Source organism: Pseudomonas acericola (SeqCode) (assembly GCF_053456465.1).
This window is the reverse complement of the sequence record NZ_JBRFJB010000002.1, coordinates 1,132,799-1,245,375: the sequence shown is the minus strand read 5'-3', so window position 1 is coordinate 1,245,375 and position 112,577 is coordinate 1,132,799. Positions and strand designations below refer to the sequence as shown.

General features: G+C 61.7%; 102 protein-coding genes, 10 tRNA genes and 1 pseudogene (2 of these 113 running past the window's edge). 55 read left to right on the top strand and 58 right to left on the bottom strand.

Annotation, left to right across the window (positions count from 1 at the left end; translation table 11 throughout):
* The 4 genes from soxR to ACU688_RS11945 all read left to right on the top strand — a co-directional run.
* Positions 1-201: the 3' end of a redox-sensitive transcriptional activator SoxR gene (soxR, locus tag ACU688_RS11960; protein WP_448184826.1), read on the top strand. It extends 249 nt beyond the left edge of the window; 201 of the gene's 450 nt are visible here — the last part of the coding sequence; its start codon lies beyond the left edge, outside the window; the stop codon is at positions 199-201.
* Positions 202-355: 154 nt separating this feature from the next.
* A complete protein-coding gene (locus tag ACU688_RS11955) occupies positions 356-817 on the top strand; it encodes a VOC family protein (protein WP_448184825.1) in 462 nt (153 codons plus the stop codon).
* Between the two features lie 186 nt (positions 818-1,003).
* The gene (locus tag ACU688_RS11950) at positions 1,004-1,879 is read left to right on the top strand and encodes an alpha/beta fold hydrolase (RefSeq protein WP_448184824.1); all 876 of its coding nucleotides are present in this window, start codon (positions 1,004-1,006) and stop codon (positions 1,877-1,879) included.
* 39 nt (positions 1,880-1,918) lie between these two features.
* Positions 1,919-2,833, top strand: a complete 915-nt coding sequence (locus ACU688_RS11945) for a LysR substrate-binding domain-containing protein (RefSeq protein ID WP_448184866.1) — start codon at positions 1,919-1,921, stop codon at positions 2,831-2,833.
* Positions 2,834-2,968: 135 nt separating this feature from the next.
* Here the strand turns inward: ACU688_RS11945 and leuD are convergent, their stop codons facing one another.
* Complete coding sequence (leuD, locus tag ACU688_RS11940; protein ID WP_448184823.1) at positions 2,969-3,583, bottom strand: 3-isopropylmalate dehydratase small subunit; 615 nt, start codon at positions 3,581-3,583, stop codon at positions 2,969-2,971.
* On the bottom strand, positions 3,580-4,998 hold the full coding sequence (gene leuC, locus ACU688_RS11935; RefSeq protein ID WP_448184822.1) for a 3-isopropylmalate dehydratase large subunit: 1,419 nt from the start codon (positions 4,996-4,998) through the stop codon (positions 3,580-3,582). The genes leuD and leuC overlap by 4 nt, the downstream gene beginning before the upstream one ends.
* Before the next feature lie 253 nt (positions 4,999-5,251).
* Between leuC and ACU688_RS11930 the strand changes: the two genes are divergently transcribed.
* Genes ACU688_RS11930 through ACU688_RS11895 form a run of 8 tightly spaced genes read left to right on the top strand, consistent with a single transcriptional unit; the run spans position 5,252 to position 11,402 of the window.
* Positions 5,252-6,454, top strand: coding sequence for a PepSY-associated TM helix domain-containing protein (locus tag ACU688_RS11930; RefSeq protein WP_448184821.1), 1,203 nt, complete (start codon positions 5,252-5,254; stop codon positions 6,452-6,454).
* A complete protein-coding gene (locus ACU688_RS11925) occupies positions 6,451-6,990 on the top strand; it encodes a PA2404 family protein (protein ID WP_448184820.1) in 540 nt (179 codons plus the stop codon). The genes ACU688_RS11930 and ACU688_RS11925 overlap by 4 nt, the downstream gene beginning before the upstream one ends.
* Positions 6,987-7,307, top strand: a complete 321-nt coding sequence (locus ACU688_RS11920) for a hypothetical protein (RefSeq protein ID WP_017734825.1) — start codon at positions 6,987-6,989, stop codon at positions 7,305-7,307. Before ACU688_RS11925 ends, ACU688_RS11920 begins: the two co-directional genes overlap by 4 nt.
* Positions 7,304-7,864 carry a DUF6162 family protein gene (locus ACU688_RS11915; protein WP_448184819.1) on the top strand — a complete coding sequence of 187 codons (561 nt, stop codon included), beginning with the start codon at positions 7,304-7,306 and terminating at the stop codon, positions 7,862-7,864. Before ACU688_RS11920 ends, ACU688_RS11915 begins: the two co-directional genes overlap by 4 nt.
* A gap of 19 nt (positions 7,865-7,883) precedes the next feature.
* A complete protein-coding gene (locus ACU688_RS11910) occupies positions 7,884-8,804 on the top strand; it encodes a metal ABC transporter substrate-binding protein (RefSeq protein ID WP_124525250.1) in 921 nt (306 codons plus the stop codon).
* Positions 8,801-9,547, top strand: coding sequence for a metal ABC transporter ATP-binding protein (locus ACU688_RS11905; RefSeq protein ID WP_448184818.1), 747 nt, complete (start codon positions 8,801-8,803; stop codon positions 9,545-9,547). Before ACU688_RS11910 ends, ACU688_RS11905 begins: the two co-directional genes overlap by 4 nt.
* Complete coding sequence (locus ACU688_RS11900) at positions 9,544-10,443, top strand: metal ABC transporter permease (RefSeq protein WP_017734821.1); 900 nt, start codon at positions 9,544-9,546, stop codon at positions 10,441-10,443. The genes ACU688_RS11905 and ACU688_RS11900 overlap by 4 nt, the downstream gene beginning before the upstream one ends.
* Positions 10,443-11,402 (top strand): metal ABC transporter substrate-binding protein, encoded by a 960-nt coding sequence (locus ACU688_RS11895; protein WP_448184817.1) that lies wholly within the window; start codon positions 10,443-10,445, stop codon positions 11,400-11,402. Before ACU688_RS11900 ends, ACU688_RS11895 begins: the two co-directional genes overlap by 1 nt.
* 105 nt (positions 11,403-11,507) lie before the next feature.
* On the opposite strand, the gene ACU688_RS11890 is transcribed toward ACU688_RS11895, so the two are convergent.
* A complete protein-coding gene (locus ACU688_RS11890) occupies positions 11,508-12,221 on the bottom strand; it encodes a UTRA domain-containing protein (protein ID WP_017734819.1) in 714 nt (237 codons plus the stop codon).
* A 351-nt stretch (positions 12,222-12,572) separates the two neighbouring features.
* On the opposite strand from ACU688_RS11890, the gene ACU688_RS11885 reads away from it, so the two are divergent.
* The 6 genes from ACU688_RS11885 to ACU688_RS11860 all read left to right on the top strand — a co-directional run bounded on the left by ACU688_RS11885 (position 12,573) and on the right by ACU688_RS11860 (position 17,917).
* The gene (locus ACU688_RS11885; protein WP_448184816.1) at positions 12,573-13,649 is read left to right on the top strand and encodes an ABC transporter substrate-binding protein; all 1,077 of its coding nucleotides are present in this window, start codon (positions 12,573-12,575) and stop codon (positions 13,647-13,649) included.
* Positions 13,650-13,820: 171 nt separating this feature from the next.
* Positions 13,821-14,627: an alkaline phosphatase family protein gene (locus tag ACU688_RS11880; protein WP_448184815.1), complete on the top strand. Its 807-nt coding sequence runs from the start codon at positions 13,821-13,823 to the stop codon at positions 14,625-14,627.
* Complete coding sequence (locus ACU688_RS11875) at positions 14,624-15,460, top strand: ABC transporter permease (RefSeq protein ID WP_017734816.1); 837 nt, start codon at positions 14,624-14,626, stop codon at positions 15,458-15,460. The genes ACU688_RS11880 and ACU688_RS11875 overlap by 4 nt, the downstream gene beginning before the upstream one ends.
* The gene (locus tag ACU688_RS11870; RefSeq protein ID WP_017734815.1) at positions 15,447-16,247 is read left to right on the top strand and encodes an ABC transporter permease; all 801 of its coding nucleotides are present in this window, start codon (positions 15,447-15,449) and stop codon (positions 16,245-16,247) included. The genes ACU688_RS11875 and ACU688_RS11870 overlap by 14 nt, the downstream gene beginning before the upstream one ends.
* Positions 16,244-17,233, top strand: coding sequence for an ABC transporter ATP-binding protein (locus tag ACU688_RS11865; RefSeq protein ID WP_207041565.1), 990 nt, complete (start codon positions 16,244-16,246; stop codon positions 17,231-17,233). Before ACU688_RS11870 ends, ACU688_RS11865 begins: the two co-directional genes overlap by 4 nt.
* Before the next feature lie 30 nt (positions 17,234-17,263).
* The gene (locus ACU688_RS11860) at positions 17,264-17,917 is read left to right on the top strand and encodes an HAD family hydrolase (protein WP_448184814.1); all 654 of its coding nucleotides are present in this window, start codon (positions 17,264-17,266) and stop codon (positions 17,915-17,917) included.
* Between the two features lie 173 nt (positions 17,918-18,090).
* Here the strand turns inward: ACU688_RS11860 and ACU688_RS11855 are convergent, their stop codons facing one another.
* Positions 18,091-19,053, bottom strand: a complete 963-nt coding sequence (locus tag ACU688_RS11855; protein WP_448184813.1) for a zinc-binding dehydrogenase — start codon at positions 19,051-19,053, stop codon at positions 18,091-18,093.
* 138 nt (positions 19,054-19,191) lie between these two features.
* Here ACU688_RS11855 and ACU688_RS11850 point away from each other — a divergent pair, with 138 nt between their 5' ends.
* Both ACU688_RS11850 and ACU688_RS11845 read left to right on the top strand, forming a co-directional pair.
* On the top strand, positions 19,192-21,273 hold the full coding sequence (locus ACU688_RS11850; RefSeq protein WP_177325310.1) for a carboxy terminal-processing peptidase: 2,082 nt from the start codon (positions 19,192-19,194) through the stop codon (positions 21,271-21,273).
* 118 nt (positions 21,274-21,391) lie between these two features.
* Entirely contained in the window at positions 21,392-23,158 is a 1,767-nt protein-coding gene (locus tag ACU688_RS11845) for a bifunctional diguanylate cyclase/phosphodiesterase (RefSeq protein ID WP_448184812.1), read from the top strand.
* Here ACU688_RS11845 and ACU688_RS11840 read toward each other — a convergent pair.
* The 4 genes from ACU688_RS11840 to bamJ all read right to left on the bottom strand — a co-directional run bounded on the left by ACU688_RS11840 (position 23,155) and on the right by bamJ (position 25,466).
* Positions 23,155-23,526 (bottom strand): hypothetical protein, encoded by a 372-nt coding sequence (locus ACU688_RS11840; RefSeq protein WP_005786715.1) that lies wholly within the window; start codon positions 23,524-23,526, stop codon positions 23,155-23,157. The genes ACU688_RS11845 and ACU688_RS11840 overlap by 4 nt on opposite strands.
* Positions 23,523-23,864 carry a helix-turn-helix domain-containing protein gene (locus tag ACU688_RS11835; RefSeq protein ID WP_448184811.1) on the bottom strand — a complete coding sequence of 114 codons (342 nt, stop codon included), beginning with the start codon at positions 23,862-23,864 and terminating at the stop codon, positions 23,523-23,525. The genes ACU688_RS11840 and ACU688_RS11835 overlap by 4 nt, the downstream gene beginning before the upstream one ends.
* Before the next feature lie 93 nt (positions 23,865-23,957).
* The gene (locus ACU688_RS11830) at positions 23,958-24,416 is read right to left on the bottom strand and encodes a YkvA family protein (RefSeq protein WP_448184810.1); all 459 of its coding nucleotides are present in this window, start codon (positions 24,414-24,416) and stop codon (positions 23,958-23,960) included.
* Positions 24,417-24,725: 309 nt separating this feature from the next.
* Positions 24,726-25,466, bottom strand: a complete 741-nt coding sequence (bamJ, locus tag ACU688_RS11825) for a BamJ family beta-barrel-assembly machinery protein (RefSeq protein ID WP_257781788.1) — start codon at positions 25,464-25,466, stop codon at positions 24,726-24,728.
* A 246-nt stretch (positions 25,467-25,712) separates the two neighbouring features.
* On the opposite strand from bamJ, the gene ACU688_RS11820 reads away from it, so the two are divergent.
* Together ACU688_RS11820 and ACU688_RS11815 are read left to right on the top strand one after the other, a co-directional pair.
* The gene (locus ACU688_RS11820; RefSeq protein WP_448184809.1) at positions 25,713-27,521 is read left to right on the top strand and encodes a di-heme-cytochrome C peroxidase; all 1,809 of its coding nucleotides are present in this window, start codon (positions 25,713-25,715) and stop codon (positions 27,519-27,521) included.
* Complete coding sequence (locus ACU688_RS11815) at positions 27,518-28,684, top strand: catalase family protein (protein WP_448184808.1); 1,167 nt, start codon at positions 27,518-27,520, stop codon at positions 28,682-28,684. Before ACU688_RS11820 ends, ACU688_RS11815 begins: the two co-directional genes overlap by 4 nt.
* Here ACU688_RS11815 and ACU688_RS11810 read toward each other — a convergent pair.
* Positions 28,681-29,574 carry a LysR family transcriptional regulator gene (locus ACU688_RS11810; RefSeq protein WP_448184807.1) on the bottom strand — a complete coding sequence of 298 codons (894 nt, stop codon included), beginning with the start codon at positions 29,572-29,574 and terminating at the stop codon, positions 28,681-28,683. The two genes, ACU688_RS11815 and ACU688_RS11810, sit on opposite strands and share 4 nt — an antisense overlap.
* Before the next feature lie 113 nt (positions 29,575-29,687).
* Here ACU688_RS11810 and ACU688_RS11805 point away from each other — a divergent pair, with 113 nt between their 5' ends.
* Positions 29,688-31,190, top strand: coding sequence for an MFS transporter (locus tag ACU688_RS11805; protein ID WP_448184806.1), 1,503 nt, complete (start codon positions 29,688-29,690; stop codon positions 31,188-31,190).
* Between the two features lie 197 nt (positions 31,191-31,387).
* Here ACU688_RS11805 and ACU688_RS11800 read toward each other — a convergent pair whose 3' ends face one another.
* The 4 genes from ACU688_RS11800 to ACU688_RS11785 all read right to left on the bottom strand — a co-directional run bounded on the left by ACU688_RS11800 (position 31,388) and on the right by ACU688_RS11785 (position 37,511).
* A complete protein-coding gene (locus tag ACU688_RS11800) occupies positions 31,388-32,659 on the bottom strand; it encodes an MFS transporter (protein ID WP_448184805.1) in 1,272 nt (423 codons plus the stop codon).
* Positions 32,656-33,600 carry a LysR substrate-binding domain-containing protein gene (locus tag ACU688_RS11795; RefSeq protein ID WP_448184804.1) on the bottom strand — a complete coding sequence of 315 codons (945 nt, stop codon included), beginning with the start codon at positions 33,598-33,600 and terminating at the stop codon, positions 32,656-32,658. The genes ACU688_RS11800 and ACU688_RS11795 overlap by 4 nt, the downstream gene beginning before the upstream one ends.
* 233 nt (positions 33,601-33,833) lie before the next feature.
* Positions 33,834-35,843 carry a CocE/NonD family hydrolase gene (locus tag ACU688_RS11790; protein WP_448184803.1) on the bottom strand — a complete coding sequence of 670 codons (2,010 nt, stop codon included), beginning with the start codon at positions 35,841-35,843 and terminating at the stop codon, positions 33,834-33,836.
* An 84-nt stretch (positions 35,844-35,927) separates the two neighbouring features.
* The gene (locus ACU688_RS11785; RefSeq protein ID WP_448184802.1) at positions 35,928-37,511 is read right to left on the bottom strand and encodes a BCCT family transporter; all 1,584 of its coding nucleotides are present in this window, start codon (positions 37,509-37,511) and stop codon (positions 35,928-35,930) included.
* Between the two features lie 332 nt (positions 37,512-37,843).
* Between ACU688_RS11785 and ACU688_RS11780 the strand changes: the two genes are divergently transcribed.
* From ACU688_RS11780 to ACU688_RS11770, 3 genes are all read left to right on the top strand, one after another.
* Positions 37,844-38,353 (top strand): sigma-70 family RNA polymerase sigma factor, encoded by a 510-nt coding sequence (locus tag ACU688_RS11780; RefSeq protein WP_207041541.1) that lies wholly within the window; start codon positions 37,844-37,846, stop codon positions 38,351-38,353.
* Positions 38,350-39,303, top strand: coding sequence for a FecR domain-containing protein (locus ACU688_RS11775; protein WP_448184801.1), 954 nt, complete (start codon positions 38,350-38,352; stop codon positions 39,301-39,303). Before ACU688_RS11780 ends, ACU688_RS11775 begins: the two co-directional genes overlap by 4 nt.
* An 81-nt stretch (positions 39,304-39,384) precedes the next feature.
* Positions 39,385-41,832 carry a TonB-dependent siderophore receptor gene (locus ACU688_RS11770; RefSeq protein ID WP_448184800.1) on the top strand — a complete coding sequence of 816 codons (2,448 nt, stop codon included), beginning with the start codon at positions 39,385-39,387 and terminating at the stop codon, positions 41,830-41,832.
* Positions 41,833-42,037: 205 nt separating this feature from the next.
* Here ACU688_RS11770 and ACU688_RS11765 read toward each other — a convergent pair.
* A tRNA-Asp gene (locus ACU688_RS11765) sits at positions 42,038-42,114 on the bottom strand.
* Positions 42,115-42,133: 19 nt separating this feature from the next.
* A tRNA-Val gene (locus tag ACU688_RS11760) sits at positions 42,134-42,209 on the bottom strand.
* Positions 42,210-42,409: 200 nt separating this feature from the next.
* Here ACU688_RS11760 and ACU688_RS11755 point away from each other — a divergent pair.
* The 3 genes from ACU688_RS11755 (at position 42,410) to ACU688_RS11745 (ending at position 46,429) form a co-directional block, all read left to right on the top strand.
* On the top strand, positions 42,410-42,928 hold the full coding sequence (locus ACU688_RS11755; RefSeq protein WP_257781797.1) for a sigma-70 family RNA polymerase sigma factor: 519 nt from the start codon (positions 42,410-42,412) through the stop codon (positions 42,926-42,928).
* Between the two features lie 6 nt (positions 42,929-42,934).
* A complete protein-coding gene (locus ACU688_RS11750) occupies positions 42,935-43,918 on the top strand; it encodes a FecR family protein (RefSeq protein ID WP_448184799.1) in 984 nt (327 codons plus the stop codon).
* Positions 43,919-43,996: 78 nt separating this feature from the next.
* The gene (locus tag ACU688_RS11745; protein WP_448184798.1) at positions 43,997-46,429 is read left to right on the top strand and encodes a TonB-dependent siderophore receptor; all 2,433 of its coding nucleotides are present in this window, start codon (positions 43,997-43,999) and stop codon (positions 46,427-46,429) included.
* A gap of 99 nt (positions 46,430-46,528) precedes the next feature.
* Here the strand turns inward: ACU688_RS11745 and ACU688_RS11740 are convergent, their stop codons facing one another.
* The 3 genes from ACU688_RS11740 to ACU688_RS11730 form a co-directional block, all read right to left on the bottom strand.
* Positions 46,529-46,834: a hypothetical protein gene (locus ACU688_RS11740; RefSeq protein ID WP_448184797.1), complete on the bottom strand. Its 306-nt coding sequence runs from the start codon at positions 46,832-46,834 to the stop codon at positions 46,529-46,531.
* Positions 46,835-46,968: 134 nt separating this feature from the next.
* Positions 46,969-47,045: transfer RNA gene (locus ACU688_RS11735), tRNA-Asp, on the bottom strand.
* A 19-nt stretch (positions 47,046-47,064) separates the two neighbouring features.
* Positions 47,065-47,140, bottom strand: a tRNA-Val gene (locus tag ACU688_RS11730).
* A 159-nt stretch (positions 47,141-47,299) separates the two neighbouring features.
* On the opposite strand from ACU688_RS11730, the gene rdgC reads away from it, so the two are divergent.
* The 3 genes from rdgC to sugE all read left to right on the top strand — a co-directional run bounded on the left by rdgC (position 47,300) and on the right by sugE (position 49,771).
* A complete protein-coding gene (rdgC, locus tag ACU688_RS11725) occupies positions 47,300-48,220 on the top strand; it encodes a recombination-associated protein RdgC (RefSeq protein WP_448184796.1) in 921 nt (306 codons plus the stop codon).
* A gap of 162 nt (positions 48,221-48,382) precedes the next feature.
* Positions 48,383-49,348 carry a bile acid:sodium symporter family protein gene (locus tag ACU688_RS11720; RefSeq protein WP_448184795.1) on the top strand — a complete coding sequence of 322 codons (966 nt, stop codon included), beginning with the start codon at positions 48,383-48,385 and terminating at the stop codon, positions 49,346-49,348.
* Positions 49,349-49,456: 108 nt separating this feature from the next.
* A complete protein-coding gene (gene sugE, locus ACU688_RS11715) occupies positions 49,457-49,771 on the top strand; it encodes a quaternary ammonium compound efflux SMR transporter SugE (RefSeq protein WP_005786698.1) in 315 nt (104 codons plus the stop codon).
* Positions 49,772-49,881: 110 nt separating this feature from the next.
* Here the strand turns inward: sugE and ACU688_RS11710 are convergent, their stop codons facing one another.
* From ACU688_RS11710 to ACU688_RS11700, 3 genes are all read right to left on the bottom strand, one after another.
* Complete coding sequence (locus ACU688_RS11710; RefSeq protein WP_448184794.1) at positions 49,882-51,750, bottom strand: MFS transporter; 1,869 nt, start codon at positions 51,748-51,750, stop codon at positions 49,882-49,884.
* A 67-nt stretch (positions 51,751-51,817) separates the two neighbouring features.
* Complete coding sequence (locus tag ACU688_RS11705; RefSeq protein ID WP_448184793.1) at positions 51,818-52,966, bottom strand: TDT family transporter; 1,149 nt, start codon at positions 52,964-52,966, stop codon at positions 51,818-51,820.
* A 77-nt stretch (positions 52,967-53,043) separates the two neighbouring features.
* Complete coding sequence (locus ACU688_RS11700) at positions 53,044-54,243, bottom strand: MFS transporter (RefSeq protein WP_448184792.1); 1,200 nt, start codon at positions 54,241-54,243, stop codon at positions 53,044-53,046.
* Positions 54,244-54,334: 91 nt separating this feature from the next.
* Between ACU688_RS11700 and ACU688_RS11695 the strand changes: the two genes are divergently transcribed.
* A complete protein-coding gene (locus tag ACU688_RS11695) occupies positions 54,335-54,874 on the top strand; it encodes a TetR/AcrR family transcriptional regulator (protein WP_448184791.1) in 540 nt (179 codons plus the stop codon).
* Between the two features lie 74 nt (positions 54,875-54,948).
* Here ACU688_RS11695 and ACU688_RS11690 read toward each other — a convergent pair whose 3' ends face one another.
* The 4 genes from ACU688_RS11690 to ACU688_RS11675 form a co-directional block, all read right to left on the bottom strand.
* Positions 54,949-55,728, bottom strand: a complete 780-nt coding sequence (locus ACU688_RS11690; protein ID WP_017737220.1) for an ABC transporter permease — start codon at positions 55,726-55,728, stop codon at positions 54,949-54,951.
* Positions 55,725-56,657 carry an ABC transporter ATP-binding protein gene (locus ACU688_RS11685; RefSeq protein ID WP_448184790.1) on the bottom strand — a complete coding sequence of 311 codons (933 nt, stop codon included), beginning with the start codon at positions 56,655-56,657 and terminating at the stop codon, positions 55,725-55,727. The genes ACU688_RS11690 and ACU688_RS11685 overlap by 4 nt, the downstream gene beginning before the upstream one ends.
* Positions 56,658-56,791: 134 nt before the next feature.
* Complete coding sequence (locus tag ACU688_RS11680; RefSeq protein ID WP_124525282.1) at positions 56,792-57,409, bottom strand: glutathione S-transferase family protein; 618 nt, start codon at positions 57,407-57,409, stop codon at positions 56,792-56,794.
* A gap of 43 nt (positions 57,410-57,452) precedes the next feature.
* On the bottom strand, positions 57,453-58,112 hold the full coding sequence (locus ACU688_RS11675; protein WP_448184789.1) for a transglutaminase-like domain-containing protein: 660 nt from the start codon (positions 58,110-58,112) through the stop codon (positions 57,453-57,455).
* A gap of 158 nt (positions 58,113-58,270) precedes the next feature.
* On the opposite strand from ACU688_RS11675, the gene ACU688_RS11670 reads away from it, so the two are divergent.
* Together ACU688_RS11670 and ACU688_RS11665 are read left to right on the top strand one after the other, a co-directional pair.
* Positions 58,271-60,718 carry an acyl-CoA dehydrogenase gene (locus ACU688_RS11670; protein ID WP_448184788.1) on the top strand — a complete coding sequence of 816 codons (2,448 nt, stop codon included), beginning with the start codon at positions 58,271-58,273 and terminating at the stop codon, positions 60,716-60,718.
* Between the two features lie 75 nt (positions 60,719-60,793).
* Positions 60,794-61,201: a PA2817 family protein gene (locus ACU688_RS11665; RefSeq protein WP_017737215.1), complete on the top strand. Its 408-nt coding sequence runs from the start codon at positions 60,794-60,796 to the stop codon at positions 61,199-61,201.
* A gap of 310 nt (positions 61,202-61,511) precedes the next feature.
* Here the strand turns inward: ACU688_RS11665 and ACU688_RS11660 are convergent, their stop codons facing one another.
* Entirely contained in the window at positions 61,512-62,444 is a 933-nt protein-coding gene (locus ACU688_RS11660; RefSeq protein WP_448184787.1) for a LysR family transcriptional regulator, read from the bottom strand.
* Positions 62,445-62,533: 89 nt separating this feature from the next.
* Here ACU688_RS11660 and ACU688_RS11655 point away from each other — a divergent pair, with 89 nt between their 5' ends.
* The gene (locus tag ACU688_RS11655; RefSeq protein WP_448184786.1) at positions 62,534-63,160 is read left to right on the top strand and encodes an alanyl-tRNA editing protein; all 627 of its coding nucleotides are present in this window, start codon (positions 62,534-62,536) and stop codon (positions 63,158-63,160) included.
* Here the strand turns inward: ACU688_RS11655 and ACU688_RS11650 are convergent.
* Both ACU688_RS11650 and ACU688_RS11645 read right to left on the bottom strand, forming a co-directional pair.
* Positions 63,157-64,731, bottom strand: a complete 1,575-nt coding sequence (locus tag ACU688_RS11650; protein WP_448184785.1) for an alkaline phosphatase D family protein — start codon at positions 64,729-64,731, stop codon at positions 63,157-63,159. The two genes, ACU688_RS11655 and ACU688_RS11650, sit on opposite strands and share 4 nt — an antisense overlap.
* Positions 64,728-65,282, bottom strand: coding sequence for a GNAT family N-acetyltransferase (locus ACU688_RS11645; RefSeq protein ID WP_448184784.1), 555 nt, complete (start codon positions 65,280-65,282; stop codon positions 64,728-64,730). The genes ACU688_RS11650 and ACU688_RS11645 overlap by 4 nt, the downstream gene beginning before the upstream one ends.
* 190 nt (positions 65,283-65,472) lie before the next feature.
* Here ACU688_RS11645 and ACU688_RS11640 point away from each other — a divergent pair, with 190 nt between their 5' ends.
* From ACU688_RS11640 to ACU688_RS11615, 6 genes are all read left to right on the top strand, one after another.
* A complete protein-coding gene (locus ACU688_RS11640; RefSeq protein ID WP_017737210.1) occupies positions 65,473-65,880 on the top strand; it encodes an ExbD/TolR family protein in 408 nt (135 codons plus the stop codon).
* A gap of 2 nt (positions 65,881-65,882) precedes the next feature.
* The gene (locus ACU688_RS11635; protein ID WP_448184783.1) at positions 65,883-66,617 is read left to right on the top strand and encodes an energy transducer TonB family protein; all 735 of its coding nucleotides are present in this window, start codon (positions 65,883-65,885) and stop codon (positions 66,615-66,617) included.
* A 24-nt stretch (positions 66,618-66,641) separates the two neighbouring features.
* Positions 66,642-68,921: a TonB-dependent receptor gene (locus ACU688_RS11630; RefSeq protein ID WP_207041503.1), complete on the top strand. Its 2,280-nt coding sequence runs from the start codon at positions 66,642-66,644 to the stop codon at positions 68,919-68,921.
* A gap of 17 nt (positions 68,922-68,938) precedes the next feature.
* Entirely contained in the window at positions 68,939-69,586 is a 648-nt protein-coding gene (locus tag ACU688_RS11625) for a MotA/TolQ/ExbB proton channel family protein (protein ID WP_124525291.1), read from the top strand.
* Between the two features lie 51 nt (positions 69,587-69,637).
* A complete protein-coding gene (locus ACU688_RS11620; protein ID WP_448184782.1) occupies positions 69,638-70,855 on the top strand; it encodes a phospholipase D-like domain-containing protein in 1,218 nt (405 codons plus the stop codon).
* 94 nt (positions 70,856-70,949) lie between these two features.
* The gene (locus ACU688_RS11615; protein ID WP_448184781.1) at positions 70,950-72,689 is read left to right on the top strand and encodes a dipeptidase; all 1,740 of its coding nucleotides are present in this window, start codon (positions 70,950-70,952) and stop codon (positions 72,687-72,689) included.
* 171 nt (positions 72,690-72,860) lie between these two features.
* Here the strand turns inward: ACU688_RS11615 and ACU688_RS11610 are convergent.
* The 6 genes from ACU688_RS11610 to ACU688_RS11585 all read right to left on the bottom strand — a co-directional run bounded on the left by ACU688_RS11610 (position 72,861) and on the right by ACU688_RS11585 (position 73,534).
* Positions 72,861-72,936, bottom strand: a tRNA-Gly gene (locus ACU688_RS11610).
* Positions 72,937-72,939: 3 nt separating this feature from the next.
* Positions 72,940-73,015, bottom strand: a tRNA-Glu gene (locus ACU688_RS11605).
* Positions 73,016-73,118: 103 nt separating this feature from the next.
* Positions 73,119-73,194, bottom strand: a tRNA-Gly gene (locus ACU688_RS11600).
* A 4-nt stretch (positions 73,195-73,198) separates the two neighbouring features.
* Positions 73,199-73,274 (bottom strand) — tRNA-Glu (locus ACU688_RS11595).
* A 104-nt stretch (positions 73,275-73,378) separates the two neighbouring features.
* Positions 73,379-73,454 (bottom strand) — tRNA-Gly (locus ACU688_RS11590).
* A 4-nt stretch (positions 73,455-73,458) separates the two neighbouring features.
* Positions 73,459-73,534, bottom strand: a tRNA-Glu gene (locus tag ACU688_RS11585).
* A 358-nt stretch (positions 73,535-73,892) separates the two neighbouring features.
* On the opposite strand from ACU688_RS11585, the gene ACU688_RS11580 reads away from it, so the two are divergent.
* A complete protein-coding gene (locus tag ACU688_RS11580; protein ID WP_448184780.1) occupies positions 73,893-74,663 on the top strand; it encodes a hypothetical protein in 771 nt (256 codons plus the stop codon).
* Between the two features lie 118 nt (positions 74,664-74,781).
* On the top strand, positions 74,782-75,594 hold the full coding sequence (locus tag ACU688_RS11575) for an alpha/beta fold hydrolase (protein WP_448184779.1): 813 nt from the start codon (positions 74,782-74,784) through the stop codon (positions 75,592-75,594).
* Positions 75,595-75,630: 36 nt separating this feature from the next.
* Here the strand turns inward: ACU688_RS11575 and ACU688_RS11570 are convergent, their stop codons facing one another.
* The 4 genes and pseudogenes from ACU688_RS11570 to ACU688_RS11555 all read right to left on the bottom strand — a co-directional run bounded on the left by ACU688_RS11570 (position 75,631) and on the right by ACU688_RS11555 (position 80,089).
* Positions 75,631-76,335 carry a methyl-accepting chemotaxis protein gene (locus tag ACU688_RS11570; protein WP_448184865.1) on the bottom strand — a complete coding sequence of 235 codons (705 nt, stop codon included), beginning with the start codon at positions 76,333-76,335 and terminating at the stop codon, positions 75,631-75,633.
* Positions 76,336-76,536: 201 nt separating this feature from the next.
* Positions 76,537-76,716: pseudogene (locus ACU688_RS11565) on the bottom strand (HAMP domain-containing protein); the annotation flags it as partial.
* 996 nt (positions 76,717-77,712) lie between these two features.
* Positions 77,713-79,125 (bottom strand): aminotransferase-like domain-containing protein, encoded by a 1,413-nt coding sequence (locus ACU688_RS11560; protein ID WP_448184778.1) that lies wholly within the window; start codon positions 79,123-79,125, stop codon positions 77,713-77,715.
* A gap of 202 nt (positions 79,126-79,327) precedes the next feature.
* Positions 79,328-80,089, bottom strand: a complete 762-nt coding sequence (locus ACU688_RS11555) for an SDR family oxidoreductase (RefSeq protein WP_017734304.1) — start codon at positions 80,087-80,089, stop codon at positions 79,328-79,330.
* Between the two features lie 228 nt (positions 80,090-80,317).
* Here ACU688_RS11555 and ACU688_RS11550 point away from each other — a divergent pair, with 228 nt between their 5' ends.
* A complete protein-coding gene (locus tag ACU688_RS11550; protein ID WP_448184777.1) occupies positions 80,318-81,325 on the top strand; it encodes an NADP-dependent oxidoreductase in 1,008 nt (335 codons plus the stop codon).
* Positions 81,326-81,457: 132 nt separating this feature from the next.
* On the opposite strand, the gene pyrF is transcribed toward ACU688_RS11550, so the two are convergent.
* On the bottom strand, positions 81,458-82,156 hold the full coding sequence (gene pyrF / locus ACU688_RS11545) for an orotidine-5'-phosphate decarboxylase (protein WP_017734306.1): 699 nt from the start codon (positions 82,154-82,156) through the stop codon (positions 81,458-81,460).
* A gap of 259 nt (positions 82,157-82,415) precedes the next feature.
* Here pyrF and ACU688_RS11540 point away from each other — a divergent pair, with 259 nt between their 5' ends.
* Both ACU688_RS11540 and ACU688_RS11535 read left to right on the top strand, forming a co-directional pair.
* Complete coding sequence (locus ACU688_RS11540; protein ID WP_124525300.1) at positions 82,416-83,180, top strand: response regulator; 765 nt, start codon at positions 82,416-82,418, stop codon at positions 83,178-83,180.
* Complete coding sequence (locus ACU688_RS11535) at positions 83,180-84,217, top strand: sensor histidine kinase (RefSeq protein ID WP_448184776.1); 1,038 nt, start codon at positions 83,180-83,182, stop codon at positions 84,215-84,217. The genes ACU688_RS11540 and ACU688_RS11535 overlap by 1 nt, the downstream gene beginning before the upstream one ends.
* A gap of 126 nt (positions 84,218-84,343) precedes the next feature.
* On the opposite strand, the gene ACU688_RS11530 is transcribed toward ACU688_RS11535, so the two are convergent.
* From ACU688_RS11530 to ACU688_RS11490, 9 genes are all read right to left on the bottom strand, one after another.
* Positions 84,344-85,405 carry an AI-2E family transporter gene (locus tag ACU688_RS11530; RefSeq protein WP_448184775.1) on the bottom strand — a complete coding sequence of 354 codons (1,062 nt, stop codon included), beginning with the start codon at positions 85,403-85,405 and terminating at the stop codon, positions 84,344-84,346.
* Between the two features lie 72 nt (positions 85,406-85,477).
* The gene (locus tag ACU688_RS11525) at positions 85,478-86,296 is read right to left on the bottom strand and encodes a DUF4892 domain-containing protein (protein WP_448184774.1); all 819 of its coding nucleotides are present in this window, start codon (positions 86,294-86,296) and stop codon (positions 85,478-85,480) included.
* Positions 86,297-86,398: 102 nt separating this feature from the next.
* On the bottom strand, positions 86,399-87,253 hold the full coding sequence (locus ACU688_RS11520) for an alpha/beta hydrolase (RefSeq protein WP_448184773.1): 855 nt from the start codon (positions 87,251-87,253) through the stop codon (positions 86,399-86,401).
* A complete protein-coding gene (locus ACU688_RS11515) occupies positions 87,250-88,053 on the bottom strand; it encodes an alpha/beta fold hydrolase (RefSeq protein WP_207041487.1) in 804 nt (267 codons plus the stop codon). The genes ACU688_RS11520 and ACU688_RS11515 overlap by 4 nt, the downstream gene beginning before the upstream one ends.
* Positions 88,054-88,150: 97 nt before the next feature.
* Positions 88,151-88,594: a hotdog fold thioesterase gene (locus ACU688_RS11510; protein ID WP_124525306.1), complete on the bottom strand. Its 444-nt coding sequence runs from the start codon at positions 88,592-88,594 to the stop codon at positions 88,151-88,153.
* A 31-nt stretch (positions 88,595-88,625) separates the two neighbouring features.
* Entirely contained in the window at positions 88,626-90,275 is a 1,650-nt protein-coding gene (locus ACU688_RS11505) for an AMP-binding protein (RefSeq protein ID WP_448184772.1), read from the bottom strand.
* A gap of 85 nt (positions 90,276-90,360) precedes the next feature.
* Positions 90,361-90,810: a phosphohistidine phosphatase SixA gene (gene sixA, locus ACU688_RS11500; protein ID WP_448184771.1), complete on the bottom strand. Its 450-nt coding sequence runs from the start codon at positions 90,808-90,810 to the stop codon at positions 90,361-90,363.
* Positions 90,807-91,154 (bottom strand): DUF4389 domain-containing protein, encoded by a 348-nt coding sequence (locus ACU688_RS11495; protein WP_017734316.1) that lies wholly within the window; start codon positions 91,152-91,154, stop codon positions 90,807-90,809. The genes sixA and ACU688_RS11495 overlap by 4 nt, the downstream gene beginning before the upstream one ends.
* A 10-nt stretch (positions 91,155-91,164) precedes the next feature.
* Positions 91,165-92,190 (bottom strand): NAD(P)H-dependent glycerol-3-phosphate dehydrogenase, encoded by a 1,026-nt coding sequence (locus tag ACU688_RS11490; protein WP_257781966.1) that lies wholly within the window; start codon positions 92,188-92,190, stop codon positions 91,165-91,167.
* A 195-nt stretch (positions 92,191-92,385) separates the two neighbouring features.
* On the opposite strand from ACU688_RS11490, the gene ACU688_RS11485 reads away from it, so the two are divergent.
* The 5 genes from ACU688_RS11485 to fabB all read left to right on the top strand — a co-directional run bounded on the left by ACU688_RS11485 (position 92,386) and on the right by fabB (position 99,331).
* Positions 92,386-94,506, top strand: coding sequence for a TonB-dependent receptor plug domain-containing protein (locus ACU688_RS11485; RefSeq protein ID WP_448184770.1), 2,121 nt, complete (start codon positions 92,386-92,388; stop codon positions 94,504-94,506).
* A 1-nt stretch (position 94,507) separates the two neighbouring features.
* Entirely contained in the window at positions 94,508-95,437 is a 930-nt protein-coding gene (locus ACU688_RS11480) for an ABC transporter substrate-binding protein (RefSeq protein WP_448184769.1), read from the top strand.
* The gene (locus tag ACU688_RS11475) at positions 95,434-97,335 is read left to right on the top strand and encodes an ATP-binding protein (protein ID WP_448184768.1); all 1,902 of its coding nucleotides are present in this window, start codon (positions 95,434-95,436) and stop codon (positions 97,333-97,335) included. The genes ACU688_RS11480 and ACU688_RS11475 overlap by 4 nt, the downstream gene beginning before the upstream one ends.
* Positions 97,336-97,583: 248 nt before the next feature.
* Entirely contained in the window at positions 97,584-98,099 is a 516-nt protein-coding gene (fabA, locus tag ACU688_RS11470) for a 3-hydroxyacyl-[acyl-carrier-protein] dehydratase FabA (protein WP_017734321.1), read from the top strand.
* Positions 98,100-98,110: 11 nt separating this feature from the next.
* Positions 98,111-99,331, top strand: a complete 1,221-nt coding sequence (fabB, locus tag ACU688_RS11465) for a beta-ketoacyl-ACP synthase I (protein ID WP_017734322.1) — start codon at positions 98,111-98,113, stop codon at positions 99,329-99,331.
* A 171-nt stretch (positions 99,332-99,502) separates the two neighbouring features.
* On the opposite strand, the gene ACU688_RS11460 is transcribed toward fabB, so the two are convergent.
* Positions 99,503-101,128: a methyl-accepting chemotaxis protein gene (locus ACU688_RS11460; RefSeq protein ID WP_448184767.1), complete on the bottom strand. Its 1,626-nt coding sequence runs from the start codon at positions 101,126-101,128 to the stop codon at positions 99,503-99,505.
* A 209-nt stretch (positions 101,129-101,337) separates the two neighbouring features.
* On the opposite strand from ACU688_RS11460, the gene ACU688_RS11455 reads away from it, so the two are divergent.
* Positions 101,338-101,754: an OsmC family protein gene (locus ACU688_RS11455; RefSeq protein WP_207041478.1), complete on the top strand. Its 417-nt coding sequence runs from the start codon at positions 101,338-101,340 to the stop codon at positions 101,752-101,754.
* Positions 101,755-101,818: 64 nt separating this feature from the next.
* On the top strand, positions 101,819-102,685 hold the full coding sequence (locus ACU688_RS11450) for a pirin family protein (protein ID WP_448184766.1): 867 nt from the start codon (positions 101,819-101,821) through the stop codon (positions 102,683-102,685).
* 175 nt (positions 102,686-102,860) lie between these two features.
* Here the strand turns inward: ACU688_RS11450 and ACU688_RS11445 are convergent, their stop codons facing one another.
* The 4 genes from ACU688_RS11445 to ACU688_RS11430 all read right to left on the bottom strand — a co-directional run bounded on the left by ACU688_RS11445 (position 102,861) and on the right by ACU688_RS11430 (position 106,569).
* Complete coding sequence (locus ACU688_RS11445) at positions 102,861-103,583, bottom strand: dienelactone hydrolase family protein (protein WP_448184765.1); 723 nt, start codon at positions 103,581-103,583, stop codon at positions 102,861-102,863.
* A gap of 66 nt (positions 103,584-103,649) precedes the next feature.
* Entirely contained in the window at positions 103,650-105,554 is a 1,905-nt protein-coding gene (gene htpG, locus ACU688_RS11440) for a molecular chaperone HtpG (protein WP_448184764.1), read from the bottom strand.
* Between the two features lie 89 nt (positions 105,555-105,643).
* On the bottom strand, positions 105,644-106,096 hold the full coding sequence (locus tag ACU688_RS11435; protein WP_257781958.1) for a PaaI family thioesterase: 453 nt from the start codon (positions 106,094-106,096) through the stop codon (positions 105,644-105,646).
* On the bottom strand, positions 106,093-106,569 hold the full coding sequence (locus ACU688_RS11430; RefSeq protein ID WP_448184763.1) for a PaaI family thioesterase: 477 nt from the start codon (positions 106,567-106,569) through the stop codon (positions 106,093-106,095). Before ACU688_RS11430 ends, ACU688_RS11435 begins: the two co-directional genes overlap by 4 nt.
* 158 nt (positions 106,570-106,727) lie before the next feature.
* Here ACU688_RS11430 and ACU688_RS11425 point away from each other — a divergent pair, with 158 nt between their 5' ends.
* Positions 106,728-106,979: a hypothetical protein gene (locus ACU688_RS11425; RefSeq protein ID WP_026136463.1), complete on the top strand. Its 252-nt coding sequence runs from the start codon at positions 106,728-106,730 to the stop codon at positions 106,977-106,979.
* Positions 106,980-107,069: 90 nt separating this feature from the next.
* Here the strand turns inward: ACU688_RS11425 and ACU688_RS11420 are convergent, their stop codons facing one another.
* The 5 genes from ACU688_RS11420 to lpdA form a co-directional block, all read right to left on the bottom strand.
* The gene (locus tag ACU688_RS11420; protein ID WP_448184762.1) at positions 107,070-107,807 is read right to left on the bottom strand and encodes a DUF599 domain-containing protein; all 738 of its coding nucleotides are present in this window, start codon (positions 107,805-107,807) and stop codon (positions 107,070-107,072) included.
* Between the two features lie 247 nt (positions 107,808-108,054).
* On the bottom strand, positions 108,055-109,368 hold the full coding sequence (brnQ, locus tag ACU688_RS11415) for a branched-chain amino acid transport system II carrier protein (RefSeq protein ID WP_448184761.1): 1,314 nt from the start codon (positions 109,366-109,368) through the stop codon (positions 108,055-108,057).
* A 432-nt stretch (positions 109,369-109,800) separates the two neighbouring features.
* Positions 109,801-110,682 carry a succinate--CoA ligase subunit alpha gene (gene sucD / locus ACU688_RS11410; protein ID WP_028621692.1) on the bottom strand — a complete coding sequence of 294 codons (882 nt, stop codon included), beginning with the start codon at positions 110,680-110,682 and terminating at the stop codon, positions 109,801-109,803.
* A complete protein-coding gene (gene sucC, locus ACU688_RS11405) occupies positions 110,682-111,848 on the bottom strand; it encodes an ADP-forming succinate--CoA ligase subunit beta (RefSeq protein ID WP_017734333.1) in 1,167 nt (388 codons plus the stop codon). Before sucC ends, sucD begins: the two co-directional genes overlap by 1 nt.
* 204 nt (positions 111,849-112,052) lie before the next feature.
* Positions 112,053-112,577 carry the end of a dihydrolipoyl dehydrogenase gene (lpdA, locus tag ACU688_RS11400; RefSeq protein ID WP_017734334.1) on the bottom strand. 912 nt of this gene lie beyond the right edge of the window, so only the last 525 of its 1,437 coding nucleotides appear in the window; the start codon falls outside the window, past its right edge; its stop codon occupies positions 112,053-112,055.

Genomic DNA, 112,577 nt, shown 5'->3' with positions numbered 1-112,577 from the left:
GATTGGGAACGCCTATCGGCGCTGTGGCGCGAGGATTTGGATGAGCGCATCAACAAATTGTTGCTGCTGCGCGACAAGCTCAATGGTTGTATCGGGTGTGGCTGTTTGTCGCTGGAGGCGTGCCCGCTGCGCAATCAGGATGATCAGTTGGGAGAGCGTGGGCCGGGGGCGCAGCTTCTAGAGCCCACCCCACTCTCCTGACGTGTAAACCCGATCAATGTGGGAGCTGGCTTGTGTGGGAGCTGGCTTGCCTGCGATGCAGTCGACTCGGTCTGCCTGACAAGTCAGCACATTCTATCTGCGTAGCTATAGTGAAAAAGCCGTCCCTCCAAAACCACCACCCAAGGAGAACGAAATGAGCGTCAAACCTATCCCCGAGGGCTTTCACAGCATTACGCCGTATCTAGGCGTTGAAAAAGCCGCCGAAGCGATCGATTTCTACAAAAAAGCCTTCGACGCCATTCAAGTCATGCGCCTGGACATGCCTGACGGCAAGGTCGGCCATGCGGAGCTGCGCATCGGCGATTCGCCGATCATGCTCGGCTCGCCCTGCGATGAAAGTGCCTTCGGCAGCCCGCGTGACGGCCATACCAGTGTTGGCATCCATCTCTACGTGAACGACGTCGACAAGCAGTACAAACAAGCCATCGCCGCAGGTGGCACCGTGATCTCGGAACCCAAGGATCAGTTCTACGGTGACCGCTCCGGCACGCTGAAGGATCCGTTCGGCCATGTGTGGTTCCTGGCCACTCACAAAGAAGATTTGACTGAAGCGCAGATTCGCCAGCGCGCCATGGAGATGTTCCAGCAAGGCTAAGGACAAACACAACACCAATGTGGGAGCGGGCTTGTGTGGGAGCTGGCTTGCCTGCGATGCAGGCGACTCGGCCTGCCTGACAAGCCAGCTCCTACACACTTCATGAACACCCCCTCCACACTTTGCCCCTTGCCTCCTACACCCACTGATTCCACGATGCAGGCCATTCTCACAAGGGGTCATTCCATGTTCGCCGGCTTCCAGAAAGACCGCTGCCACGTCAACGGCGTCGACATCAGCTACCGCAAAGGCGGCACGGGCCCTGGTCTGCTTCTGCTGCACGGGCACCCGCAAACCCACGTGATCTGGCACAAAGTCGCCGAGCAATTGGCCCGACACTTCACCGTGGTCGCCGCCGACCTGCGCGGTTACGGCGACAGCAGCAAGCCGCCGGCCGATGACCAACACGCCAACTACTCAAAACGGGAAATGGCCAGGGACAGCGTCGAACTGATGCGCGCCCTCGGCTTCAACACCTTCTCGGTTCTGGCCCACGACCGTGGCGCCCGCGTCGCCCATCGCCTGGCCCTGGACCACCCAGGCGCCGTGCAACGCCTGGTGCTGCTGGATATCGCACCCACCCTGGCGATGTACGCGCAAACCAACGAAGCCTTCGCGCGCGCCTACTGGCACTGGTTCTTCCTGATCCGCCCGGCGCCGTTGCCGGAAGCCTTGATCGAGAGCAACCCCGAGCTGTACTTGCGTAGCGTGATGGGCAGCCGCAGCGCCGGTCTCAAGCCGTTCACCGATGAGGCTTTCGCCGAATACCTGCGCTGCATCAAGCTGCCGGGCGCCGCCAACGGCATCTGCGAGGACTACCGCGCATCGGCGGGTATTGACCTTGAGCACGACCAGGCCGATATCGACGCGGGCAATCACCTCGACCTACCGTTGCTGGTGCTGTGGGGCGCCGAAGGCACGGTCGGGCGCTGTTTCGAGCCGCTCAAGGAATGGCAGCAAGTCGCCACCAACGTGCGCGGCAACGCCCTGCCCGCCGGCCACTACCTCGCCGAGGAAGCTCCCGAGTTGTTGTTGGACGAAGTCCTGGCCTTCCTGCGCTGAGTGCTATTCTGGCGGCTCATGCCGCCACGTCTGCTCGTGATGATCAATAAGAAAGAAACCGTGCCCCTACCCGAAGACCTGCGGGTGTTCCTCACCGTGATCCGCAAGGCCGGCTTCGCGGCCGCCGCCGATGAGCTGGGGCTGTCGCCGGCCTATGTCAGCAAGCGCATCCAGATCCTTGAAACCACCCTGGCCACCCGCCTGCTGCACCGCACCAGCCGACGCATCGCCGTGACCGAAGACGGCGAACGGGTGCAGCGTTGGGCGGTGCGTATTCTCGAAGACTTCCAGCAGCTGTCCGATGAACTGTCCGACGCCCATGACAGCCCGCGCGGACGCCTGCACTTGTGCAGCAGTTTCGGCTTTGGCCGCAACCATGTGGCCCCCGCCGTTTCATTGCTGGCGCAACAGTACCCGGAGCTGGAAATCCGCCTGGACCTGTTCGACCGCGTGGTGGATATCGTCAACGAAGGTTTCGACCTGGAGATCCGCGTCGGCGATGACATCCCCGGCCAACATATCGGCCGGCGCCTGGTGAGTAATCGACGGGTGCTGTGCGCCGCGCCCGCTTATTTAGAGCGCCAAGGCACGCCACAGCTGTTGGGTGATCTGGAGCAACACGACTGCCTGGTGATCAAGGAACGTGACAACGCGTTTGGCATCTGGAACCTGGAGTGCGACGGCGCGCCGGCCAGCGTGCGCGTGCGAGGGCCGTTGTCGTCGAACAATGGCGAGATCGTGTTGCAGTGGGCACTGGATGGGCGCGGCGTGTTGCTGCGCTCGCTGTGGGATGTGCAGCCGTTGCTGGAGCAAGGCACGCTGGTGCAGGTGCTGCACGACTATTCCCAGAGCGCCAACGTGTGGGCGGTGTACCCGACGCGGTTGGCGCATTCCGGGAAGTTGCGGGCGTGTGTGGAGTTTTTGCAGGAGCACTTCAAGCAGTTGTCGATCTAACCCCATTCCTGGCTTGGAATGGGTTCCAATGTGGGAGCTGGCTTGCCTGCGATAGCGGTGGATCAGCTTGCTCATCTGTCACTGACACACCGCTATCGCAGGCAAGCCAGCTCCCACAGTTTGAACTGAGGTGTGTCAGTTGAGCCAAGGGTTGGCTTGCAGGTGTCGGCGTTCGAAAGCCTTGATTTCGTCACTGCGCTGCAAGGTGCTGCCAATCGCATCCAACCCCAGCAACAACGCAGTCTTGCGCAAGGTATCAATCTGAAACGGGATCACCTGGCCATCGACCAAGCGAATCTCCTGGGCTTCAAGATCCACACTGATCTGCGCCCGATCCGCCCGGCTGACCGTCTGCCCAAGCCCCTGCAACACCGTCTCATCCAAGGTAATCAACAACACCCCATTACGTTGGCAGTTGTCATAAAAAATCCCGGCAAAACTGCTGCCGATCAGCGCCCGAATCCCCATCTGCTGCAAGCCCCACACCGCATGCTCGCGGCTGGAGCCACAACCGAAGTTCGGCCCCACCACCATAAAGCTCGCCCCTTGCCAGCCCGGTTGGTTCAGCACGAAATCGGGGTTCGGCACGCCGGAGGCCAGAAAGCGCAGATCGAAGAACAACCCACGATCCAACCCGCTACGGTCGATGCCCTTGAGAAACTGCTTGGGCATGATCACGTCGGTGTCGATATTCGCCGCCAGCATCGGCGCGGCCTTGCCGGTGACGTGGGTAAAGGGTTGCAGGCTCATGCACGGTCTCCAAAGTGGCGGATGTCAGTGAGGCGGCCGGTGATGGCGGCAGCGGCGACCATCGCCGGGCTCATCAGGTGGGTGCGTGCGCCCGCGCCCTGGCGGCCTTCGAAATTGCGGTTGGTGCTGGAGGCGCAGCGGTCGCCGGGGGCCAGCACGTCGTCGTTCATCGCCAGGCACATCGAGCAGCCCGACTGGCGCCATTCAAAGCCGGCGTCGATAAAGATCGCCGCCAGCCCTTCGGCCTCGGCCTGGTCGCGCACTTCGGTGGAACCGGGCACGATCATCGCCCGCACATGCGTGGCCACGTGTTTGCCACGCACCACGCGGGCGGCGTCGCGCAGGTCTTCGATGCGTGCGTTGGTGCAGGAGCCGATAAACGCATGGCTGATGACGATGTCACTCAGCGCCATGCCGGGCTCCAGGCCCATGTAGTTGAGGGCGCGGCGCATGTCCTGGCGCAGGATCAGGTCGCTGACCGCCTGCGGGTCCGGCACGCGGGCGCCGATGGGCGCGGCCTGGTCGGGGCTGGTGCCCCAGGTGACCATGGGTTGCAGGGTGGTGGCGTCGAGGTGCACTTCGCGGTCGAACACCGCGTCGGCATCCGAATGCAGTTGGCGCCAGGCCACCAGCGCCTGCTCCCACAGCGCGCCCTGCGGCGCACGCGGCTTGCCCTTGAGGTAGGCGAAGACCTTTTCATCCGGCGCCATGAACGCGCCCCGCGCGCCGGCCTCCACCGCCATGTTGCAGATGGTCATGCGCGCCTCGACGCTCAGCACATCAATAGTCGAGCCACGGAATTCGATGGCGTAACCCGTGGCACCGGAGGCGCCGATCTGGCCGATCAGCGCCATGATCACATCCTTGGACGTCAGGCCCGGCGCCAGCGCGCCATCCACGGTCACGCGCATCGCCTTCAACCGTTTGTAGACCAGCGTCTGCGAGGCCAGCAGGTGCTCGATTTCGGAGGTGCCGATGCCAAAACCGAAGGCACCGAGGGCGCCATAGGTGGTGGTGTGGCTGTCACCGGCGGCGATCACCATGCCCGGCAGGATAAAGCCCTGCTCCGGGGCGATCACATGTTCGATGCCTTGGCGCTTGTCGAGGATGTCCAGCAGTTCGATGCCAAAGTCCCGGCAATTCTCCGCCAGGTATGACACCTGTCGCGCCCCGCCCGCGTCGGGCATCGCCGCAATGCGTGTAGGCGTGGTGGGGTTTACATGGTCAACCACCGCCAGCGCCGTGCCGGGGCGCCACACCTTGCGCCCGGCTTCACGCAGGCCACTGAATGCCTGGGGGCTGGTGTATTCGTTGATCACCTGGCGGTCTATATAAAGCAGCACATGGCCCTGGTCATCCAGGGCGCACACCGTGTGGGCGTCGATATGTTTGTCGTAGAGGGTTCTGGCGGTCATTTTTCTTCGGGCTCACGCAACGGTATGCGCCCATCCTACGGAGCCCGACGCCCCTATCAACGGCACCTGGGTGAAGGCTGGGAACATGTTTCGTGTTCGATCGGGCGCCGCAGAAACATTTACTTTCATTTCCGGGTTAGGGATTTCCAATTCTCATCCGTCTTAACTTAGATACAGCCCGTCGCGTCAGCAAAAGCTACGACCGGCCTTTCCCGGGCCTCCATCGCCCCCTCCGCTCAAGACCCGCATCCCCATGTCGAAGAAGTCACGTTCAAAACTTTGGTTTCTCGTACATAGCTGGCTGGCATTGCCCATCTGGTTTTTTGTACTGATCGTCTGCGTCACCGGCACCTTGGCGGTGGTCAGCCAGGAGATCGTCTGGCTGGCCAACCCGGACATCCGCGCAAGCAAGCCGTCGGATGATGCCGAACCGCTGAGCTACGACCAGGTGATCGCCGCCATCAAGCGCGATGAGCCCGCGGTGTTCGTGCAGTCGATCAGCCGCCCTGACGAATCCCATTTCGCCCTCAGCGTCGACCTCAGCTACCCCGACGGGCGCTCGGTCGAGGTGTACGTCAACCCGTACACCGGGGCCATCCAGGGCATCAGCCCGTCGTTCAACTTCCAGGCCTTTACCCGCGCCCTGCATGGCTGGTGGCTGGTGCCGTTCACCAATGGCTACAGCTGGGGCTGGTACCTGGTGTCGGCCCTCGGCATTCCGCTGCTGGCATCGCTGGTGACCGGGCTGGTGGTGTACAAGAAATTCTGGAAAGGCTTCCTGCGCCCCACCCTGCGGGTGCGCCACGGCGCGCGGATCTTCTGGGGCGACTTCCACCGCCTCAGCGGTATCTGGTCGATCTGGTTCATCCTGGTGATCGCCGTCACCGGCATCTGGTTCCTGATCCGCGCGATCCTGGGGGACAACCAGATTTCCATCTCCACGGAGCCGGTGATCCCGGTGATTGCCCGGGAGAAGGTGCCGATGTCGCAACCCGGCGTGCCGGCGCCGATGATTCCGGTGGACGAGGCGATCAAGATCGCCACCCAGCGCATCCCGGGGCTGGAGGCGAGTTTCGTCAGCCTGCCGCTCAATGCCTACAGCCACTTGCAGATTGGCGGCCGTGGCTGGTACCCGCTGATGTACCAGACCGCGCAGATCAACCCGTATGACGGCGAGGTCGCTGCTGCGCACTTGCTTTCCGACCGCTCCAAACTGGAGTTCGTCACCGAATCCATGCGTCCGCTGCACACTGGTGACTTTGGCGGCCTGTGGATCAAGCTGATCTGGGCCTTCTTCGGCCTGATCATGAGCATGATGGTGTTGAGCGGCCTGCTGATCTGGACCAAACGCACCGCCCTGGCCACCCTCAATGCCCTCAAGCGCGAAGCCAAGGCGCAACGCGCGCCAGCGGCCATCCCGGCCATGCAGGCTGAAACCTCGGAGGCCAACTCATGAGCAAGGTCGTCGCTGCTGTATCGCCTTCGCCGCTGCGGGCCTTTTGGCTGAAATGGCGTTTCCATATCAATGTCCTGCTGTTACTGGTGCCCCTGGGCTTCATGCCCAAATACTTTGCCGATGCGGCCTTGTTTCGCGGCGACACCGGCATCGGCGAACGGGTAGCCGGTGAAGTGCAGGTCGGCCCCTGGAGCCTGACCCTCGCCGAGTTTCGCAATGAAGGCCCGCGCCCCGACCCGGCCGGCCCGATGAAATTCTTCAACGCCGCCCTATGCGACACCTGTGCCGAACAGGTCAAGGCCACCTACCTGCGCATCGGCAAGCCCCGCAGCCTGCGCGCCGCCGGGGTGATCTTCTTTGGCACGCCGTACCGCATGGGCGCCGCCCTGCCGATACCGGAACGCACCCCGGCCGACGCCGAAGTGTGGGTCACCATGGAAGGCTGGGACGGCAGCATGCACCAGGGTTCCATCCCGCTGAGCCAGGCCTCGCCTGCCACTATTGCCTGGCTGAACAAGCAAGGAGTTAAACCATGACGTTGATGCGCACCTGCGCGGCCCTGTTGATCGGTGCCGGTTTCAGCACCCTGGCCCTGGCCCACAACCCGATGTGCGAATGCAAGGAAATCCCCGGCGAGCAGATCCAGTGCACCGGCGGTTTTTCCGACGGCAGCGGCGCCCCCGGCGTGACCCTGGATGTGATCGGCTACGACGAAACCATCCTGGTACCCGGCAAGCTCGGCCAGGACTCTACCCTGACCTTCAAGAAGCCGTCCGCCGAGTTCTATGTACTGTTTGATGCGGGCCCCGGCCACGTGGTGGAAATCGACCAAGCGGATATCCAGCCGCAATGAGTACCACACAGGTTGTACGCCCCGCTGGGGCCGGCCACGAAACCCTCTACGTCCTGCTGCTGTGCCTGATTATCCTGGCCGTGGCCGGCTCGGTCATCGCGCTGCACGGCGAAACCCAGGAAGTCGCCGCCCTGCCCAGCCACCAGCTGGATGCGCGCCGCGACCTGAGCGCCGCCGAGCAAGGGATCTACGCCGACCTGCGGGTGACCCTGGATGAAATCCAGTTGTTGCAGCAGGAACAAAGCAGCCTGCCGACCCCGGCGCAGCTGGCCGAAGAAGGCTTCGCGCCCTTCGCCCAAGACGCCAGTTCGGTCAGCCGTGGCGACCATCGCTGGCAGGTGCTGGAGCCTTCCTCCTACCTGGGTTTAAGCCAGGTTCCGAGCACCGCCGGCTCGCTGCTGATGCGCGTGCACGGTGCCGAGCCGGACGTATGGCTCAACCGCAGCGCCAACCTGAGCGCCCCCGCCGACCTCACTGACCAGGCGCTGATCGCAGCCGGCTGGCAACAAGTGGTCACGCAATTCGATGCCGGCGTGACGCGCCAGCACCGTCACTGAACGAGAAGACCGATTGCCCATGTCTATTTCATCTCCCCTGTTGCGTCTGTTGCTGGTCGGCCTGTGCAGCCTGATGCTTGCCCCGCTGGCGAATGCCGAGGCGGCTAAACGCTTGCGTATCGGCATCACCCTGCACCCGTACTACAGCTATGTGAGCAATATCGTCGGCGACAAGGCCGAGGTGGTGCCATTGATTCCCGCCGGTTTCAACCCCCATGCCTACGAGCCGCGCGCCGATGACATCAAGCGCATCGGCAGCCTGGATGTGATCGTGCTCAATGGCGTCGGCCACGACGATTTTGCCGACCGCATGATCGCCACCAGCGAGCGCCCGGACATCCCGGTGATCGAAGCCAACGCCAACGTGCCGCTGCTCGCCGCCACCGGCAATGCGGCGCGCGGTGCGGGCAAGGTGGTCAACCCGCACACCTTCCTGTCGATCAGCGCGTCGATTGCCCAGGTCAACAACATTGCCCGCGAACTGGGCAAACTCGACCCGGACAACGCCAAGACCTACACCCAGAACGCCCGCGCCTACGGCAAACGCCTGCGCCAGATGCGCGCCGATGCCCTGGCCAAGCTGACCAGCGCGCCCAACCCGGACCTGCGCGTCGCCACCGTGCATGCGGCCTACGACTACCTGCTGCGTGAGTTCGGCCTGGAAGTCACCGCCGTGGTCGAACCGGCCCACGGTATCGAGCCGAGCCCGAGCCAACTGAAAAAAACCATCGATGAGCTGCGCGCCCTGGACGTGAAGGTGATCTTCTCGGAGATGGATTTCCCGTCCACCTACGTCGAGACCATCCAGCGTGAATCCGGGGTCAAGCTGTACCCGCTGTCGCATATTTCCTACGGCGAATACACGCCCGAGAAGTACGAAGTGGAAATGACCGGCAACCTCAACACCGTGGTGCGGGCGATCCAGGAGTCGGGGGCATGACGGCGGCTGAACAACTGAAAGTGGCCAGCGTCGGCCCGACGATCGAGTTCGACAAAGTCTCGCTGACCCTGGGCCGCACGGTGATCCTCGATGACGTGAGTTTCCAGGTGCAACCGGGCAGCATCCACGCGCTGGTCGGCCCCAACGGCGGCGGCAAAAGCTCGCTGATCAAGACGCTGCTGGGGCAAACACCGCACCAGGGTCAGTTGCGCCTGCACTGGCCGAACAGCGTGGGCACAGTGGGTTACGTGCCCCAGGCCTTGGAGTTCGACCGCGGCTTGCCGATGACCGTGGATGATTTCATGGCTGCCATGTGCCAGCGCCGCCCGGCGTTTCTTGGCCTGTCCAAGCAGTACGCCGGCGCGATTGGCGATGCGCTGGAACGCGTCGGCATGCAGGACAAGCGCAAGCGCCGCATGGGCGCGCTGTCCGGTGGTGAGCGCCAGCGTGTGCTGCTGGCCCAGGGCCTGATCCCCGCCCCGCAATTGCTGGTGCTGGACGAACCGATGTCAGCCCTCGACGAAGCCGGCATCCAGGTGTTCGAACGCCTGCTCAATGACTGGCGCCTGGCCGGCATCACCGTACTGTGGATCGAGCACGACCTGGAAGCCGTGGGCCGCCTGGCCGACCGCGTCACCGGCCTGAACCGCCGCGTGCTGTTCGACGCCACGCCCAAAGAGGCGCTGACCCCGGATCGCCTGCTGACCCTGTTCTCCACCCACCCTCGGAGCCCGGCGCAATGAGTTATGAAGCCTTTCGCTTGATGGTCCAGGGCTGGGCCTCTTCCGGGTACCTGCCGGAAGCGCTGGCCTATGGTTTTGTCGTCAACGCCTTGCTCGCCGGCTTGCTGATCGGCCCGGTATTGGGCGGCCTGGGCACGCTGGTGGTGGTCAAGCGCTTTGCGTTTTTCTCCGAAGCGGTCGGCCATGCCGCGCTGACCGGCGTGGCCGTGGGCATTTTGCTCGGCGAACCCTACACCGGGCCGTACGGCGCGCTGTTTGGCTACTGCCTGTTGTTCGGCATCCTGCTCAACTACCTGCGCAACCGCACCGGCCTGGCGCCGGACACCTTGATCGGCGTGTTCCTCTCGGTGTCGCTGGCGCTGGGGGCAAGCCTGCTGCTGATCCTCGCAGGCAAGATCAACGTGCACATCCTCGAAAACGTGCTGTTTGGCTCGGTGTTGACGGTCAACGGCAACGACCTGCTGGTGCTGGCGATTGTCGGTTCACTGGTGATGGCCCTGGCGTTGCCGCTGTACAACCGCATCATGCTCGCCAGCTTCAACCCGCAACTGGCGGCCGTGCGTGGCGTGGCAGTGAAGACCCTGGATTATCTGTTCGTGATCCTGGTGACACTGATCACCGTGGCGGCGGTCAAGGTGATCGGCGCGATCCTCGTCGGCGCATTGCTGGTGATTCCGGCCGCAGCCGCGCGTTTGTTGAGCCAGTCGCTGAAGGGTTTCTTCTGGATTTCGGTACTGATCGCCACCGTCAGCACCCTGTGCGGCATCCTGCTGCCGATCATCTTCGACCTGCCGATCCCGTCCGGTGCCGCGATCATCCTGATGGCCGGTATCGCCTTCGCCCTCGCCGCCATCGCGCGCGGCATCGTGCCCAGCCTCAAAGGGAATCTTGGATAATGCGCCCTGTCTTTCGCCCACTGGCCTTGGCCATCGCTTGCTTTATCAGCACCTCGGCGTTGGCGGCCGATGGTTTTGCGGCCAATGATTTCAAAACCAATCATGGCCTCGGCCATGCGGCGCTGAGCAAGGCCAAGTCGATCAAACCGGTCAAAGTGTTGGCTTCGTTGCCGATCACCTATGGCTTGGCCGAAGTGTTGCTCAAAGGCACCGACGTGCAACTCGAACGCGCCGCACCGGCCAACCTGCCCGGCTCGCGGCAGGTGTCCTATTTCACCGGCCGTGGTGCCCCGGCGCTGAGTAAACTGGCCGAAGATGCGGACGCGGCCATCGGCCTGCGCTCGCTGTGGGCGGATGATCCGCTGTATCCGGTGGCGCGGCGCAGCAACATCCGCATCGTCGAAGTGGACGCAGCCCGTCCGGTGGACGGTGGCCTGCCGGGCATCGCCGTGCAGCCCGGCGTGGCCGATGGTTTGAACAGCCAACCGTGGCAATCGAGCAACAACCTGGGACGCATGGCCGATGTGCTGGCCGCCGACCTCAGCCGCCTGGCACCCGGCGCCAAACCGCAGATCGACGCCAACCTCGCCGCCCTCAAGCAACGCCTGCTCAAGCTCACCGCCGATAGCGAAGCGCGGCTGGCCAAGGCCGACAACCTCAGCGTGGTCAGCCTGAGCGATCACTTTGCGTACCTGGTCAGCAGCTTGAACCTGGAAGTCATCAGCACCGATGCGCGGCCAGACGCCGAGTGGACGCCCGAAGCCTTGCAGAAACTCAGTGCCGAGCTGAAAGACAACGACGTGGCCGTGGTGCTGCACCATCGCCAGCCGAGCGAGGCGGTAAAAGCTGCGATCAGCGCAGGCGGCTCACAGCTGCTGGTGTTGAATGTGGATGGCGCAGACCCTGTGGCCGAGCTGGAAACCAATGTGGATCAGGTGCTCAAGGCACTCATACCCTAAACCCCACCGTGGCGAGGGAGCTTGCTCCCGCTGGAGTGCGCAGCGCTCCCGAGCTTTTGGGGCCGCTACGCAGCCCAGCGGGAGCAAGCTCCCTCGCCACAAGGGTCACACCACATCCACGCCGACGTGGATCGCATCATGCCGCCAGAACTCCAGGTCGCAGTCGATCAAGCGCTGGTGCTGGTCATAATTGACCCGGGCAATGCGCAAGCCCGGGCTGCCCACCGACACGCGCAACGTCGCGGCAGCCTCCACCGGCAGTGACGTCGGCACGATTTCAAAGCGCACCCGCCCGTAGTGCAGGTCGTACTTGCGGGCATACAGCTCGGTCATCGACTGGTTCAGGTCGCAGTCCAGAATCCCCGGAAAATACTGCGGGTTCAGGTAGTGCTCCACATACAACACCAGGCGCCCGTCGATCCGCCGGCCCCGGCAGATCTGGATCACACTGGACAACGCCGGCAACTGCAACCACGCACACACCGCCGCCGACGCCGGCTGCAAGCGCGCCGAGATCACTTCGGTGGACGCCACGCGCCCCTGGTCGCTGACCATGGCGTGAAAGTGGCTACGCTGCATCAGGTTATAGGCCAGCCGTGGCGGCGAGACAAACCAGCCACGGCGTTCTTCGCGATAGATCTGGCCCTGGGCCTCCAGTTGTAACAAGGCTTCCCGCACGGTAATCCGGGTGGTACCAAACAACTCGCTGAGCTTGCGCTCGGCCGGGAGTTTGCTGGCAGGCGGCAACAGGCCGTGGTCGATCTGCTCTTGCAGCGCCAGGCCGATGGATGTCACCGCCTTGATTGCCTCATCACGCATCAACGTTACCTATCTGGACTAGACCAGCACCGTTCGGGTGCATAAACCGCGCTGTATTCGGGCTGTAGCGGTTACCTGCCAGCCTAGGCATTGCAGATGACCGACAGATGACAGTCCGTGTCTGCCTCGCGCTGAACACCCTGCAATACATCGGCCAAGTCCAATCAATGCGGGCACTTGGGCATGGTCTACGCTCACTCTGAGCTGGACGACATCAGCGATTTAAAAACGACATCGACATGAAACTGTCATCCACCGGGCCTAGATTGGCTCAGGTATTGCTGACCTAGACCAACACCACCGCAAACGTTCATAAAAACGCCGCGTTGAAAACGCCCAAAGGAGCTTCGGATGAAACAGCTTTTCCTGGCATCACTGTTAGGCTCGACCATTGCCATGTGCACCGCCGCCATGGCCGCTGATACCGATCTAAAAACCTTGGAAGCCGCCGCGAAAGCAGAAGGCGCCGTCAACAGCGTCGGCATGCCCGATGACTGGGCCAACTGGAAAGGCACCTGGGAAGACCTGGCCAAGACCTACGGCCTCAAGCACATCGACACCGACATGAGCTCGGCCCAGGAAATCGCCAAGTTCAAGGCTGAAAAAGACAACGCCAGCGCCGACATCGGCGACGTCGGTGCGGCCTTCGGCCCGATTGCGGTGAAGCAGGACGTGACCCAGCCGTACAAACCGACCACCTGGGCTCAAGTGCCCGATTGGGCGAAAGACAAAGACGGTCACTGGGCCTTGGCCTACACCGGCACCATCGCCTTCATCATCAACAAGAAGTTGCTGCACGGTTCCGAAGTGCCTACCAGCTGGGCTGACCTGCAAAACGGCAAATACAAAGTCTCCATCGGTGACGTAAGCACTGCGGCCCAGGCGGCCAACGGTGTACTGGCAGCTGCCATCGCCAACAAAGGCGACGAGAAGAACATCGCACCTGGTTTGCAGTTCTTCACCAAGATTGCCCAGCAAGGCCGTCTTGGCGTGAACAACCCGACCATTCAAACAATGGAAAAAGGCGAAGTCGAAGTGGGCATCGTCTGGGACTTCAACGGCCTGAGCTACAAAGCCAAGATGGCCAACCCGGATGACTACGTGGTGCTGATCCCGTCGGATGGCTCGGTGAAATCCGGCTACACCACCATCATCAACAAACACGCCAAGCACCCGAACGCCGCCAAGCTGACCCGCGAATACATCTTCAGCGATGCCGGCCAGCTCAACCTGGCGAAGGGCAATGCGCGCCCGATCCGTGCGGAAACCGACCTGAAACTGCCGGCCGATATCGCCAAGAACCTGATCCCGGGCGAGCAGTACACCAAGGCCAACCCGCAGCCGATCAAGGATGCCGATGCTTGGGAAGCGACTTCCAAGAAACTGCCACAACTGTGGAACGAGCAAGTCATCGTAGAGATGAAGTAACAGACCTGAAATGCGGCCAGTGTGGGAGCTGGCTTGCCTGCGATAGCGGTCTGACATTCAGCATGTGTGTCGACTGATACACCGCTATCGCAGGCAAGCCAGCTCCCACAATTTGACCCGGTTGTTTCAGAGAGATTGAGTCAAGCCTACTGTTGCGGAGCTCCAACCCCCATGAAGCACAATGTCATCCTCGTCGTGCTCGACGGCCTGAACTTCGAGGTTGCCCGGCACGCCATGGGGCACTTGCAGGCCTATGTCGGCGCAGGACGCGCCGCCCTCTACAAGCTGGAATGTGAATTGCCCGCCCTGTCCCGCCCGTTGTATGAATGCATCCTCACCGGCGTGCCACCGATCCAGAGCGGCATCGTGCACAACAATGTCTCGCGCCTGTCCAACCAGCGCAGCATTTTCCATTACGCCACCGACGCCGGCCTCACCACGGCGGCGGCGGCTTACCACTGGGTCAGCGAGTTGTATAACCGCACGCCCTTCCTCGCCGCCCGTGATCGTCATACCGACGACAAGGCCCTGGCGATCCAGCACGGGCATTTCTACTGGAATGACCACTACCCGGATTCCCACCTGTTTGCCGACGCCGAAAGCCTGCGCCGTAAACACGCGCCGAACTTCCTCGTGGTGCACCCGATGAACATCGACGACGCCGGCCACAAGCACGGCCTCGACACCGCGCAATACCGCAACAGCGCGCGCTCGGCCGACATCATCCTGGCCGACTACCTGCAAGCCTGGCTCGACGCCGGCTACCAGGTGCTGGTGACCGCCGACCATGGCATGAACAACGACCGTTCCCACAACGGCCTGTTGCCGGAGGAACGCGAAGTACCGCTGTTTGTCCTCGGTGACGCGTTCAGCCTCGACGCCAACGCCGCGCCGAAACAGACCGAACTGTGCGGCACTGTCTGCGAACTGCTGGGTGTGCCCCACGACAAACCTGTGTGCCGGGAGCTGTTGAAATGACCCGTGGCAAATGGCTGGCGCTGTTGTGCCTGGTGCCTTTCGCGTTGTTCTTTATCGTGTTTGAAATCGCCCCGCTGGCGTGGGTGCTGATCAACAGCCTGCAAACCGAAGAGGCCGGCTGGGGCCTGGAAAACTTCGTGCGCATCTTCAGCTCGAAGTTCTACCTGCAAGCCATCCAGTACAGCCTGGAGATCAGTTTCTACTCCAGCGTCTTCGGCATCATCATCGCCACCCTCGGCAGCTACTCGCTGCGCCGGGTCGACTCGCCGCTGCGCAACTTCGTCACCGCCTTTGCCAACATGACCAGCAACTTTGCCGGCGTGCCCCTGGCCTTCGCGTTCATCATTCTGCTGGGCTTCAACGGCAGCATCACCATCATGCTGAAACAGGCGGGGATCATTCAGGACTTCAACCTGTACTCCAAGACCGGCTTGATCATCCTCTATACCTACTTCCAGATTCCGCTGGGCGTGCTGTTGCTCTACCCGGCCTTTGACGCGCTGCGCGAAGACTGGCGGGAGTCGGCCGCGCTGCTCGGTGCGAGTGGCTGGCAGTTCTGGCGGCATATCGGCTTGCCGGTGCTCACGCCGGCCTTGCTTGGCACGTTCGTGATACTGCTGGCCAATGCCCTTGGTGCCTATGCCACGGTGTACGCGTTGACCACCGGCAACTTCAACGTGCTGCCGATCCGCATCGCGGGCCTGGTGTCCGGCGATGTGTCCCTCGACCCGAACATGGCCAGCGCCCTGGCCGTGGTGCTGGTGGCGCTGATGACCGTGGTCACCGTGGTCCATCAATTGCTGCTCAAGAGGAGCTACCATGTCTCGCGCTGAAGCCGGCCCGGCCGCTCTCTACCATCGGGTGGTGGTGTGGCTGTTGTTTGCAATCCTCGTGCTGCCGCTGGTGGGCACCTTCGTTTACTCCATCGCCAGTAGCTGGTCGGCAACTATCCTGCCCGCCGGCTTTACCGTGAAATGGTACGTGCAACTGTGGAGCGACCCGCGCTTCCTGATGGCCTTCGGGCAGTCGTTGCTGGTGTGCGTGGGGGCGCTGATCCTGTCGGTGGTGCTGATCCTGCCGCTGCTGTTCGTGGTGCACTACCACTTCCCGAAGCTCGACGCGTTGATGAACATCCTGATCCTGCTGCCCTTCGCAGTGCCGCCGGTGGTGTCGTCGGTGGGCCTGTTGCAACTGTACGGTTCCGGGCCGTTGGCGATGGTGGGCACGCCGTGGATTCTGATCGGCTGCTACTTCACCGTGGCGTTGCCGTTCATGTACCGGGCGATCACCAATAACCTGCAAGCCATCAACCTGCGCGACCTGATGGACGCCTCCCAACTGCTGGGCGCCAGCACTTGGCAGGCGGCGATCTTCGTCGTGCTGCCAAACCTGCGCAAAGGCCTGATGGTGGCGCTGCTGCTGTCGTTTTCGTTCCTGTTCGGTGAGTTCGTGTTTGCCAACATTCTGGTGGGCACCCGCTACGAAACCCTGCAGGTGTACCTCAACAACATGCGCAACAGCAGCGGCCACTTCACCAGCGCCGTCGTGATTTCCTACTTCTTCTTTGTGCTGGTGCTGACCTGGGCCGCCAATATCTTGAACAAGGACAAAAGCCAATGAGCTTCGTCAGCGTCCAACACCTGCAAAAAGGCTACGCCGGCACCCCGGTGTTCAGTGATATCAACTGCGAGATTGCCAAGGGCGAGTTCGTCACCCTGCTCGGCCCGTCCGGTTGCGGCAAGTCCACGCTGCTGCGTTGCATCGCCGGGCTGACCTCGGTGGACAGCGGGAAAATTCTGCTGGATGGCCAGGACATCGTCCCGCTGAGCCCGCAGAAACGTCACATCGGCATGGTGTTCCAGAGCTATGCACTGTTCCCCAACATGACTGTGGAACAAAACGTCGCCTTCGGCCTGCGCATGCAGAAGGTCAACGCCGACGACAGCCACCAGCGCGTGCAGGAAGTGCTGCAACTGGTGGAACTCAAGGACCTCGCCGGCCGTTACCCGCACCAGATGTCCGGTGGCCAGTGCCAGCGCGTGGCCCTCGCCCGCTCCCTGGTAACCCGCCCGCGCCTACTGTTGCTGGATGAACCACTGTCGGCGCTGGATGCGCGGATCCGCAAGCACCTGCGTGAACAGATCCGCCAGATCCAGCGCGAGCTGGGGCTGACCACGATCTTCGTGACCCATGACCAGGAAGAAGCCCTGACCATGTCCGACCGCATCTTCCTGATGAATCAGGGCAAGATAGTGCAGAGCGGCGATGCAGAGACGCTGTATACCGCGCCGGTGGATGTGTTCGCGGCCGGTTTTATCGGCAACTACAACCTTCTGGACGCCGACAAGGCCAGCCTGCTGCTGCAACGCCCGATCAACAGCCGTATCGCGATCCGCCCGGAAGCCATCGAACTGAGCCGCAACGGCGAGCTGGACGCACTGGTGCGCAGCCACAGCCTGCTGGGCAACGTGATCCGCTACCGCATCGAAGCGCGCGGCGTGGAACTGGTGGTGGACGTGCTCAACCGCTCGGCCGACGACCTGCACCCGGACGGGCAACGCCTGGCACTTTCCATCGACCCAAGCGCCCTGTGTGAAGTAGCCTGACGCAACGTTTTATTTCAGAGAGCATGACGGATGGCATTGGTAATTTTCGATCTGGACGACACCCTTATCCACGGCGACTGCGCCACCCTGTGGAGCGAGCAGATGGGCCGCCTGGGCTGGGTAGACCCGGAGTCGTTCATGCGCAAGAACCATGAGCTGATGGCCGCCTACAGCCGGGGCGAACTCAAGATGGAAGACTTCATGGACTTCAGCCTGGAGCCCATGATCGGCCGCACCCCGGCAGAAATCGAACACCTGGTGGAGCCGTGGGTCGAGGACGTGATCGAGCCGCTGATCTACAGCGACGCCACCAAGACCATCGCCCGCCATCGGGCCAATGGCGACCGCATCCTGGTGATCTCGGCGTCCGGCGTCCATCTGGTCAAGCCGATTGCGGCGCGGATTGGCATTGATGAAGTGTTGGGGATCGAGTTGGACATCAGCCATGGCGTGTACAGCGGGCGTACTGTGGGGGTGCTGACTTACCGTGAAGGCAAGATCACGCGTCTGCTGGAATGGTTGGAACAGGAAGATGAGACGTTGGAGGGTGCGTATTTCTATTCGGATTCGCGGAATGATCTGCCGTTGCTGTTGAAGGTGGATCATCCGCAGGTGGTAAACCCCGATCCGGTGTTACGTGCCCATGCGGAACAAGCTGGCTGGCCAATCCACCACTGGATCTGATCACCCCCTTCTGAATTGGAAACCCAATCAACTGTGGGAGCTGGCTTGTCGGGTCGCCGCATCGCTGCGATAGCGGTGTGTCAGATGAAGAATTCTTCACTGATGTACCGCTATCGCAGCGATGCGGCGACCCGACAAGCCAGCTCCCACATTGACTGTATTTCAAGTTGGAGTCAGGTCAGGCTTTCGTCGATCACCAGCACCAACTTCCCGGAAATCTGGTTGGTCGCCAGCTCGGCAAACGCCGCCTCGGCATCCTTGATCGGGAAGGTCTTGGCCAATTGCGGGCTCAGGCGCCCTTCAACAAACAACGGCCACACATGCTGGCTCAAGTCACTGAGCAGGTCCGCCTTGAACTGATCACTGCGACTACGCAAGGTCGAGCCCAGCAACTGCACGCGCTTGCCCAGCACCTGCGCCAGGTCCAGCTTGGCCTCGCGACCGCCCATCAAACCGATCAACACCCACCGACCGTCCAGGGCCAGCAGCTTGAGGTCCAGCGCCGCATAGTCGCCACCCACCGGGTCGAGGATCACATCGAACGGCCCGAAATCCCGCAGCCCTTCAATCCCATCGGTACGCACCACCCCGCCCTGGGCGCCCAGGGCCTCGCAGTAGGTCAGGCGCTCGGCCGAGCCGACGCTGACCCAGCACGGGCTGCCAAACGCCTTGCACAGCTGGATCGCCGCCGAGCCCACGCCACTGGCGCCGGCATGCAGCAAGACTTTCTCACCGGGCTTGAGGGCCGCGAGCTGGAACAGATTCAGCCACGCCGTGCTGTACACCTCAGGCAACGCCGCCGCTTCGACCAGCGACAAGCCTTCCGGCACCGGCAGCACATGGCGCGCGTCCACCACCACTTCTTCGGCCATGCCGCCGCCGGCCAGCAGCGCGCAGACGCGGTCGCCGACTTGCCAGGACGAGCCCGCGCCCACTTCGCTGATCACCCCGGAACACTCCAGGCCCAACACGGCGCTGGCCCCCGGAGGCGGCGGATAGAGCCCCGCACGCTGTAATAAATCGGCGCGATTCAGGCCCGCTGCCGCCACACGAATGCGAACTTGGCCTACATCACAGGTAGGACTGGCTTCTTCCAACCACGCCACGTGACCGTCAACGCCTTGCAATGCTTTCACAGTGCCTCCATAGTGAGTCTGGACTGAGCCCGTAGCTGTAGCGCCGGGCTTTTTGCATTATGCGACCGGACCATATGGAACCGGCTCCCTCAAAGACGGCCTAATATGCGTTATCAATTGCCCCCGCGTCGAATCAGCATGAAGCATTTGTTCCCCAGCACCGCACTCGCTCTTTTCATTGGTCTCGGCTTCGCGTCGATGTCGACCAATACGTTCGCAGCCAACAGCTGGGACAACCTTCAGCCGGATCGCGATGAGGTGATTGCCAGCCTTAACGTTGTCGAGTTGCTCAAGCGCCATCACTACAGCAAGCCGCCGCTCGACGACGCTCGCTCAGTGATCATCTACGACAGCTACCTCAAGCTGCTGGACCCGTCGCGCAGCTACTTCCTGGCCAGCGATATCGCTGAGTTCGACAAGTGGAAGACGCAGTTCGACGACTTCCTCAAGAGCGGCGACCTGCAACCCGGCTTCACCATCTACAAGCGTTACCTGGACCGCGTCAAAGCGCGTCTGGACTTCGCCTTGGCCGAGCTGAACAAAGGCGTCGACAAGCTCGACTTCACCGAGAAGGAAACCCTTCTGGTGGACCGCAAGGACGCCCCTTGGCTGACCAGCACCGCCGCTCTCGACGACCTGTGGCGCAAACGCGTCAAGGACGAGGTGCTGCGCCTGAAGATCGCCGGCAAAGAGCCCAAGGCGATCCAGGAACTGCTGACCAAGCGCTACAAGAATCAACTGGCGCGCCTGGACCAGACCCGTGCCGAAGATATCTTCCAGGCTTACATCAACACCTTCGCGATGTCCTACGACCCGCACACCAATTATCTGTCGCCAGATAACGCGGAAAATTTCGATATCAATATGAGTCTGTCCCTGGAAGGCATCGGTGCCGTCCTGCAAAGCGACAACGACCAGGTGAAGATCGTGCGCCTGGTGCCGGCAGGTCCGGCAGACAAGACCAAGCAGGTCGCCCCGGCTGACAAGATCATCGGTGTGGCCCAGGCCGACAAAGAGATGGTCGATGTGGTCGGCTGGCGCCTGGACGAAGTGGTCAAGCTGATCCGTGGGCCGAAAGGCAGCGTGGTGCGTCTGGAAGTGATTCCGCACACCAATGCGCCCAACGACCAGACCAGCAAGATCGTGTCCATCACCCGTGAAGCGGTGAAGCTCGAAGACCAGGCCGTGCAGAAGAAAGTCCTCAACCTCAAGCAGGATGGCAAGGACTACAAGCTGGGCGTGATTGAGATCCCGGCGTTCTACCTGGACTTCAAGGCCTTCCGCGCTGGCGACCCGGACTACAAGTCCACCACCCGCGACGTGAAGAAAATCCTCACAGAGCTGCAGAAGGAAAAAGTCGACGGCGTGGTCATCGACCTGCGCAACAACGGCGGCGGCTCCCTGCAGGAAGCCACCGAGCTGACCAGCCTGTTTATCGACAAGGGCCCGACCGTGTTGGTACGCAACGCTGACGGCCGTGTCGACGTGCTGGAAGACGAGAACCCGGGTGCCTTCTATAAAGGCCCGATGGCGTTGCTGGTCAACCGCCTCTCGGCGTCGGCTTCGGAGATTTTCGCCGGTGCCATGCAGGATTATCACCGCGCGCTGATCATCGGCGGCCAGACCTTCGGCAAAGGCACCGTGCAGACCATCCAGCCGCTGAACCATGGCGAACTGAAACTGACCCTGGCCAAGTTCTACCGGGTTTCCGGGCAGAGCACCCAGCATCAGGGCGTACTGCCGGACATCGATTTCCCGTCGATCATCGACACCAAGGAAATCGGCGAAAGCGCCCTGCCAGAAGCCATGCCGTGGGACACCATCCGCCCGGCGATCAAGCCGGCGTCGGACCCGTTCAAGCCGTTCCTGGCGCAGTTGAAGGCTGACCACGAAACGCGCTCCGCCAAGGATGCCGAGTTCGTGTTTATCCGCGACAAGCTGGCCCTGGCCAAGAAGCTGATGGAAGAAAAATCCGTCAGCCTCAACGAAGTGGATCGTCGCAAGCAGCATGCAGACATCGAAAATCAACAGCTGGTGCTGGAAAACGCCCGCCGCAAGGCCAAGGGCGAAGACCCGCTCAAAGAGCTGAAGAAAGAAGATGAAGACGCGCTGCCAACCGAGGCGGACAAAACCAAGCCGGAAGACGACGCCTACATGGCTGAGACAGGCCGGATCCTGCTGGACTACCTGAAGATCAGCAAACAGGTGGCCAAGCAGTAAATGATGGCGATTTAATGTGACCGCTCCCCGAGCTGTCATCATATAGACATCATTCTGTCGTGAAATAAAGGACCGCTGGCTTACCGCCCGCGGTCCTTTTTTTTCGATCGAGATCGCCATGACCATGACCGAACAGCTGAATGCATTGGGCTCAATCCTGGCTCAAGGCAGTTTGCACAGCCTGTTCCAACCGATCATCTGCCTGTCCGAACGGCGCATCCTCGGCTATGAAGCCCTCAGCCGCGGCCCGTCCAACAGTCCGCTGCACTCCCCCGTCGCATTGTTCTCGGTGGCCGGCCAGGCGGGGCGCCTCAGCGAATTGGAAATGGCCTGCCGCGAAAGCGCGTGCCGGCGCTTCAGCGAACAGAAGCTGCCGGGCATGCTGTTCCTCAATGTCTCGCCGGAATCCCTGATGGAGACCGCGCACCAGCCGGGGCGCACCCTGCAATTGCTGCGCGACTATGGCATTGCGCCAAGCCAGGTGGTGATCGAGCTCACCGAGCAGACCCCCACCGACGATTTCGACCTGTTGCAAACCGCGTTGCATCACTACCGCAACATGGGTTTTTCGATTGCCCTGGATGACCTCGGCGCCGGCTATTCCAGCCTGCGCTTGTGGTCGGAACTGCGCCCGGATTACGTGAAGATCGACCGGCACTTTATCGATGGCATTCACCAGGATGCGCTCAAGCGCGAGTTTGTCGGCTCGATCCTGCAAATCGCCAAGGCTTCGCGCGCCCAGGTGATTGCCGAAGGTATCGAGTTGCCGGAAGAGCTGGCGGTGTTGACCGAGATGGGCGTGGACCTGGTGCAAGGCTACTTGCTCTGTCGTCCCCAGGAACATCCGCCGCAGGAAGCGCGCCTGATGCTGCCCAAGCCCGACAGTGCCAACGTGGCCCTGAACGACGAAGGCAGCGACCTCAGTGCCCTGCTCAACGAACAACCGGCGGTGGACCAGGACACCGCCACCGCCCAGGTCCTGGAAGCGTTCCGCCGCCAGGCCAACCTCAACTCGCTGGCGGTGCTGGACGGGCGCGGCCACCCCGTGGGCATCGTCCACCGGCATTCGCTGTCGGACGCGCTGCTCAAGCCATTCGCCACCGACCTGTTTGCGCGCAAACCCATCAGCCGCTTGATGAGCAATGACTTCCTCGCGGTGGAATTGAGCCAGTCGCTGCAACAAGTCAGCCGCCTGCTGACCAGCCGCGCACGGCAGCGTATCGAAGAAGATTTCATCATCACCCTCAATGGCGATTACCTGGGCCTGGGGCGGGTGATCGACGTACTCAAGCTGATCACCGAACTGAAAATCCAGCAGGCGCGCTACGCCAACCCGCTGACCTTGCTACCCGGCAACGTGCCGATCCAGCAATGCCTGACGCGGCTGCTGCAACAGCAGCGCGAATCGGTGATTTGCTACGTGGATATCGACAGCTTCAAGCCGTTCAACGATATCTACGGCTACGGGCGTGGGGATGAGGTGTTGCTGTGCCTGGCGCAGTGCCTGAACGATCGGGTCGATCCCAGCCGCGACTTTGTCGGGCATATCGGTGGCGATGATTTCTTGCTTGTATTGGGGCCGCAGGATTGGCGCAAGCGCCTCAATCAACTGCTGGATGACTTCCACACCCAATGCCGGCGTTTCTACCGCGCCGAGCACCTTGACGCCGGCTGCTTCGTGGCACTGAACCGCCAGGGCGTACGCCAGGAGTTTGCGTTGCTGTCGCTGTCTATCGGCGTCGTGCATTTGTATCCACAGGCCTGTGGACAACTCGATGCCAGCCAGTTGGCAGAGTTGGCGTCGCAGGCCAAGCACCATGCCAAGGACGTGGCCGGCTACAGCATCCACGTGATCGACAGCATGGACGCAGTGCCGCAGGTCTAGGCCTCGGCCGATTCCGGGTACTCGTACTCGAACACCCGCACCACTTCCGACGCGTGCCAAGACGCGGCGGCCACGCCGTCGGACGGCCCGCTGAAGCGCCCCAGGCGCTCCACGCATTCAAAGAAGCCAGTACGCGGCAGGCGGCTGGCGCCCTGGCTGATCACCAGGGAACTGCGCAGCGGCTGCTCGGCCTTGGCGTCCAGTGCCGCCAGGTGTTCCAGCGCGGCAGCCAGGGTTTGCATGGCCGGTGTGGGGAACTGCAAACGCTCCAGCAACGCGCGGTACGTCAGCAGATGGCGCTGGCGGCGCGCCTGGTCCAGTTCGTTGAGTAACCCATCCCAGTGTTGACGGCTGATACGTAGGCTCAAGATTCATCCCTCCAACCTGCAACGCCCAATTCCCAGGCCAGGCTGCGGCGGATCGCGGCATCCGGCTGGCGTTCACCACTTTCGATCAATCCAAGGTACGACGGGCTGATGCCCACGGTGCGGGCCAGCGTCTCAATCGCCAGGCCCTTGGCTTCGCGCAAGCCGCGCAGGTCTGCGAGCGGGCGCAAGTCCTGGGCCGGTGCGGCTTGGGCAGGAGAAACAGAAGGAGGTGTTGCGGGTTGTTGCTGACCGGCAGCTTTTAGCAGCGCCTGGTACTGGTCCCATGGCAACACCGCGTACTCGGGTGCGCCATCGCGCGAAATTATCTGAATATCCATGACTGCCCCGTAGGATAACTGCACTTACTTAGTAAGCTCTTTCCTTAGGAGTGTAATCCTAACAGTCACAAAGGTCGTAGGGGGATATAACCGTCATTGGTTTTTTTGCGGGTTTTCCCTGGCCAGCAGCGCAGGCGTCGCAGGTAGCCGCTCAACCACCGCGAGCTTTTCCGGGCGTTGCGCCTCACGCCAGACGCGAAAGGCGCTCAGTTCGCCGTCCAGGGTCTTCATGACCCATGCCAGCACGGCAATGTCGTCGAGCATGCCGAACATCGGGATAAAGTCCGGGATCGCATCGATCGGGCTGAGAAAATACATCAACCCCGCCACTACCGAGATCAGCGCCTTCGGGCTGATGGCCCGGTATTCGCCGCGCCAGTAGGCCAGGCATAGGGCCTGGAGCAACTTGAGATCATCCTTGAGCTTGCCCAGGCGATTGCCCTGGCTCGAGCCCTTGGCGGCAACCGCGAAGAGCAGCGTAGGCAAACGCCCACGGCCCAGCAGACGTGCCGCCATGGGCAAGAAGCGGGTGAAATTGAAGGGTGGTTTCATAGGTCACTCCAGTTCCAGGCGAACAGAAATGTTATCCACACAAATTGTGGATAACCTTGTGAACAGAGCCTGTTTTGCAGGCTGAAAGCCACGGATTACAAGGCTTACAGTCAGATCGGGCATTTTTTGCGCACATAAAAAAAACCCAATATTTCATTGACTTGGTGTTGCTGTGCGGCTACCCACACCGGCACGTTATATCAGACTGTTGCCTGCTACAGACGTTCGCTCGGATCTGTGGGATCAATATGCACCTCCCAGAAACAACAACGCCCCGTCGAGACGGGGCGTTGTGTGTTCAGGCGCCGATTACTTCTTGGCGGCTGGTGCAGCAGGTGCCTCAGGGGCTTCAGCCTTGGCTGGGTCCTTGATGGCCAGCAGTTCCAGGTCGAATACCAGCACGGAGTTGGCTGGAATCGCCGGGCTCGGGCTCTGCTCGCCGTAGGCCAGGTCGGACGGAATGTACAACTCGACCTTCTCGCCTACGTGCATCAGTTGCAGGCCTTCGACCCAACCCGGGATCACACCGCTGACCGGCAGGTCAATCGGGCTACCGCGGTCCACGGAGCTGTCAAAGGTGGTGCCGTTGGTGAGCTTGCCGGTGTAGTGAACAGTCACCACGTCAGTCGGCTTAGGCTGTGCGCCGTCGGCTTTCTTGGTGATCTTGTACTGCAGACCGGTAGCGGTGGTGACGACGCCGTCTTTCTTGGCGTTGTCTTCGAGGAACTTCTTGCCGGCGGCTGCCGACTCTTGGCTCATCTTGGTCATGCGTTCTTCAGCACGCTTTTGCAGTGCGGCAAACGCTTCAACCAGTTCGTCGTCTTTGAGCTTCTGCTCTTTCTTGCCGACGGCGTCTTCGATGCCTTGGGCTACTGCTTTGGAGTCCAGGTCATCCATGCCTTCTTGGGCCAGGCTCTTGCCCATGTTCAGGCCGATGCCGTAGGAAGCTTTCTGCGCCGGGGTTTTCAGCTCTACGCTGGTCTGCGAATCACAACCCGCAAGTACCAGGCTAACCAGGGCCACCGCCGCCGCCAACCGATGCTGTTTCATGCTATTTCCTTGTTCATGCGCCTAAAGGGCATTCGAATAAAGTCGCGAGCTTATCAGGCGGCCACGACCAATGGCTACCGGCATGTGAGCCACAAACTTTCGATAAGTTCACGTGTTTAAAAGCATTTTCATTCATGATGAGGGCCCGCGAAGGATCGCGGGACCGCCTGTTCCGGGCTCATGGCCACTTGCCGCACCTGTGGCGTAGTGGCATAACAACGCGACAACTCGACAAGGATAGTTATCTTGCGCATTTTTTCCCGTGTTTTACTGCTGATTCTCGCGGCACTGGGGCTGGTCCTGGCCGTGGTGCTCTATTACATCGTCAACCCCAAGCTGCCGGACTATGTGGCCGTGCAGCAGGTGCACTATGGCGATCAATGGAGTGCTGCCGACCGCCAGACCTATTACTTCACGCCCCAAGGCACCCAGGTCAAAGGCCTGCACTACGACTGGTTCACCGCCCTCGAACTGCCGTTTTCCGAGCAGCGTTTCGCCACGCCCGAGTACCTGGCGCGCTTCGGCTTCCTGGTGGACCCCAAGCAAGTCGCCACCGCGCAAAACCCCGGCAACCTGCCGGTGGGTTTCGCCCGTCACCAGAACGCCGGCAACAGTGCCGAATACCTGGACATAACCTGCGCCGCCTGCCACACCGGCGAGCTGCATTTCAAAGGCCAGGCCCTGCGCATCGACGGCGGTTCGGCCCAGCATGTGCTGCCGTCCAGCGTACCGACCCTGCGCGGTGGCAGCTTCGGCCAAGCCCTGGTCGCCAGCCTCACCGCAACCTATTACAACCCGTGGAAATTCGAGCGTTTCGCCCGCCAGGTATTGGGCGATCGCTACGACGCCGAGCACAGCCAACTGCGCCAGGACTTCAAGCAGTCGCTGAACACCTTCCTCAAAGTCGCCTGGAACGACACCCACCGCGGCCTCTACCCTACCCAGGAAGGCCCCGGCCGGACCGACGCGTTCGGCCGCATCGCCAATGCCAGCTTCGGCGACGCGATTTCCCCGGATAACTATCGCATCGCCAACGCACCAGTGGACTACCCACAGTTGTGGGATATCTGGACCTTCGACTGGGTGCAATGGAACGGTTCAGCCCAGCAACCCATGGCGCGCAATATCGGCGAAGCCCTCGGCGTCGGAGCGACCCTGAGCTTTTTCGACAGCGCCGGCCAACCCCTGCAAGGCGATGCGCGCTACCCGTCCAGCGTGCGCGTGCGTGACCTCAACCTGATCGAAGAAACCCTGCAACGCCTCAAGCCTCCGATCTGGCCCGAAGAACTGTTCGGCGCGGTAGACAAAACCCTCGCCGCCCAAGGCCGCGCACTCTTCGCCGAAAACTGCGCCGGCTGCCACGTCCCCAGCGTCACCCAGGAAAACGGCCGTCCGGTGCAGCAACTGAAAATGCTCCCGGTGGACTACATCGGCACCGACCCCGGCACCGCCAACAACATCGCCAACCAACGCTACGACCTCAGCGCCCTGCAATGGGACCCGGCCGAACTGGCCCAGCTGAATGTGCAACTGCACCCGACGCCGAGCGAACCCCTGGACCTGAAAAAAATGTCCGTGGCCAAGGGCCTGGCCTACGTCACCGCATTCGTCGAAGAGCATGCCTACCGCGCCGCCGGCGTCACTCCGGCCGAGCGTCCGCGCCTGGACGGCTACGGCCTGCCCATCGGCGTGCGCGAGTTGCGCGCCTACAAGGCACGGCCACTGGCCGGTGTGTGGGCCACACCGCCGTTCCTGCACAACGGCTCGGTGCCGACGATCTACCAATTGCTGTCGCCCCAGGACGAACGCAGTACCACCTTCTATAAAGGCACCTTCGACTACGATCCGCGCCACCTCGGCTTCCAGACCGGCGCGTTCAAGAATGCGTTCCTGTTCGATACCAAAATCACCGGCAACCACAACAGCGGCCACGAATTCCGTGCCGGCCAGCGTGGCAATGGCGTCATCGGCCGTGGCTTGCTGCCGCAGGAACGTTGGGCGTTGCTGGAATACCTCAAAGTGCTAGGCGGCCCGCTGGAGCAACAACTGCCATGATGATTCGATCCCCCTACGACCGCCCTTCCCTGCTCGCGCGCCTGTGGCTGCGCATCGGCGCGTTTCTCGGCAAAACACTCCTCTGGCTGGTGGGCCTCGGCCTGCTCGGCTGGCTCGGCGCCACCGCCTGGTACGCCTGGCAACACAGTGGCCCGGTATCGCCGGATGAGCAGATTCCGGCAGGCGAAGCCGCGATGACCCAAGGCATCATCCAGACCGCGGTGCGCATCGTTGACCAGCACCGTGAAGGCACGCGCTACCTGCGCGATGCCCACGCCAAGGCCCATGGCTGTGTGAAGGCAGAAGTCAGCGTGCTCGCGGACCTCGACCCGGCGCTGCGCCAAGGCGTGTTCGCCGAACCGGGCAAGACCTGGCAGGCGACGATGCGCTTGTCCAACGGCAACGCCTACCCGCAGTTCGACAGCATCCGCGATGCGCGCGGCATGGCCCTCAAGCTGCTGGATGTGCCGGGCAAACAACTGCTGGCCGACCAGCAAAACCGCAGCGAACAAGATTTTGTGATGTTCAGCCACCCCAACTTTTTTGTCAGTGACGTGGCGGAATACGCGCAGAACATCGGCGCCCAGGCGGATGGCAAAAAGGTCCTGGCGTTTTTCCCCAAGGTCGACCCGCGCAGCTGGCAGGTGCGTCACCTGTTTATCGCCCTGGCCACCCTGGCGCCGGCTCCGGCCAGCCCGACACAGACCACGTACTTTTCCGTCTCGCCCTACAAGTTCGGCGCGGCGAATGCCAAGTTCCGCGTCGCACCCGATGCGCAGAACTGCCCGCAATACGTGCTGCCGAAACAGAACCAGGACCTGCCGAACTTCCTGCGCAGCGCGTTGAATCAGCAGTTGTCCACCGACCGCGTCGCAGCCTGTTTTGTGTTGCAGATCCAGCGGCAGAACCCGCAGAAATTCATGCCGATCGAAGACACCAGCATCGAGTGGAAAGAGAGCGACGCGCCCTACGAAACCGTGGCGAAAATCCGCATACCGGCGCAGGATTTCGACACCCCCGAGCAGAACCTGGCGTGTGACAACCAGTCCTTCAACCCGTGGTTCGGCGTTGCGCAGCACCGCCCCATCGGCGGTATCAACCGGTTGCGCAAAGCGGTGTACGAGGCCGTCAGCGATTACCGCCACAGCCGCAACGCGCCTTAGCTTGAGGGAAACAGGCGCTCGGCAATAAAGTCCACGAACACGCGGATTTTCGGCGACAGGTGACGGCTGGACGGCCACAACGCCCAGAACTGTCCCTGATCGCTGCACTGCTCATCCAGCACGCTGTGCAGGCGCCCCTGGGCCAAGGCCTCGCGGGCGAGAAAGTCCGGGACAAAGGCAATGCCGTGCCCATCGACGGCGGCCATGAGCATGGCTTCCATGTTGTTCAGGGTCATCGCCGTGGGCAGGCGTAGCCCGGTGAATGCGGGGTCGGCGGCCAGGGTCCAGTCCATGATTTTGCCGGTGGTGGCAAACCGATAACGCAGGCACGCGTGGTGCTCCAGGTCTTGCACCGCCAGCGGCCGGCCATGGCGCTGGAAATATTCCGGCGACGCACACAGCAGAAACCTGAACGGCCCGAGCCGACGCGCCATCAACTTCGAATCCGCCAGGCCACCGCTGCGGATCGCCACATCGATGCCCTCCTCGATCACATCCACCAGCAGGTCGTTGAAATCCAGCTCCAGCTCAACCTCCGGGTAGGCGCTGCGGAACGCCGCCATGTGCGGCATGAGGAAGCGATAGCCAATGGTGGGCAAACTCACCCGCAACTTGCCACGGGGTTGCTGGACCACATGGGAGAGCATGGCCTGCGCATCCTGCAAGTCGTCGAGGATTTTGCGACAGCGCTCGTAAAACAATTGCCCTTCTGCCGTCAGGCTGACTTTGCGCGTGCTGCGCTGCAGCAACCGCACATTCAGCGACGCTTCCAGCTTGGCGACGTTTTTACCGACTGCCGACGCGGAAATCCCCAGGCTCCGCGCGGCCGCAACAAAACTGAGGGCCTCTGCCGTTTTGACGAAGGAAATTACACCACCCAGGCTGTCCATTGATCCATTACGTCCTTTTTGTCCGCTATCAGTGGAAGGTAAGCCTGTTTATCTACGATTGCATCCTGAATAGATTATTCAGGACTTCAACTGGACGATAAAGGACGGATGCCATGCACCCCCAGCGCTACACCATCCTCGCGGCGATTTGCCTGGCCGCATTGGTCTTGCCGATGAGTTTTACCGGCGGCGCCGTGGCCACGCCGTTCATTGGCCGGGCCTTTGCCGCCACGCCCACTGAACTGGCGTGGATCACCAATGCGTTCATGCTCAGTTTCGGCAGCCTGCTGATGGCCGCAGGCACCCTCGCCGACCGCTATGGACGCAAGCGCTTGTTCATTGGCGGCATGGGCTTGTTTGCCGCAGTCTCCCTGCTGCTGGCGGTGGCGCCCAGTGTGTTGTGGCTGGATGTGCTGCGCGGCGCCCAAGGCATCGCCGCCGCTGCCGCCTTGGCCGGTGGGACGGCCGCGCTGGCGCAGGAGTTCGACGGCCATGCGCGCACCCGGGCGTTCAGCCTGTTGGGCACCACGTTTGGCGTAGGCCTTGCTTTCGGCCCATTGCTGTCGGGTGTGCTGATCGAGTGGATGGGCTGGCGCGGGATCTTTCTGTTCACCGCGCTGCTGGCGCTGGTGTCCCTGGTGTTTGCCGTGCCGAACCTGCGGGAAAGCCGTAACCCCCACGCGCAGCACCTGGACACACCCGGTGTACTGGCGTTCTCGGGTCTCTTGATTGCCTTCACCAGTGCCGTGATTCTCGCCCCAGGGCACGGCTGGAACGCGCCCTTGATCCAAACGCTGCTCGGCGGGTCGGTGGTGCTCGCCGGGGTGTTTGCCTGGGTAGAAACACGCGCCAAACAGCCGATGCTGGAGCTGCGGCTGTTGCGTTTTCCGCGCTTCGTCGGCGTGCAGATCCTGCCAATCGGCACCTGCTACTGCTTTATCGTGTTGGTGGTGTTGCTGCCGATCCGCTTTATCGGCGTCGAGGGCCTGAGTGCCTTCGACGCAGGACTGCGCATGCTCGCCCTGTCGGCGCCCATGCTGCTGGTGCCGATGCTGGCGGCGTCGTTGACCCGCTGGGTGTCGGCCGGGCGCCTGTGTACCGTAGGATTTTTGATCGCCGCCGCTGGGCTTTTTCGGTTAAGTACCCTTCCCGCCGACGCGCACACCCAGCTTATCGCCGCCCTGCTGCTGATCGGCCTGGGCACGGCGGTGCCGTGGGGCTTGATGGACGGCCTGTCGATCAGCGTGGTGCCCAAGGAACAAGCGGGCATGGCGGCGGGGATTTTCAACACCACCCGCGTGGCCGGCGAAGGCGTGGCACTGGCGATTACCGTGGCGGTGTTGAGCGCGCTGGTGGCGCATCACTTGGGGCTCAACAGCAGCCTGGCGCCGGAAGACCTGTCACGGTTGGCACAACATCTGGTTATGGGTGACCTGCAACAGACGGGACAAATTCCCATAGCGAAACTGCGCGCTGCCTACACCGCCGGGTTCAATACCTTGTTGCAAGTGCTGGCGGTGTTCACCGCGCTGACGGCAGTGATCGTCTATCTCTTCCTCGGGCGCCAACAGCCTGAACGGCGTAAAGACTGCGTAACAATGAACCCGGCGCCGTAAGGATTGCGTCGGATCTATTGAGGCGTTTTCGCCGCACCTCTACGGTGAATACCTACTCCATCACGTAGGAATTCACCGTGGAAAGTTCAACCCTCGGCATGCTCGTACTGACCCTGATCGCCGTCTTCGGCACCGCCGCCTTTTGCTTCGAGCACCTGGCCACGCGCCAGCCGCGCAAGAAGAAAGCCAAGTAGCCGTCAGGCCTTGGTATCAGGCGCCGGTTCGCTGATCACCAACTCCTCGGGGATCTCATCCACCCGTGGGTCCAGCACCGCGCCCATTGGGTGTTCAGGCATGGCCACGTGATGCAACGGCGCGCCTTCGACCAGGTATTCGCCGGTGACTTTTTTCGGCTGCACCCGCCAGATCAACAGCAGCGCGCAGGCCGAAAACAGCATGTAGAACGCGCCGTGGCCGTAGCTGTTCATCAACGCGCCACTGAGCATCGGCCCCAGGCTGGCACCGATGCCGTGGGTGGCGAGCATCATCGCGCTCAATGGCACACGTCGCGGTTGTTCGACGTTGTCATTGGCCAGCGCCACCGCCAGCGGGTAGAGGGTGAACAGCAGCAAGCCGCTGAGAAAACCGAACACCAGCAGCAGTGCGTAGGGCAGTTGCACCAGGCCCCACAGCGGAATCACTACCAAGCCCAAGGCCAGGGCGCACGCACGAATCAAGCGCGAGCGATCAATGCGGTCCGACAGCCAGCCGATGGGCCACTGGCCGCACAGCCCGGCAAAAATCGACACTGCGACAAAGGTACTGGCCTCGGCGGTGCTCAAGCCGTTGCGCGTGGCGAACACCGGGGCCAGCGCATAAAACGCGCCGACCATCAGGCCGGTGACAAACACCGTGGTCAGCGCCTGGGGCACCCGTCGCCAGAAAAACCCCACTTCCAGCGGCGCCGCCACCAGCTTGGCCGGGTGCAGGCGCTTGGTCATGGTCACCGGCAACAGGCACGCGGCAAAGCAGATCGCGACGATGATCAGCGGCTTGAAGTCCAGCTCCGGGCGCCAGATCAACACGCCCTGCCCCAGCATCAGGCCCAGCGACACCGCCACCATGTACCCGGCGAATACCGCGCCGCGCTGGTTGTTTTCCGCCTGCTCGTTGAGCCAGCTTTCGATGACCATGTACTGGTTCATCATCACCAGGCCCATCACAAACCGCAGCGCCAGCCAGAACTCCAGTTGCTCGAACAGCACATGCAGCAACACGATGATGGTGGCGACGCCGGCGCAGGCCACATACGAACGCACATGCCCGACCCCGGCAATCATGCGGTGGCCGAACTTGGCGCCACACACCATGCCGCCGTAATACGCCGCCGTCAGCGCACCGATCCAGACCTCGTTGATGCCCTCGCTGCTCAGGCGCAGGCCGATAAAGCTAAAAAACAGACCGTTGCCGGTGAGCATCAAAATGGTCGCGCTGTACAGCGCGGGAAAGGTCAGGAATGTCAGGTTCATGAGGGCTCAGGGGGATTGTTCAAGCGGCTGGCATGGGCCAGCAGCCATTGGCGAAAACTGCGCGCCGCCGAGGGCGGGTTGCGGTGATGGGGTTGCATCAGGTGCAGGCGGCCACGGCTGTGCATGGTGTGGGGCAAGGCCATTTGCAGGCGCCCCGCGTCCAGTTCGCCGGCGAGCAGGCTCTTCCAGCCGAGGGCCACGCCGTGGCCCATCACCGCCGACTGCATCAACAGTTGATAGCTGTTGGTGCGCAACGCATGGCGCGGGGTGTGATAGTGAGCGTCGGCGTCGGCGCACCAGTCGGTCCAGGTCAGCCAGTCGTGGTAGTGGTCTTCGACGATCAGCAACGTGTGGGCGTGCAGCAGGTGTTGCACGTCGTGAATCGGGCCGTGGCGCTCGATATAAGCCGGGCTGCACACGGTGATGACCTGTTCGTTGTCGAATACCGGCGACAGCTCCAGGCCGTGGGGCGCCGGCAGCTCGTCGAGGTGGTAGAACAGGCCCAGGTCATATTCGCTGACATCCAGGTGGTTGGGGCTTTCGCTGCACAGGATGCGGATGTCCAGGTCCGGGTGTTCGCGCTGGAAGTCCGGCAGCAAGCCGGCCAGCCAGATCGAGCTGATGGTCGGCGTGCTGGCCAGGGTCAACTGGCGGTCGGCACCGCGCCGGCGCAACTCGGCGGATTCACGGTCGAGTTCGCGCAGCAGGCGCTGGATCGTACGGAAATAGCGCACCCCGGCCGGCGTGAGGCTAAGGCCCTGGGCCAAGCGATAAAACAAGGGGCGAGCGAGGTCTTCTTCCAGGCGTTTGACCTGGCGGCTGACCGCGCTTTGGGTCAGGTTCAGTTCATGGGCGGCCTGGGTAAAGCTCAAATGCCGGGCGGCCGCTTCGAAGGTCTGCAAGCAATTGAGCGGAGGAAGATCGACGTTTCGGCGCGACATGAAGGATTCCAATGGCAGAGACAGGCCCTTGACGCCAGTCAGCCAGCAAAAAAGTAACCCGTGGCGAGGGAGCTTGCTCCCGTTGGACTGCGCAGCAGTCCCAGCTATTTAGCTAAAAAGCGGGGCCGCTTCGCGACCCAGCGGGAGCAAGCTCCCTCGCCACAGGTACAGCGTTCGTTCTTGACTGACTGGCATTGGGGATCACGTGGGCAAACATCCTGCCAGTTGCCCACTCACAGCGCGACCCTGGCCACGCGTTTGCTCCACTGGCGGCGGTGTTCCAACTGGCCATTTTCCCAGGCGGTCTGCTCGGCTTCGACGTAGAACCACTCGGCATCGGCGCTCACGCTCAGGCGGCTTTCCACCTCAACGGCCCATTCATCGCGACCCACCCGGTAGTGCCACTCGATATCGGCGCGGGTGGACAACGGGTCCCAGGGCAAGGTGCGGTATTGCTCGGTGCAACGCTGGTCCACCGCCAGGCCGTGGTCGGTAAAACGCACCGCACCCAGGTCGTCTTCGATCTTCACGCAGACCTCGCCACTGCCCACGTCTTCGATCAGGGTGCGCTTCGGCGCGGCGGCGCGCAGCACTTCCAGGTTGGCCGGCGGAGCGGCTTGCGGCGCTTCGAACGGGCACGCCACCGCTTCGCCGGTAAACACTGGCAGTTGCAGGCTTTGCAGGCCGGGCAACAAGGTCAGGGTGGTCAGTTCGCGACTCGGCCACAGCAACGGGAAACTCGCGGTACTCAGGGCCAGGCGCAAACGGTAGCCGGCCGGGATGCGCATGCCGATGTGGTCGAGGTTTAACTGCACGTCCATCGGTGCACCGGGGACTACGGGCGATACGTAGGAAAAGCCCTCACGAAGCGTGAGATTGAGCACGGCATAACTGACCTGCGTGACTTGCCCGTCCGGTGCGATGGCGTTCAGACGTGCGACCAGCTGCCCACAATCGGTGTCACTGGCCAGGCGCAATGTGAGGCGCGCATCGCCGAGCAACGCGAGGGGTTCGCTCAGCGGCTGGGAGTCGAAACACAGCGAATTCGCATCATCACGGCGCTGATCAGTAGGGCCGTCGGGGCCAAACCAGATGGCGCAGTACTCGCCCTGGTGCAGGCCGGTGGTCAACGGCGAGCAGACGCTGCTCGCGGCGGCCAAGGGTGCTGCGCCGGGGTTGAGACCGCCAGCACTCAGGCTGAAATCGGTCCACTGCACCTGCGCATCAGGCCAGCCCGCCGTCTGCACCCAGATGCCTGGTCGCTCGGCGTAACTGCCCTGGGGCGGCAGAAGATCCTGTAGGTAAAAGGTGCAGGCTGCGTCATCCATCACCCCATTATCGATGCCCTTCAGCCAGTGATCCCACCAGCGTTTGGCCTCTTGCAGGAAGCCGATGGCCGGATTCGGCACGGCGAAGTGTGGGTATTTGTGAATCCACGGGCCGATCATGGCTTTCTTCGGCCCCGGCAGGTTTTGCATCAAGCGCGATACCGTGTTGCGGTACGCATCACCCCAACCGCCCACCGCATACACCGCCGCCTTGATCTGCGAATAGTCCTCGCACACCGAGCCGTGGCGCCAATAGTCATCGCGGGTCTGGTGTTGCAGCCAGGTTTCGGCAAGCAGCGGCATGGCGTCCAGGCGTTGCTGCCAGAGGGTTTTCCATTCATCGCCGACCAGCAGTGGGTCGGGCACGGCGGCACTGAAGTTGAGCATGGTCGCGGCCCAGCCGAAGTTCTCCATCAGCAGGTTGCCGCCCTTGTAATGGATGTCGTCGGCGAAGCGGTCATCGGTGGAGCACAGGGTGATGATCGCCTTCAGCGCCTCGGGCTGGCGCGCCGCGACTTGCAGGCCGTTGAAGCCGCCCCAGGAGATGCCCATCATGCCGACGTTGCCGTCGCACCACGGCTGCTGGCACAGCCATTCAATCACTTCGAGGGCGTCGTCCTGTTCCTGCAACAGGTATTCGTCGGCCATCAACCCTTGGGATTCGCCGTTGCCGCGCATGTCGACACGCACGCACACATAGCCTTGCCCGGCCATCCACGGGTGGGTCAGCGCATCGCGTACAGCGGTGCCGTCGCGCTTGCGGTACGGCAGGTATTCGAGGATCGCCGGGAAGGTTTGCAGGCCGGCGACTTCCGGCAGCCAGATGCGCGCGGCCAGTTGGGTGCCGTCCTTCAGGGGGATCAGGCAGTGTTCGATTTCACGGACCTTGTAGGCAAATTCGGTAACGATTTCCATCGGTAACTCCAAACTTTTATTGCAAACAAACGGCTCCCCCGCGCTCTCTGGGGAGCGCGTGAGGAGACACACAGGTTTCAGGATTTAGCGGGCGAACTCGGCGACGGGGGTGGCGCCGCGCGGCTCGGGATCGGTGGCCGGCTTGAGGTTTTTCACATCGAGCAGCGCCGGGTTTTTCAGCCAGAAGATCAGCGAGGTACTGGCCAGCAGCACCAGGATCATCCCCGGCAAACCGCCGAGATTGGAGAGCATCTTCACCCCGTCGATGCCGATAAACGACACCATCACCCACGACACCGTACCGATGATCACGCCCCAGACAATCTTCAGCATCGGGTTGCCGTCGAGGTCGGAGTCGGCGGTCACGCCCTTGCTGCACAGGTTGGCAATCACGTCGGTGCTGGAGTCCGCCGCAGTAACAAACGAGATGAAGGCGACGAACAGCAGGAACGCGATCATCAACCCACTGGCCGGCAGTTGCTGGAACATCTGGTACAGCACGTGCTCCACGCCCTGCTCGTTGAGCACGCGGTTGAGGCTGCCGTCGCCGAGCGCATCGAAGTACAGGCTGGTGCCGGAGAAGATGCAGATCCACACCGCCGTGAACAGCGCCGGGAACAGCATGTTGATATGGATGAATTCACGCACGGTGTAGCCACGGCCGATCTTGCCGAGGAACAGCGCACTCACCGGCGCCCAGGCAAACCACACCGACCAGTAGAACACCGTCCAGCTCTGCGGCCAGGTGTCGCCACTGGCGGCGCCGGTGAACAGGCTGCGGCTGAAGAAGGTGTCGAGGTACACGCCGAGGGATTCGACGCCGAGGCTGAACATGTACAGGGTTGGCCCGCACAGCAGCACGAACAAACCGAGGGCGAGCATGATCCAGGTGTTGAACGAGGACAGCATCACGATGCCTTTTTGCAGGCCGCTGGCGGCCGAGGCGACGAAGGTGATGACGATAATTGCGATGATGATCGCCAAACGGAACGGCGTGGTTTCGCCGCCGATGTATTGGCTCAGGCCGCCGGCCAGGGTCAGTGCGCCCGTGCCCAGGGACGAGGCCATGCCGGCGACCAGGGCGAACATCGCCAAGGTATCGATCAGCCCGGCGTAGCGCTTGACCCGCGCCGCGCCCAGCAAGGGTTCGAGCATCGCGCCAATCGAGAAGTTGCTGCGGCGGTTGTAGAACACCAGCGCAAATACCAGGGACGGCACCAGGTAGATGGCGTACGGGGTGATGGTCCAGTGCAGGAACATCGTCGACATCGCAAAGCTTTTCGCCGCCGAGCTGCCCGCTTCAATCGGCAGGCTGGTGGGCGGGCCGTACAGGTGGTAGAGCGGTTCGGCGGTGGTCCAGAACAACACACCGACCGCCAGCGTGGTGCATAGCGCCACCATGAACCAGCGCCATTTGCTCAGCAACGGCTGGGCGTCTTCACCGCCGATGCGCACTTTGCCCAGTGCCGAGAAGTACACGATCGCAGTCAGCACCACCATGGCAAACGAGCCGGCGCTGAACAACCAGGAGAAGTTTTTCAGAATCAGGTTATTGAGCTGTTTGCTGACCGCAAGGAACGCATTCAGGTCGATGTAGCTGGCGATCACCGCCGCCAGCAGAATCAGGAAAGTTGGCCAGAACACCAACGGACGTAGTGGATATTTCATGGAGTGCCGTTCCCCTTGCAGACTATTTTTATTGCCTTGAAAGGCCATTGTTAGAGAGCGGGCACCGCAGCGTCCTGCTGCCGGTAGCTCGCCTGGAAGTCTTCGCGTGGCTATAGATAACCGTTTAAGCGGCAGGGGGCGCAATCGACCAATGGGCATGGGGGTATTCCGCCACGTCATGACGCACCAGCACAGTTCACGGGGTGTAGGCAGTGCACAACGGCAAGGCGTACGCGGGCAAACATTCAGGGGAGAGCCTTGCGAGCAAGGCGTAGCCACCGATAGAATGAGATGAATTCTCACTTGCATTACTTTGGTCAACAACACGCCCCATGCCCCTTCCAACCAGTCCTTACCAGAATATCGGCGACCTCTATCGCGACCATCGCGGCTGGTTGGTGGGTTGGTTGCGCCAGCGCCTGGGCAACAGCGCCGACGCGGCGGACTTGACGCAAGATACCTTCATCCGCCTGCTGGGCGCCAAGCCACGTACCCTCGACAGCCCGCGCGCCTACCTGGCCACCGTCGCCAATCGCTTGCTGATCAGTCTGTATCGTCGGCGTTCGTTGGAGCAGGCGTGGCTGGAAACCCTGGCCCACCTGCCCGAGCAGAACACCCCCTCGCTGGAGAGCCAGGCGCTGATTCTCGAAGCGCTGCATGAGGTCGATCAGGTGCTTTCGTGCCTGCCGGCCAGGACGCGCCAGGCTTTTCTGATGGCTCAACTTGAGGGTTACAGCCAAGAGGAAATCGCCAGCCACCTGGGTATCCATGTGCGCTCGGTGCAACGCCATCTGGCGCGCGCCTATGAGGAATGCATCATCCTGGCCACGACCCCCGCGTGAGTACCCAGCCGATTGACCGGCGCATTGCGCGCCAGGCTGCCCGCTGGTTCGTGCGCCTGCAAGGCAACGCCAGCCCACATGATCGGGAAGCCTGCGAACACTGGCGCGCCAGCCATGCCGACCACGAGCGCGCCTGGCAATTGGCCGCAGGGTTCCACGCACGCTTCGACGCGATCCCCGCGGATATCGGCCTGCCCGCGCTGGGCCGCCCGGCAAACCTTGACCGGCGCCACACCCTCAAACTGTTGACCAGCCTGATCATCGCTGCGCCGCTGGGCACACTCGCCTACCAGGCACTGCCCTGGCGGGAGTGGAGCGCGGACCAACGTACAGTGGCCGGCGAACGTCGCGAATGCGTGCTGCCGGACGGCACCCGGGTGATGCTCAACACCGCCAGCGCCATGGACATCCGCTTCGACAGCCAGCAGCGCCTGCTGCGCCTGTACGCCGGCGAGATTCTGGTCAGCACCGCCGCCGACCCGCTCAACCGCCCACTCGTAGTGGAAACCGCCGAAGGCCGTTTGCGCCCGGTTGGCACGCGTTTCGACGTGCGCCAGCTCGACGGCAAAACCCGTATCGCGGTGCTGGAGGGAGCCGTGCAGGTCTATCCCGCTCACGCCAAGGATTTCCTGCGCCTGGACGCGGGCCAGCAGACCGAGTTCAGTCGCACCCTGATTGCGCCCGTGACCACGCTGCAACGCAGCAGCAGCGATTGGACCCAAGGCGTACTGCGCGCGGAAAAAATGCGCCTGGCCGACTTTGCCCTTGAGCTTGGCCGCTATCGCCCCGGCCTGCTGCGCTGCGATCCGGCGGTGGCAGACTGGCGCATCTCCGGCACGTTTCAGTTACACGACACCGACCTGGCACTGGCCGCCCTTGCCCGCACCCTGCCGGTAGACATCCGCACCCGCAGCCGCTACTGGGTGACCATCGCCGCCCGGGAAAGCTGAATTTCCCGCGTGTGTCGTGTTTTTCAGCCGCCATGCGTCCTCCTCGTAAAACAGCCAACACTCTTCGACGGGGAACACTCAATGCGGCAACCACAGCGGTACGTCCTACCCTTCCACTCCTTGGCCCTGGCAATACGCGGGGCGACCTTGGGCCTGCTGGTTGCAGGCTCGGTGGTGGCCAGCCCACCCCTGCTGGCCGAACCTATCGGCCAGCAGCACGTGCGCCATTACACGATTCCCGCCGGTGCCTTGAGCACGGCACTGGCCGAGTTCGCCAGCCAGGCCGGCATCACCCTGCCAATCGACCCGGCACTGGTGGAAGGCAAGCGCAGTACCGGGCTCAATGCCAACACCGGCATCGATGAGGGATTGCGCAGCCTGCTGCGTGGTAGCGGGCTAAATGCGGTTGCGTCCGGGGACGGCTCCTACACCCTGTATCCATTGGGAGATGGGTCAAGCATTGAGCTGGGTGCCACCAGCATCACCGGCCAACAACTGGGCCAGACCACCGAGAACTCCGGCTCCTACACCACCGGCAGCACCAGTACGGCGACCAAATTGCCCATGTCCCTGCGCGAGACTCCCCAGTCGGTGACCGTCATCACCCGCCAACACATGAATGACCAGGGCTTGGGTTCCATCGCCGAAGTCCTCGGGCAAACACCTGGCGTGACGGTGATGCACGACGACAGTGAGCGTTATAACTTCTACTCCCGCGGTTTTGCCCTGGACAGCTTTCAGTACGACGGTGTGCCGACGTCAGATTTCACCACCAATACCAACGGCCTCGGCGTGCGCGACATGGCCATCTACGACCGCGTCGAAGTGGTACGCGGCGCGACGGGGTTGATGAGTGGCGTCGGCAGCCCGGCCGGGGTGGTCAACCTGGTCCGCAAGCGTGCGACCAAAGACTTCCAGGGCTATGTCTCTGGCAGTGGCGGCACCTGGGATCGCTACCGCACGGAAATGGACCTGTCCGGGCCGTTGTCCGAAAACGGCGCGCTGCGTGGGCGCGTGGTGGCCGCCCATCAGGACAACCATTCATTCATTGATTACTACGCGCAGAAAAAGGACGTGTTCTACGCCATCGGCGAGGCCGATATCACGCCGGACACCACGCTGTACGCCGGCATCGACTATCAGAAAATCGACGCCGACGGCTCCAGTTTTGGCCAGCTGCCGCTGTACAACGCCGATGGCAACCGCACCAACTTCAAACGCTCGACCAACCCGGCGGCCAAATGGACCTATGCCGACAGCCAAAGCAGCAAATACTTCGCCGGCATCGAGCAGCGCTTCGACAATGACTGGCTGCTACGCGTAGAAGCCAGCCACTGGAAAGGCACCACCGACCAGTTGCAAGGCAACATCGTCGGCTGGGGGCCGTTCCCCGACGAGACGACCCACATCGCGGAACTGCAGCGCAGCCGCGTGACCTACACGATCAACGCCGACTCCGTGGATGCCTATGCGACGGGGCCTTTTTCGCTGCTGGGGCGTACCCATGAGTTGGTGGTGGGCTTGAATGCGAGTAACCGCCGCTCGGACTATCAGTCACTGGACGGTGGCAGCCTCAACGTGAACTACGAGACCTGGGGCAACAACCCGCCTCAGCCGGATGCGTTCACCTTCCAACAGAGCCAGGGCTACAAGATCAAGGAGTCCGGTGGGTACGCGGCATTGCGCCTGAACCCGCTGGACGACTGGCATGTCATCCTCGGCAGCCGGGTCGTCAACTATGAGCGTGAAGGCACCCTGACCTACGGTTGGAAGCCCAATGATCCGTCGGACGACAGCGCCAAGAAAACCGGCAAGCTGGTGCCTTATGCAGGCATCGTCTACGACCTCAATGACATCCACTCGCTCTACGTTAGCTACACCGACATCTTCACGCCGCAGTCGTTGTTCGACAAAAACGACAAGGCGCTGGAACCGCTGACGGGGCAAAGCTATGAAGCGGGCCTGAAGTCGGAATTTTTCGACGGTGCGCTCAACACCAGTTTCGCCGTGTTCACCATCAAGCAGGACAACCTGGGGGTGGACGACGGCGTTCGCACGGGAGGCCTTACGGCCTATAAGGCCGTGAGTGGCACCACCACCAAGGGTTTTGAAATGCAGCTGTCCGGCCAACTGACACCGGGTTGGCAGATGCTTGCCGGCTTCACCTACGCCCAGCCCCGGGACAAGGACGGCAACCGCATCAACACCAACCTGCCGGAGCGCCAGTTCAAACTGTCCACGGCCTACAAGCTCGAAGGTGCCCTGCGTGACCTGACGGTGGGCGGCAATGTGACGTGGCAGAGTTCGACCTATTCCGCCATCACCTACCCGATGGATGCGCGCGCCGACGAAGGCAGTTTCGCCGTGGTGGGGTTGATGGCGCGCTATGACGTGAGCAAGAACCTCAGCGCGTCGCTGAACCTGAACAACCTCTTCGACCGCGAGTATTACGCCGGCTACGGTCTGTATAGCAGCGCATTCTACGGTGACCCGCGCAATATGACGGTGGGCCTCAAGTACCAGTTCTGAACCTGATACGTCGTGGCGAGGGAGCTTGCTCCCGCTGGAGTGCGTAGCGCTCCCAAGCTTTTGGGGCCGCTTCGCGGCCCAGCGGGAGCAAGCTCCCTCGCCACAACAAGCCTGCTCCTACAAAAATCGCAGACAAAAAAAAGCCCGCTCAATGAGCGGGCTTTCTTGTGGTGACCTGGCGTTCAGTGTTCCAGGTTACCGAATATGGCGCAGCGGACGGGACTCGAACCCGCGACCCCCGGCGTGACAGGCCGGTATTCTAACCGACTGAACTACCGCTGCGCGTAACACTTGAAGCGAATGGTGGGTGATGACGGGATCGAACCGCCGACCCTCTGCTTGTAAGGCAGATGCTCTCCCAGCTGAGCTAATCACCCTTCGTTTCGGTGTGGGCGCATCTTACACCAAAAATCCGCAATGTCTTGTTTTATATGCAATTTATTTGAAATATTTTTCGGCAGGCGGCGCAAACCCCGTGAATACGGGCTTTTCGCCCTTCAAACGCGAGTCTATTGCGTTTACCCGACACTTGGCCGCACAATTAAAAACCATTCTCAATAACGCTTGAGCCACGCCTATGTCTGTGGGTGAACCGCCCTTCCAACGGGAAATAACCGCGCTCTACAGCGAGCATCACGGCTGGCTGCTGGCGTGGCTGCGGCGCAAATTGGGCTGCCGGCAGAACGCGGCGGACCTGGCGCAGGACACGTTCGCGCGCATCCTCAACGCCCGTGAGTCGGTGGCAAGCATTCGCGAACCGCGGGCGTACTTGAGCACCACGGCGCGGCGCTTGCTGATCGACCAGGCCCGGCGCAAGCAGATCGAAAGCGCCTACCTGCAAGAGTTGGCGCTGACGGTGGACGCCCTGGAAGGGTTCCAGTCGCCGGAGCAGATCCACACCACCCTCGAAGCCCTGGAACAGATCGCGTTCATCCTCGAAGGCATGCACGCCTATTCGCGCGAGGCCTTCGTGCTGTATTACCTCGAAGAACTGACCCAACAACAGATCGCCCGCCAGCTCAAGCTGTCGGAACGCACCGTGCGCAAGTACCTGATCCAGGCGCTTGTGCATTGCGGCCACAGCCTGGACACCTGAGCGCACATGCACGACGCCCGCCAACAGATCGAAGAACAAGCCGCCGAATGGCTGCTGCGCCTGCACGAAGGCGAGCTGAGCGAAGCCCAGCGCCTGGCGTTCGAATGCTGGAAGCAACAAGGCCCGCACTACGCCGCAGCCGCCGCGCGCATGGAAGAAGTGATTGCGCGCATGCAAGGCCTGCGCGGGAAAAAAGCACCGGCGCGGGCCGCCTTGAACGCCGCGTTTACCCAGCAAAAAACCCGTCGCCGCAAGAACACTGTACGCGCCCTGCTGCTGGCGTGCAGCCTGGCGATCCCGGCCGCAGCGCTGCTCATCAGCCCGTATCCGCAACAATGGATGGCCGATGTGCGCAATGGTCCTGGCCAGTGGCAAACCCTGCAATTGGCGGACGGCTCGACATTAACCCTCAACGGCATCAGCGCGGCGAACCTGCATTTCGACGCCAAACAGCGCCGCATCGAATTGCTGCAAGGCGAGATCCTGGTAGAGGTAGCCCACGACAGCACGCGGCCATTTATCGTGCAGACTGCCCAAGGCACCTTGCGTGCACTGGGCACGCGATTTGTGGTCAAGCGTGAGGGCGATGTCACTGTGCTGAGCATGTTGCAGTCACGCGTGGCGGCACAAAGCGCCAATGCCCAGCAGACCCTGGAAGTCGATGCCGGCTCCCGGGCGCTGGTCAGCAGCCACAGCGTGCGACTGGCCGGCAGCATCGACCCCGCCAGCATCAACGAAGCCTGGCGCCGCCATCAGTTGGTGGTGGAAAACCGGCCATTGCCCGAGGTGCTGGATGAAATCTCCCGCCACCGCAGCGGCCGTGTGCAATTCGATCGTGCGGCGCTGCAAAGCCTGCGCGTCTCGGCCGTCATCCCCTTGGACGACAGCGAGCATGCCCTGCAATTACTCGCGCAAACCTTACCGATTAAAGTCAGAAGTTTTACCCCTTGGCTGATCCTCGTGGACCCAGCCGACAGCGCCAATAAATAATTATTCGCATTTGCTTCCGGTTTTCTCGCAGTTGCCCGTCAAGAGAGGTAATTCGACACGTAAAGGATTGCCTTCACCATGCACACCCCTTCCTACCCGCGTGGGCGCTTTGGCCTACTGAAACTCGCGCCACTGTCCCTGGCCATGCTCAGCGCCTCGCTGCTGAGCATCAGCCCGGCGCACGCAGACAGCGTCAACGTCGCCGCCCAGGCCTACGACATCCCGGCCGGGCCGCTGGGCAGCTCGCTCAATCGCTTTGCGCAACAAGCCGGCGTGGCCATCGTGTTCCAGTCCCACGAACTGGAAGGTCTCAATGGCCCGGGCCTCAAGGGCAGCTACGGCATCCAGGACGGTTTCGACCGGCTGCTGCTGGGCAGCGGTTATCGCGCGGTAAAAGGTGATCAGGTCTACGCCCTGCAACCGGCGCCCATCGCCAGCGATGGCACCATGGAACTGAGCCCGACCCAAGTCAGCGCCACCCAACTGGGTAATATCACCGAAGGCACCGGGTCCTACACCCCCGGCACGCTCGCGACTTCGACGCGGTTGGTGCTGACGCCCAAGGAAACCCCGCAGTCGGTCTCGGTGGTCACCCGCCAGCACATGGATGATTTCGGCCTGACCAATGTGGACGACGTGATGCGCCATACGCCCGGCATCACCGTGTCGGCCTTCGACACCGAGCGCAGCAACTACTATGCGCGCGGCTTTTCGATCAATAACTTCCAATACGACGGCATTCCTTCCACCGCGCGCAATGTCGCCTATTCGGCGGGCAACACCCTGAGCGACATGGCGATCTACGACCGCGTCGAAGTGCTCAAGGGCGCCACCGGCCTGCTCACTGGCGCCGGCTCCCTCGGCGCGACGATCAACCTGGTGCGCAAGAAACCCACCGCCGACTTCCAAGGCCACGCCACTCTCGGCGCCGGCTCGTGGGACAACTACCGCAGCGAACTGGACGTCAGCGGCCCGCTGACCGACAGCGGCAACGTGCGCGGCCGGGCTGTAGCGGCCTACCAGGACAAGCATTCGTTCATGGACCACTACTCGCGCAAGAGCCCGACGTACTACGGCATCATGGAGTTCGACCTGTCGCCCGACACCCTGCTGACCGTAGGCGGCGATTACCAGGACACGTTGCCAAAAGGCTCGTCCTGGTCGGGCAGCTTTCCGTTGATCAACTCCCAGGGCAATCGCAACAGCGTCAAGCGCTCGTTCAACGACGCCGCCGAGTGGAGCAGTTGGGAGCAATACACCCGCACCGTGTTCGCCATGCTCGAACATGACTTGGGCAATGGCTGGGTGAGCAAGCTGCAACTGGACCACAAGATCAACGGCTACCACGCCTTGATGGGCTCGATCCAGGGCGACCAGCCGCAGCCGGATGGCACCGCACAACTGACCTCGGGCAAATACACCGGGGAAACCGTCAGCGACTCCGCCGACCTGTATGTCAGCGGCCCGTTCAGCCTCGGCGGACGTGAACATGAACTGGTGCTGGGCGGCTCGATCAGCGCCTCGGAGTGGAAAGGCAAAGGCTATTGGAACCTCGACCCCAACCTGGTGGACTTCAACAACTGGCACGGCCACGCAACGATGCCGGACTGGGGCCAGGCGCAATCACTGATCGACGACACCGTGCGCCAGACCGGCGCGTACGCGACCACGCGCCTGAACCTCGCCGACGACCTCAAGGTGTTGCTCGGCGCGCGCCTGGTCAACTATCAGGTCACCGGCTACAACCCCAGCTATCGCGAGTCCGGGCGCGTGGTGCCGTATGTCGGCGCGGTTTACGACCTGAATGACACCTACGCGGTGTACGCCAGCTACACCGATATCTTCATGCCGCAGGAAAACTACAACCGCGACCGCGACAACAAACTGCTGGAACCGGATGAAGGCCAGAACTGGGAGCTGGGGGTCAAGGCCGACTATCTCAACGGCCGGGTCAATGCCAGCGCCGCCTACTTTGAAATCCACGAATCCAACCGCGCGCTGTCCGACGATGAGTACAACAACCTCAAGCCCACACCCAACAACTACGCCTATAAGAGCAGCAAGGCGGTGACCAAGGGTTATGAAGTGGAGATGTCCGGCGAAATCGCCCCTGGCTGGCAGCTGCAGGCCGGCTACACCCACAAGATTGTGCGCGACGACAAGGGCGTGAAAATCTCCACCTTTGAACCGGAAGACCAGGTCAAGCTGTACACCACCTACAAACTCAAGGGCAACCTGGACAAGTTGACCGTCGGCGGCGGCGTGCGCTGGCAGAGCGTGGGTTGGCAGGACATCTACAACAGCCCGCGTGGCGGCTATGAAGAGTTTTCCCAAGAGGCGTATTGGCTGGTGGATCTGATGAGCAAATACCAGATCAGCAAGAACCTGTCGGCGACGTTGAACGTCAACAATATCTTCGACAAGAGCTACTACACCAATATCGGCTTCTATAACTCCGCCGCGTACGGTGAGCCGCGCAACGTCATGGTGACCACCCGCTGGGATTTCTAAACGCCTGTGGCGAGGGAGCTTGCTCCCTCGCCACAACAAGCGTGCGCCTACAAAAATCGCAGACAAAAAAAGCCCGCTCATTGAGCGGGCTTTCTACTTTCAATCATAGTTGAAGTTTGTTTTAACCTGGCCTCCACGCCGATAGGACATCACAAAAGAACGCCAGCACTCACCGCGCTCCTTGGCGTTTTTATTGAGCTGCTTGGCAAGCATATACAGCGCCGCACCATCGAAATCAGTTCTGGCATCAGTGATCTCAACGCCGCCTCTCTCAACGGCCAAGCCTGTATCGATGAAGCCCTCGCCCACTGTTACGTCATAACAAAAATAATCATAACCATCGACAATACCGGCATCGATGATTGAAAAAATCTCTTTAACGACTTCGATATCTTCAGTAATCATTCTTCAACCCTCTGGAATCTGATCGTTCCCACGCTCTGCGTGGGAACGATCATAAATCGCAGACGAAAAAAAACCCGCTCAATGAGCGGGCTTTTTGTGGTGACCTGGCGTTCAGTGTTCCAGGTTACCGAATATGGCGCAGCGGACGGGACTCGAACCCGCGACCCCCGGCGTGACAGGCCGGTATTCTAACCGACTGAACTACCGCTGCGCGTAACACATGAAGCGAATGGTGGGTGATGACGGGATCGAACCGCCGACCCTCTGCTTGTAAGGCAGATGCTCTCCCAGCTGAGCTAATCACCCTTCGTCTCGGTGTGGCGCGCATTCTACGGAGCGACCCAAGGTCTGGCAAGCACTTTCTTAAATCTTTTTTTTGAGGCCTTCCAATGGCTTAGGCAGGGTTGGCCTCAGCCGCTATCAAGACAATAATGCCCCCCTTTGTATAAAGGAGAGACTCACCCCATGTGGTTCAAGAACCTGCTTATCTATCGCCTGACCCAAGATCTGCCTGTTGATGCCGAGGCGTTGGAAGCGGCCATGGCCACCAAACTGGCGCGCCCTTGTGCAAGCCAGGAGTTGACCACTTACGGTTTCGTCGCACCTTTTGGTAAAGGTGAAGACGCTCCCCTGGTTCATGTCAGCGGTGACTTCCTGCTGATCGCCGCGCGCAAGGAAGAACGCATCCTGCCGGGCAGCGTGGTGCGTGATGCACTGAAAGAGAAAGTCGAAGAGATCGAGGCCGAGCAAATGCGCAAGGTCTATAAGAAGGAACGCGACCAGCTCAAGGATGAAATCATCCAGGCCTTCCTGCCGCGCGCCTTTATTCGTCGCTCGTCGACCTTCGCCGCCATCGCGCCAAAACAAGGCCTGATCCTGGTGAACTCGGCCAGCCCGAAACGCGCCGAAGACCTGCTCTCCACCCTGCGCGAAGTGATCGGCACCCTGCCGGTGCGTCCACTCACCGTGAAAACCGCGCCAACCGCAATCATGACCGACTGGGTCACCACCCAGAAACCGGCCGATGACTTCTTCGTCCTCGACGAATGCGAACTGCGCGACACCCACGAAGACGGCGGCATCGTGCGCTGCAAGCGCCAGGACCTGACCGGCGAAGAAATCCAGCTGCACCTGACCACCGGCAAAGTCGTGACCCAACTGTCCCTGGCCTGGCAGGACAAACTGTCCTTCATGCTCGATGACAAGATGACCGTCAAGCGCCTGAAGTTCGAAGACCTGCTGCAAGACCAGGCCGAACAGGACGGCGGCGACGAAGCCCTGGGCCAACTGGACGCGAGCTTCACGTTGATGATGCTGACGTTCGGCGAGTTCATCCCGGCGTTGGTTGAAGCGTTGGGCGGCGAAGAGACCCCACAGGGCATTTAAAGCAACACAGCTCTAATGTGGGCACGGTCAATGTGGGAGCCGGGCTTGCCCGCGATGCAGGCACCTCGGTCTTCAATCAGACCGCGGTGATGCTATCGCAGGCAAGCCAGCTCCCACATTGATCTCATTGCCACTTCAAAAATCTAATAACAAGGACACCCCATGCGCGCACTCGCCGCCCTGAGCCGCTTCGTCGGCAATACCTTCGCCTACTGGGTGCTGATTTTCGCGGTGCTCGCGTTCCTCGAACCCAGCTGGTTCATCGGCCTGAAAACCGCCATCGTGCCGCTGCTTGGCCTGGTGATGTTCGGCATGGGGCTGACCCTCAAGATTGATGACTTCGCCGAAGTCGCTCGCCATCCATGGCGCGTGGCATTGGGCGTGGTCGCGCACTTCGTGATCATGCCGGGCGTGGCGTGGCTGCTGTGCCAGGCCTTCCACCTGCCGCCGGAAATCGCCGTCGGCGTAATCCTGGTCGGCTGCTGCCCAAGCGGCACCTCGTCCAACGTCATGACCTGGCTGGCCCGTGGCGACCTGGCGCTGTCGGTAGCCATCGCCGCCGTCACCACCCTCCTCGCCCCGCTGCTCACGCCGGCGCTGATCTGGCTGCTGGCCTCGGCCTGGTTGCCGGTATCGTTCATGGAGCTGTTCTGGTCGATCCTGCAAGTGGTGCTGCTGCCGATCGTGCTCGGCGTAGTCGCCCAGCGCGTGCTCGGCGAGCGTGTGCGCCATGCAGTGGACGTATTGCCGCTGGTGTCGGTGGTGAGCATCGTGATCATCGTCGCGGCGGTGGTTGCCGCGAGCCAGGCGAAAATCGCCGAGTCAGGCCTGCTGATCATGGCCGTGGTCATGCTGCACAACAGCTTCGGCTACCTGCTGGGCTACTTCACCGGCCGCGTGTTCAAGCTGCCATTGGCGCAGCGCAAGTCGCTGGCGCTGGAAGTCGGCATGCAGAACTCCGGGCTGGGCGCCGCGTTGGCCAGTGCGCACTTCTCGCCACTGGCGGCGGTGCCGAGTGCGCTGTTCAGCGTGTGGCACAACATTTCCGGGGCATTGCTGTCGACCTACTTCCGTCGCATGAGCGAAAAAGAAGACCGTCACATTCTGGAAAACACCCCGCAAACTTGATCGCCGGAGCATTGTTCGGCACTCTAGCGAGCTTCGCGGGGACGACCCCGCGACGCTCTCAAGCGCCTAATCCGGGGACGACCCCACGCCTATATAGAGAGGGTCAGCATGTCCTGGATCATTCTGTTTTTTGCCGGATTGTTTGAAGTGGGCTGGGCCGTCGGCCTGAAATACACCGATGGTTTCAGCAAGCCACTGCCCACCGCGCTGACCATTGCCGCCATGGCGGTCAGCCTTGGCCTGCTGGGGCTGGCCATGAAGGAACTGCCGCTGGGCACGGCCTATGCGATCTGGACCGGAGTGGGTGCCGTGGGCACGGTGATTGCCGGGATTATCCTGTTTGGGGAATCCATGGCGTTGTTTCGGTTGGCGAGTGTGGCGTTGATCATCTGCGGGTTGGTTGGGCTCAAGATCAGCACCTAGGCCACTACCGTCATCGCAGGCAAGCCAGCTCCCACATTTTGATTTGTGAACACAGTCAAAAATGTGGGAGCTGGCTTGCCTGCGATGGGGCCAGCACATCCAACACAAACCTACCTGACACTCCCCCGCAACCCACCCACAACCTCCTGCAACCTCGCAGGCGTCGGCTCCTGCACCGCCTCCCCCGCCACCAACACCACCCGCGACCAGATCCGGTGAAACAACCCTTTCTTCGGATCGCGACTGAAGAAACTCCCCCACAACCCCTGCAACGCCATGGGAATCACCGGCACCGGGGTCTCCTCCAGAATCCGCGTCACCCCACCGCGAAACTCATTCATCTCGCCATCGGCCGTCAGCTTGCCCTCCGGGAAGATGCACACCAACTCGCCGTCCTTCAGATACTGCGCAATCCGCGTGAAGGCCTTTTCATAGATCTGGATATCTTCATGGCGCCCGGCAATCGGAATCGCCCCGGCCGTGCGGAAGATAAAGTTCAGCACCGGCAGCTGGTAGATCTTGTAGTACATGACAAAGCGAATCGGCCGACGCACCGCGCCGCCGATCAATAGCGCATCGACAAACGACACGTGGTTGCACACCAGCAACGCCGCGCCTTCATCAGGAATCGCCTCCAGGTTGCGATGCTCCACGCGGTACATGGAATGGCTGAGCAGCCAGATCATGAAGCGCATGGTGAACTCGGGGACGATCCTGAAGATGTAGGTATTCACCGCAATATTGAGCAGCGACACCACCAGGAACAACTCGGGGATCGACAGCTTGGCCACGCTGAGCAGCAGGATCGAGACGATGGCCGATACCACCATGAACAGCGCGTTGAGGATATTGTTGGCGGCGATCACCCGCGCGCGTTCGTTCTCGGCGGTACGCGACTGGATCAGCGCATACAGCGGCACGATATAGAAGCCGCCGAACACCCCCAGCCCGAGGATATCGAACAACACCCACCACGCCTGGCCGTAACTGAGCACGGCCAGCCAATCGTTGGCCTGCACGTTCTGCGGGAAGCCGCCGGAATGCCACCACAGCAACAGGCCGAACACGGTCAACCCGAATGAACCAAACGGCACCAGGCCGATTTCCACCTTACGCCCGGAGAGTTTCTCGCAGAGCATCGAGCCGAGGGCGATGCCCACCGAAAACACGGTGAGAATCAGCGTCACCACGGTTTCGTCGCCGTACAACCATTCCTTGGCGTAGGCCGGGATCTGCGTCAGATAAATCGCACCGACAAACCAGAACCATGAGTTGCCGACAATGGAACGCGATACGGCGGGCGTCTGCCCCAGGCCAAGGCGCAAGGTGGCCCAGGATTCGCTGAAGATATTCCAGTTCAAACGCAGCCCCGGGGTCGACGCCGCCGCCCGCGGAATACTGCGGCTGGCGAGGTAACCGAGCACGGCCACGCCGACAATCGCCACTGCCACCACCGGCGCGTAATGGGTCGACGACATCATGATCCCAGCGCCAATCGTACCGGCGAGGATCGCCAGGAACGTACCCATTTCCACCAGGCCGTTGCCGCCCACCAGCTCATCTTCGTGCAGGGCCTGGGGCATGATCGAGTACTTCACCGGGCCGAACAGCGCCGAGTGGGTGCCCATGGCAAACAGCGCCAGCAGCATCAGTTCCAGGTGGTTGGTGAGGAAGCCCGTGGCGCCCACGGCCATGATCACGATCTCGCCAATCTTGATCGCGCGGATCAGCGCATCCTTGTTGAATTTCTCGCCAAACTGCCCGGCCAGCGCCGAGAACAGAAAGAACGGCAGGATAAACAGCAATGCGCACAGGTTGACCCAGATCGAGCGGTCACCGTCGATGGTCAGCTTGTAGAGAATGGCGAGGATCAGCGATTGCTTGAAGATGTTGTCGTTGAAGGCACCCAGCAACTGGGTAATGAAAAACGGCAGGAAGCGCCGTGTGCGCAGCAAGGTGAATTGCGAGGGGTGGCTCATCGTCCGTGTTCCTGCGTGGCCTGTTTTTTTGTAAAAGCATTCAGGCCACGACTTTACCTAATCCGGCTTACTTATTCGCTAGTCCTGCAATACACGGCGAAACAAAAAGCTCACCTTTATAGGCACCCTGCACGGTGCGCTTGGCGACGATCGCCCACATCAGCGCCAATGCCAGCACCAGCACGCTGCCAAACACGCTGAAGAACCCCAGGTGCAACAGGCTCGCCAGCTTCAACGTGGCCAGGGCATACACCCCCAGCGGAAAGGTGAACCCCCACCAGCCGAGGTTGAACGGGATACCGGCACGCAGGTAACGCAGGGTGATCAGCACCGCAATCAGCATCCACCACAAGCCGAAGCCCCACAGGGTAATGCCGGCCACCAGGCCCAGGCCGTTGGCCATCTCGCCGACGCCGGGCAAGCCATTGGCGGCAAAGATTGCGGGCGCATCGCCGCCGAGCAGCAACATGCCCAGGGCACCGGTGCCGATAGGGCCGAGGGCCAGCCAGCTCGACGCGGCCATATTGGCGTGGGGCAGTTTATGCAGGGCCATGCGCAGCATGAGGATGGTCAGGATGCTGAACGCCACCGGCAGGGAAAACGCCCACAGCACGTAGCTGGTCACCAGCATGATCAGTTGCGCGTGGGCATCCGCCAGATGCGGTGCCAGCAAACCGCCACTGGCGGCGGCGACTTCGGCGGCCACCACCGGCAGCAGCCACACGGCGGTCATCTGGTCAATGCTGTGTTCCTGGCGGGTGAACATCATGAACGGGATCAGCACGCCGCAGGCCAGGGCCATCGCCACGTCCAGCCACCACAGGCCTTCGGCCAGCGGGATCACATCGCTGCCCCAGCGCGGCAAGCCGAACAGCAGCAAGCCATTGAGGATGGTCGCCAACCCCATGGGGATGGTGCCGAAGAACATCGACACCGTGGAGTGCCCGAAGATCCGCCGCGCCTCGTGGAAGAACATCACCCAACGGGCGGCGTACAACACGCTAAACAGTACAAACAGGCCGATGGTGAAAAACCACAGCGCCTCGGCGATGGACTGCACGCCCGGCAGGTTGACCGGCAATTGCGCCAGGGCCAGCGCCAGCACGCCGGTGCCCATGGTCGCGGCAAACCAGTTGGGGGTGAACTGGCGAATCACTTCCCGGGGCCGGGTCAGGTGACTGAAGGGTTTGTAACTGATGGTATTCGAGCAAGTCATGATGGCAATCCTCCTCCTCGCATGAGGTTGAGACCATGGTAGAACCGAATCGAATATCTATATAACGGGTAATTTCTCTAACTGTTATCTATTTTACCTATAAGAGGGTCGCGCGAACCCTGCATCAGCAAACCGGCCAGGGCACTCACAGATAACAAGATCAGCACAGCGCCGTAGCCATCGGTGGTGGCGATCAGCCCGAAACTGCGAATCAGGTTGCCCGCCAGCAGCGCCGGCAGACAGAACGCCAGGTAACTCAAGACGTAAAACGCCGACATCAAACCGGCGCGTTCATGGGGCAGCGCTAATGGCACCACACTGCGCAATGCACCGAGGAAACCTGCGCCAAATCCACTTCCCGCAATCAGCGTGGCGATGAAAAACAGCGGCAGGCTGGCGCTGTGTACCGCCGTGAGGATCAGCGCCACGCCGACGGCCAACAGGCCAGCGCCCAGCCGCAGAACCTTGTCGGCCGGGCGATTGCGCAGGCTGAAAATCATCAGCGCGCCACTCAAGGTCAGCACCGCCACCAACCCGCCACCGATCAGGTTGGAGGTGGAACCGGTCGCCGCCCGCACCAACGACGGCGCCAGCGACAGATAGAACCCGCCCATTGCCCACACCGCCACGTCCACCGGCAACGACAGCCATAACGCGCGCCGCGCTTGAGGCGGCACATGCAACGTCGGGCGCAACGAGGCCAGTGCGCCGGGGATGCGGCTGACGGTTTCCGGCAAGCGCCACACGTATATCGCCTGCAGCAGCATCAGCGCGAACAGCGTCCAGTAGATCAACTGCGTTGGCAGCGGCGCGAACTCCACCAGCAGGCTGCTGCCCATCGCCCCACACGCCATGCCCAGCAACGGCGCCACACTGTTGACCAGCGGGCCTTGCTGGCGGTCGGTATCGAGCAACGCCGCGCCGAGCACCGCCGTGGCCATGCCGGTGGCGAAGCCTTGCAAGGTCCGCGCAGCAATCAACCAGGCCACGCTGCCTTCATTGATAAACAGCAACATCGCCAGCATATCCAGGACCAGCGCGGCAAAAATCACCGGCTTGCGCCCCAAGTGGTCCGACAGCGAACCTACGGTCAACAGCGCCGCCAGCAGGCTGATGGCGTAGACACCAAAGATCAGCGTGAGCATGCCTGCGGAAAAATGCAGGCCTTCCTGATACAGGTGATACAACGGCGTCGGCGCGCTGGAAGCGGCGAGAAACGTCAGCAAGGTGATCGCCAGGAACACCAGGTTGGAACGGTGAGAAGGGTTGCTGGACATGGGCACGCTCCGCTAAAGCTAATATTTTGCTTTTGTGGAGTGTGCTACTGGCCGGCGCTTAAAGCAAATTCTTTGTGTTAAGGTCGCAAACATGGCGATAAAAGAAGGCCTCCGCCCGGGGGGCCGCAGTGCCCGGGTCCAAGAATCCGTCCATTCGGCGGTGCGCGAACTGCTGGAAGCTCACGAGCGTTCCAGCGTGACCGTGCCCATGATTGCCGCGCGCGCAGGCGTCACGCCGTCCACCATTTACCGGCGCTGGGGCGACCTGTCCGCCCTGCTAGCCGACGTGGCCCTGGCGCGCATGCGCCCCGACAGCGAGCCGGCCGATACCGGCAGCCTGCGCGGCGACCTGCAAGCCTGGGCCGAGCAGTATCTGGATGAGATGAGTTCAGAGCCGGGACGCAACATGATGCGCGACGTGCAATGCAGCCAGACGCCGGGGTATTGCGTGGCGCTGATTGGTGGGCAGTTGCAGGTGATTGTGGAGCGTTATCCCGACGAACAGGCGCCCAGCGTGGAGCGGTTGATCAACCTGCTGGCGGCGCCGACGGTGTTCAGGATTCTGTTTGCGGATGGGCCGTTGCAGGTGGAAGAGCTGCATGCGCTGATCGAGTTGGCGCTCACGCAATAACAGCCCTACATAAAACCCAATGTGGGAGCGGGCAAGCCCGCTCCCACATTTCTTTACTGCATGCAGTCAGTGGATCAGGTACGCATCCCACGCCCACTCACCAGCAGCTTCGCGCAACCGATATACAGCACCACCGTCGCCACCAGCATGAAGGTGATCGCCACGCTGATCTTGATATCCGACACGCCCAGAATGCCGTAGCGGAACGCGTTGACCATGTGCAGCACCGGGTTGGCCAGCGACACGGTCTGCCAGAACGGCGGCAGCAAGGTGATGGAGTAGAACACCCCGCCCAGGTAGGTCAGCGGCGTCAGCACGAAGGTCGGGATGATCGAGATGTCATCGAAGTTGCGTGCAAACACGGCGTTGATAAACCCCAGCAGCGAGAAGATCGTCGCCGTCAGTACCACCACCAAAATGGTGACCCCAAGGTGATGCACCTGCAGGTGGGTGAAGAACAACGACAACAACGTCACGATCACCCCAACCATCAAGCCGCGCAGCACACCGCCCACGGTATAGCCGATCAGGATGGTGTGCGGCGATACCGGCGAGACCATCAGTTCTTCAATCGAACGCTGGAACTTGCTGCCGAAGAAACTCGACACCACGTTGCCGTAGGCGTTGGTGATCACCGACATCATGATCAGCCCCGGCACGATGTACTCCATATAGGTGAAACCACCCATGTCGCCGATCTGCCGGCCGATCAGGTTACCGAAGATCACGAAGTACAAGACCATGGTGATCGCCGGCGGCAGCAGGGTTTGCGGCCAGATCCGGGTAAAGCGTTTCACTTCGCGATAGATGATGGTTTGCAGCGCGACAAGGTTGGGTTGCAGTTCGGAACTCATACCGCCACCTTCGCCAGATTTTTCTCCACCAGGGACACGAACAACTCCTCAAGGCGATTGGTTTTATTACGCAGGCTCAGCACTTCGATGTTCTGCGTCGCCAGCTGGGCGAACAGCGCGGTGATGCCCATGGCTTTGTCCACCTGCACTTCCAGGGTGTGGCCGTCCACCAGGCGGCTCGGGTAGCCCACCAATTGCGGCGGCGCCGACAGATTGTTCTTCAAGTCGAGCAGGAAGGTTTCCACATGCAGCTGGCCCAGCAGATTACGCATGCTGGTGTTCTCGACGATGGTGCCGTGGTCGATGATGCCGATGTTGCGGCACAACTGCTCAGCCTCTTCCAGGTAATGGGTGGTGAGGATGATGGTGATGCCCTTCTCGTTCAGCTCGGTGAGGAAGGTCCACATCGAGCGACGCAGCTCGATGTCCACGCCGGCGGTGGGCTCATCGAGGATCAGCAGGCGCGGCTCGTGCACCAGCGCGCGGGCGATCATCAGACGGCGCTTCATGCCGCCGGACAGCGAACGCGACGGCACGTCGCGCTTGTCCCACAGGCCCAGCTGGGTCAGGTATTGCTCGGCGCGTTCCTTGGCGATCTTCGCCGGGATGCCGTAGTAACCGGCCTGGGTCACGACGATATCGAAGGTCTTTTCAAACTGGTTGAAGTTGAATTCCTGGGGCACCACGCCGATGGAGCGCTTGAGCGCTGCCGGGGATTTGTCCAGGTCATGCCCGAAGATATTCACCGTGCCGCTGGTCTTGTTGACCAGGGTCGAGAGGATACCGATGGTGGTGGATTTGCCGGCACCGTTGGGGCCGAGCAAAGCGAAGAAGTCACCTTCGGCAACGTCCAGATCGATACCACTCAGGGCCTGGAAACCGTTGCCGTAGGTTTTGGTTAGCTGCCGGATGGACAGAGCGGAACTCATATCGGAATACGCACCAAAGAAGGGAATAGGAAGAATAGATGAAGGCGCACGCCACGAAGTTCAACGGCGGCGCATGACAGGCATGGTGGCTGCCCGCGCCGCACAAGTACAGTCACCTGTATTAATAGTCAGTATTAAGTCAACGCGGTCATGACCGCTTTGCGGTAGGCCGGGCGTTGTTGCAGGCGTTGGTACCAGGCCTCTAGATTGGGCATTGCAGGGCGTTCGATGGGCATTTCGAACCAGGCGTAGGCAAAACAGCCCAAGGGGATATCGCCCATGCCGATCTCGTTGCCCGACAGATACGGCTGTTCGGCGAGGGCTTTGTCCACGGTGGCGAGTGCATCGATGCAGGCTTGGCGCCCCGCGTGGATGCTGTCCCAGTTCTGTTTTTCCGCGGGGGTGCGCAGGATGCCCCAGAACACGGCCTTGAACGGTTCGGCGAGGGTGGAAGTGGTCCAGTCCATCCATTTTTCCGCGCTGGCCCGGGCTTTCAGGTCCGTCGGGTACCAACTGGAAGCCTGCTTGGCGCAGAGGTAACGCACGATGGTATTGGATTCCCACAACACAAAGTCGCCGTCTTCGATCATCGGCACCCGGCCATTGGGGTTCAACGCGCGGTATTGCGGCGTGTCGACCACACCAAACGCGCCGCCCGCGTCGATGGCCTCGTAGTCCAGGCCGAGCTCCTCGGCGCACCACAATGCTTTCCTGACGTTTGACGAATTTTTACGACCCCAGATCTTCAGCATGACCGTGCCTTATTGTGTGGTGAGCGCAGCAGCATACGCCGGTTCAGGCACGGCTTAAATCGGTCTGCATATCACCGAGCAAGGGCGGACTGTCATCGGTGAACAAGTGCGGGTAACAGGTGCGGATATGCTCGAAGAAAAACGCCTCGGGCACGTCAGGAAATTGCCCGTGATCCACCACGTACTCCATCGAACGCTGCCCCTGGCGATTGAACGCATGGAAGACGCTGTCATTGACCCCATCGAACTCCAGCGCCGGCACATCGAACACATCACACAGCTGCTGATTGAACGCCGGCGTGGCCTTGACCCAACGCCCATGCAGGAACAGCTCGGTGTAGCCATGCATGGCGAACACATCGCTTTTAAGCAGCGCGAGCAGGCGTGGCGTGGACAGGTGATTGCGCACATCCGCCAGGCCGATGCGCGCCGGGATGCCGCAGTGGCGGGCGCAAGCGGCGAGCAAGGTGGCCTTGGGCACGCAATAGCTTTCGCCGGCGGCCAGGGCGAAGCTGGCGCTCAGGGTGTCGGGGTCGCGGCTGAAGGTGTAGGGGTTGTAGCGAATCGCCTCACGCACGGCGTAATAAAGGCTGACTGCCTGGTCATTTAAATCCCCGCTAGTACCGCGATGTTTTTCGGCGAACTCCACCACCGCGGGGTGGTCACTATCGATGAAGCGGCTGGGACTCAGGTACGTATCCATGAGCGTTATCTCCGAAGGAAGCCTGGAGTCTAGCGACAGGCCTGCCCGAGCGATAACGACGAATCGGCCAAATCTCGTAACACCCCTATCACCCCGCTTGTTCGGATGCCGACTAAGCTCCAGGGTGGTTTCGCCCCTGGTTTCACGGAGGATTGAATATGCTGTTGTTGTGGATACTGGTTCTGGTCGCTGGCATTGCCTACCTGGCACACCGTCGCACCGCGCCCCTGCCCGCCCTGGGCGTGGTTGCCGTCTACCTGCTGGCGATGGGGGTGTGGAGTCACGCACCGGGTTGGCTTCTGCTGGTCTTCTGGGTCCTGCTGGCCGCCGTCGCGGCGCCTTTGCTGCTGCCCGACCTGCGCCGCCAATACTTCACCAAACCGCTGTTCAGCTGGTTCCAGAAAGTCCTGCCGCCGATGTCCGAGACCGAGCGCGATGCCATTGATGCTGGCACGGTGTGGTGGGACGGCGAACTGTTCAGCGGCCGCCCCGACTGGGACAAGTTGCTGGCCTACCCCAAGGCCCAACTGACCGCAGAGGAACAGGCGTTCATCGATGGCCCCACCGAAGAACTCTGCGCCATGGTCAGCGATTGGGAAATCGGCCAGGCCATGGACCTGCCGCCCGCCGCCTGGGAACACATCAAGACCCACGGCTTCTTCGCCCTGATCATTCCCAAGGAATACGGCGGCAAGGGTTTTTCCGCCTATGCCCACTCTCAGGTAGCAATGAAACTCGCCACCCGCAGCGGCGACCTGGCGTCCACCGTGATGGTGCCCAACTCCCTCGGCCCGGCCGAACTGCTGCTGCACTACGGCACCGATGAACAACGCAACCATTACCTGCCACGCCTGGCCCGTGGTGATGACATCCCCTGCTTCGCCCTCACCGGCCCGCTGGCCGGCTCCGATGCCGGCGCCATGCCCGACACCGGAATCATTTGCAAAGGTGAATGGGAAGGCCAGGAAACCCTCGGCCTGCGCCTGAACTGGGAAAAACGCTACATCACCCTCGGCCCGGTCGCGACCCTGCTGGGCCTGGCCTTCAAGGCCCACGACCCGGACCATCTGCTGGGTGACGAGGAAGACCTGGGCATCAGCCTCGCGCTGATTCCGACGGATACGCCCGGCGTGGACATCGGCCGTCGCCACCTGCCCCTCGGCGCCGCCTTCATGAACGGCCCCAACTCCGGCAAAGATGTGTTCATCCCCCTGGAATTCCTGATTGGCGGCCAGGAAATGCTCGGCAAGGGCTGGATGATGTTGATGAACTGCCTGTCGGTAGGCCGTTCGATATCCCTGCCTGCGGTGGGCACCGGTGCGGCCAAGTTCACCAGCCTGGTGACCGGCCAGTACGCGCAGGTGCGCGAACAATTCAACGTGCCATTGTCCGCCTTCGAAGGTATCCAGGAAGCCCTCGCGCGTATCGGCGGCAACGCCTGGCTCATGGACAGCGCGCGCATGCTCACCGCCAACGCGGTGGACCTCGGGGAAAAACCTTCGGTGCTGTCCGCAATCCTCAAGTACCACCTCACCGAACGCGGCCGCGAGTGCATCAGCCACGCCATGGATGTACACGGTGGCAAGGGCATCATCATGGGCCCGAACAATTACCTGGGCCGCAGCTGGCAAGGTGCGCCGATTTTCATCACCGTAGAGGGCGCGAATATCCTCTCGCGCAACCTGATGATCTTTGGCCAGGGCGCGATCCGCTGCCACCCGTTCGTCCTCAAGGAAATGGCCCTCGCCGGCCGTGAAGACCACGACCAGGCCCTCAAGGAGTTCGACGGCCTGCTGATGCAACACATCGGTTTTGCCGTGAGCAACGCCGCCAGCACCCTGGTACTGAACTTCGGCGTGGGCCACTTCGAGAAGGCACCGGGCAACCGCTTGAGCCAGGGTTACTTCCGCGCGCTGAACCGCCAGGCGGCGGCCTTCGCCTTGCTCGCCGACCTGAGCATGATGCTGCTCGGTGGCGAGTTGAAACGCCGCGAACGCCTGTCGGCGCGCCTGGGCGATGTACTCAGCCACCTGTACCTGGCCTCGGCGGCGCTCAAGCGTTACCACGACCTGGATTCACCGGAGCATCTGGAACCGCTGTTCAACTGGGCCATGGAAGAAAGCCTGGGCGAGTCGGAGCGCGCCCTGGATGAACTGTTGAGCAACTTCCCGAACAAGGTGCTCGGTTGCCTGCTGCGGGTGATCGTGTTCCCGTTCGGCCGCCGCCACACCGGGCCGTCGGATGCGCTGGATGCCGAAGTCGCGGCGGTGCTTGGCCGGGCCAAAGGCGACCCGACCCTGGAGGAACTGCTCGCCGGCTGCTACCGCCCACAATCGGCGGACGATCCGGTCGGCGCCCTGCAACAGGCCTACGACCTGCTCGGCGCCAGCCATCCGCTGCAGAAAAAACTGCACACCGCGCTCAAGAGCGGCCAGGTCAAACCGGCCGCTGGCGAGCATGCCATCGATGCGGCACTGGAAGCGGGCGTGCTGCAACCGGCCGAAGCGCAAACCCTGCGTGACGCCGAAGCGGCGCGGCGCAAGGTGATCGACGTGGATGATTTCAGCAAGGAAGAGCTGACACAGGCTGAGGGTAAAGTCCGCTGATTCCAGCGGTCATATAAAAACGGGCGCGAGGGCTATATACTCTCGCGCCCGTTTTTGCTTTAGAGGACTTATCTCGTGTCCAACGTCGTTGCCGATCATCTCGTCTTGCTCGACCACCTGCGCAGCATCCTGGTTGCCGTCGGCGAAGCCGAACAGGTGCCCGAGGAAAGCCATACCTTGTTCCTGGAGCGCTTCGACGAACTGCGCGCCCTGCTGCCCATCGACCCGATCGAAAGCCAGTACCTGGGCCAGGACCTGATGAGCCAGGTCATTCTGCGCTACCCACAAATCGCCCACCTGGTGCCGCGCGACCTGCTGTGGTTCTTCGGCGGCGACTGCCTGCACTTCATGCCCGATGAAGAACTGGACATGTACCAGGCACTGGAAGAGCGTCGCTTCGAAGCCGAGCAGAACGACGAACCGTTCGACTGGAACCAGGAAAAGCAGCTGCTGGCCATGCCGGTGGACCAGAGCAAGCACTGATTTTTCAGACCTGCACAAAGCTAAATGTGGGACCTGGCTTGCGTGCGATACAGACAACTCGGTACATCAGGCAAACCCAGTTGATGCCATCGCAGGCAAGCCAGCTCCCACAGGAGAACGCGTCAGCTCCAGAGACCTGGTCGGCTACTAGGCCGCCTCGCTTTGCTTTTGATTTTGATCTTGGGCGCCCCGTTAAACACGCTGGCCATAAGGGCGGAACCGATATCAGCCGTTACCCAAATAACGGATATGTACACCGATAGACCGCCATCGCAGGCAAGCCAGCTCCCACAGAAGCCAGCCCCCAGCACTACCGTTGGCGCAGTGTCGGCTCCTTCGCCATGCACTCCACCAGATAATCAATAAACACCCGCACCTTCGGCGGCAGATACCGCGTCGGTGAATGCAACAACCACACCTCACCGTGATACGACGCAATAAAATCCCACTGCGCCAACACCTGCACAATGCTCCCCGCCTCCAGATCATGGCGCGCCGTAAAGTACGGCAGGCTGCCAATCCCCACATGCTGCAACACCGCGTCCAAACGCACCCCGGTATGGTTCGCCGCATACCGCCCACGCACCCCAACCGTCACTGTCTTGCCAGCCTGGCGAAACTTCCAGCGTGCATCCGCCGGTGTTTCCCCCAAGTAAATGCAACTGTGCTCCAGCAAATCATGGGGGTGTTGCGGTGTGCCGTGTTCGGCCAGGTACTGCGGCGTGGCGCACAACAGGTGCTCGATGGGAAACAACGGCCGTCCCACCAGGCCTGGCGGCGGGCTTTCCGATATGCGCAGGATCAGGTCGAGGTTGTCGTCGATCAAGTCCACCGGCCGATCCTCAAGGATCAACTGCACATCCACCTTGGGATAGCGCCGCAAGAATTCCGGTATATGCGGGTGGATCACAAACCGCCCCACCGCCTTGGGCACGCTGACCCGCACCCGGCCTTCGGCTTCGTGGGTGAATTGGCCGCTGATCTCCATCACCGCGCGCGCCGCGTTGACCATGTCCTGGCAACGCTTGAACACCTCTTCGCCGCCTTCGCTCAAGCGCAACTTGCGCGTCGTGCGTTGCAGCAAACGGGTGGCCAGGGCCTTTTCCAGATGGGAAATACTGCGGCTCACCGATGAAGGCGAAACGCCCATCTGCCGCGCGGCTTCGGAGAAGCTGCCGGTTTCCACCACCTTGACGAAAATCGCCATTTCGCCCAGCAGTGGCAAAGGAAGATTGATGCTCATGACGCACAGGTCCATTGATAATTGAGCGGATTATCACCCATCCGCGCACTATTTATACTGCCCGTAGAACCTTGATGCGGATGTAGAAAATGACCGAGCGCCTGTTTTTCACCCATGACCACCTGACCGTCGAACTCGAAGTGTTGACCTGCTCGCCCCACGAAGCGCAGTTCGCGGTGACCTTGCAATCGACAATTTTTCACCCCCAGGGCGGCGGCCAGCCTTTCGACACCGGCTGGCTCGGTGACAGCCAGGTACTGCGCGTCACCCAGGAGCCCGACCGCGTGGTGCACTACGTCGATCAGCCCGTCGCGCTGGGCCCGGTTACCGCGCGCGTCGACGCGCAACGCCGCAGTCTGCACACGCGCCTGCATTCCGCCGGGCACTTGATCGGCAACGCCGGCGAACAGCTTGGCTGGATGCCGATCAAGGCCCATCACTGGCCGGGGGAAGGCAAGATCAGTTTTATCCGTGGCGAAGCGGCGCAAGACATGGACGCCGACGCGATCCAACAGCAGATCAACCAATGGATCGCGGCGGACTACCCGCGCCACATGAACCTGGAAGACGGCACCCGTGAAGTCGGCTTTGGTGAGTTGCCGGCCTATGCCTGCGGCGGTACACACGTCCAGGCCTTGGGCGAGCTGGGCCAGGTGACAATCCTGGCCTTGTCGGAGAAAAAGGGCACGTTGTCGGTGCGCTACAGCCTGGACTAAACCGCTATCGCCCCCGCCCGCCCCGGCTCCACCACAAACGACTTGAGCGTCGCCACCGTGGCATTCGGGTCGCGCGGATCGGTAATCACGCGCAAGTTGGTCAGCATCTTGTCCGCCTCGATCTGCACCGACACATACCCACGCTGACGGCTGTCGAAAAACTTCACATGAGGGTTGAGCGGCAGCAGTTTGCTGAACGCCTCAAAGGGCGGCCCATCCGAGGTCACCGACGTGCCGACAAACTCCGTCGCGACAATCGGCGAGTCCGGGTTGTTGCCATCCGCGTGCAGGTCGGTGACCCAGAACGAATGAATATCCCCGCCCCAGAACACCGGATTCTTGACCCGGTTGCGCGCGATAGACGCCAGCATTCGCGCGCGGTTGGCCATGTAGCCATCCCAGCCATCGGTCCAACGTCCGGGCTTGTGGTCAGTCAGGTCACGCTGGATCAGCGGCGCCACCAGCAAATCCTGGGCGATCACGTTCCACTGCGCCTGCGACTGCGCAAAACCCTGATCCAGCCAGGCCTCTTGCTGCCAGCCGAGCATGGTGCGGCCGGGGTCGCGCAAGTCATGGCAGAGGTTGGCGGCGAGATGGCCTTGGTGGCTGCCGTTAGCAGGAATGCACGGTTGCTCGGAGCGGTACTGGCGGCCGTCGAGCACATGGAAACGCGCCAGTTGGCCGTAGTCCAGGCGCCGGTAGATGCGCATGTCCGCGCCTTTCGGCAGGCTACTGGCCCGTAGCGGCATATGTTCGTAATAGGCCTGGTAAGCCGCCGCGCGCTGTAGGAGAAACTGCGCAACCGGGATTTTCGGGTCCTGGGACCATTGGTTGGCGTAGTCATTCTGCACTTCATGATCGTCCCAGGTCGCGACGCTGGGGGCTGCGGCGTGCAAGGCCTGCAAGTCGGGATCAGTCTTGTACAGGGCATAGCGGTTACGGTAGTCGCTGAGGCTTACCGCGTTGCCACTGCCATGGGAGCGAATGACTTTGCCCGACGACGGAGCGTAGGAACTGTCGTAGATATAGTCACCGAGAAAAAACACCAGGTCCGGCTGCTCGGCGGCGAGGTGACGATAGGCGCTGAAATACCCGCGCTCCCAATGCGAGCACGACACAAACCCCACCCGTGCCGCCACGCTGGCGTGCAACGGCGGCGCCGTGCGGGCCTGCCCCACCGGGCTCTGCGCGCCGAGGCCATCGAACTGATACCAATACGGTCGGCCCGCTTCCAACCCGGCCACTTCAACGTGTACCGAATGGGCAAACCGCGCGCTGGCCATCACCTCGCCCTGGCGCACGATGCGCGTCATCCCCGCATCGCTGGCCACTCGCCAACGCACTGGCACTGCACGGCTCAAGCCACCACCGCCATCGGCGGCGTTGAACAACGGCGCCAGGCGCGTCCAGATCACAAAGCCGTCCGGCAGTGGGTCGCCGCTGGCAACGCCGAGGGTGAACGGATAATCCACCCCGGCACTGCGCGCAAACGGGCTGAGGATCGCAAACGCCGAGCCCACCGCCAGCCCGGTCAAGATCCGGCGGCGGTCATGGTCCACCAAGCCACTCACGAGGGACGCTCCCAGTCCTCACGCACCACGGCAAAGCCGAGCAAGTCCTCGAACACGCCGTTCTTGAGAAACGCCTCGCGCATGCAGCCCTCAAAGCGCAGGCCGATTTTCTCCATCACCCGCGCCGATTCCTTATTGCGGCCAAAGCACTGGCTGCCGACGCGCTGCAAACCCAACTCAGCGAAGCCAAAATCCATCACCGCCTTCGCCGCCTCGGCGCCGTAGCCCTTGTTGCGACAGTGCGCCGCCACCCAACCGCCGAGGTGCCCGTAGCGGTGCCGCGTGTTGAGTCGCAGGCTGACGATGCCAACCAATTCGCCCGTTTCGACGACATGCATGCCCAGGCTGAGCAAATCGCCCGCACGGTATTTCTCAGCCATACCGTCAATAAAGGTATGCGCCGTTTCCAGGGTATAGGGCGACGGAATATTGGCCGTGTTGTCGGCGATTTTCGGCCCGTTGGCGAGTGTGGACAGGGTCTCGGCCTGGTGTGTTTCCAGGCCGTGCAATAGCAGGCGCGGGGTGGACAGATGTGGCAATTCGCTACTCATTCCTCAGGGCCCTCGATGTAAAGTTTCTGAGAATGCCCCTGCTGGATTTCAATTCTGTTACGTCGTGAAAATGACCACAGAGTCGTCCGCAAGACCTGTCCTAGAGCCCTAAAAACGTCAATTAAAGTTAACCAATCGGTCATTTTTGGTTGTTAGCGTGTCGCCCCTAATTCAATAACGGGGTAGCGGAATGAGAACCTGGGACGAACCGAAAAAACGCAAGGCGCACATCGAATTGATCCCGATGATCGACGTGATGATGTTCCTCCTGGTGTTTTTCGTACTCGTGAGCCTGAACGTGATTCCGGCCCTCGGCATGAAGACCCAATTGCCCAGCGCCAGCAGTTCGCAGCAGCTCAAGCCGCAGAACAAATTCATCCTGACGTTGGGTTTGGCGGGCCAGTTGCAACTGGACGGCAAGGACCTCACCGTCGAGGCCTTGGTGCCGGCGTTGAAGGCCGCAGAAAAGCCCGATACCAAGTCGACGATCATCGTCAACAGCGACAAAGGCGTGGAGGTTTCGCGCCTGGTGGAAGTGATGGACACCCTGCGCCTGGGTGGCTTTACCTCCGTGTCCATTGCCACGCGTAAGTCCTGATCATGTACGTCCTGTTTCGTGCACGTCAGCTGCTGGGCAGTGTCCCGGCCGTGATCGCTCTGGTGCTGATTGCGATGGGCATCCAGTCGCAGACCTTGAAGGTCGAGCCGGTGTATGACGAGTCGGCGGTGGAACTGGCCCTGGTCGAGCCGGAGCCGGAAGTGGTCCCGGAACCGGTGGTGGAACAAGAGCCGCCACCGCCGGTGATCGAGGACGAAGAGGCCGAACCGGCCCCGCCGCCACCGCCCCCCAAACCCCTGCCAAAACCTGAGCCAAAGCCAAAGCCCAAGCCGGTGCCCAAGCCCGTGGTCGCCAAGCCAACACCCACGCCGACGCCAACCCCGCCACCGGTGGCCGCCAAACCGGCACCCGCCGCCGTGGCCCAGGTCGCGCCGACACCGGCCCCACCCGCGCCGCCGAAGGTCGATGGCCAGGCCTTGGAAGGCGGTTACCTCAAGGGCTTGCGCAACGAGTTGGACAGCTACAAGCAATACCCCACCGGCCGCCAGGCGTCCCTCGAACGCCCGACCGGCGAGGTGGTGGTGTGGTTGCTGGTAGATCGCCAGGGTCGGGTTCTCGACTCCGGTGTGCAGACCCAGGCCTCGAGCATGTTGCTCAACCGGGCCGCCGCCAACAGCTTGCGTCGCATCAAGCAAGTCAAACCGTTCCCCGAGCAAGCATTCGGGGGGAGCAATGAGCATCGCTTCACCGCCACCTTCAACTACAGCGTGCAATAAGCACCCGACACCAGGACGACACTGATGAGGTTCACACGGATTCATCTGGCACTCGTTGCCGCAAGCATGGGCCACGGCATGGCCATGGCCGACACCAGCGGCAGCGACGTCGGCACTATCGGCGTACAGGGCAAGGCCACAGCAGGTGGCGGCTATATGGTGCAGGAAGAAAGCATCAAGGGCCGCTCCACGGTGACCAAGGAGGCGCTGGATAAACAGACCGCCACCGGCAACGCCGTGGACAAGCTCAAGTACACCCCGGGACTGAATATCTCCAGCGAAGACAACACCGGCCTGTCCGGTTTCCGCTTCACCATGCGCGGGCTCAACTCCGACCAGGTGGGCATGTCGGTGGACGGCATGCCGATCAACGACTCGGGCAACTACGCGCTGTATTCCAACCTGCTGGGCGACCCGGAAAACATCGACCAGATCTTCGTCACTCAAGGCTCGGCAGAAGCCGACGGCCCGCACATCGGCTCCAGCGGCGGCAACATCGGCATCGTGACCATCCGCCCGACCAAGGAAACCGGCGCGTTCGTCAAACAGGTCATGGGCAGCAACGCCACGCGCAAAACCTTCGCGCGGCTCAACACCGGCGAGATCAACGGCCTGAGCAACTGGCTGTCGGCGTCCCACACCGAAGGCCAGATGTGGCGCGGCTCGGGCGCAGTACGTGCAGACAAGGTGGAGTGGAACAGCTTCTTCGATGCCGGCAACGGCAACACCGCCAACCTGATCCTCAAGTACCACGAGCAGGACAACAACAGTTACAGCCAGTTGACCAAGGCCCAGTACCAGCAGAACGGTCGCAAGTACGACCCCTACCCGGCCACACCGACCGTGGGCAGCAACGGCAAGCTCAACAGCTATTACGCCCTGGCGCAGAACCCGTTCCAGACCTTTACCGGCGTGCTCAACACCCAATTCAAACTGGCCGATAACCTGGCCCTGTCGGTGATCCCGTATTACTACTGGGGCAATGGCAGCGGCGTCGGCTCTTCCAGCTATGCGCTCAACCGTGGCTCCAACGCCGGCGGCGTGTTCGACCTGAGCAACCTGCCGACCGCCGCGCAGTACAACGCCGACGGCTCCTCCACCACCGGCGTGTACTACCGCCCTTCGCGCACCCAGACCTGGCGCCCGGGCATCACCACCAAGCTGAACTGGGACCTGGGCGAACACAGCCTGCAATTCGGCTACTGGTATGAGCGCGCGCGCCAAAGCCAGACCCAGCCGTTCATTGCCCTGAAAAACAGCGGCAAGCCCACCGACACCTGGCCAGACGCCGACTCGGTGGTCGATGCCAACGGCAACACCGTGCAAGGTCGCGACCGCTTCACCGTGACCCCGGCACAAAAGGTCTGGGCCCAGGACACCTGGTACATCAACCCGGACTGGACCCTGGTCGCCGGCCTCGCCTACATGAACGTCAAGCGTGACGGCACCAACCACGGCAGCCTCACCGAACAGGCGGAAAAACGTAACCAGACCTACAACAAACTGCTGCCCAACGTCGGCCTCAAGTACCAGTTGGACGAGCAGGACCAGTTGTTCTACAGCCTGTCGCGCAACATGCGCATCCCGCAGAACTACGTGCTGTACGACAAGGGCCTGGACTCGATCAACTCCAAGCCGGAAACCAGCTGGAACCACGAGTTGGGCTGGCGCTTCACCGGTGACGACATGACCGTGGCCGCCACCTTGTTCTACATGCAGTTCAAGGATCGCCAGGTCTCGTCCAAAGACATCAACGGCGACTTCGCCGACATCAACGCCGGCTCCGTCAACAACAGCGGCCTGGAACTGGAGTGGAGCGGCCTGCTGCCGAATCACTTCAACTACTACACCTCCTACACCTACACCAAGGCCGAGCAGCAGGACGACCTGACCGTCTACAACGCCGGCAAGGCAATCGTGTTGCCCACCAGCGGCAAGCAGTTCGCCAACGTGCCGAAAAACATGCTGGCCGCCAACATCGGCTACGACGACGGGCGCTTCTACGGCACCTTCGGCGGCAAGTACACCAGCAAGCTCTACGGCGACCTGACCAACGACGAAGCCATCTCCGGGCGCACCGTGTTCAACGCCGGCGCCGGTATCTACCTGCCGGTGGACAAGAAGGTGGTCAAGGACGCGACCCTGCGCCTGAACGTCGACAACCTGTTCGACAAGAAGTACCTGGACGGCGTGTACACCACCAAGACCAACGCGGCCAGCTACAGCGGTTTCCGCGACGGCGACCCGGCCTACATCGTCGGCCTGGAACGCACCGTGACGGTGTCCCTGGAAGCCAATTTCTAACAGCGAGGTAACGGAACATGGACATGAATGTGCTCCACGACATCACCTTCTATGTGATGTATGCCGCGATGGCCATCGCCATCTTTATCGCCATCGAGCGTGGCCTGTACTTCGCCTATGTGCGCCGCCAGGCCCGCGCATTGACCGAGGTGCTCGGCGCCAATGTGCACAGCGAGCGCGACTTGCCGGAAAGCCTGACCCGTCGCGACAGCCTGCCGTTGAGCATGGTGTTGCCGGTCCTGGCACAGAAAGCCAGCCACGGCTCACGCAAGGATCTGGATGACGTCATCGAAACCCAGTATCTGACCACCCGCGCACCGTTGGCCCGCAGCCTGTGGATCATCGAAACCATCACCACCGCCGCGCCGCTGTTGGGCCTGCTGGGGACCATCCTCGGCATTATCGACACCTTCAAGGCGTTGGCGTCGGCCGGTGTGTCCGACCCTGGGCAGATTTCCGGTGGCATCGGTACGGCGTTGTTTGCGACCGGCTTGGGGATCGCCATCGCGCTGTTCTGCGTGGTGTTCCACAACTTTTTCCAGGACAGCCTGGAGCGCATCAACGACCAGCTGAAAATCCTGCTGATCCGCGCCGCCACCGGTGCCCGCGTGCAGAGCGAAGTGCCGCACCTGGTGCCCACGCCGCTGCATAGCCGTACTGCATGATCGTTTGAGCGGGCGCGCAATGCGCCCGCTTTTTTCCTGGTAGGAAGACCTATGCCCATCTCCTTGAAATTGCGCATCGCAGGCCTCGCCGGCTTGCTCCTCAGTCCGCTGGCCCAGGCGGACTTTTCAATTGCGGGGTTTGAACTGGTGCACACCGTGCCCGTGGACACCGCCCTCGGCACCGACGATTTGCGCCAGCCCGGCCCGGTGTGGATCGAACTGTTTGACGGCGCCAAGAGCAGCATTGATATCGGCCAGTTCTACGCCGCCGACCATCCCGGCTCGGTGATGGACACCGTCATCGAACACCTGGAAGCCGCCGGCAAACGCGGTGTGAAAATTCGTTTCCTGCTCGAAGAAAAAGGCCTGAAATTATCGGAAGCTTCCACGCTGGAACGCTTGCGCGCGATCCCCAACCTCACCTTCCGCGTGCTGGCCTACGGCCAACTGAGCGGCGGCATCATCCACGCCAAATACCTGGTGGTGGACGGCAAGCAGGCGTTTGTCGGCAGCCAGAATTTCGACTGGCGCTCCCTGGAACATATCCACGAAACCGGGTTGCGCATCAGCGATGCCGGTGTGGTTGGCCAAGTGCAGGCGATCTTTGACCAGGACTGGCAAGCCCAGGCGGCGCTGGCCGCCAACCAACCGGTGCCGTTGCCCGTCGCCGGTAAAGAGCCGCCGCGCACCGGCAATTACCTGGTGGCCAGCCCACAACGCTACAACCCGCCCGGCGTCGGCGACTCACAGCTGGAACTGCCGAGCCTGCTGAGCGAAGCAAAACAGGAAGTGCGGGTACAACTGCTGGACTACGCACCGCTGTCCTACGGGCCCGATCGCACTCGTCCGTACTACGCGGTCATCGACAACGCCATCCGTGCAGCCGCGGCACGAGGAGTGTCGATCAAGCTGATGGTGTCCAACTGGAACACCGACAAGCTGGAACTGCCCTACCTCAAGAGCCTGGCAGTGCTGCCCAACGTACAGGTCAAGATCGTCACCCTGCCGGAAGCCAAGCAAGGCTTTATCCCCTACGCGCGGGTGATCCACAGCAAGACCATGGAGATCGACGGGCAAGTGGCCTGGGTTGGCACCAGCAATTGGCTGGGGGGCTACCTGGATAATTCGCGCAACCTGGAGGTGGTAATGCGCAATGCAGCGATGGCCAAGCGCGTGGGGCAATTACATGAACAGTTGTGGGATGGGCCTTACGCTAGAGCCCTGGAGATAGACAAGGAATACCCCGCGCCCCACCCTGGCCAGCATTGACGATCGGCACCCGGGTAATGGTAGTGTGTGGAAATGTTTCTGACACTTTAGTCAGAAACCTCTTTCTCACTACCTGCCAAGGAATGCTCCAACAATGCCCTTCCCACTCAAGCAACTGGCGGCTGCCACCCTGTTCGCAGCCAGCCTCTCGGCGATCGCCACCCCCGCCTTCGCCAACATCAGCGCCGAGCAAAGCACGGCGATTCTGAAGAGTTTCAACGAAACGTCCGTCACGGATTTCCGTGGTTTCCTCGGCACCCTGGCCAAGGGCGACCTGGGCAAAACCGCCGACGTCGGCCCGGCGATCAGCACCTTTCTCGACAACAAAACCCTGAGCGCCGAGCAGCAGAACGAAATCAATCGGCTGCTGGGCATCTACACGCGGGTGAAATACGGCAAGGCGGCCACCGAAACCCTGCGCGAACTGGTGGAAATCCCCACCTTCAATATCGACGGCCTGCCGCAGTACAAAAACCCGGAATTCCTCAAGATCGCCGCGAAGATCCAGGACCTGGCCAAAGCCTTCAACCTGAACTTCCGCAACGTCGACAACCGTGTGTATGAAATTTCCCTGGAAGGTGCCAGCGATGAAGTGGTCGGCATTCACGCCCACGCCGACGTGGTGCCGGTCACACCGGAAAACTGGGTGCTGAAGGACGGCACCAAGCTCGATCCGTTCAAAGTCACGCTGATCGGCGACCGCATGTACGGGCGTGGCACCGAGGATGACAAGAACGGCATCGTCGTGGCGATGTATGCGATGAAGGTGATCAAGGAAGAGAAACTGCCGCTCGCACGCACGTTCAAGCTGTTGGTGGACACCACCGAGGAAACCTCCGGCGACGCAATTCCCTATTACTTCGAACACAACCCGACGCCGCAGTACAACCTGGCGCTGGACGGCGGCTACCCAGTGGTGATCGCCGAAAAAGGCTACGGCACCGTGATGGCCACTTTCCCGCGCCGCAAGGGCGAAGGCAAAGGTGCGGAAATCATCGCAATGACCGGGGGCATGGCCACCAACCAGATTCCCTCGGCCTCGGTGGCGACCTTGGTCAGCGACAAACCCGCCGAACTCGCCGCCCGCCTGCAACAGGCCGGCGCTGACTATGCCAAGAACAATGGCGGCGACTTCGAGGTGACGGCCAAGGTGGTCGGTAAAGAGGTCAAGCTGACGGTGACCGGCGTTTCCGCGCACTCCTCCGAACCCGAGTCCGGCATCAACCCGGTGGCGCGCATGTTGGAGCTGATCCACAGCGTTGATGGCAAGATCGCCCTCAAGCACAACCACATCACCGACGCCGCGCGGTATGCGTCCGACAACTGGGGCCTGGATTACCTGGGCGGCAAGTTGGGCGTAGGGTTCGCTGACGATTTCATGGGCCCGCTGACCACCTCGCTGACCTTTGTTGGCCTGGATGACAAGGCGTTCAAGCTGGCGGTGAACCTGCGGGTGCCGAAGGGCAAATCCCCGGAAACGCTGAAAAAGGAAATCGCCGACAAGCTGAGTGCGTGGGACAAGCAGACCAAGGTCAAGGTGAGCTTCACCTACTCGGTGGCCGAGCCGATGTACCGCAACCCGGAAGGCGAGTGGGTCAAGGCGCTGTTGGCGGTGGCCAGCGAAAACCTGGGCATGGAGCACAAGTTTGGCACCTCGGCCGGCGCGACGTCCGTGCATGAACTGCCCAATGGCGTGCAATTCGGCCTGGCGCGGCCGGAAGTGAAGTACACCGGGCACACCGACAATGAGTTCAAGACGGTGGATCAGTTCCTGCTGGACTTGCAGATCGTCACGGAAATGATGGGGCGTGTCGGGCAGTTGCCGAAGCTCTGATCCTGACGGATTGGATCGTTCCCACGCTCTGCGTGGGAATGCTCCTTGTGACGCTCTGCGTCACGCGGGACGCGGAGCGTCCCAAGAGGCGTTCCCACGCAGAGCGTGGGAACGATCAATCGCGCACAAACAAAAACGCCGATCATCTCTGATCGGCGTTTTTGTTGAATATGGAGCGGGAAACGAGACTCGAACTCGCGACCCCGACCTTGGCAAGGTCGTGCTCTACCAACTGAGCTATTCCCGCAAATGGCGTCCCCTAGGGGACTCGAACCCCTGTTACCGCCGTGAAAGGGCGGTGTCCTAGGCCACTAGACGAAGGGGACACGCTACTGGAACACATGGTGTGTCTTCCAGTGCCCAGAGGTTAGATCCGAAGATCATGCCCTGGTTTCACTCAGTGCCGCCCGAGGGCAACACTGCTTAAATTGGAGCGGGAAACGAGACTCGAACTCGCGACCCCGACCTTGGCAAGGTCGTGCTCTACCAACTGAGCTATTCCCGCAAAATGGCGTCCCCTAGGGGACTCGAACCCCTGTTACCGCCGTGAAAGGGCGGTGTCCTAGGCCACTAGACGAAGGGGACACACAACTGAAACACATGGTGTGTATTTCAGTGTCCAGAGATTAGATCCGAAGACCATGCCCTGGTTTCACTCAGTGCCACCCGAGGGCAACACTGCTTAAATTTGGAGCGGGAAACGAGACTCGAACTCGCGACCCCGACCTTGGCAAGGTCGTGCTCTACCAACTGAGCTATTCCCGCAATATGGCGTCCCCTAGGGGACTCGAACCCCTGTTACCGCCGTGAAAGGGCGGTGTCCTAGGCCACTAGACGAAGGGGACACACGTACAACTTCACTACCTAACAGCGTTTCGCTGAGTGCTTTCCGCGTTAAGTGGCGCGCATTCTATGGATGGATTGATAGGTCGTCAACCCCCAAGGATAAATTTATTAAAATCAATGACTTCGCCGTGCTTTCCCGGACGGCGCAGGCAATCTGCCTGTCTGCGCCTTGGCGCCTATATTCTGGCGCACGACAAGGCGTTATAGTTCGCCGCAGCAAATGATGGCAATGTGCATCTATGCAGGGAACGATTACCTATATAGAAGAATCTACCTGGGCAACTGGTCGATCAGTCCTATCCGCCAGATGCCCCAATCACTACACTCCACTGCAAACCCTACAAAGAGGTCACACCGGTGACACCACTCCTGATCACCCTGCTGGTAATAGCCGGGATCGTAATACTGATCGCCATTGGCTACATGAACCACGTGGTGGAAAACAACAAACTGGAAAAGCAGCGCACCGTGATCGAGCTCAATGATCGCCTGCGTCGCTGCGGTGAAATCACCGAGACGTTCCCTGGCCAGTTGATGACCCCGGCGCTCAAGCTGCTGATGACCCGCCTGGAACTCAACGTCAACCAGCGCCTGCTCAACCTCAACAAGACCAGTGCAGCGCTCAAGGCCCGTATCACCGAACTGAACGCATTGATTGCCCAGGGCGAATCGATCCCGGTGAATAACCCACCGGCGCCGATCCAGACCGAAGCCAAGGCCAAGGACGTACGTTTCCTGCTCGAAGCCCTGCACGGCCAAGTCACCCGCGCCGCCCAGGATGGTTTCCTGCCGACCAACGAAGCCAAGCACTGGATCAAGGAAATCCGCCACATCCTCGTGCTGCTGCACATCGAGTTCTTCAACAACCTCGGCCAGCATGCCCTGCAACAAGGCCAGCCAGGCCAGGCGCGCCTCGCCTTCGAACGTGGCGTGCAGTACCTGCGCAAGCAGCCGGAGCCGGTGATCTACGCCGCGCAACTGCAATTGCTGGAGTCACAACTGGCCCGCGCCAACTCCACGGTATTGACCAACAGCAAGCCCGCCGAGGACGAGGTCAACGAACTGACCGAAGGCCTGAAGGTCGTCGACGCCGACGCCGAGTGGAAAAAGAAAGTCATCTACGACTGATCGCCCCCGCTCCCACGTGGCGAACCTGGTTCGCCACGTGCCATCACTTTGCATCTATCGCCCCGCCCCCTTCTAGCGTAAAAAAGTGCCCCTCACTCCGTGAAGTCAGAGGCCTGCTATGCCTGTCACCGTGATAGATGGACAACCGTTGCACTACATCGACCAAGGCAGCGGCCCCGCCGTGCTGCTAGGGTCGAGCTACCTGTGGGACCACACGATGTGGGCGCCGCAGATCGAAGCCCTGTCACAACAATACCGCGTGATCGTCCCCGAGTTGTGGGGCCACGGCGAATCGGGCCCGCTGCCCAACCGCACCGAGTCCCTCGATGATCTTGCCCGTCAGGCCTTGGCGCTGCTCGACCACCTGGACATTGCCCAGGTCAACCTGGTGGGTCTGTCGGTTGGCGGCATGTGGGGCGCACGCCTGGCGCTGCTGGCGCCCGAGCGCATCAACAGCCTGGTGCTGATGGACACCCACCTCGGTGCCGAGCCCGAAGCCACGCGCCAATACTACTTCTCGCTGTTCAAGATGATCGAAGACGCCGGCGCCATTCCCGAGCCGTTGCTGGACGTGATCGCACCGATCTTCTTCCGCGCAGAAATCGACCGCGAGTCCGCGCTGTATCAGGACTTTCGCCACGCCCTGCAGGATTTTCCCCGCGAGCGCCTACTGCAAAGCATCGTGCCATTGGGCCGCCTGATCTTCAGCCGCGAGGATGTACTGGAGCAACTGCCGCGCCTGGACGCCGACACCACCCTGGTGATGTGCGGCGAGCAGGACAAACCCCGGCCACCCGCCGAGTCCCGGGAAATGGCCGAGTTGATCGGTTGTAGCCTGATCCTGATCCCGGAAGCCGGGCATATCAGCGCCCGGGAGAACCCCGACTTCGTCAATGAGGCGCTGCTGACCTTCCTCGCCAACCACGCCTGACCGCCCTCCTCCCTGGTCGCTACAGGCGTGTAGCGATCACAGGCGGAAGTGCCCGACCATGCCCTTGAGTTCCGCGCCCAACTGCGCCAACTGGATGCTCGACGCGGCATTGCCCTGCATGCTCAACGCCGACTGATCGGCGCTGGCGCGAATGCTGGTGACACTGCGGTTGATCTCTTCGGCCACCGAGCTTTGTTCCTCGGCCGCCGCGGCAATCTGCTGGTTCATCTGCTGGATCAACGACACCGCCGTGGCGATGCTGCCCAGGGCGCTCTCGGTTTCCAGCGCGTCGCTCACCGCCAGTTTTACCAACTCGCCACTGTGCTGGATCTGCTGCACCGACGACTGCGCCGCGCTGCGCAAGGTGCTGACCAGCCGCTCGATTTCTTCGGTGGATTGCTGGGTGCGCTTGGCCAGCGCACGCACTTCATCGGCCACCACCGCAAAACCACGGCCTTGTTCCCCGGCGCGAGCGGCTTCGATGGCGGCATTGAGGGCCAGCAGGTTGGTTTGCTCGGCCACGCTCTTGATCACCCCCAGCACCGTGCCGATGTTCTGGATTTCGGCACTGAGGCTGTCGATGCTGGCACTGGCGCTGGTACTGGAGCTGGCGAGCAACTCGATCCGCTGCAAACTCTGGCGCACCACCTGCTGGCCGCTGTCCACCTTGCTGTCGGCGGTCTGCGCGGCCTGGGCGGCTTGTTCGGCGTTGCGCGCCACGTCGTGCACGGTGGCGGTCATTTGGTTCATCGCCGTGGCCACTTGCTCGGTTTCTTCCTTCTGGCTGCTGACCTCGACATTGGTCTGCTCGGTGACGCTGGACAGCGAATGCGCCGAACTGGCCAGTTGTTCGATGCCCGCCTGCAACCCGCTGACCATCTGGCTCAAACCATTGCCCATCTGCTGCATCGCCTGCATCAGCTGGCCGATTTCATCGCGGCGGCTGACCTCCATGCGCCCACTCAAATCACCCGCGGCAATCTGCTGCGCGACGGCGATCACACTGCGCAGCGGCGCGACGATCAAGCGCGTAATCACCAGCGCCGCAATCAACCCCACCAACAGGGCCAGGGCGGACGAACCGATGATCAGCAAGGTACTTTTTTGCAATTGCGCCTGCATCGACTGGTCTTCGGCGGCATAGGCCTGGTTGACCCGGTTGACCACCTGCTCGGCGCGCTCATGCAGCTGTTTGTAGACGATCTTTTCCTGCGCCAACAGGCCGGTGTACTCACCGAGTTTCTCGCTGAACGCGGCAATATGCCCGGAGACCTCGTTGAGCACTGTCTGGTAGCCAGGGTCCTTGACCGAGGTTTTCAACTGTTCGACCTGGGCCAGCGCCTGGTCGGCCTGCTCGATCTTGCCTTGTTCGCCGCTGTCTTCATCACCCTTGCGGCTCTGATCCAGGCGCACGTGGGCCTCGTTCATCGCCTGCAACATCAGGCGCGACACTTGGCTGACCTGCCCCGCCTGCTCGATAAATTCGGCGCCCTCCTTGCCTTGGCTTTCTTTGAGGCCATAGGCGCCGTCGTCCGCCAGGCCGGCCTGCAATACGTCAAGGTTGTTGGCCACGCTGGACACCGACCAACTGGCCATCTCCAACGCCAGGTCCTTGGTCTGGGTCAGCTCGACAAACTCGTCGAACGCCTTGCGGTAGGCAGCCAGGGCTTGCTCGACGTCAGTCATGGCCGGCACATTGGCCGGCGACTGCGCCTTGAGGCTCGCCGCCAGGGCCGCCAAGGCCTCGACGCTGGCATGCAAGGCGTCGACGGCCTTGGGGTCGGCGTGCAGCGCGTAGTCCTGCTCGATCAAGCGCACCTTGAGCAAGCCGCTGTTCAGTGAAGACATGCTGTTGAGGCCTGCAAAACGCTGACCCACGGTTTGCAGCGACCACACCCCGATCGCCGCCACCAGCGCCGTCAGCAACAGCACCAAGAGAAAGCCCAAGCCCAGTTTCTTCGCCATACCGAGGTTGGCGAAACGTCGTTGCACGCCTGAAATCATTGCACTTGAACCCTCTTGCAATGGCAGCTGCCAGCCCGCCCGATTGACCAGCAACGAGATTCGCAACCACGGGCCACCGACACAAGACATTGGCGCCACAATAATGGCAAAAAGCTACACGCTCGTCGTTTTCAGAATGGTCGAGGTCGATCTGGCAGGCCCCATGCTGCGGAACAACGCCAAGGCGCGCTGATCAGCCGCATAGGCCACATTGATCCGCAGCCAATCGCTGTGCTCAGCCGTCGGGCTGAACAGCGCCCCGGGCGACAGCAGCACGCCCAGTCGACGGGCACACACCGGCAACCGCCCACGATCCCCCACTCCCGGGCGTGCCCACAGGAACATGCCACCGGCGGGCACGGCAAACACCTCCCACTCCTCGTCCTCCAGCACTTGCAGGGTGGCGGACATTTGCGTGTTCAGGCGCTTGCGCAGGCGTTGCACCCACTTGCGATAGGTGCCATTGGCCAGCAGCGTGGCCACCACCGCCTCGGCAAACCGCGAGGTGCCGAGGCCGGTCAGGGTCTTGAGGTTTACCAACTGCGCGATGATCGCGGTGCTGGCACTGAGGTAGCCCACCCGCAGCGCGCTGCTCAAGGTCTTGGAGAAACTGGAGATGTAGATCACCCGATCATCATGGGGCAACGCTGCCAGACGCGTACAGCTGGCATGTTGCAGGTCGCCATAGACGTCTTCTTCAATGATCAGGAAATCTTCGGCCTGGGCCAGTTGCAGCAAGCGCTCGGCCACCGTGCGACACAGGCTGGTGCCGGTAGGGTTGTGATAAAGGCTGCTGATAAACAGGCATTTGGGGCGATGAACCTGCAACAGCGCTTCGAGCACCGCAATGTCGGGGCCGCCACGGGTACGTGGCACCTCCAGCAGCTTGACGCCCTGGAAGGCCAACTGGCGATAAAGGTTGCCGTAGCCAGGGGTTTCCACCACCACCGTGTCGCCGGCTTTGAGCAAGGTGCGTATCAGCAGGTCCTGGGCCTGGCTGGCGCCCTGGGTGGTGAGAATGCGGTCCAGGCTGCTGGGCACGTGCATACGGGTCAGGCACTTGAGTAATTGTTCGCGCAGCACCGGCAACCCCAGCGGCGTGCTGTAGTTGAACACACCGCCGGTGTCGGTGCGGCTGACCTCGCGGATCGCATAGCTGATATCATCGCTTTCGCGCCAGGCATCCGGCAACCAGCCACACCCCAGTTTCAGCTCACCCAGCGGGCTGTCGGTAAAGGCCCCCCAGTCGTGTTCCGCCCCCTCATACCAATGGTGCTCGTGGTGGGCGGAGGGCTGGGCCACAACAAAGCCTGAACCCGGCTTCGAGGCCAGCAGCCCCTGGGCCACCATGCGCTCAAAGGCCTCGATGACGCTGGATTGGCTGAGCAGGTTGTCGAGGGCCAATTGGCGGATGGAGGGCAGACGCGTGCCAGGGCTCACCCCGCTTTTGCGAATCCATTCCGCCACCGCGCTGATGATCTGTTGCACCACCGGTACAAGGGCTTGTCGATCGATCCCTAAATCCATGAGCCACTCACTTCACTGTCTGTTATTCAACCCGCAAGAGTTAAGCACAGAAGTACGTCGCAGCCGCTCGCCAAGTTTTACTAAAGTATTGATTCTATTGGATTATTTACCTACTGATACACATTAGGACGCGGCGTTTTGCCAGCTATGGAAAAACCCCACAGCACCCCTAACCTTTTCAGGTGGGGTGCGTTTGCAGGTCCTAGATAGCCGTTGCGCCACCGTCCACCGCCAATGCCTGGCCGGTGGTAAACGCGGCGCCGTCGCTGCACAAATACAGCACGGCAGCGGCGATTTCCTCGACCTTGCCGATACGCCCGACCGGGTGCATGGCGGCGGCAAAATCAGCCTTGCGCGGGTCGGCTTCATAGGCGCGGCGGAACATATCCGTATCGATCACCGCCGGGCACACCGCATTCACGCGGATGTGCTTTTTCGCGTACTCGATGGCCGCCGACTTGGTCAGGCCGATCACCGCATGTTTGGAAGCCGCGTAAATACTCATCTTCGGCGCTGCGCCCAAACCCGCCACCGACGCGGTGTTAACGATCGCCCCGCCGCCCTGGGCCAGCAACAGCGGCAGTTGATACTTCATGCACAACCACACGCCTTTGACGTTGACACCCATGATGGCGTCGAACTCATCAAGGCTGCCATCGGCCAGCTTGCCCTTCTCGATCTCGATCCCGGCATTGTTGAAGGCGTAGTCCAGGCGACCATAGGCGGCCACCGTGCGCGCCATCAGTTGTTGCACGTCCGCTTCAAGGGTGACGTTACAGCGCACAAACAGCGCTTCACCGCCCGCCTGCTGGATCAGCGCCACAGTGCCTTCGCCGCCCGCGGCGTCCAGGTCGGCAACCACCACCTTCAAACCTTCGGCGGCGAACGCCAGCGCGGTGGCGCGGCCAATACCGGCGGCGGCGCCTGTCACCAGGGCGACCTGGCCGGAAAACGTCATGCTCATGGGAATGTCCTTTGGGAGAAGTAGCCGTGGGGCGAGTCTAGCCAACGCGGCGACGGGCGCGTCAGCACTATCAGAAGGCCGGTTGGCGCTGCATGGATCACAGTGATAAGTCCACGGGCGTGACTATCAGCCCAGCCTATCGACGGGCATTCGCATCGGCCGGTTAACCTTGCTCCCAAGCCGTTCTGGGTCTATCAATCATGGTTCATTTCTAAAAGAGTCCCTGCCATGACTGCCCAGACCAACCGCCAATTCCTGCTCGCCAAACGCCCGGTCGGCGCCGCCACGCGGGACACCTTCACCTATCAGGAAATCCCGGTTGGTACGCCGCAGGACGGGCAAGTGCTGGTGCGCAATGAATACCTGTCCCTCGACCCGGCCATGCGTGGCTGGATGAATGAAGGCAAGTCCTACATCCCACCGGTGGGCATCGGTGAAGTCATGCGCGCGCTGGGCGTGGGCAAGGTGGTCGCGTCGAACAACCCCAAGTTTGCCGTCGGCGACTACGTGAACGGAGCCTTGGGCGTGCAGGATTACTTCCTCGGTGAGCCGCGCGGTTTCTACAAGGTTGATCCGAAATTGGCGCCGCTGCCGCGCTACCTGTCGGCACTGGGCATGACCGGCATGACCGCCTACTTCGCCCTGCTGGACACCGGCGCGCCCAAGGCTGGCGACACCGTGGTCATCTCCGGCGCAGCCGGTGCCGTGGGCAGCATTGCCGGGCAGATCGCCAAGATCAAAGGCTGCCGCGTGGTGGGCATTGCCGGCGGCGCCGACAAGTGCAAATTCCTCGTGGATGAGCTGGGTTTCGACGCCGCCATCGACTACAAGAACGAAGACGTGCCCGCGGCGCTCAAGCGCGAGTGCCCCAAGGGCGTGGACGTGTATTTCGATAACGTCGGCGGCGACATTCTCGACGCCGTGCTCAGCCGCCTGGCGCTGAAGGCGCGGGTGGTGATTTGCGGTGCAATCAGCCAGTACAACAATAAGGAAGCGGTAAAAGGCCCGGCCAACTATTTGTCATTGCTGGTCAATCGTGCGCGCATGGAAGGTTTTGTGGTGATGGATCACGCGGCGGGCTTTGCCGCTGCTGGCCAGGAGATGGGCGGCTGGATGGCCCAGGGCAAGCTCAAGAGCAAGGAGGATATTGTCGAGGGGCTGGAGACGTTCCCGGAGACGCTGATGAAGTTGTTCAACGGTGAGAACTTTGGGAAGTTGGTATTGAAGGTTAACTGACACACCCTAGTTCTGAATGCTCGATCGTTCCCACGCTCTGCGTGGGAATTCAGCTCGGGACGCTCTGCGTCCCCAAGCGTGACGCGGAGCGTCACAGGAGGCATTCCCACGCAGAGCGTGGGAATGATCGGATTAGGCGATCTCGGCGACCACTGCCGCCAACGCCTTGGCCGGGTCCGCCGCCTGGCTGATCGGACGACCAATCACCAGGTAATCCGAACCTGCATCCAACGCCTGGCGCGGGGTCAGGATTCGGCGCTGGTCATCCTGCGCACTGCCCGCCGGACGAATCCCCGGGGTCACCAGTTGCAGCGACGGGTGCGCGGTCTTCAGCGCCTGGGCTTCCAGCGCCGAACACACCAGGCCATCAAGGCCGGCTTTCTGCGCCAGCGCCGCCAGGCGCAACACTTGTTCCTGTGGTTCGATGTCCAGGCCGATGCCCGCCAGGTCTTCGCGCTCCATGCTGGTAAGTACGGTCACACCGATCAGCAGCGGTTTCGGGCCGCTGCGCTGTTCCAGCACTTCACGGCAGGCAGTCATCATGCGCAGGCCACCGGAGCAGTGCACGTTGACCATCCACACGCCCATTTCGGCGGCGGCTTTCACGGCCATGGCGGTGGTGTTGGGAATATCGTGGAATTTAAGGTCGAGGAACACTTCGAAGCCTTTGTCACGCAGGGTGCCGACAATTTCTGCGGCGCAGCTGGTGAACAGTTCCTTGCCGACCTTGACCCGGCAAAGCTTCGGGTCCAACTGGTCAGCCAGCTTCAGTGCGGCGTCACGAGTGGGGTAATCCAGGGCGACGATGATAGGAGTCTGGCAGACGGACATTGGAATGGGCTCTCAGGCAAGTCGAAATCGGCGCGGATTGTAGCGCAAGCGGCGGCGTTGCGGGATCCGATGATCGGTAAATACTGACAGAGCGCACTCGGGCGTGTGTTTCGGCCAATTATTTCAAAGCTGATACATTCACGACATGCCCCCAACACGCCCCACCGCTAGCCTCGCCCGCACGACCCACCGTCCAGCACTTCCAGCCATGGGGCTGGGCGCCTATGCTGACCGTCACAACCAGGCAGATGATCGCACTATGCATACCCCTCCCGTCTCTATGAACGACGAGCACAAAGGTTCGGTGATCGCCGATGAAAAGCGCTGGAACACCCGCGCTCTGATTGTCGATGACGACGTGCCGATCCGTGAACTGCTGATCGACTACCTGGCGCGCTTCAATATCCTCGCCACCGGCGTCACCGACGGCGCGGCCATGCGCGTGGCGATGCAGGCGGAAACCTTTGACGTGGTGGTGCTCGACCTGATGCTGCCGGGGGAAGACGGCCTGTCGCTGTGCCGCTGGCTGCGCGCAGAGTCGGACATCCCGATCCTGATGCTCACCGCCCGTTGCGAACCCACCGACCGCATCATCGGCCTGGAACTGGGCGCCGACGACTACATGTCCAAGCCGTTCGAACCGCGTGAACTGGTGGCGCGCATCCAGACCATCCTGCGCCGCGTGCGCGATGACCGCACCGAGCAGCGCGCCAACATCCGTTTCGACAACTGGCGCCTGAACAGCGTGTTGCGCCAACTGGTGGCCGACGATGGCCTGGTGGTGCCGCTGTCCAACGCCGAATTCCGCCTGCTGTGGGTATTTATCGAACGGCCGCGCCGCGTACTGAGCCGCGAACAGTTGCTGGATGCGGCCCGTGGGCGCTCCATCGAAGCCTTCGACCGCAGCATCGACCTGCTGGTCTCGCGCCTGCGCCAGAAGCTCGGCGATGACCCCAAGGCCCCGCAACTGATCAAGACCGTGCGCGGCGAAGGCTACCTGTTCGACGCCCGGGATATCGGCTGATGCGTGCCACCTTCAATACGCTGTTCGGGCGGCTGTTCGGCGTATTGCTGGTGGCGATCATCCTCGCCCATGTGCTGGCCATCGCCTGGTTCCGCTATTACGGCCCGCCCCCGCCGCCGCCCCAGGAAACCTTTATCGAGCAACCGGACGGCAGCATGGTGCCGCTGATCAAGGAACATCGTCGCCCCTGGTTTGGCGGGCCAGTGGTGCCGCTGACGTTCCAGTTCATCTCGTTGATCATCGCCGCCTGGTACGGCGCCAAGCTGCTGAGCCGGCCGATCCAGCGCCTCAGCGAAGCCGCCGAACGCCTGAGCCTGGACCTCGACAGCCCGCCCCTCGACGAGTCCGGGCCGCGCGAGGCGAAGCAGGCCGCATCGACCTTCAACCTGATGCAACGGCGCATCCGCGAACAAGTCAGCCAGCGTGCGCGCATGCTCGGTGCGGTGTCCCATGACCTGCGCACGCCGCTGTCGCGCCTCAAGTTGCGCCTGGAGCAGATCGAAGACCCCAAGTTGCAGGGCCAGATGCGCCAGGACCTCAACGACATGATCGGCATGCTCGACGCGACCCTGAGCTACCTGCACGAACAACGCACCAGCGAAACCCGGCACTGGCTCGACGTGCAGGCACTGGTGGAATCCATGAGCGAGAACGCCCAGGACCAAGGCTCCGATGTGCAATACGGCGGCACCTGCGTGCCGTTGCAGGTACAACCGATGGCCTTGCGCTCGTGCCTCAACAACCTGATCGACAACGCATTGCGCTATGCCGGCACGGCGCGGGTCGAGCTGGAGGATAGCCGTGAGGCCCTGATCATCCGCGTGATCGACCACGGGCCGGGGATTGCCGCTGATCAGCGTGAGGCGGTGTTCGAACCGTTCTTTCGTCTGGAAGGCTCGCGCAACCGCAATTCCGGTGGCGTCGGCCTGGGCATGACGATTTCCAAGGATGCGGCGGAGCGCTTGGGCGGGAAGCTGAGCCTGGAAGAAACCCCAGGCGGTGGGTTGACTGCTGTCATGTGGCTACCAAGAACCTAACAGACCGACACATACCCATGTGGGAGCTGGCTTGCCTGCGATGGCGGTGGGTCAGCTAGCCTATCTGTGACTGACCCACCGCAATCGCGGGCAAGCCCGCTCCCACACTGATCTCCATCTGTTCAGTTACAGCGGCTTGTCTTCCCGGCGGCCTTGGGCCTGAGTCGCACTCCAATCCATCAGCAAGCTATACGCCACCGCCAACAACGTCGGGCCGATAAACAAGCCGATAAAGCCAAACGCAATCAACCCGCCAAACACCCCGAGCAGCACGATCACCAGCGGCAGGTTGCCGCCACGGCTGATCAGGTACGGCTTGAGCACGTTGTCCACGCCACTGATGATGAACGTGCCCCACACACCAAGGAACACTGCGTAGGTGTAGTCGCCCTTCCACGCCAGCCAGGCCGTGGCCGGGATCCACACCAGTGGCGGGCCCATGGGGATCAGGCTGAGCAGGAAGGTGACGATACCCAGCACCAGCGCGCCCGGCACACCGGCGATCAGGAAACCGATCAGCGCCAGCAGCGCCTGGGCCGCCGCCGTGCCGATCACACCGTTGACCACCCGCTGCACGGTGCCCGCCACCAATTCGATGTAGTAACCGGCACGTTCACCGATCAAGCGCTCCAGCAGGCGGTGCACGAACATCGCCAGGCGCGGCCCGTCACGGTAGAAAAAGAACACGAACACCAGGCTCAGGGTCAGCTCGAGGATGCCGCCGCCGATCTGCGCACTGCGCGCCAGCAACCAGTTGCCGACCTGGCCCAGGTAGGGCTTGAGCGTGACCATCAACGCAGCGCCTTGCTGGTCGATGCTGTCCCACATACCCACCAGCCGCTCGCCAACAAACGGGATCGAGCCCAGCCAGGTCGGCGCTTCGGGCAGGCCGTCGACCTGAATGTCCTTGATCAGCGCCACGGCGTCGCGCACATGATCCGCCAGGTTGAACCCAAGCCACACCAGCGGCACCGCCACCAGCAACATCCAGCCCAGGGTCAGGATGCCGGCGGCCAACGACTCACGGCCACCCAGGGCGCGGGTCAGCAAACGCATCAGCGGCCAACTGGCAAACGCCAGCACCGCGCCCCAGAACAGCGCCGACCAGAACGGCGCCATGACCCAGAAGCTGGCACCAAACAGCACCAGCAGCAGGATTTGCACCAGCAGGCGATCGTTATTGAGCATGGGGTATCTCTAGCAGAAGGCGTTAGGAAGACAGCTTAGGCGAACGGCGCGGAGCCGTTCGCCCGGTAACGCCTAGCGTATCAGATGCAGGTGCAGGCCCTTCGTGTCGCCGGTGCCAGTCTCCAGGCGCGCGGCACGCACGCCCTTGTCGATCAAGGCCTGGCGCCAGGCTTCGGCATTCGGGCCGGCGAGGCTGACACGCAGGGTGGTGTCGAGGTTGAGCCCACGGGAAATCAGGGTCAGCCAGGTGTCATCCGGCTCGGCGCCCAACTTCGGCAAGTCCAGCTCGCCGGTGCTTTTAAGCTCGCGCAACAGCGTGGCCGAGGTGGGCAGCAGGTCGCCCAGCGGCGCGCCGGCATCCAACTGCTCCACATGCAGATAGGCACGGCGGTTGCCACGGGTGATGGCGTACAGCGCGATCAGGCTATTCGCTTGCGGCTCGGCCAGGCGCAGCAGCAGGTATTCCTGCTCGCTGTCGGCCCCCACCAGCTTGGCATTGCCGAAGATTTCGTTGGCCCACAGGCTGCTTTCGCCGCAATCGCGGGCCTTGCACCAGAACAACAGCTGCGCACCTTTGGCCTGCAACTCTTCGCGCGTGGCGGTAAACGCAGTGCTGGAACTGTGCTCGGCGGGCAACTCATAGGTAATCGCCGTGGCCTGGCCGCGTGCGGTGGCCTGGCCTTCGTAGCGCAACTGGCCGCTGATCTTGCGGATCGCGCCCATGGGGTAGATGCGTTCCTTTTCTTCGGCGGGGCGGTAATCGACGATTTGCGCGTCGACTGGCCGGGCCACGGCGGGGAGGTCCTGGCTACCCGGCACGTCGGCGGCGAACACCAGTGGACTGAGCAGGCTTAGCCCGAGGATACGGATACAGCCGTTACGCACGCTCATAGAATCAACGCGCCGTGGCCAGCGGAGGTCAGAGCAGTGTTGAGATGGTTCATGGTTGACTCCCTTTCAATCCGCCCAGCCTCGGCAGTTGACCCCGCCAAGTCAAGGCGCAGAGAAGAACCGATTGAAACAGTCTGCAACAAGAGCCGCACCGGGGTCGTCATTCAGGTGCAAATGATGGCCGCCTGGCAGCGTGGTCACGGTGAAGGGCAGCTGGGAAAGCAATTCTGGATGTTTCGCCAGCATGCCGTCGGCCGCGACCACCAACTGCGTAGGGCAACCCACCCGCCGCACGAAGGCCATGGCTTGTTCGTCAGTCAGGCGCATCGGTGATGCCAGGGTCAGGCGGCTGTCGGTACGCCAGGTGTAACCGCCCGGCACCGGCATCAAACCGCGCTGGGCCAGCAATTCGGCGGCTTCGCGGCTGACCGCCACCAGGCCTTTCATGCGCACTTCCACGGCTCGGTCCTGGGTGGCGTAGACCGGCTTGCGTTTGTCTTGCAGGTCCAATTGCGCCTGCAACGCCATGCCCAGGCGCTCGGCGGCGTTTTCGCCGCTGGCGGTCGGCGGGATCACGCCGTCGATCAATCCCAGGTGCGTCACGCGCTCCGGCAAGGCACCGGCCAGCACCAGGGACACGATGGCGCCAAGGGAGTGGCCAAGTAATGCAAAACGTTTCCAGCCCAGTTGTTCGGCGACTTGCAGCACATCGTGGACGTAATCCCACAAGGCATAACCGGCCCCTGCTGGGCGATGCGCCGAATGCCCATGCCCCGCCATGTCCAAGGCGACGATGCGTAAGCCCGTCAGTTTCGGCGCCAGCCGCGCAAAGCTGTTGGCGTTGTCCAGCCAGCCATGCAGGGCGATCACCGGCAAACCGTCTTCGGGACCAAACAAGTGAGCCGCCAGCTCTATATGGGGCAGGCTCAGGCGCACTTCTTCCACCGCCGCGCTCATGGGCAGTTGCCCTCACGGGCGGCCCAGCGGGAGAACAGGTTCTTGATCAAGGTCGCGGTGTCCTGGGGGCGTTCGAGGGGGAACATATGGCCGCCGGGCATGGTGAGCATTTCGCCCATCGGCAGGCGATCGACGCCGCTGGCATGGTGACGCATCACCACCCGGCTCTGGCGGCCGCGCACCACCGCCAACGGCACTTTCAACTGGCGCACCTGGCCGGGGCTGGTGTGGGGCACGCCGCGGTAGATGCTGATTTCGGTGGCCGGGTCGAAGCGCAGGCGCAGGCGGTCGCCCACCTGGTGCAGACCGTGTTGCAGGTAAGCGTCGAAGCATTCCGGGTCGAAACCGCGAAACAGGGTTTTACCGGCGAAGTAGCTGCGCGCGCTGTCCAGGTCATTGAACTCTTCACGCCGGCCCAGGGTGCGCCCGGCGGGGGTCAGGCGGTCGATAAAGCCCAGGCGCTTGGCGGCGCGGATCACCCAACGGTCGGCACGGGTGAGCACCGGCGAGTCGAGCATCACCACACCACGGTACAACTGCGGGCAACGCATGGCCGCGTGCAGATGCAGCACGCCACCCAGGGAGTGGCCGACGCCCCACACCGGTTCTGGCTGCTGTTCCAGGTGGTGGATCAACTCGTCCACCAGGTTCTGCCAGTTATCGTCCACCGGAAACCTGGGGTCGTGGCCGTGCTGCGGCAAGTGAGCCACGGCGTATTCCGGGGCCAGGGCGGCAAACAACTTGCCGTACGTAGCCGAAGGGAAACCATTGGCGTGGGCAAAAAACACGTGCTGCGACATACCGGACTCATCTACAAAAACAGAAATCGATTGTCACCACGCCTGGCCGCAACAGCAATGACTGTAACTGCCAGGAATGATGACACTCACGCCACGCCTATCGCGCCGGCGGCTGCTCGCCCAACGGCACCACGGCCATGGTCAGGCGCGACACGCAGCTGGCCTTGCCTTCATCGCTGGTCAAGCGGATGTCCCACACCTGGGTCGTGCGGCCGATATGGATCGCCCGCGCCACCGCCGTCACCCGCCCGCTGCGCACACCGCGCAGGTGGTTGGCGTTGACCTCCAGGCCCACGCAATAGAACTTGCTGGCATCGATACACAGGTAGGCCGCCATGGAGCCAACGCTTTCCGCCAGCACCACCGACGCGCCGCCGTGCAGCAGGCCATAGGGCTGATGGGTGCGGTGATCGACCACCATGCTGGCGGTCAGGGATTCGTCGTCGAAGCTTTCGAAGCGAATGTCCAGCAGTTCACCGATGGTGTTTTTCTGGATCGCGTTGAGTTGCTCGATATTCGGTTGGGTGCGCCACAGGCCCATGGGGTAGTCCTTTGTTGGTTTTATGATGAGCCTAATCCTGCCACAGAACGGATTCGGAACGCTCGCTCCAAGTCTGCAAATGTGCACCGTAAGTCGATTCGATCACGTTGCGCTTGATCTTCAGGGTCGGCGTCAGGAAGCCGTTTTCCACCGCCCAGTTGTCATTCACCACCACCAACTGGCGCAGGCGCTCATGTTTATCCAGCCCCTGGTTGACCGTCTCCAGCCAGCGTTCAAGGCTGGCGTGCAGGGCTTGGCGGTCATGCGCCAGCGTCGATAGCACACACAACCCAATCGGCGCGCCGAGGCCATCACCGACCACGCACACCTGCTCGATGTGCGCATGTTCGGCCAGGCGGTTTTCAATCGGCGCCGGGGCCACGTATTTGCCTTTGCTGGTCTTGAAGATTTCCTTGAGCCGCCCGGTCAGGCGCAGGCGGCCGTCGGCGTCCTGCTCGCCCTTGTCGCCGGTGCGCAGGAAGCCATCGGCGGTGAGGGTCTCGGCGGTCTTCTCGGGGTCCTTGAAGTAACCGAGCATGGTCGCGCCGCTGCGCACCTGCACTTCGCCCGAGACGTCGATGCGCACTTCAACACCTGGGCATGGCTGGCCGATCCAGCCGATTGCCTGCTGGCCGGGGCGGCACACATGGGAGTAGCCGCAGCTTTCGGTCATGCCGTACACCTCCAGCACGTCCAGGCCCAGGCGTTGATACCAGCGCAGCAGCGCCTCGGGCACCGGTGCCGCGCCGGACAGGGCGATGCGCAACGCCTCCAATCCAAGGCCGGCGAGCACTTTATGGCCCACACGCTTGCCGATAAACGGCAGGCGCAACAGGGTGTCGAGGCGTTTTTGCGGGATCTTGGCGTAGACGCCCAACTGGAATTTGGTCCAGATGCGCGGCACACCAAACAACGCCGTCGGCCGCGCCCGGCGCAGGTCGGTCAGAAAGGTGTCCAGGCTCTCGGCGAAAAATACGGTTTGCCCGGTATAGATCGCGGCCATCTCGACAAACATCCGCTCGGCCACATGGCACAGCGGCAAGTACGACAACAACCGGTCGCCCTCCCCCAGGCCAAACACTTCGGTGCCGCGCGTGGCGGCAAAACCCAGCGCGCCGAAGCTGTGCATCACGCCTTTGGGCAGGCCGGTGGTGCCGGAGGTGTAGATGATGGTGGCAAGGTCTGATGCCGCTGGCTCTGGGTTGTCTTGAATGGGCGTGCAGGCTTGCAGGTCGGCCCAGCTGAAATCAAACGTGCCGGGCGGGCACAGCGGCAGGCTGATGGTCGGCACACCTGCGGGCACACCGGGCGCCATCGCGGGCCAATCGTCGAGCTTGCCGATAAACACCAGCGCCGCCTCAGAGTGCGTCAGCACATGGGCGACGGAGTCGGCAGTGAGGTTGGGGTACAGCGGCACCGAGACATGCCCGGCCATCCAGATCGCCAGGTCGGCGATGATCCAGTGCGCGCAGTTTTTAGAGATCAGGGCAATGTGCGAGCCACGTGGCAGCTCGCGGGCGCGCAGCCAGTGCGCGGCGCAACGGGCCTGGTGGCCGACATCGCCCCAGGTGAGGCTGTGCACCTCGCCCCCGCCGATGGGCTGGACCAGAAAGGTTTTGCGCGGATGGCGCGCTTCACGTTCAAAGAAGACCTGCAACGGCAAACGAAAAGCGACGGGCATGGGACGCGCTCCTTTGTGGTCCGATCATAGCCAACCAAGCACTTGCTTGGCTGACTATATAGCACACACAAAGCAGCGATCCAGCCTACGGATTCTTCACGCTGACCAGGCTCATCAGCCCCGCCAGCGGAAAATCCCCTTCCAGTTCCGCGAGGCTCGCGGTGTGCATCGGTTGCGGCTGACGCTGATGGCCATGCTGCAAAAAGCTGATCAGGCTGCCCACCAACGGCTGATGGCTGACCAGCAGCACGTTGTCATCGGTGTCGAGCTTTTCCAGCACCTGCAGCGGGTTGCCCTCGGGGGTCAGCCACGGCACCGTGCGGATTTCCGGCTCAAAGCCCAAGGCCTGGCGCACCAGTTGTGCGGTCTGCTGCGCCCGCACATAGGGGCTGGCGATGATCGCACTGAGGGGCTGGCCGATCAGGTGCGCGGCACTGCGCAAGACTTCGCCACGGCCATGTTCGGTGAGGTTGCGCTCGGCATCCGTGCGGGCATGCCCTTCGGCCTCACCGTGGCGCAGAATCCACAGCTTCACAGTTTTGGCTCTTCATCGCGCACCGGGTGCGGCGCCGGCGGCACGCTGTGGGCGGCTTCGCCCTCGGGTGCGCGCGGGGTAGGCCAATCGGCGAATGGCCACGGCTTTTGCTCGGTGTGGAAGCTGCCGAAGCGGCCGATCTGCGCGAGGAACTGGCTGAGGCTGTCGCCAAAGTTCATCAGGCCCAGGTTCGGCGCGCCGTACACCAGGCGGTAGATCAGTTGCACCACCACCAAGGCGCCGAGCAGGAACTGCGCGACCTGCCACACCAGGGCAAACACCAGCATCCAGAGGATGCGCAACACTATGGATTCGTACTTGGGCGCTGCTTTCGGATCGTTCATGACGCGTTCCTCAGTTGAAACCACTGGTGGAAATAAAATCGACATCGGTTTTCGGTTCGGCGCGCATCAGCAACTCGATGACCTGGTTCAAGGTGCGCCCTTCAAACAGGATCGCATGCAACCCGGCGACCAACGGCATATACACGCCGACTTCCTGGGCCTTGGCCTTCAGCACCTTGAGGGTGTTGACGCCTTCGGCCACTTCGCCCAGGCGCGTCACCGCGTCCTCCAGGCTCAAGCCCTGGCCCAGGGCGAAACCGACCTGGTAGTTACGGCTTTTTGGCGACGAGCAGGTGACGATCAAGTCGCCCACGCCGGCCAGCCCGAGGAAGGTCATCGGGTTGGCGCCCTGGTTCACCGCAAAGCGCGTCATCTCGGCCAGCGCGCGGGTGATCAACATGCTCTTGGTGTTTTCGCCCATGCCCAGCGCCACCGCCATGCCGGCGATGATCGCGTAGACGTTTTTCAGTGCGCCGCCCAACTCGACACCAAAGCGGTCGCCACTGGCGTAGACGCGGAAGGTACGACCATGCAGCACGGCCTGGACGCGCTCGCACAGTTCTTCGTCTTCACTGGCGATGACCGTGGCGGTCAACGCGTGCTCGGCGACTTCCCGCGCCAGGTTCGGCCCGGACAACACGCCAATGCGTGCCTGGGGCGCGATCTCGGTGAGGATTTCACTCATCAGCATAAAGGTCTGCGCCTCGATGCCCTTGGTCAGGCTGACCAGCAGCTTGCCGGCCAAACGCTCGGCGTGGGGCGCCAGCACCGCGCGCAAGGCGCTGGACGGCAGCGCGACAAAGCACAACTCGCACTCCGTCAGGGTTGCCAGCAAGTCCGTGACAGGTTCGACCGCCGCGTGGATCTTGATGCCTTTAAGGTAACGGGGATTCTCGCGGTGTACCCGGATGGCCTCGGCCTGCTCGGGATCACGCATCCACTGGCGCACCGCGTGGCCGTTTTCGGCCAGCAGGTTAGCCACGGCGGTGCCAAAACTCCCGCCTCCAAGGACCGCAATAGGGCGCTGTTCAGTCATATGCAATCCGTTAATCCATACCAGTGGCGATGGCCGCATTATACGGAGCGACCCGCTTGCGGCCAGCCCCCGCGTCAATTCGTAGGTTTGTCAGAAAATGCCACATTTGTGTGAAGTAATTGCAAATCCTACGACTGGCAAATGGCCCGACCTCAGTTAACATGGGCGGCTATCCGCAATTATCAAGGCCGTTCCGTGTATTTGGGCCCTCCTCCCCGTTCATCTCTGCTGCTGATGCTGCTGTGCAGCGGCACGGCTTTGGCCGACGATCTGTTCCTTGACAGCCAACCGCTGCCGCAGGTGCTCACCGCCACGCGGCTGAAGCAATCGGCCGCCGCCGTGCCGGGCAGCATGACCGTGATCGACAGCGAGCTGATCAAGGCCAGCGGCGCACGAGACATCAGCGAGCTGCTGCGCCTGGTGCCAGGGATGATGGTCGGCTACACCACCGGCAACCAGGCGGCGGTGAACTACCACGGCACCAGCGCCAGCGACGCACGGCGCATGCAGGTGTTGATCGACGGGCGCTCGGTGTACCGCGCGGGCCTGGCAACCGTGGACTGGAGCGACATTCCAGTGGCCATGGAAGATATCGAGCGCATCGAAGTGTTCCGCGGCCCCAACACCGTCAGCTACGGCGCCAATGCGTTGATGGCGGTGGTCAATATCCTTACGCGCTCGCCGGCCAACAGCCAGGGCACGCGGGTCAAAGTCATCCGCGGTGAGCGCGGGATCAACGATTTCTACGCCAGCCAGGGCGTGCGCTGGGACACCGGCGACCTGCGCCTGTCCCTGTCCGGGCAACAAGACGACGGTTTTGACAGCGATGCCGCCGGCGCCGACCGCCGTGACAGCCGTCGCCTCAACCGCTTCAGCCTGGCCGTGAGCCAGACGTTGAACGCGCAACAAAGCATCGACTGGCAACTGAATGCCAAGGAAGGGACCAACCAACGGCCCTATACCTACATGCCAGTATTCGCGGGGATTACCGAAGGTGGCGACAATTCCGACGTAGCAGCCAAGGACTACGCCGCATCCCTGCGCTGGAACTTCGATTTCAACCCTGAGCACAGCCTGTATATCCAGGGCTCTGCCCAACAGTGGGATCGCCAGCAGATCTGGAAGGCCTGCGACGCCAAGGTCTCATTCAGCCCCGAGCTGACGCGGCTGTGGCAACTGAACCCCAACTACGCCGAACAACTGGCGCGGCACATGGACAGCTACAGCCAGGGCGTCGCGCCGCCGGGCAGCGCCGACGAGCAAGCGCTGGGCAACCAGGTCCTGGACCAGTGGCGCAACGGCGCCAACCAGAGCGTGTGCGGCGACATCAACCAAAGCACCCGCGAAAGCCGTTACGACCTGGAGATCCAGGACACCCTGAGCCTGTCCGACAGCCTGCGCCTGGTCAGCGGTGTGAATTATCGCTATGACCGCGCCGACTCCGACACCTACTTCAACGGCACCCTGGACGACACCACCTGGCGCCTGTTCGGCCAACTGGAATGGCGCGCCAGCGAGCACTGGCTGTTGCAGGGCGGCGCGATGTTCGAAGACACTCACCTGAGCGGCAGCTCGCTGACGCCACGGGTGGCGGTCAACTACCTGATCAACCCGCGCCACGGCTTACGCGCGGTGTACTCCGAGGCGATCCGCTCGCCAGACATGTTCGAGAACAACGTCAACTGGAGCTACCGCGTCACCAACCTCAGTTCACCGGCTTACGGGCAGAATTCGGGCCAGTACTTTGTGGTGACACGTGGCCCAGGCAACCTCGACAAAGAGCTGATGCGCTCGCGGGAGCTGGGCTACAACGGTTTCTTCGCCGACATCGGGCTGAACCTGGACGTAAAGCTGTTCTACGACGAAATAACCGAGATGATCAGTTCGCCGCTGCGCAATAACCAGTACATTGCCAGCAACGCCAACAGCTCGCGGTTTACCGGCGCCGAATCCCAATTCGACTGGCGCATGAGCAGCGCCGACCGCCTGCGGCTGACCTATGCTTACGTCGACGCCACCACCAGCAACCCCAAGGACAAGGCCCAGACCGCGCGCAACAGTGGCTCGGCTGGCTGGCTGCGCGAATGGGGCCGGGGCTGGTCCAGCGCGCTGTTCTATTATGGCGACGATGCGCTCAACCAATATCGCTTCGAACGGGTCGACCTGCGGGTGGCCAAGCGCATTGCCCTGGGCAAAGCCAACGTGGAGCTGGCCGGCATGTTGCAACAACGCCTCGACAACCAGCCCACCACCTGGGCCGACAACAACTACGACTCCCGTCATGTCCTGTACTTCAGTGCAGAGCTAGAGTTCTGACATGGGCGCTCAGTCAAGGATGACCCACGTCTGGATGGCAAGGCTCTGGCGGCGCGCGCTGCTGTGGCTGTGCCTGCTCTTTAGCGTGCCGGCGTGGAGCGCCGATATCCTGCTGACCGCCGCCGACGACGGTGCGGGTGTACGGGCCTTCACCGAAGCCCTGGCCAAGGAGCGCCCGGAAGACCACGTCACCTTTACCCCGCTCAAGGACTTGCCCGCACCAGGCCGCCTACCCGCGAGCACGCGCCTGGTCCTGCTGGACCTGGCAGGGCTCGACTGGCGCCTGCAAGACGCCCAGGGCCCACCGACCCTGGTGTTGCGTATCAGCCGCCTGCAAGCCAGGCAACGCCTGGGCACCCACCTGCCGGCCAGGATCAGCCTACTGTGGAGCGACCCACCGCTGGCGCGCCAGTTGCACCTGATCGCCACGATCCTGCCCCAAGCCCGGCGCATCGGCGTGCTCTACGCGGCCGACAGCGAATTCCTCCTGCAAGAACTGCGCGAGTACGCCACGCCCATGGGCCTGGAAGTGGTGCCGCAGCTGTGGGAAAACACCAATGACAGCCGTCCGCTGCAAAACCTGTTCAAGAGCAGTGATGTGTTGCTCGGCCTCGATGATCCGCAACTCTACAACCCGAAAACCGCGAAAAACCTGCTGTTGAGCAGCTATGCCCGGCAATTGCCGCTGGTGGGGCCCAATGCCGGGTTCGTCCGCGCCGGCAGCCTGGCCAGCACCTACAGCGACCAGAGCGATTGGCTCGCGGTGCTCGACCGCCTGCTGGACCAGTCACCGGCCACGTGGCCACGCACGCTGTACCCGGAACACTTCAAAGTCGCGGGCAACCCGCAAGTCGCACGCTCGCTGGGGCTCGAAGAGGTTGATGAAACCGACGTCGCCGCCCGGCTGGCCGAAGGAGAAAAACGCCCATGACCTTGCGTCGTCGTTGGGATATCAACACCCGCACCCAGCTCATTACGCTGGGCCCGGCGCTGTTGCTGACGTTGCTGTTGATCAGCTTCTTTACCTTCGTGCGCATCCAGGATTTGCGCCAGGAACTGGACCACACCGGCCAGTTGATCGCCAACCAGCTGGCGCCCGCCACCGAATACGGGGTGATTTCCGGCAACAACGATGTGCTGGAGAGCCTGCTGCGCGCGACATTGGCCACGCCCCACGTGCGCTTCCTGGAGATCCAGGACAGCGCCGAGAACATCCTGGTGTATGTCGAGCAACCTTCGGAAACCCATGACCGTTCGCTGTCGGTCAAAGTTTTCCAGGCGCCGATCCGCCTGCAACATATCCAGCTGGGCAATGATTTCTTCCAGGACAACCTCAACGAACCCAAGGCGCCCCGCGCGGATTACCTGGGGCGGGTGATCGTCGGCATGTCCAACGACGCCTTCAGCCAGCGCCAGCAGGAGATCCTCTTCAAGGCTGGCATCCTGGCGTTGTTTGCCCTGCTGTTTACCTTCCTGCTGGCGCGGCGCCTGGCCGCGAGCCTGTCGCAGCCGATCAGCGCCATGGGCCATGCGGTCAAAGCGATCCAGCAAGGCGACTACAAGACCCCGCTGCCGATTGTCGATGACTCGGAGCTGGGCGACCTGTCGCGGCATATCAACAACCTCGCCGAAGGCCTCAACCAGGCCAGCCGCGAGCAACACCAGGCCATGGCCCAGTTGATCCAGACCCGTGAAGAAGCAGAGCGGGCGAACAATGCCAAGTCGGATTTCCTGGCGATGATGAGCCATGAGCTGCGCACGCCGATGAACGGCGTACTGGGCATGTTGCAGCTGCTGGAAACCACCGAAATGACCGAGGAGCAGACCGAATACGCGGCGCTGGCCTCCGAGTCCACCGAGCATTTGCTCAAGGTCATCAACGATATCCTCGACTTCTCGCGCATCGAACGGGCCGCCCTGGAACTGGAGCACATCCCGTTCAACCTGGCAGACCTGATCAACAGCTGCGCCCAGGCCTTCCAGCACAGCGCCGTGCAACGCGGGCTGGTGTTGGAGCTGCTGATTCCGCCGGGCATGGCCGCCCTGCAAGTTCAAGGTGACCCGACCCGTATCCGGCAAATCCTGGTGAACCTGATCGGCAACGCCTTGAAGTTCACCGAGCACGGCAACGTGACCATCGAGCCGCAGTGGCAGCCCCTCGACCACGAACTGCTGTGGTTTACCTGCACTGTGCGTGACAGCGGCATTGGCATTTCGGCCGAGCGCCTGGAGTTGATGTTCGACGCGTTCCAGCAGGCCGACAGCTCCATTTCGAGGCGCTACGGCGGCACAGGCCTGGGCTTGCCCATCGCCCGCACCCTGGCCGAACGCATGGGCGGCACGTTGCGCGCGCAAAGCGAAGAAAACCGTGGTTCGGTGTTTACCCTGGAAATCCCGCTGGCCATCGACCAGCAATACTTGCCGAAGATTGCCCATGACGGCGACGGCAAAAGCAGCGCCGGCGATGGCCGCCATGTGTTGCTGGTGGAAGACAACCCGGTCAACCGCACCGTGGTCGAAGCCATGTTGCGCAGCCTGGGCTTTGAAGTCAGCCTGGCCACCGACGGCGCCGAGGCGATCCGCAGTGCCGAAAGCCTGATATTCACCGCGATCCTGATGGACTGCCGGTTACCGTTGATCGATGGCTATGAGGCGACCCGGCAGATCCGCCAATTGCCGGGCTGCGCCGACCTGCCAATCATCGCCCTCACCGCCAATGCCTTGCAGGGCGACCGGGAAGCGTGCCTGGCCGCCGGAATGAACGATTACCTGGCCAAGCCATTCAAACGCACGGATTTGCAGCAAATCCTGCAACGTTGGGTGCAATAGCGCAGCGCCATCAGCCAACTCCGACTGGCGTGAAAGACGAAAGTGCGGCAGTCTTAGGCACCCAAACGGACCGATAAACAGGCCCGGTTTAAAATTTCAGTGAACAAGTGTACATTCAGTGCCTTGCCGCTGTGACTTTCACTACAACGCAATAGTCTATGTGTAGGCTGCCGGTATGAGGCGTAACGCTTCAGTCGGTTCGGGAAGATTTACCCTACCCTGCCGCATGGGATTATTGAGGAGCTCGCATGACCAAACAAAACGCCTTTACCCGGGAAGACCTGCTGCGCTGCAGTCGCGGTGAGCTGTTCGGCCCAGGTAACGCGCAACTGCCCGCCCCGAACATGCTGATGGTGGATCGCATCACCCATATCAGCGAAGAGGGTGGCAAGTACGGCAAAGGTGAATTGGTCGCCGAGCTGGATATCACCCCGGACCTGTGGTTCTTTGCCTGCCACTTCGAAGGCGATCCTGTCATGCCAGGTTGCCTGGGCCTTGACGCCATGTGGCAGCTGGTCGGTTTCTTCCTCGGCTGGCAAGGCCTGCCAGGTCGCGGTCGCGCCCTGGGTTCGGGCGAAGTGAAGTTCTTTGGCCAGGTCCTGCCGACCGCCAAGAAAGTCACCTACAACATTCAAATCAAGCGCGTCCTCAAGGGCAAGCTGAACCTGGCCATCGCCGATGGTTCGGTGAGCGTCGACGGTCGCGAGATCTATACTGCCGATGGCCTTCGTGTCGGCGTATTCACTTCCACTGACAACTTTTAAGGGTTATCCGCATGCGCCGCGTCGTTATCACTGGTCTGGGCATCGTTTCTTGCCTGGGCAATGACAAAGAGACCGTCACCGCTAACCTGCGTGCAAGTCGCCCTGGCATCCGCTTCAACCCGGAATATGCCGAAATGGGTCTGCGTAGCCAGGTTTCCGGCTCCATCGACCTGCCCCTCGAAGAACTGATCGATCGCAAGATCTATCGCTTCGTCGGCCACGCTGCCGCCTACGCCTACCTGGCCATGAAAGACGCAATCGCCGACTCCGGCCTGAGCGAAGACCAGGTATCGAACGTACGCACCGGCCTGATCGCCGGCTCGGGCGGCGCATCGACCCTCAACCAGATGGAAGCGCTGGACATCCTGCGCGAAAAAGGCGTGAAGCGCGTTGGCCCGTACCGTGTAACACGGACCATGGGCAGCACCGTTTCGGCCTGCCTGGCCACGCCATTTGCCATCAAGGGCGTGAACTACTCGATCTCCTCGGCGTGCGCCACCAGTGCTCACTGCATCGGTACTGCGGTTGAGCAGATCCAGTTGGGCAAGCAGGACATCGTGTTCGCCGGCGGCGGTGAAGAAGAGCATTGGAGCCAATCGTTCCTGTTCGACGCCATGGGCGCACTGTCCACCCAGTACAACGAAACCCCGGAAAAGGCCTCCCGCGCCTACGACGCCAAGCGTGACGGTTTCGTCATCGCCGGCGGTGGCGGCATGGTAGTGGTCGAGGAGCTGGAACACGCTCTGGCCCGTGGTGCCAAGATCTACGCGGAAATCGTTGGCTACGGCGCGACGTCCGATGGCTACGACATGGTTGCACCAAGCGGTGAAGGCGCCATCCGTTGCATGCAGATGGCAATGTCCACCGTGGATACCCCAATCGACTACCTGAACACCCACGGCACCTCGACTCCGGTCGGCGACGCCAAGGAAATGGAAGGCGTGCGTGCGGTATTCGGCGACAAGGCTCCGGCCATCAGCTCCACCAAGAGCCTGTCGGGTCACTCCCTGGGCGCCGCCGGCGTTCACGAAGCGATCTACTGCCTGCTGATGATGGAAGGCAACTTCATTGCCGGTTCGGCCAACATCGATGAACTGGACCCAGCAGTCGCTGACATGCCGATCCAGCTCAAGACCGTTGAAAACGCCAAGATCGACACCGTGATGAGCAACAGCTTCGGCTTCGGTGGCACTAACGCCACCCTGGTGCTGAAACGCTGGCAGGGCAAGTAAGGCCTGTCGCTTGATTGCATGAAAAAGCCCCGACTGGTTCGGGGCTTTTTTATGGGTGAATAAAACCCCTGTGGCGAGGGAGCTTGCTCCCGCTGGAGTGCGCAGCGCTCCCATTCTTTTGGGGCCGCTTCGCTGCCCAGCGGGAGCAAGCTCCCTCGCCACAAAAAGCAGTTACACCGAAAACCGCGCCACCATGGTGTTCAAATCCACCGCCAACCGCGACAACTCCTGGCTCGCCGCACTCGTCTGGTTCGCCCCGGTGGACGTCTGATGCGCCAAGTCACGGATATTCATCAGGTTACGATCCACCTCCCGCGCTACCGCTGCCTGCTGCTCCGACGCGCTGGCGATCACCAGGTTGCGCTCATTAATCAGGGTAAACGCCGACGCAATCGCCTCCAGCGCCGTCCCCGCCGATTTGGCAATATCCAGCGTGGCGTGTGCCCGCGTGTTGCTGTGCTGCATGGAACTGACCGCCTGATCGGTGCCCTGCTGGATGCCGCTGATCATCAGCTCGATTTCCTGGGTGGACTGCTGCGTGCGATGCGCCAGCGCCCGCACTTCATCGGCCACCACCGCAAACCCACGCCCGGCGTCCCCGGCCCGGGCGGCCTCGATGGCCGCATTCAGCGCCAGCAGGTTGGTCTGCTCGGCAATCGAACGGATCACATCCAGCACCTTGCTGATGCCATAGACCTTCTGCGCCAAGTCCTCGACCTGCGTGGCATTGGCGGTCACATCCGAGGCCAGCGCCTCGATCGACACCACCGTCTGCTGCACCTGCTCGCGCCCTTGCTGGGCGATGCGGTCGGACTCTCGGGACGCCTGGGACGTGGCCACCGCGTTGCTCGCCACCTCCTCGACGGCCGCCGTCATCTGATTGACCGCCGTCGCTGCCTGCTCGATCTCCTGGTTCTGCTGGTGCAGGCCACGGGTTGCATCCTCGGTCACGCAGCTGAGCTCCTCGGACGCGGAGGCCAGCTGGTTCGACGATTCGGCGATCTGTCGGATGGTGTCGCGCAGGTGTTCCTGCATACCCTTGAGCGCTTGCTGCAAACGCGCGGGCTCGTCCTTGCCGGTGACGTTGATCTCCCCGGTCAGATCGCCGCTGGCCACACCCTGGGCGACTTTCAGCGACTGGGCCAAGGGCAGCACGATGCTGCGGGTCAGCCATACCGCCAGACCAATGGTGATCAGCGCCGTCAGCACAATCATGCCGACCACCCAACTGCGCGACTGGCTGAATACGCTTTGCGCCAGGCTCGCGGCTTGGTTGGCGTTGGCTTTGTTGAGATTGACCAGGTCATGCAGCGTAACGGCCATTTCATCGGCGAGCTGATTCATCTCACCGTTGACCACCTTGATGGCGTCGTTCAACTGGTTGGTCTTGGAAAATCCCATGACCTGCTCCTGGCGTTGCAGGTATTGCTGCTCCTGGGCCTTGAAACGGTCGAACAGCGTGCGTTCCTCGGGCAGCACGATCAACGCTTCGTACAAGCTCTGCGCCTGGTGCAGGCCGCTCTTGAGGTCGCTGAGCTTCTGCTCGTTTTGCGCCAGCGCCTGGGGCTCGCGGTTGAGCAACAGGCGCAGGGTCAGTGCACGTACGCGCAACAGGTCCTGACTCATCTCCCCCACCGCCATCACGCTGGGTAGCCAGTTGTTCTCTACTTGATCGGATTGCTGGCGCATATTGGCCATCTGCAACAGGGCAAAGCCGCCCAGCGCGAACACCATCAACGCCAACACGCCAAAGCCCAGGCCTGCGCGCGGGGCGATATTCAGACTTCTGATACTCATGCCTTGGTTCCTTCCAAATGCGCTGCATCCATTTGCAGCTGGCTGCTCTTGAAGGTATCGGCCCTTGCGCCACTTTGCGTAAGACGAAAACGCGATATAAACCCTCAGCACAATCGCGGCGAAACTGATTGTAGAAAACATGGAACACCCGAACGCGCCCATGCTCTATAACTGCATGACCTTCATTCTGCCCCCTTGTGAGGTTTGCCATGCCCGTTACCGTCAATACGCTCAACCACGACAACTTCCGCCACAGCGTGAATATCAACAATCACGAGCTGTTCACCGACTTGCCTAAGAGCCTCGGTGGCGATGACTCGGCGCCCTCCCCGCACGACTATTTCGACGCCGCCCTGGCCTCCTGCAAAGCCCTGACCGTGAAGCTCTACGCGCAGAAAAAGGACATCCCGCTCACCGGCGTCACCGTGGAAGTCACCCACGACGCCACCGAGGAGCAGAAAGGCAAATACAAGCTCAACGTCAAGCTGACCCTCAAGGGCGTGCTTACCGATGCCCAGCGCGACGAACTGCACCGCGTGGCCGACCGTTGCCCGGTGCACAAGCTGATGACCACCGCCGAGATCAGCATCGACACCACCTTGTCGGAAGGCGCCTTCAGCCAGTAGCGGCAACATCCCGGCGAGCGGGTTATGCTCAACGCCATCTAACCCGCTCAGACTGGGACCTGCCATGACCCCCCTCACCGTGATCCGCCCACGCCCCGAAGACGTGGAAGGCCAGCCGATCCTGCGCCCGCTGCCCTCCCGTGAATGCCGCAGCGTCGGCCCCTTCGTGTTTTTCGACCACATGCTGCCAACCCGCTACGCGCCGGGCAGCGGTATGAACATCCGCCAGCACCCGCACATCGGCTTGTCCACCCTCACCTATCTGTTCGAAGGCGCATTGCAGCACAAGGACAGCCTCGGCTCGGACCAGGTGGTGCAGGCCGGCGACGTCAGCTGGATGACCGCCGGTAGCGCGATTGCCCACGTCGAGCGCACACCCGAGGCGCTCAAGGCCAGCGGTTTCAACCTGCATGGCCTGCAAGTGTGGCTGGCCTCGCCCAAGGATCACGAAACGGGGCCGGGCCACTACAGCCATCACCCGGCGGCGAGCCTGCCAGTCAGTGACAACCTGGGGGTGCAGATTCGCCTGATCGCGGGTAGCGGCTTCTGCCTGAAGTCACCGGTGCCCGTCCTGTCGCCCACGCTGTATGCCGAAGTGCGGATGCAGACAGCCACCACCCTGCTGATTCCTGATGAACATGAGGAACGGGCGGTGTATGTGCTGGACGGTGAAGTGCAACTGGACGGTGAGCCGCTGGAGGTACACAGCCTGGTGGTGTTGCCGCAAGGTCAGGAAATGGCGTTGTTCGCCGAGACGGAGTGCCACCTGATGGTGTTTGGCGGCGCGCCGCTGGATGGGCCACGGCGGATCAATTGGAATTTTGTCGCGAGTGATCCGGCGGTGATCGAGCAGGCTCGGCAGCGCTGGGCGGCGGGGGATTGGCCGACGGTGCCCGGTGAAACAGACAGGATAGAGTTGCCTGTGAGATAGCCATCGCGGGCAAGCCCGCTCCCACATTTTGATTTGTGAATACATTCAAATGTGGGAGCTGCCTGCTATAGGGCCAAAAAATCAGCCCTGAAACACTCCCATATTTTGATTTGTGAACGCATTCAAATGTGGGAGCTGGCTTGCCTGCGATGAGGCCAGTACAGGCGCTGAAGAATCAGCCCTGGAACACTTCATCCAACAAATCATGCATCGACTTGAACGCCCGCTTGGCCGTCTTCGCGTCATACATCATCTTGCCCGGCACATTGGCGTGCGGATCGGTGAAGGAGTGCACCGCACCGCCGTAGCTCAGCAATTGCCAATCCACGCCAGCCGCGTTCATCTCATCTTCAAACGCCGGCAGTTGCGCTTTGGGCACCAGTGGGTCGGACGCGCCGTGCAGCACCAGCACTGAACCCTGGATGTGCTTGGCACCTGCCGGGTTTTGCGTATCGATGGTGCCGTGGAACGACACGGCGGCCTTCAGCGGTGCGCCGGTACGCGCAAGCTCCAGCGAGCAGAAGCCGCCAAAGCAGAAACCAAAGGTCGCCAGTTTCGCGGTATCCACCTCGGCCTGGCCTTGCAGTTGCTCAAAGGCCGCTTGCATGCGCTTGAGCAACTCAGGGTTATCGTTTTTCAACGGCATCATCGCCGCGCCGGCCTCATCGCCATTCGACGGGCGTACGGTTTGCCCGTAGAGGTCGGCGATCAGTACCACGTAGCCTTTGCTGGCGACGCTTTTGGCGATCTCTTCGGCACCCGCACTCACCCCCATCCAGTTCGGCGCCATCAACAGACCCGGCAGCGGGCCCTTGTGGCTGGCATCAAACGCCAGGCGGCTTTCGTAGGACTGGCCATCAAGCTGATAGACCACGGAACGCACAGTGACTTGGCTCATCATTTACTCCAGTTGAGGTGCACGAGAACGAAAAAGCCCGCCGAAGCGGGCTTTTCTACAACGGTGTCAGACCGACAGTTCAACCAACAGCTTGTTCAGGCGGCGCACATAGGCGGCCGGGTCCTTCAAGCTGTCGCCAGCGGCCAGGGCCGCCTGGTCGAAGAGGATGTGCGACAGGTCGCCAAACCGCTCTTCGCTCTGCTCGCCGTCGAGTTTCTCGATCAGCGGGTGAGCCGGGTTGAATTCGAAGATCGGCTTCGAATCCGGAACCTTCTGGCCGCTGGCTTCGAGGATCTGACGCATCTGCATGCCCAGGTCCTGCTCGCCGATGGCCAGGATCGCCGGGGAGTCTGTCAGACGGTGGGAAACCCGCACTTCGCTGACAGCATCGCCCAGGGCGGTCTTGATCCGCTCAACCAGGCCTTCTTTGGCCTTGGCGTCTTCTTCGGCTTTTTTCTTCTCTTCTGCGGAGTCCAGGTTACCCAGGTCCAGGTCACCACGGGCCACGTCGACGAACGACTTGCCGTCGAACTCGCTGAGGTAGCTCATCAGCCACTCATCGATACGGTCGGTCAGCAGCAGCACTTCGATGCCTTTCTTGCGGAAGACTTCCAGGTGCGGGCTGTTCTTGACCTGGGCGTAGGTTTCGCCGGTCAGGTAATAGATCTTGTCCTGACCTTCCTTGGCGCGGGCCAGGTACTCGGCCAGGGACACCACTTGCTCGCCACCGTCTTCGTGAGTCGAAGCAAAGCGCAGCAGGCCGGCGATTTTTTCCTTGTTGGCGAAATCTTCAGCCGGGCCTTCTTTCATGACCTGGCCGAAGTTTTTCCAGAAGCCCTTGTATTGCTCAGGCTCGTTCTTCGCCAGTTTTTCCAGCATGTCGAGCACGCGCTTGGTCAGCGCCGACTTCATGGAGTCGATGATCGGGTCTTTCTGCAGGATTTCCCGCGACACGTTCAGCGACAGGTCATTGGAGTCGACCACGCCTTTGATGAAGCGCAGGTACAGCGGCAGGAACGATTCCGCCTGGTCCATCACGAACACGCGCTGCACGTAGAGCTTGAGGCCTTTTGGCGCTTCACGCTGGTACAGGTCGAACGGCGCACGGGCCGGTACGTAGAGCAGCGAGCTGTATTCCAGCTTGCCTTCGACCTTGTTGTGGCTCCAGCTCAGCGGATTCTCGTAATCGTGGGCGATGTGCTTGTAGAACTCCTGGTATTCCTCGTCTTTGACTTCGGTACGAGGACGGGTCCACAAAGCGCTGGCGCGGTTGACCACTTCCCATTCCTGGGCAGGTTGTTCTTCGCCTTCGGCAGCGGCTTGTTCTTTCGGCAGTTCGATGGGCAAAGCGATGTGGTCGGAATATTTCTTGATGATGTTGCGCAGGCGGTAGCCGTCGGCGAACTCATCTTCAGCGTCTTTTAGGTGCAGCACGATACGGGTGCCACGGTCGGCCTTGTCGATAGTGGCGATTTCAAATTCGCCCTCACCTTTGGACGACCAGTGCACGCCTTGGCTGGCGTCGAGGCCGGCGCGACGGCTGAACACTTCAACCTTGTCGGCAACGATAAAGGCCGAGTAGAAGCCCACGCCGAACTGGCCGATCAGGTGCGAATCTTTTTTCTGATCGCCCGACAGGTTCTTCATGAAATCGGCGGTACCGGATTTGGCGATGGTACCCAGGTGGGTGATCGCGTCTTCACGGCTCATGCCGATGCCGTTGTCTTCGAGGGTGACGGTCTTGGCGTCCTTGTCGAAGCTCACACGGATTTTCAGTTCGGCGCCGCCTTCCAGCAACTCAGGCTTGGACAGGGCTTCGAAACGTAATTTGTCGACAGCGTCAGAGGCGTTGGAGATCAATTCGCGAAGGAAGATTTCCTTGTTGGAATACAGCGAATGGATCATGAGGTGCAGCAGTTGCTTCACCTCGGTCTGGAAGCCCAGGGTTTCCTTTTGAGTTTCCACGCTCATGGTCATCAAACTCCAATTGGATGGCAGTGGCCGCTTTCTCAATGATTGGCGGCGGGTTGTCATCCAAGTTGGGGGCTAAGGCCAGGATTTCAAGGGCGGCTTGGTTCCTCGATCTTGAAATGCGCGCGAGCGGTGGCAATCGGTTCCGCCGCCGTGCTCTGCCAGGCGGTGATCGCGACATTCGCCACCCGCCGGCCTTGGCGCCACACCTGGCACTTGGCGTAGGTGTCGCGATACTGGCCGGCGCGCAGGTAATCCAGGGAGAAGTCGATGATTTTCGGCAGGCCCGGCGCACCGGTAAACACCAGCAGGTGCAGCGCCGCCGACAGCTCCATAAAGCCGGCAATCACCCCGCCGTGAAGCGCTGGCAATATCGGGTTACCAATATTGTCCTTGCTGGCCGGCAGGCGAAACAGCAACTCGTCCCCCAGGCGGGTGCATTCGATGCCGATCAACTTCGCGTAGGGAATCAGGCCGAGCAGTTCGTCGTAATTGCCGCGCGCATGGGCTTGTTCCAGGCGGGTCTTGAATCGATGTGTCATGCCTGCTCTCCCTTGATGGCGCTGCCCAGTCCTTGTGTGCCCTTGAGACGCTTGCCCATGCGCATGAACGTGCCCACCACATGGGCGATGGGCTGTTGCGGGTCGTCCTGGTAGGCGAAGCCACGGGTGAAAATCACGTCGGTGGTGACGCGGTAGCATTGGGCGAAACCAAACACGGGTTTATGGGGCTCGGCCGGATGCATGTAGTCGATGCGCAGGTCGAGGGTCGGGCACACCTCGAACTCCGGCAAGACGCACAGGGTGGCCATGCCGCAGGCCGTGTCCATCAGCGAGGTCAAGGCGCCACCATGGATCACACCAGTATTGGGATCACCGACGAGATGGGAGGCGTAGGGCATGATCAGCGTGATGCCCTCCCCGCTCGCGTGATGAGCGGTAATACCCAGCACCTGACAATGGCGCAAGGCCGATACAAAGCGCGTCGCACGCTCTAACAAAGGGTTTTCGGTCATTCGTTCGGGACTCTTATTAGTGTGGATCGACAAAATCGGTGGCGCCGGAAAAAGTTCCTTTAAGTCAGCGGTTTATATATCTGTGAAACAAAAGGAACTAATGCCGGAGCCCCATGCTCGAAAGGCCAGTAGATATCTTCAATAAGGAGAAACACCCCATGCGCAAGACTTTAGCTATTTCCATGATGCTCGCTGCTGCCCTCGGTCTCGCTGCCTGCGACAAAAAATCCGAAGACAAAGCCCAAGACGCCGCTGCACATTCCGAGCAAGCTCAGAAAGACATGGCGAAGGCTCAGGATAAAGTGAACGACGCTGCGAAAGAAAACGCCGAAGCTGCCAAAGCTCAGGCTGAATCGAACGCCGCCGCTGCAAAAGAAGCTGCACCTGCTACACCAGCCACCGGTTCTTGAGACCGCGGCTCGAAATAGCTCCGCTGCAAAAAGAAAGCCCGCTTAGATAGCGGGCTTTACTTTGTCTGGGTTTTTTATTTGCAGCGTTAGTTACGCCGCCTCTTTAACCGCCTCCGGCAACGGCGTGTCGGTCTGCGTATACACCATCACTTGCAGCACGTCGGAATGAAACTCCCGGCGGTACAGCACCAACACCACCCCGGTGCTCATCAACATGAACAACCAGGGGCTGACAAACCACGCCAACATGGTCATGCCGAAGTAATAAGAACGCAGGCCAAAGTTGAATTGGTTGGCCGCCATGGAAATCACCCGTGCCGCCCGTAGGGCAAACGCCTTGCGCTCCTGCTCCGACACATGCCGCTCACCGATCATCGGTGCCGAGCCCACCAGCACCGCTGCGAAGTTGTACTGGCGCATGCACCAGCTGAAGGTGAAGAAGGCGTAGACGAACACCAGCGCGAGGCACAGCAACTTGATCTCCGACATGCCCTGGGACGCCTGCTGCACCATGGGAATGTCCGCCAGCAACGACACCGCCCGCTCCGAGGCCCCCAGCACGGTGAGAATACCGGCGAGGATAATCAAGGTGCTGGAGGCGAAGAACGAGGCGTTACGCTCCAGGTTGCCGATCACGCTGGCATCGGCGATGCGGTTGTCGCGCATCAGCATGCGGCGCATCCAGTCTTCGCGATACAGATGCAGCACGCTGGCCAGGCACGCCGTGTCCCGCGCTTTCCAGGTGGCATAACGGGTGTAGCCGCCCCAGCACAGGGCGAACCAGAGCGCGGCAAGCAGGTGGATCAGATTGGCTTCGATGAACGACATGCGGGTCCCTATGACGAGCGCGATCAATGTGGGAGCTGGCTTGCCTGCGATGGCGTCTGTTCAGTCACTGTTGCGTCAACTGATAGACCGCTATCGCAGGCAAGCCAGCTCCCACACTGACTGCGTTTCAACTTGAAATTTTCTTAACCTGTTCGACGTTAGCTCAGGCGAAAAGACACTGCCTGACAGCCAAAAAAAATGCCCCGTATCGATTGATACGGGGCATTTCGGTAGAGCCTTCAGCCTATCAAGCGATCGCTTCGCTGCGCTTGCCAAGCATAAGATCAACCACAAACGCCACCACCAGGGTCATTACCGACGGCACCAGCCACGCCAGGCCCTGCTCGCTCAGCGGCAGGTGCGCCAATTGCGACGGCATCCAGTCGGCCAGACCAGCGCCCTTGAGCGCGTCGATGCAGCCAAAGATGAACGACACCAGCATCACCGGGCCAACAATGCGGCCCTGCTCATTCCAGAAGTCTTTGCAGAAGCTCAAGGCCACCAGCACGATGCACGGCGGGTAGATCGCCGTCAGCACCGGGATCGAGAACGCGATCAACTTGGTCAGGCCCAGGTTGGACACGAACAGCGAGAACAGCGCCAGGATCACCACCAATGTCTTGTAGGACAATGGCAGGACGCGGCTGAAGTACTCGGCGCAGGCACAGGTCAGGCCCACGGCGGTGACCAGGCACGCCAAGGAGATCAACACAGCCAGGAAGCCGCTGCCCAGGGAACCGAAGGTGTGTTGCACGTAGGCATGCAGCACCGCTGCGCCGTTGCTCGCGCCGGCGGCAACGGCATGGCTGCCCGAACCCAGGCGGAACAGGCTGAAGTACACCAGGGCCAGGCCCACGCCGGCAATCAAGCCCGCAATGATGGCGTAACGGGTGATGAGCTTGGGCGACTCGACGCCACGGGAGCGGATGGCATTGACGATCACGATGCCAAACACCAGGGCGCCCAGGGTATCCATGGTCAGGTAGCCCTGGATAAAGCCTTGGGAAAACGGTGCGGCCACATATTCCGGGGTTGCGACACCCACGTCACCGGCCGGCAAGGCAAATGCAGCGATACCGAGGATCGCCAGGGCGATGATCTTCAGTGGGGCGAGGAAGCGACCCACGGTATCCAAGAGTCGCCCTGGGTACAGGGAAACGAAGAACACCACCAGGAAGTACACCGAGCTGTAGAGGAACAGCGCCAGCGGGCTTTCGCCGGTCAGCGGCGCCAGGCCCACTTCAAAGGACACGGTCGCGGTCCGCGGGGTGGCGAACAGCGGCCCTACCGCCAGATACGCCGCCGCCGCGAGCAGGCCACCGGCGATCTTGCCGATCGGGCTGCTCAACGCGTCCATACCGCCGCCGACCTTGGCCAGGGCGATCACGGTGACCACCGGCAAACCCACTGCGGTGATCAGAAAGCCCAGCGCTGCCATCCAGACATGAGGCCCGGACTGCAAACCAACGATAGGCGGGAAGATGATGTTGCCGGCGCCCACGAACAGGGCAAAGGTCATAAAGCCCAACGCCAGGATATCCTGGCTTTTCAACACTTTCATTTCGGGAAATACCACACTACTGAATCGGAATTTAGAGAGGGATTCCCTATGGATGAGGGAAATACTGCCAGCCCTGATGGGGGCCGACCGGTCTAGCGCGGGGCTTCCTTTTGGGAGGCACACGCATAAAGAGGCGGCTAGGTTACAGAATTTGGCTGACGAACGCACTGTTGCGGGGCGAACTGTCCGATAAGCGACATCTGAATGTCGCGTTTTCATACTTAACTTGGCAATACATTCCACTGTGGGAGCTGGCTTGCCTGCGATAGCGGTGTATCAGAACCAGACGAGCTGGCTGATGAACCGCTATCGCAGGCAAGCCAGCTCCCACATTTGACCGAGTAGATACCCCAAAAAATGGGCAAACCCGGAAAGCACAAAGGCCACCCGAAGGTGGCCTTTGCTTGGTGAAGCGTCAGCTAAGCGCGAGGCTTACTTGACAGCCCAACCGGTCAGCTCGGACAAAGCCTTGCCGATGTCTGCCAGCGAACGCACGGTTTTAACGCCTGCGTCTTCCAGGGCAGCAAACTTCTCGTCTGCAGTGCCTTTACCGCCAGAGATGATTGCGCCAGCATGGCCCATGCGCTTGCCAGCAGGGGCAGTCACACCAGCGATGTAGGAAACAACCGGCTTGGTCACGTGTGCCTTGATGTAGGCAGCCGCTTCTTCTTCAGCCGAACCGCCGATCTCACCGATCATCACGATCGCTTCGGTCTTCGGGTCTTCCTGGAACAGTTTCAGGATGTCGATGAAGTTCGAACCTGGGATCGGGTCACCGCCGATGCCGACGCAAGTCGACTGACCGAAACCGGCGTCAGTGGTCTGCTTCACAGCTTCGTAGGTCAGGGTGCCGGAACGGGAAACGATACCGACTTTACCTGGCAAGTGAATGTGACCTGGCATGATGCCGATCTTGCATTCGCCTGGAGTGATCACGCCTGGGCAGTTAGGGCCGATCAGGACAACACCCAGCTCGTCGCACTTAACTTTAGCGTCCAGCATGTCCAGGGTAGGAATGCCTTCGGTGATGCAAACGATCAGCTTGATGCCGGCGAAAGCGGCTTCCAGGATCGAGTCCTTGCAGAAAGGAGCTGGAACGTAGATCACGCTGGCGGTAGCGCCAGTTTGAGCAACAGCGTCTTTCACGGTGTTGAACACTGGCAGACCCAGGTGCTCGGTGCCGCCTTTACCAGGAGTTACACCACCAACCATCTTGGTGCCGTATTCGATGGCTTGCTGGGTGTGGAAACTACCTTGGGAACCGGTAATGCCCTGGCAGATAACTTTGGTGTCTTTATTGATCAGGACGCTCATTATTTGCCCTCCGCAGCTTTAACAACTTGTTGAGCAGCGTCGGTCAGGCTGGTAGCCGCGATGATGTTCAAACCGCTTTCTGCCAGTACTTTAGCGCCCAGTTCAGCGTTGTTGCCTTCAAGGCGAACAACAACCGGGATTTTCACGCCGACTTCTTTCACTGCACCGATGATGCCTTCGGCAATCATGTCGCAACGAACGATGCCGCCGAAGATGTTGACCAGTACTGCAGCGACGTTGGAGTCGGACAGGATGATCTTGAAGGCTTCGGTAACGCGTTCTTTGGTAGCACCACCGCCTACGTCGAGGAAGTTGGCTGGTTTGCCGCCATGCAGGTTGACGATGTCCATGGTACCCATGGCCAGGCCAGCACCGTTGACCATGCAACCGATGTTACCTTCCAGGGCTACGTAGTTCAGTTCGAACTTGGCAGCGTGCGCTTCGCGCGGATCGTCTTGCGACGGATCGTGGAAAGTCTTCAGCTTAGGCTGACGGTACATGGCGTTGGCGTCGATGTTGATCTTAGCGTCGAGGCAATGCAGATCGCCGTCAGCCTTGATCACCAGCGGGTTCACTTCCAGCAGGGCCAGATCGTGATCCTGGAACAGTTTGGCCAGACCTACGAAGATCTTGGCGAACTGGGCAACTTGCTTGCCTTCCAGACCCAGCTGGAAAGCCAGCTCGCGACCCTGGAATGGCTGAGCGCCAACCAGTGGATCGATAGTGGCTTTCAGAATTTTTTCTGGGGTGTCATGGGCGATCTTCTCGATGTCCACGCCACCTTCGGTGGAAGCCATGAACACGATGCGACGGCTCGAACGGTCAACGACAGCGCCCAGGTACAGCTCTTTAGCGATATCAGTGCACGATTCAACCAGGATCTTGGTGACTGGCTGGCCATTGGCATCAGTCTGGTAAGTCACCAGACGCTTGCCCAGCCACTGCTGTGCGAAGGCCTTGGCGTCTTCTTTGCTGCGAACCAGCTTAACGCCGCCCGCTTTACCGCGACCACCAGCGTGGACCTGGGCTTTGACAACCCACTCGGTACCACCGATTTTGTCGCAAGCTTCTGCTGCTGCTTCCGGGGTGTCGACTGCGAAACCCTGGGATACTGGCAGGCCGTATTCAGCGAACAGCTGCTTACCCTGATACTCGTGAAGATTCATGCTTTTTACCGTCTTCGTTAGGTACTGCGCATTCGGCGCTGCGCTCATTATGAGTGCCGCGCCACCTGTGACTGCTGCTTGCGCAACTTGCGGGGCTCAAGGCCCGTAAAGCTGCGCAAGGCTGCGTCCAGCGGATATTCCGCGGTGAGTCTTGCGCGCAAGGCTCACGACGGGCAACTCCGCCGTGGTTTCTTATTATCTCGCTTAGCGCTTCTTGCGGTTGGCGATGTGGATGGCGCCGCCATTCACTGCCAACGCAGCTTCGTGCAACGCTTCGGACAGGGTCGGATGGGAGAAGACCATCATGCCCAGGTCCTCGGCACTGGTGCCGAATTCCATACCGATCGCGCCTTGCTGAACCAGTTCTGCAGCGCTCGGGCCAATCACGTGGACGCCCAATACGCGGTCAGTCTTGGCATCAGCGATGACTTTGACAAAACCACCGGTGTCGTTCGCTGCCATGGCACGGCCAGAAGCGGCAAACGGGAAGGTGCCGACGTTAACTTCAACGCCTTCAGCTTTCAACTGCTGTTCGTTCTTGCCGACCCATGCAATTTCCGGGTGGGTGTAGATAACCGATGGAATCAGGTCGTAGTTCATCTGGGTTTTGTGGCCCTTGATGCGCTCGACAACCATGATGCCTTCTTCGGAAGCCTTGTGCGCCAGCATCATGCCGCGAACCACGTCGCCGATGGCGTAGACGCCAGGCACGGAGGTAGCGCAGTGATC

What these genes read in the sequence shown, in the direction of transcription:
- ACU688_RS11770 (WP_448184800.1), top strand. Translation starts at nt 39,385, where the DNA reads ATGCGGCAACCACAGCGGTACGTCCTACCCTTCCACTCCTTGGCCCTG.
- sucD (WP_028621692.1), bottom strand. Translation starts at nt 110,682, where the DNA reads ATGAGCGTCCTGATCAATAAAGACACCAAAGTTATCTGCCAGGGCATT.
- ACU688_RS11885 (WP_448184816.1), top strand. Translation starts at nt 12,573, where the DNA reads ATGAAACAGCTTTTCCTGGCATCACTGTTAGGCTCGACCATTGCCATG.
- ACU688_RS11455 (WP_207041478.1), top strand. Translation starts at nt 101,338, where the DNA reads ATGCCCGTTACCGTCAATACGCTCAACCACGACAACTTCCGCCACAGC.
- ACU688_RS11420 (WP_448184762.1), bottom strand. Translation starts at nt 107,807, where the DNA reads ATGTCGTTCATCGAAGCCAATCTGATCCACCTGCTTGCCGCGCTCTGG.
- sucC (WP_017734333.1), bottom strand. Translation starts at nt 111,848, where the DNA reads ATGAATCTTCACGAGTATCAGGGTAAGCAGCTGTTCGCTGAATACGGC.
- ACU688_RS11675 (WP_448184789.1), bottom strand. Translation starts at nt 58,112, where the DNA reads ATGGATACGTACCTGAGTCCCAGCCGCTTCATCGATAGTGACCACCCC.
- leuD (WP_448184823.1), bottom strand. Translation starts at nt 3,583, where the DNA reads ATGAGCCTGCAACCCTTTACCCACGTCACCGGCAAGGCCGCGCCGATG.
- ACU688_RS11740 (WP_448184797.1), bottom strand. Translation starts at nt 46,834, where the DNA reads ATGATTACTGAAGATATCGAAGTCGTTAAAGAGATTTTTTCAATCATC.
- ACU688_RS11845 (WP_448184812.1), top strand. Translation starts at nt 21,392, where the DNA reads ATGACCATGACCGAACAGCTGAATGCATTGGGCTCAATCCTGGCTCAA.
- ACU688_RS11780 (WP_207041541.1), top strand. Translation starts at nt 37,844, where the DNA reads ATGCCCCTTCCAACCAGTCCTTACCAGAATATCGGCGACCTCTATCGC.
- ACU688_RS11705 (WP_448184793.1), bottom strand. Translation starts at nt 52,966, where the DNA reads ATGACTTGCTCGAATACCATCAGTTACAAACCCTTCAGTCACCTGACC.
- ACU688_RS11680 (WP_124525282.1), bottom strand. Translation starts at nt 57,409, where the DNA reads ATGCTGAAGATCTGGGGTCGTAAAAATTCGTCAAACGTCAGGAAAGCA.
- ACU688_RS11490 (WP_257781966.1), bottom strand. Translation starts at nt 92,190, where the DNA reads ATGACTGAACAGCGCCCTATTGCGGTCCTTGGAGGCGGGAGTTTTGGC.
- ACU688_RS11915 (WP_448184819.1), top strand. Translation starts at nt 7,304, where the DNA reads ATGAGTACCACACAGGTTGTACGCCCCGCTGGGGCCGGCCACGAAACC.
- ACU688_RS11695 (WP_448184791.1), top strand. Translation starts at nt 54,335, where the DNA reads ATGGCGATAAAAGAAGGCCTCCGCCCGGGGGGCCGCAGTGCCCGGGTC.
- ACU688_RS11835 (WP_448184811.1), bottom strand. Translation starts at nt 23,864, where the DNA reads ATGGATATTCAGATAATTTCGCGCGATGGCGCACCCGAGTACGCGGTG.
- ACU688_RS11575 (WP_448184779.1), top strand. Translation starts at nt 74,782, where the DNA reads ATGCCTGTCACCGTGATAGATGGACAACCGTTGCACTACATCGACCAA.
- ACU688_RS11785 (WP_448184802.1), bottom strand. Translation starts at nt 37,511, where the DNA reads ATGAAATATCCACTACGTCCGTTGGTGTTCTGGCCAACTTTCCTGATT.
- ACU688_RS11430 (WP_448184763.1), bottom strand. Translation starts at nt 106,569, where the DNA reads ATGACCGAAAACCCTTTGTTAGAGCGTGCGACGCGCTTTGTATCGGCC.
- ACU688_RS11700 (WP_448184792.1), bottom strand. Translation starts at nt 54,243, where the DNA reads ATGTCCAGCAACCCTTCTCACCGTTCCAACCTGGTGTTCCTGGCGATC.
- sugE (WP_005786698.1), top strand. Translation starts at nt 49,457, where the DNA reads ATGTCCTGGATCATTCTGTTTTTTGCCGGATTGTTTGAAGTGGGCTGG.
- ACU688_RS11685 (WP_448184790.1), bottom strand. Translation starts at nt 56,657, where the DNA reads ATGAGTTCCGCTCTGTCCATCCGGCAGCTAACCAAAACCTACGGCAAC.
- ACU688_RS11925 (WP_448184820.1), top strand. Translation starts at nt 6,451, where the DNA reads ATGAGCAAGGTCGTCGCTGCTGTATCGCCTTCGCCGCTGCGGGCCTTT.
- htpG (WP_448184764.1), bottom strand. Translation starts at nt 105,554, where the DNA reads ATGAGCGTGGAAACTCAAAAGGAAACCCTGGGCTTCCAGACCGAGGTG.
- ACU688_RS11920 (WP_017734825.1), top strand. Translation starts at nt 6,987, where the DNA reads ATGACGTTGATGCGCACCTGCGCGGCCCTGTTGATCGGTGCCGGTTTC.
- ACU688_RS11445 (WP_448184765.1), bottom strand. Translation starts at nt 103,583, where the DNA reads ATGAGCCAAGTCACTGTGCGTTCCGTGGTCTATCAGCTTGATGGCCAG.
- ACU688_RS11520 (WP_448184773.1), bottom strand. Translation starts at nt 87,253, where the DNA reads ATGAGCGCGGCGGTGGAAGAAGTGCGCCTGAGCCTGCCCCATATAGAG.
- ACU688_RS11670 (WP_448184788.1), top strand. Translation starts at nt 58,271, where the DNA reads ATGCTGTTGTTGTGGATACTGGTTCTGGTCGCTGGCATTGCCTACCTG.
- ACU688_RS11815 (WP_448184808.1), top strand. Translation starts at nt 27,518, where the DNA reads ATGATGATTCGATCCCCCTACGACCGCCCTTCCCTGCTCGCGCGCCTG.
- ACU688_RS11635 (WP_448184783.1), top strand. Translation starts at nt 65,883, where the DNA reads ATGTACGTCCTGTTTCGTGCACGTCAGCTGCTGGGCAGTGTCCCGGCC.
- ACU688_RS11540 (WP_124525300.1), top strand. Translation starts at nt 82,416, where the DNA reads ATGCATACCCCTCCCGTCTCTATGAACGACGAGCACAAAGGTTCGGTG.
- ACU688_RS11950 (WP_448184824.1), top strand. Translation starts at nt 1,004, where the DNA reads ATGTTCGCCGGCTTCCAGAAAGACCGCTGCCACGTCAACGGCGTCGAC.
- leuC (WP_448184822.1), bottom strand. Translation starts at nt 4,998, where the DNA reads ATGACCGCCAGAACCCTCTACGACAAACATATCGACGCCCACACGGTG.
- ACU688_RS11620 (WP_448184782.1), top strand. Translation starts at nt 69,638, where the DNA reads ATGCCCATCTCCTTGAAATTGCGCATCGCAGGCCTCGCCGGCTTGCTC.
- ACU688_RS11550 (WP_448184777.1), top strand. Translation starts at nt 80,318, where the DNA reads ATGACTGCCCAGACCAACCGCCAATTCCTGCTCGCCAAACGCCCGGTC.
- ACU688_RS11555 (WP_017734304.1), bottom strand. Translation starts at nt 80,089, where the DNA reads ATGAGCATGACGTTTTCCGGCCAGGTCGCCCTGGTGACAGGCGCCGCC.
- brnQ (WP_448184761.1), bottom strand. Translation starts at nt 109,368, where the DNA reads ATGAAAGTGTTGAAAAGCCAGGATATCCTGGCGTTGGGCTTTATGACC.
- ACU688_RS11615 (WP_448184781.1), top strand. Translation starts at nt 70,950, where the DNA reads ATGCCCTTCCCACTCAAGCAACTGGCGGCTGCCACCCTGTTCGCAGCC.
- ACU688_RS11655 (WP_448184786.1), top strand. Translation starts at nt 62,534, where the DNA reads ATGACCGAGCGCCTGTTTTTCACCCATGACCACCTGACCGTCGAACTC.
- ACU688_RS11505 (WP_448184772.1), bottom strand. Translation starts at nt 90,275, where the DNA reads ATGCCCGTCGCTTTTCGTTTGCCGTTGCAGGTCTTCTTTGAACGTGAA.
- ACU688_RS11860 (WP_448184814.1), top strand. Translation starts at nt 17,264, where the DNA reads ATGGCATTGGTAATTTTCGATCTGGACGACACCCTTATCCACGGCGAC.
- pyrF (WP_017734306.1), bottom strand. Translation starts at nt 82,156, where the DNA reads ATGTCCGTCTGCCAGACTCCTATCATCGTCGCCCTGGATTACCCCACT.
- ACU688_RS11435 (WP_257781958.1), bottom strand. Translation starts at nt 106,096, where the DNA reads ATGACACATCGATTCAAGACCCGCCTGGAACAAGCCCATGCGCGCGGC.
- fabA (WP_017734321.1), top strand. Translation starts at nt 97,584, where the DNA reads ATGACCAAACAAAACGCCTTTACCCGGGAAGACCTGCTGCGCTGCAGT.
- ACU688_RS11880 (WP_448184815.1), top strand. Translation starts at nt 13,821, where the DNA reads ATGAAGCACAATGTCATCCTCGTCGTGCTCGACGGCCTGAACTTCGAG.
- ACU688_RS11720 (WP_448184795.1), top strand. Translation starts at nt 48,383, where the DNA reads ATGCGCGCACTCGCCGCCCTGAGCCGCTTCGTCGGCAATACCTTCGCC.
- ACU688_RS11795 (WP_448184804.1), bottom strand. Translation starts at nt 33,600, where the DNA reads ATGTCGCGCCGAAACGTCGATCTTCCTCCGCTCAATTGCTTGCAGACC.
- ACU688_RS11755 (WP_257781797.1), top strand. Translation starts at nt 42,410, where the DNA reads ATGTCTGTGGGTGAACCGCCCTTCCAACGGGAAATAACCGCGCTCTAC.
- ACU688_RS11640 (WP_017737210.1), top strand. Translation starts at nt 65,473, where the DNA reads ATGAGAACCTGGGACGAACCGAAAAAACGCAAGGCGCACATCGAATTG.
- ACU688_RS11800 (WP_448184805.1), bottom strand. Translation starts at nt 32,659, where the DNA reads ATGAACCTGACATTCCTGACCTTTCCCGCGCTGTACAGCGCGACCATT.
- ACU688_RS11570 (WP_448184865.1), bottom strand. Translation starts at nt 76,335, where the DNA reads ATGACCGCCACCGTGCACGACGTGGCGCGCAACGCCGAACAAGCCGCC.
- ACU688_RS11425 (WP_026136463.1), top strand. Translation starts at nt 106,728, where the DNA reads ATGCGCAAGACTTTAGCTATTTCCATGATGCTCGCTGCTGCCCTCGGT.
- ACU688_RS11480 (WP_448184769.1), top strand. Translation starts at nt 94,508, where the DNA reads ATGGGCGCTCAGTCAAGGATGACCCACGTCTGGATGGCAAGGCTCTGG.
- ACU688_RS11870 (WP_017734815.1), top strand. Translation starts at nt 15,447, where the DNA reads ATGTCTCGCGCTGAAGCCGGCCCGGCCGCTCTCTACCATCGGGTGGTG.
- ACU688_RS11900 (WP_017734821.1), top strand. Translation starts at nt 9,544, where the DNA reads ATGAGTTATGAAGCCTTTCGCTTGATGGTCCAGGGCTGGGCCTCTTCC.
- ACU688_RS11530 (WP_448184775.1), bottom strand. Translation starts at nt 85,405, where the DNA reads ATGCTCAATAACGATCGCCTGCTGGTGCAAATCCTGCTGCTGGTGCTG.
- ACU688_RS11930 (WP_448184821.1), top strand. Translation starts at nt 5,252, where the DNA reads ATGTCGAAGAAGTCACGTTCAAAACTTTGGTTTCTCGTACATAGCTGG.
- ACU688_RS11905 (WP_448184818.1), top strand. Translation starts at nt 8,801, where the DNA reads ATGACGGCGGCTGAACAACTGAAAGTGGCCAGCGTCGGCCCGACGATC.
- ACU688_RS11460 (WP_448184767.1), bottom strand. Translation starts at nt 101,128, where the DNA reads ATGAGTATCAGAAGTCTGAATATCGCCCCGCGCGCAGGCCTGGGCTTT.
- ACU688_RS11630 (WP_207041503.1), top strand. Translation starts at nt 66,642, where the DNA reads ATGAGGTTCACACGGATTCATCTGGCACTCGTTGCCGCAAGCATGGGC.
- bamJ (WP_257781788.1), bottom strand. Translation starts at nt 25,466, where the DNA reads ATGAAACAGCATCGGTTGGCGGCGGCGGTGGCCCTGGTTAGCCTGGTA.
- ACU688_RS11510 (WP_124525306.1), bottom strand. Translation starts at nt 88,594, where the DNA reads ATGGGCCTGTGGCGCACCCAACCGAATATCGAGCAACTCAACGCGATC.
- ACU688_RS11450 (WP_448184766.1), top strand. Translation starts at nt 101,819, where the DNA reads ATGACCCCCCTCACCGTGATCCGCCCACGCCCCGAAGACGTGGAAGGC.
- ACU688_RS11895 (WP_448184817.1), top strand. Translation starts at nt 10,443, where the DNA reads ATGCGCCCTGTCTTTCGCCCACTGGCCTTGGCCATCGCTTGCTTTATC.
- ACU688_RS11850 (WP_177325310.1), top strand. Translation starts at nt 19,192, where the DNA reads ATGAAGCATTTGTTCCCCAGCACCGCACTCGCTCTTTTCATTGGTCTC.
- ACU688_RS11495 (WP_017734316.1), bottom strand. Translation starts at nt 91,154, where the DNA reads ATGAACGATCCGAAAGCAGCGCCCAAGTACGAATCCATAGTGTTGCGC.
- ACU688_RS11910 (WP_124525250.1), top strand. Translation starts at nt 7,884, where the DNA reads ATGTCTATTTCATCTCCCCTGTTGCGTCTGTTGCTGGTCGGCCTGTGC.
- ACU688_RS11790 (WP_448184803.1), bottom strand. Translation starts at nt 35,843, where the DNA reads ATGGAAATCGTTACCGAATTTGCCTACAAGGTCCGTGAAATCGAACAC.
- ACU688_RS11525 (WP_448184774.1), bottom strand. Translation starts at nt 86,296, where the DNA reads ATGAGCGTGCGTAACGGCTGTATCCGTATCCTCGGGCTAAGCCTGCTC.
- fabB (WP_017734322.1), top strand. Translation starts at nt 98,111, where the DNA reads ATGCGCCGCGTCGTTATCACTGGTCTGGGCATCGTTTCTTGCCTGGGC.
- ACU688_RS11645 (WP_448184784.1), bottom strand. Translation starts at nt 65,282, where the DNA reads ATGAGTAGCGAATTGCCACATCTGTCCACCCCGCGCCTGCTATTGCAC.
- ACU688_RS11690 (WP_017737220.1), bottom strand. Translation starts at nt 55,728, where the DNA reads ATGAGTTCCGAACTGCAACCCAACCTTGTCGCGCTGCAAACCATCATC.
- ACU688_RS11625 (WP_124525291.1), top strand. Translation starts at nt 68,939, where the DNA reads ATGGACATGAATGTGCTCCACGACATCACCTTCTATGTGATGTATGCC.
- ACU688_RS11745 (WP_448184798.1), top strand. Translation starts at nt 43,997, where the DNA reads ATGCACACCCCTTCCTACCCGCGTGGGCGCTTTGGCCTACTGAAACTC.
- ACU688_RS11710 (WP_448184794.1), bottom strand. Translation starts at nt 51,750, where the DNA reads ATGAGCCACCCCTCGCAATTCACCTTGCTGCGCACACGGCGCTTCCTG.
- rdgC (WP_448184796.1), top strand. Translation starts at nt 47,300, where the DNA reads ATGTGGTTCAAGAACCTGCTTATCTATCGCCTGACCCAAGATCTGCCT.
- ACU688_RS11660 (WP_448184787.1), bottom strand. Translation starts at nt 62,444, where the DNA reads ATGAGCATCAATCTTCCTTTGCCACTGCTGGGCGAAATGGCGATTTTC.
- ACU688_RS11560 (WP_448184778.1), bottom strand. Translation starts at nt 79,125, where the DNA reads ATGGATTTAGGGATCGATCGACAAGCCCTTGTACCGGTGGTGCAACAG.
- ACU688_RS11945 (WP_448184866.1), top strand. Translation starts at nt 1,919, where the DNA reads ATGATCAATAAGAAAGAAACCGTGCCCCTACCCGAAGACCTGCGGGTG.
- ACU688_RS11535 (WP_448184776.1), top strand. Translation starts at nt 83,180, where the DNA reads ATGCGTGCCACCTTCAATACGCTGTTCGGGCGGCTGTTCGGCGTATTG.
- ACU688_RS11955 (WP_448184825.1), top strand. Translation starts at nt 356, where the DNA reads ATGAGCGTCAAACCTATCCCCGAGGGCTTTCACAGCATTACGCCGTAT.
- ACU688_RS11805 (WP_448184806.1), top strand. Translation starts at nt 29,688, where the DNA reads ATGCACCCCCAGCGCTACACCATCCTCGCGGCGATTTGCCTGGCCGCA.
- ACU688_RS11515 (WP_207041487.1), bottom strand. Translation starts at nt 88,053, where the DNA reads ATGTCGCAGCACGTGTTTTTTGCCCACGCCAATGGTTTCCCTTCGGCT.
- ACU688_RS11875 (WP_017734816.1), top strand. Translation starts at nt 14,624, where the DNA reads ATGACCCGTGGCAAATGGCTGGCGCTGTTGTGCCTGGTGCCTTTCGCG.
- ACU688_RS11830 (WP_448184810.1), bottom strand. Translation starts at nt 24,416, where the DNA reads ATGAAACCACCCTTCAATTTCACCCGCTTCTTGCCCATGGCGGCACGT.
- ACU688_RS11750 (WP_448184799.1), top strand. Translation starts at nt 42,935, where the DNA reads ATGCACGACGCCCGCCAACAGATCGAAGAACAAGCCGCCGAATGGCTG.
- ACU688_RS11865 (WP_207041565.1), top strand. Translation starts at nt 16,244, where the DNA reads ATGAGCTTCGTCAGCGTCCAACACCTGCAAAAAGGCTACGCCGGCACC.
- ACU688_RS11475 (WP_448184768.1), top strand. Translation starts at nt 95,434, where the DNA reads ATGACCTTGCGTCGTCGTTGGGATATCAACACCCGCACCCAGCTCATT.
- ACU688_RS11810 (WP_448184807.1), bottom strand. Translation starts at nt 29,574, where the DNA reads ATGGACAGCCTGGGTGGTGTAATTTCCTTCGTCAAAACGGCAGAGGCC.
- ACU688_RS11890 (WP_017734819.1), bottom strand. Translation starts at nt 12,221, where the DNA reads ATGCGTGATGAGGCAATCAAGGCGGTGACATCCATCGGCCTGGCGCTG.